We start from the raw sequence: 115,343 nt of genomic DNA on the forward strand, positions 1-115,343 counted from the left end.
TGTCCGGGTGGTGTAGGTCATCCCAGGGAATAAAACCATGGGAGGTAATTAACAGGGGTTTGGTTTCTTCGGAATACCCGTAACCAGAGGTAGGAAATTGGGAGAATACCGGTATTTCCTTGAACATTCGGCCAGATGGCAGGCCATATACCGTAAGGTTGCCACTATACCCTCCGGAAAGAAAGGCGTAAAATTCGTCCTGCTCTCCCGGTGCAACATATACTTTTTCAGCAGCGCTTGAGGATAAGGCTCCGTTGGCCGCATTTCCGCCCTGGTTACAGCCCGAAAAAAGCAATACCATTCCTGAAAGTGCAATTCCTATTTGTAAGGTAAATCGTTTCATTGTTTTTACTTATTAATAGTTAATTATTTATTCTTGAGGGGGTAACATAACTTTGTCTACTACATGGATAATTCCATTGCTCGCCGGGACACTGGCTATTATTTTGGCGCCCCCCACATAGACATCATTTCCCTTTACTTCAACAGTTACTTTCTGGTCATTAGCCTGCCCCAGGTTTTTGAATTTTTTGAGAAAATCCTTGTCATATTTTCCCGGGGTAACATGATATTTCAGGATATTGGCCAGGGCATCCTTGTTCTCAGGCTTCAGCAGGTCTTCAACTGTGCCTGCAGGAAGTGCATCAAAGGCTTTATTGGTAGGGGCAAAGACCATAAGCGGTCCCGCATTGACCAATGCATTTTCCAAGTCGGCTGCCTGTACCGCTGCTACCAGCGTAGAATGGTCCGAAGATTTCACAGCAATATTCAGGATGTTAGGGGAAGAGGTGTCATCTTCGATAAAGGCCTGGCCCTGTTCTTTACTCACCTCAATACCTGAACTTGTATCGGACGATGAGGATCCTTTGGAGTCGGTTTTACATCCAAGAATTAAAAGGCCCATCAAAAGGACAGACCATAAAATAAGGTTGTTGATTGTTTTCATGTCTTGTTATTTAAGGGTTCTGAAATATTCAAGTACAGCACGTGCCTGCTCTTCCGTAAGGCCCTGGTTTGCCATGGGAGAGCCATTGAATTCAATCAGGAGTTCTTTTGCCAACGGGTCTTCCTTGACCATTTTCTCGGGTACCAGGATCATATTCATAACCCATTCCGGAGTCCGGCGTTCCAGAATACCGTTTGGGGCTGGCCCGATAAATTTTTTGCCGATTCTGTGACAGGCCAGACACATCTGGTTATAGACGGCTTCACCTTGCGCTGCCATTTCGGAATTGATCTCATCGCCGAGGTTCACCAAAGTGATGGGTCCCACGCCCTTGTTGGTCAGATCAATTCGCTCAGAGGCTTTGACACCTGTGGATTCCACTGTTGATTTCTTAGTTTCGGATTGGGAACTTTTACGTTCAATTTTAAATCCTTCGTCTTCTTTCTCTTTTTTCTCACCACATCCCAAGGTTAAAAGGCTGAGGAAAAAGCAAAAACTAATTAGTTTCATTTTCATTTTTAGGGTATTTAACAGGACAAATGTATGCAGTGCGATTTGTTCGAAATATGATTTATATCATAAAAAGGATAAAAACATCTTTTTATCCATAAAAAAAATACGCTACCTTTGATTTATGATTTCTAATTCTGCCAAATACGCCATTAAGGCAGTTATTTATCTCGGACTGCATTCCAGTAAATCCAATAAAATCTTGACTCGTGAGATGTTTGAAGAGATACGGGTTTCTGAGTCCTATCTGGCCAAGATTCTGCAGCAGTTATCACGCAGTGGAATTATTTCTTCTACCAAAGGCCGCAACGGGGGATTTTACTTATCTGCAGAAAACACTGAACATTCACTTATGGATATCGTTCGTGTGATAGATGGCGATAAGTCTATCGCTTCCTGTATTTTGGGGATCAATAATTGCGACATGGATCACCCATGCCCTTTACACGATCTGGTAGGGAAAGGAAGAACAGAGTTTAACAGTACCTTGGAGAATACCAATTTGAAGGATATCATTTTTAAGTTGCAGGGAAAGGATGTTTATTACCCTTTATAATTTAATGACGTCATTTTTAAATAAATGGTAAACAAGGTGAATTAGGGTAGCACCTTTATGCTCTGAAACAATAGAAGGGTTATGAAATTAATTATTTTAAGGTTCAATTACAATGTAGGATGTAAACTGCGATGTGCTCTAATAAGGTCTGGATTATGGTATATTAAAGATTCCGTTACATCATAGAGTTTACGGGCATCTTCATAGAATTGGTTCGAAAATAGTAATTCAGGGGGAGCAAGAAAGTAGAGCGGAGCTCACTTCATTGCTACACCAAAGCCATCCACAAAAGTGGGTGGCTTTTTTCATGAAAAAAGTTGGGCGAGAGGTCTATCCCCCGTAGTGAGCTTTAGCGAACGGCGGAGGAAGCCCAAGAGGGGGAGCCAAGTAGTAGAGCAAAGCTCACTACTTGGCTATGAAGTGAGATTACTCTACTTCATGGCCATATGATTTTAAACCCATGCATTTCGCGTGGGTTTTTTATTTTATGCAATTCCATTTCAGGTTAGCCTAGTACATTTATACATGGTACTTCCGTATTGTGTTTATGTATTACAAAGCCAACGAGATTTATTGCTCTATCATGGCTTTACCACTAATCTTAAGAAAAGAATAATTGACTACAATAGAGGAAGAACCAAAAGCACATCAAAAAGGGGACCTTTGAAACTTATCTATTGTGAATTCTTTATCAATAAATAAGATGCTAGAAGACGAGAAAAATATTTCAAGACATCTCAGGGAAAACGTATGCTAAAACTGTTACTACGAAATACACTTTCAGATATTAAATACCCGAACACTCGCTCATATCTGTGGTAAGATAAATGAAATCTTACAGTGAAAATCCCAACATATTTTAGTATTATCAAGAAAATAATTGTAATGAATAGCTATTTTGGTAGGGGCATTACATGTTGTACACCATTTGATACAAATACCTCACATCAGTTAATTCACGGAAAATGATAATCCATCATATTTGAAAACTGTAAAAATGAATCTGGACAGAAAAGTATTACTTTCAACATTATGGATATTTGCTGTTCTTAATTATCTATACGCAGATATTCTTAGCTTAATGAATCCTACTCGACTTCATGAATTTATGAATGGTGTGGTAGGAGGTATGACTATCACTCCTGTGTTTTTGTTTATTGGTGGTGTTTTGATGGAAACGGCAATTGTGATGGTTTTGTTTTCAAGAGTTTTAAACTACAAATGGAATAGGATAACAAATATTATCGCAGGAATAATACATACTTTGGCAGTTTCAGCTTCACTGTTTGTAGGAACTGCTGAAATGTTTTATGTCTTCTTTGCAATTATAGAAATTGTTACGACATCTTATATTATTTTCCTTGCCTGGACTTGGAAAGAAAATTACCCAAAAGTGAATTAATAACGAACGCACAACAACGCATATACCCTATACCAGTTCTCATACACAAAAAATGAGTAGCCTTAAATAAACTAATTTTTTGTGTAATCCAGGTTTGTCCAGAAGCAGGCACAGGGTATTTTAACGACCGTTGTGTGTAATTTAGACAATCAAAAGAGATGACTAAAAAAGCGGATATATTAGATGATTATTTGGCGCCTCATTACATTAATCGCAGTAATTGGTTAAGAGCGGCGGTATTGGGAGCTAATGATGGAATTTTGTCCACCGCAAGTATTGCGATTGGTGTTGCTGCTGCGAGTGATGTAAGAGAACCTGTGATTTTGGCTACTCTAGCTGGACTAGTTGCCGGTGCCCTATCTATGGCAGCTGGAGAATATGTTTCTGTAAGTTCGCAAACAGATGTTGAAAAAGCCGACATACAACGTGAAATAGATGAACTTAACCAAATGCCTGAAATTGAATTACAAAGACTTGCGGAAATTTATGAAAAAAGAGGTCTGAAAAAAGAGACTGCCAGAATAGTAGCCAAGGAATTAACGGAACATGACGCGTTAGGCGCACATGTAAGAGATGAATTAGGGATAAATGAGATTAGTCAAGCAAAACCCATTCAAGCTGCATTGGCGTCTGGAGCGGCATTTACAGTAGGTGGATTACTTCCATTTTTGGTAACACTCTTCATTCCATTAAAGAGTATGGAATATTCACTTTATGGATTTGCACTTTTTTTTCTAATAATTTTAGGTGCATTAGCTGCTCGAGCAGGGGGCTCAAGTATTGGTAAAGCAATTCTTCGAATTACTTTCTGGGGAACTGTGGCAATGGGACTGACTGCATTAGTTGGTTATTTGTTCAATGTAAATGTTGGATGAAAAACTACACACAACAATGTGTATAATTCATTGTGATTTAGTGCCACACTAAAACAATGGAAGCAATATTCTTAATGATTGGTCCCGGGCATTGAAGTCGATTTTTCCATTCAAGGAAAATGTGGTCTAAAGCACGTAATCAGAAATTTTCAAGTGGCAATAATGGCTGTTTTTTGTGCATTAAACTTGAGTAAGGGGTTAATCTATAGTTAACTTGAAAAAGGCCTTTAGGGATTAAATAAAGACTACATTAAATGTTTAGCAATCAAGGTCCTGGCACTTAAGGTATGCACCTTAGATTTTGAAACCAGTCAGGGTATATTACTGCAATCAAATAAGCAAGTCAGGCTGGGTTTTATCTGCGAAGTCGAGTACGGTGGACACATACTACGAGGTGTTTAAAAGACGCCTAAATCGTCAATCAGGTGGTATCAGTTATCCAACGGATAAAGCTTTTGGAATATGGACCTGGACTTGTATGAGTCTGGATAAAGCAAAGAAGAAACTACTCGAACTCCGTCCTGCTGAAGTTGATAGGCATTTCGACTTGTATTCCAAGCCAGGGAAGAAATACAACTGAAACAACCCATGTTCATTTATGATTTTACGTGTATGATCAAGATCATTGACAGGTAGGATCAGAGCGTGTACTTTTAAAAGGCCTTAAGCACAGGCAGGGACTTTCGTTCAAAATCAGCTGACCTTTATCACTTCATTTATAAACAGCATAAAAAAATTCTTAAATTATGAAAACAACCAAAAAACTACCCATTTGGTTATTGCTTATCGCATTCATTACATCCTTTACGCTAAGTAATTGCACCAATGAACACGACATTTTACTAGAAGATACTATGGACCTTGTTGCAGTTTCGGCAAAAACCATAAATGCCGATATAGTAGTTTCTCCTAGTGGGGACACTTCAGGTGTCACTGATTTTGCTGCAATTCAAGCGGCTATTGAATCCTTACCTCCTGGGGGAGTTCTGTTATTGGAAAGCGGCACTTTTTATATTAATCGTATGATAGTTTCATTCGGATTTGAAGGCACAATCAAAGGAATGGGAAAAGACAAGACGGAAGTAGTTGGGGTTGGTAGCGACGCTAATCCTTTTTTCGGTTTTAGCTTAATTGTCCTGGTTAGCCCTTCCGGCTCTTTAGAAGTGTCTCATATGGCCTATTCTTTAGTAGATGGATTCAGAAATGATGGGCCAGATGGCAATTTAGGGGTGTTTATCATAACCTTTTTATCGGAGGATGGAACAGACACAAATTTTGACAATCTTAGATTAACCGGAACTGATGCTACTGCCGATGTTCCCTCCTGGTTGTTAACACAACCTTACCAGGGAATAATTGTAGAAGGAAATTTTGCGAATTTCCCTGAATTTACAAGTGGTGGTCACCATATGTTGACCAATTCTGATTTTTCAAAGCAAGGGGTTCAGGCTACATTATACCAAGCCTTTAATGGAGCCAGTATAGAGATCTATAACAACTCGTATAAAGAAGTAAAGCAGACGAATTATCGATTTATGGCAGGATCTAGTGTAATTATTGAGAACAATTACATGGAGACAGTAGCATTTGGCGCCATTGTAGTTACCCAGGAATCTGAACCTGTCCTAGGAAACCCAAATAAAATACTGATTGAAGGAAATGAAGTTAAAACAGCTGGATTCCTGCCAATTGAAATTGGCCCAACGCCCAATGCGGAAGCAAAATTTAAAGTCTCAATAAAAAACAACAGGGTTACCAATTTAGGTTTTGATCCAACGCAATTTGGTTTACCGAATCTTGCCGGTATTTCCATATTTGAAGGGAATAATGAAGCCATAGTGAGAAATAATATCGTTAGGGGTGAAGCATGGTTCGGTATTTTAAATGAAACAGATAATAGCACGTTCGTTGGAAATAATTTGGAAGGGATATTCACTTCCGATGCTGACTATTTATTATCCGGAGATAACAATACTTTGGTAGGTATTGGAAATAGCACCATATTAGATCTTGGAAATAATAATATTTATACCGGAATGCAAATGCTGGATGGCGCTTCGATGGCTGAAAATATAAAGGCCGCAATGAAGAAAAGAGATGAACTTTTATCCCCTTACACGAATTTAGAATATCTCCAAACCTTGGAATAATACAATTAAACTAACAGCTGGGCATTGCAGGATAGCAACCAAAATTAGCTGTTGTCACTAACTCAAAACCCCTTATCTGACCTCAAGGATAGGGGGTTTAATACATCAAAGTATTACTTTACGCTATTGGTGAAGTCCGGGTTGGGATATTCGAACTATTTTTCACTTACGCGCTGAATCCTGATTAATGAGAACCGGTTCTCCAAAACCCAGTTCCTTCATTCTTTCCAATTGAGTGGCCGCATCTCCAACAACCAACCAATACATTTTGTTGGGGTTTATATATTTTGCTGCGAGATTTTTTACTTCTTCTACGGTCATTTCATTGATTATTGCTTCTTGTTGCTTCAAATAATCAACAGGCCAATTATATTTTCCAACATTTTCCAACATATTCAATTTAGCTCTTGCCGTTTCAAAAGCTCTTGCATTACCTTTAATCAGAGCACTTTGGGTTGTTTCCAGATCTTGAAACGAATAATTAGGCCCATATTCTTCCAGAATGTTCTTTATAGCCTGGGAAGCCTCCAGGGTAATATTTGATCTTACATTACTCCGTATGGCAAATGTCCCGGACAAGTCGCCGGAAAAGTAAGAACCAATACCATACGTATACCCTTTCTTTTCCCGTAATTCCTGGGTGAGCTGTGACGCAAAGCCTCCACCACCCAGAATGTAATTCATTACTACCGCTGGGTAATAATCAGCATCGGTTTTGGTCAATGCAGGGTATCCAATAAACAAAACAGATTGCTTCGCATTAGGCACGTCATAAAAGTAGACTGTTGAATTTTTGGGTGTAGCAGATATTTTGGTCTTCGGGATTGTGACTTCTTTCATTTTCCATTCCTTCTGAAGCGAGGACAAGGAAGAAATTGCTTTCTCCTGCGATATGGAACCTACAAAATAAAACTTTGCCACATTAGGTGCCAGAAATTTGTCATAGTAATTTTTTAAATCTGCCATCGTGACTGATTCAATACCCTTTTGGTCGCCAAGGCTATTCTTTGAAAGTATATTGTCCTTACCATATATAAGAATATCGAAAGTGTTCGAGGCGATGGTATTCGGATTGGCTTCCTGTTGTTTCAAAGCGTTTATAACCTTTTGCCGCACCAGCTCCAGTTCTTCATTATCCCACCTTGGTTCTGTGAGGATTTCCTGAATTAGATCGATTGTGGCTTCATAGTTTCGAGCCAATGTTGTTGCCGAAATTCGAATCTCGTCTTTTCCAGAGCTAACACGAATACTGGCACCCAATTGCGCAATTGCATTTTCAAGTTCTACCGGGGTTTTTGTTTCGGTTCCTCTTGTCATCATTTCAGCCACCATATTGGCTACACCCACTTTTTCAGGACTATCCAACAATTGGCCACCATCAATTACCAGATTCATCTGTATTAATGGTACTTCGTTACTTTCAATACCCAGGACTTCTAATCCATTGGTCAAAGAAGCCTGCCAAACTTCCGGTATTTTGACACTTGGTGGTGAACCATAGGGAGGTTCTACAGATCGGTCAAAAGAGGATGGGGTTTTCTCATAAGAAGCTTCAAGTGAAGGATCAAAACTATTCTCTGCACCGAGTACAATAGGCTCTTCAACCACATTGGCCTTAACCGAACCTTCAAGCGCTAATAAAGCGGAGGACTTTGGTACAAAGCTCGTTGCCACATAGGGTTGGTCTTTGATGTATTTTTCATAAACCTCTATGACATCTGCCGATGTGACTTCCTGAATTTTCCTGATATCTTCATTAATGTAACCCGGGTCATCGGCAAAGATATTGTATTGGGCCAGTTGAAATCCTTTGCCCAGTACGCTGGACAAACTACCATAAAAGTCTGCCTCTTGTCCTGCCTTGATGCGGTCCAAATCCTGCTCTGAAATACCTGATTTTTCGAATTGATTAAAAGCTTTGTTTATGGCAGATTGCACAGAATCCAGGTCAATTTCTTCGAATGCTCTAATGCTTAACTGTGCCTGCCCTGCTAACTCCGAGTTTCTGCTAAACATTCGAACCTCGCTGGTAAGCCTAAGGTCGTTAACGAGTACCTGGGTAAAAGGGGCTTTCTTACCTTCTGTAAGATACTTGGTAAGAACAACCAAAGGATAATAGTCCTTATGATATAAGGGTACTGTGGGCCAGGCAACCGTAAGCTCAGGCAATCGGGCAAAATTATCTTCATGATAAAACTTCATAGTCTTATTAATCACCGCCGATTGCTTTGGTTGCTTCGCAACTTCTTCTCCTCTGGGGATTTCGTTAAAATATTTTTCCACCCACTCCTTTGCTTGCGCGGGATCAAAATCTCCTGAAATAACCAGAGTTACATTATTAGGCCCGTACCATTTCCTGTAAAAATCTTTTACATCTTCCAGTGTGGCATTTTGTAAATCCTCTAATGAACCAATAACCTGCCAGTTGTACGGATGACCTTCTGGATACAAAGCTTTATCTATGACATATTGTGTATGTCCGTAAGGCTGATTGTCAACTCTCAAACGCTTTTCGTTTTTGACTACCTCTTTTTCTTTGGCCAATACAGGCTCTGTTACGGTGTTGATGAACCAACCTATTTTATCTGCCTCTGCCCAAATCATTTTTTCAAGGGCATCACTGGGTACAGTCTGAAAATAATTAGTGCGATCCCTGGAGGTTGAGCCGTTAGCTCCCGAACCGCCTATCCGTGCACTTAACTTATCTAATCCTCCTTTGCCCAAATTTTCAGATTCCAGGAAAAGTAAATGTTCAAAAAGGTGCGCAAAACCTGTTCTGCCCGCCTTTTCTCTGGCTGAACCCACATGAGCGGTCAGAGCTACTGCTACAACTGGATCTGTGCGATCGATGTGAAATATGACATCTAAACCATTGTCCAATTCAAACTTTTCATATTCTATTCTAAAGTCACTTTGGGAGTTATCTTCACCATTTTGACATGCCGACAATATCAAGGCCAGAAGACAGAAAGCATTTCTCTTCAAATTTTGGAACTGCGACTTTCGGAAAGAATCAAAAATTTTCATATCGCTTGATTTTGGTTTAATAGGCTCTTAATTCAGAAAATATAGTTCTATTACAATTATTCCTTTGGGGCCCTGAACTTACAAAATATTTGATTATATCTCGGTCTTTATTGGTTCAACACTATATCAGGGTTTTTGTTAATGCATGACCTTTATTAAAGACCAAAAAAAGGAAGGCTAGGATTTTAAATCCGAGCCCGCTGCGGGAGTGTATCAAATCTCAATTGACACGCTTGCCAGTTTTATCGATATATAAATATTTACCTTATCTATTCTTCGAACTTATGTAATACCATTTTCAAAAGGTTCTTTATCAGATAATAATTGACGCCAAAAAAGATTCTCTCTTCATAAAACCTGTTATGTGGCCCACCCAGTGCCAGGTCCGGCGGGGGATATTTCTTTTTACTCGCGACCGGAACCTTTGGGGCTAAACGGACTTAAAACTGAAAATAAATGAATTGCTGTCCGGTAGTTTGCACAATCATTAAACCGAATAACATGATACCCCATACCACCACCATAAGCCATTTGGGCGTTTGCTCTATAACCCCCACCAATGATCTGTTTCTCATGGCAAAATGTGAAATGAACACCAATGTCATAAGCAACAGTACGAGGAAAAGATAGTTGCTTGTAAGGATAGCCTCTTCTCCTTGCAGAAACAACATTGACATAATGAGATTCCATGCAGATTCGAAACTTGTCGCCCTAAAAAAGACCCATGTAAAATTAACCAGGGTAAATGTGGAGAACGCCAGCAAGAGTTGTATCATCAGATGGTTTGTGCGGATAGTGAAATAATTTTTTAGCCAGCGCTCCGTGATAAGATAAAATCCATGCAAAAAGCCCCAGGCAACAAATGTCCAGGCAGCACCATGCCATAACCCACCCAGAAGCATGGTCAGCATCAGATTGATGTATGTTCTTCTGGCCCCCTTTTTATTGCCGCCAAGAGGGATATATAAGTAATCCCTCAACCAGGTTGAAAGCGAGATATGCCATTTTCGCCACAGTTCAGAAAATCCGATACTGCCGTAAGGATACCTGAAGTTATCCGGCAAGATGATCCCAAGCATTTTTGCAATCCCAATGGCACATAAGGAATATCCAGCAAAGTCGAAAAATATTTGACCCGAGAATGCCAGAACGCCTGTCCATGCATCTAATGGCATTAACTTATCATTGGATCCAAAGACGGCATCCGAGACGGGGCTTAGTAGTGAGTCAGCAAATATGGTTTTCTCAAATAATCCAATCGTTAATAACATCAAGCCCATAAAAAACTGCGCCTGATTGGCACGCTTCGGTTCGTAGAACTGTGGTACCAATTCGTCTGAACGTACAATTGGACCGGCCACCAGTTGAGGGAAAAAGGTCACATAAAGCGCAAAATCAAGAAAGGTCTTAGCAGGCTTTATTTTCTTGTAATAAAGGTCTATGGTATAAGACATGGTCTGAAAGGTATAGAATGATATACCCATCGGTAGCAGGATGTCTAATTTGGGAGGCGTGTAGCTGATCGAAAACAGTCCCAGGAGCATATTGAAATTTTCAAGCAGAAAATTACCATACTTGAAAAAACATAGAAACCCCAGGTTAACAAAGATACTTAGCAACAACCACAGTTTTCTCCTGGATGGATCCGTGATCTTCGCCATTTTATTACCTGCCGTCCAATCGACTAGCGTTGATATCCACAACAAAAGTATTAAGGGAGGATTCCATAAGCCATAAAAAATATAGCTTGCGACCAGTAACATAAATTTTTTCTGCTTCCAGCTCAAGGGAACCCAGTAATACAAGAAGAGGACAATCACCAAAAAGACAACGAATCCTGTAGTATTGAATAGCATAGGTTAAAGAATTTTGTCTTTTGATAATTGATTTACAAGGAATTTGGTGTATTCGTCAGAATCTTTTCGATTCAGGTGCGACCATTCGGGGGGTATCATATCTTTAGTTTCCTTGAAATCTTCATAGGAATACCCTACGCAGTTGCATTCATCGATCAACCGGTCCCAATATTTTTCTCTAGGAAAATGCTCGGCTTCTTCTGTTAAATACCAGTCGGATACCGGAGGTCTGATAAATACTACTTTTCCACCTCTTGCCTGGAGTTTATGAGCCAGGGACACATAATGATTTATAATCACATCCACGCTATCCACAAACCGGTTTTTAAAATCAGGATTGTACCAAATATCAGTTTGTGCTTTTATCATTGCTGAATCCTTTTCAAAAAAAGGATTCATTCGTATGTTGCGATATTTATCCATGGCTACCATAGGCGGCCATACCGGCGGATTGTTGATAGAATCCCTGTTAGGCAGGATGAAACGTGACTCAATGATATTTTTGAGGCTTAAGCTTTTATTCAAAAATGACAGCGAAGATTCATACAAATAGAAAATTTGCTGATTGAAGCGCTGGGCATAGGTTCGGTTGTAGAAATGATCAACGAACTTTTTTCCACGATTGGCACCCCGACCACTCCGAATTGTATAGAATAAACCAGGTGCGGAGCTTACGATTAATGTGCCGCTGAAAGAGGTTTCATTGACAATGTCTTCCATTGGAAAGAATGGAGAGCTGCCCGGATAAGCCAGCATCAAGGGTCTCCTGCCGGTCAGGGAATCCCATACATGTATATTGATGTCAAAATGACCCCTGGAGGACCCCAGGATTACAATGTCTTTGCTATCAAGAGCAGGAACCTGTGCTCTTTGGTCAGCCCATATATCAAAACTTTCCAACTCATGACTGCGAGGATATTTCTCTATCTCCCTAAAATAATATTCATAAGGGACGATTAAAATCAGGGCAAATAGCAGGCTTGCTAAAAATGTTCGGACGTTGAGTTCAGTTTTCATAGTTCTAAGGGACAAGCATCACTGCTATAGGTGGTATTATCAGAATGGAAATACTTTATATGGCCGATAAACAAGTCCGAGCATATTATTTTTGAAAAAGATACTAATAAAGTCGATATCAACTAGGTTTCTTTTTCCTAATTGATAACATTATTGGGAATGGGCAGTCCTTTTCCCACCCATTTGCTAAATACGGCATTCTATCCTATCCTACTGTTTCAACATATTTTTTAATTCCTTTTTTTAACCTGAGGCATAAACAGTGAAAATTTAGTACCTTATTTTCATGATAAAATATCAGGTAAGGTACTTGCTTCTTTTCTTGTTAATGGCCCAGTTTGGCTTTGGACAAGAAAACTATACCCAGCAACTTCCCGGTACTACTGAATCCTTGTCGATGGTTTACATTCCCGGAGGGACATTTGAAATGGGTAGTGCACCTTCAGAAGAAGGACATCTGCCTGACGAAGCACCTCAGCATCAGGTAAGTATTGCTCCGTTCTGGATGGCCGAATTTGAAATTACCTGGGATCTCTATAATCTTTTTGTGGAACGCAGCATTGACTCCTATCAAAAGGAGGGATCTCCCGGGCAGGAAGTGAAGCTGGATGTGGATGCGGTTTCCGGCGCTTCAACACCTTATATCGACATGAGCTTTGGAATGGGTAAAGATGGGTATCCTGCCATTTGCATGACACAATATGCTGCAACAAAATTTTGCGAATGGCTATCCGCTATGACCGGTAATTTTTATCGTTTGCCCACCGAAGCCGAATGGGAGTATGCCTGCAGGGCAGGTACCGCAACAGCCTATTCGTTTGGTGAAACTGCTGACAACTTATCCGAATACGCCTGGTTTAAGGATAATGCCAGAGGTTCTTACCATAAGGTGGGAGAAAAAAAGCCAAACCCATGGGGGCTCCACGATATGCATGGTAATGTTGCGGAATGGACCTTAGATGCTTACGATGAAACCACCTACAGCACCCGAAAAAAGAAAACTAGTGACAATCCCTATCTAAGGCCCACAAAAACCTATCCACGCGTAGTTCGTGGTGGTTCCTGGATGGATAGCCCTGGTGCTTTGCGCAGTGCTGCCAGAAGGGGATCGTCAAAAAAATGGAAACAACGCGATCCGCAAATCCCCCAAAGTAAATGGTGGCATACCGATGCTCCGTTTGTAGGTTTTCGCGTGGTGCGCCCCGTGGAAACACCAGGCCCGGCAGAACAAAAGAAATATTGGAATTACTCAACTGAGAAATAAATCACAATGAAACAACAAAAGAACTCCCGAAGAAGTTTTATTAAAAGTTCCACCCTTGCTGCAGGTGGAGTACTAACCGCTCCAATCCCCTCGGATTTTATGACTCCTGTATGGAGTAATAAAAAATTAAAACTGGCCTTAGTTGGTTGTGGAGGCCGTGGTTCCGGGGCTGCCGTCCAGGCATTAACTGCAGATCCTGACGTTGAACTTGTAGCCATGGCAGATGCTTTTTCCGATCGCCTGGAAGGAAGCCTTAAAGCGATTCAGGAGCATTTTGATGGGGAAAAAGACATTAAGGTGAAGGAACAGCATCGCTTTGTTGGCTTTGATGCCTATAAAAAAGCAATTGACATGGCCGATGTAGTGATCCTCGCCACGCCACCGGGTTTTCGACCTTACCATTTTGAATATGCTATCAATAACGACAAGCATGTTTTTATGGAAAAACCGGTAGCTACAGACCCTGTTGGGATTCGAAAGGTTTTAGCTTCCGCTCAGCTGGCCAAACAAAAGAAACTGAATGTAGTCGTTGGGCTGCAGCGCCGTTACCAGCAGAAATACCTCAGCCTCCTGGAACAGGTACAGGGAGGGGCCATTGGGAAGATTCGGGCCGGACAGGTCTATTGGAATGATGCAGGGGTGTGGGTACGGAAACGGGAACCCGGACAAACTGAATTGGAATACCAAATGCGCAACTGGTATTACTTCAACTGGTTGTGCGGAGACCATATCCTGGAGCAGCATATCCACAACATTGACGTGGCGAACTGGTTTATTGGGGAATACCCGGTAGAAGCCCAGGGCATGGGTGGCCGTCAGGTGCGCAATGGCATCGACCACGGAGAAATATTTGACCATCATTTTGTAGAGTTTACCTATCCGGGAGGGGCTGTGATTTCGAGTCAATGCCGACATCAACCCGGTACCATGAGCCGTGTGGATGAAGTTTTTCAAGGCACCAAAGGGAGCATAACACTTGGGAGCGGACTAATTCAGGATCTCGAGAATAAAACCCTGTTCCAATATCCCGGAAAGTGGGGGGAAGATCCCAATCCCTATCAGGTAGAACACGACCGTTTGTTCGCTTCCATTCGAAATGGAGGGGTAATTGCAGATGCCGAAAATGCGGCTAAAAGCACACTAACTGCCATTATGGGACGGATGGCAACCTATTCAGGAAAGAAGGTAAGCTGGGAACAGGCACTTAATGCAAATTATCAGCTAGTGCCGGAAAGCATGAGCTGGGAAAGTACTCCGCCAGTACTCCCGGATGAAGAAGGGCGTTATGCAATTCCACAACCAGGAAAAACAACTTTTGAATAATATGGACAGAAGAGTATTTACTGCAATGACCACGGCAGCGGGTTTAGGGCTAAGTGTTCCCGGATTATGGGCATCCACAGGGAGATCAGCTAAATCCTATCGCTATAATCTGAATTATGCCCCTCATTTGGGTATGTTTCAAGAGTATGCGGGAAAAAACCCACTGGATCAGCTTCACTTTATGGCCGACCAGGGGTTTACAGCTTTTGAAGATAATGAGATGCGTCAACGCCCTGTGGAATTGCAAGAGCAGATGGCAAAGGTTATGGAGGAAAGGGGGCTTAGAATGGGAGTCTTTGTAGCCCATACCATTTATTGGAATGAACCCAACCTGGCCAGTGGAGATTCGCAAAAGCGTGAGGAATTTTTAGCAGAGATCAAAGCTGCCATTCCCGTAGCAAAACGCGTGAATGCCAAATGGATGACTGTAGTGCCCGGGCATATGGATCTACGACTTAATATGGCCTATCAAACGGCAAATGTTGTTGAAACACTTAAACAAGCCAGTGCAATCCTTGAACCCCATGGGCTGGTAATGGTCCTGGAACCCCTAAATTTCAGAAATCATCCTGGCTTATTCCTTTCGGAAAGTCCGCAGGCCTACGCTATTTGCAAGGCGGTAGATTCCCCTTCCTGCAAAATACTCTTTGACATTTACCACCAGCAGGTACAGGAAGGAAACCTGCTGCCCAATATTGAAAAGTGCTGGGATGAAATAGGGTATTTTCAAATTGGGGATAACCCCGGAAGGAAAGAACCCACTACTGGAGAGATCAATTACAAAAACATCTTTAAATACATATATGATAAGGGATACAAGGGTATTTTGGGCATGGAGCACGGAAATTCCAAAGCAGGTAAAGAAGGTGAACTTGCCGTAATTCAGGCGTATCAGCAGGTAGATCAATTCCTGTAATGAACATTTAAGAACAATATAAAAGGTATGCCATCACAGTGTAACCATTTTTTGTTTTAAATTGATTTCAAAATTATACCAATGAAGAATTTATTAGTTGCCGTATTCCTATTACTGCCTTTACTTAACTATGCTCAAGATTCAGACTATTCAATAACCTCTTATTTAGATGAAGGCACTAAGGCTCCTAACACCCATTATATCGGTGAGGCCTGGTTAAACCAATTACTCAGCGCAGAAGGAGATTTAAACTATAATATCACCAAAGCAACTTTTAAAGCAAATTCCACGTTGGACTGGCACGAACACTCCTCCCCTCAGGTTCTAATTATTGTAGATGGAGAAGGATATTACCAGGAAAGAGGAAAGGAGCCTGTTCGAATGAAGACAGGTGATGTTATCAAATGCAATAAGGAAACAGAACATTGGCATTCATCCTCCAAAGAAAGTGATGTTACCTATTTGGCACTCTACGGAGGAACCCAACCCACTACATGGACTGAAGTATTGAGTCAGGAGGATTATGACCGCGTGGCCGAAAGGTTAAAGAAATAAGTGCCTGTTAAGGTTTATCTAAGGCCCGGATTTCAAATCCGGGTCTTCCGTTTCCAGTTAATCATAATTTACTTGAGGGCAAAACTTCGCAGTTCGGAAATATAGGTGTTGTATATGCTTGTATCTCCATTTATCTCAAATTTCCTACTACCTGTACCAATTAGCGCACCAATAATTGCCCCTTGTACACCAAAGAAAATTGCACCACCATAGACTGTTTCTTCGCGTGAAGGTGAGTAACAAAACCACCCTTCACAATCGTTACTACTGCTATATGAGGCATTACCGATGACTGCACCCAGTAGTGCACCTCCGGAAGCTCCAATTAATGCACCTCTGCCCACACGACCACTTCTTCTAAGCTTTATTAATGTAATAGACCGGGGATCGATGGTCATTACAGTATCCACGAGATTTTTATCCATTAATAACAATCCTTCTTCACTGACGCCATATAGGATTCCTTTAACCCGGGTGTCGTTGTTTAAGGTAACTTTCGCTTTGTAGAACTTTACTTTCTGTGCCTGTAGAGATGACAAGGCAAATAGAAACATAAGAAGGGCGATAATCGAAATTGTTCTCATGGTTTCAGTATTTCCAGTTAAATTATTTCTGATTTTGTTGCCCTAAAGTAATCTCCAATTAAGATATAAGCATCCAGCTTTTTGATCGTATTATAATTCCGGATGCTTTAAAAGGTGAAGGTATTTCTGTATGATGAACTATATACTGTAAAAGGCTCGTATTTTAAATACGAGCCTTCTTTATGGGCATCATACCTATTTACCAATTATAAATCGATTTCAGTGGTTTGTCTAATATCCCTTGACGAAACCCCCACCTCCAGTCGATACGTACCGGGTTCCAGGGTCCAGTCGGAAACGCTTTCGTCCCAATAGCGCAGATCCTTGATATCCAGAGGCAATACCAGGGTCTGACGTTCTCCCGGAGCCAGTTCCCGGGTTTTTCCAAAGGTTTTTAGTTCACGAACAGGCCGGTCTATCTGTGTATCGGCCTTGGACACATACAGCTGAACGACCTCTTTTCCTGGCTTGTTCCCCGTATTCTGAACGGAAAGGGTCAGTTCCACGCGATCATCAAAGAGCTCTGTCTGCAGTGAATCTAATTGAAAGGTGGTGTATGAGAGTCCGTAACCAAATGGGTAGGAAACCTCAAGACCAGCCTTGTCAAAGTGCCTGTAGCCCACATAGATTCCCTCTTCGTACCGCGTATAATCCTTATTTGGGACTTTTTCTTCCTCAGGCTTTTCACCGTCTGTTACCAGCATTTTCCATAAATCAAAGGGCTCTCCGTCCAGAGGGAAATTGGCATTGGATGCATGATCGTTCAGGTTAACGGGAAAGGTCATTGGGAGTTTTCCACTGGGCGTGATCTTACCAGTTAATATATCGGTTACCGCATTGCCACCTTCCTGTCCGCCCTGCCAGGCTAATAAGATAGCATCCGGAAGTTCTTTCCAGGAAGCCGTTTCGATCACCCCGCCAATATTCATTACAACAATTACTTTTTTATTCTCGGCATGGAATATTTCGCAAATAAGCATCAAATTATCCATTTCCGTTTGCGATAAAAGGAAATCATCTTTTTCCACTCTGTCGCCTCCTTCCCCGCTGTTCCTTCCAATAGTCAGGATAGCTACATCTGACTGTGCGGCAATCTCCTTCAATTTTTCTGCTGTATAATTAATTTCCGGTGGATTGTAGGGGTTGGTCATGGCCTGCAATCCTTCCGGCTTAACGAATGCTTCCTCGTTGGCCGACCTGTGCTGTTCAAATACGGATTTGGCCACATTGTTGATTCCAAACCCTGCATTGGTAAGTCCTTCCTCAAGGGAAACCGTGTAGGCCTCATTCACATCACCTGAACCGGTTCCTCCAGCAATAAAATCATAGGAAGTAACGCCTAGTAAGGCTACATTCCGGATATCTGTAAAAGGAAGTGCCCCCTGGTTTTTAAGCAGTGTAATACCCTCCGCGGCGGATTGCCTCGTGATCCGGGCATGGGTCTCAAGGTCCGGGTTTTCACTGTAGCTGTAATTTTGCATTTTTTTGGATTCAAGGATCAGTCTTAATATCCTTTCAGCGGAGGTGTCTATATGATCCATGGAAAGCCGCCCTTCTTCCTGGGCTTTGATAAGTGCCTTCCACTGCTGTTTAGTACCAGGCTCCAGTAGGTCGTTCCCCGCACTGATCATGGCCGGAGCATCCTGACCACCAAACCAGTCGGTCATCACTAAACCTTCAAACCCCCACTCATCTCTTAACAAACCGGTAAGAAGAGCCCTGTTTTCTGCTACGTAGGTACCGTTTACCTTGTTGTAGGAAGACATGATGGTCCAGGGCTGGGCCCGTTCTACGATGATTTCGAATCCTTTCAAATAGATTTCACGCATGGCTCTTTCCGATACCAGTACGTCATTATAATTCCTGTTGGTTTCCTGGTTATTGGCCACAAAGTGTTTAACAGAGGCGCCCACACCATTGCTTTCGATCCCATTAACCATGGCGGCACCCATATATCCCGTTAATACAGGGTCCTCTGAATAATATTCAAAATTGCGGCCACAAAATGGATGGCGGTGAATATTCGCTCCAGGTCCGAGAATGACGTCTACCCCGTATTCCACGGCTTCATTGCCCATCGCATTACCAACTTGCTGAACTAAATCTAAATTCCATGTGGAAGACAGCAATGTAGCTATAGGGAATGCAGTACAATAATAGGTCCTGTCTTCTCCTTCCCGAGTGGGTTCAATGCGCAAGCCTGCAGGTCCGTCACTCAAGTTAATGGAGGGGAGCCCAAGTCTTGGCGTAGCCACAATGGTCCCCACAACTCCGGGAATTCCTTCTCCGGGGTCTACCTGGCCCAAACCGGAGGCCATCCCGGATCCTTTAAGCAAATGGATCTTTTCGTCTGTGGTCATCTGGGAAAGTATATCGGCGACGCGTTCTTCTGTAGATCGACGATTGTCTTCATACACATCCAGCTTCCCGTTTGCATTGCGGTCCAGGAAGGTGTACCCCTCAATGGTTAGTTCTTCAAAATCCCGCTTTTCAACATAATCATCTTCAAAATCCAGGAAACTGGATCGCAGATACCACCAGCCAATCAGACCGGCAACTATAAGCAACAGTATTATACCTAACAACACTTTTAATGCAATCTTAAAACCTTTTTTCATGGTAAAATATATTTGTGACAAAACGACACAAATATACTAATTATTTTAATGTGGCAAAATGACACAAATATGTTATTTTTGTAGCATGGACCTGCAGGAATTTCTCGAAGAAGGGGATAAACTATTTTTACCCAACCTATCTATTGATCTGGTTATTATTGGATTTGAGGAAGGGCATTTAAAATGTCTGTTACTTAAAATGGGGAACAAATGGCTGCTCCCTGGAGGTTATATAAGGCGGGATCAATCCGTGGATGAGGCCGCCAGAACCATTCTTAAGGACAGAACAAATCTGGAAGATCCCCACCTTCAGTTTTTATCGGTCTTCGGTGATAGCGAAAGGCGCCCCGGACTGGGGTCAGAATGGAAAGATTTTATATTGAATTCAGGGGTGAAATGGGACGAGGGGTATTGGGTAAATGATCGTTTTGTTTCCTTAACCTACTACGCCCTTGTCGATATTAACAAAACCCACCCGACCGTTCATAATTTCGACGAGGCTTATGGTTGGTTCCATTTTGATGCGCTTCCCGATATCTGGATGGATCATGATCAGATTCTTAAAAAGGCCCGTAATCGCTTAAAAGAGGATATAAACCGCGAATTAATCACTCATAACCTGCTACCAGATAAGTTTACCATGCCGGAACTCCACAAGCTACATCAGGCCATTTTGGAAGAAAAACTGGACCGCAGCCGATTCCAAAAAAAGATGTTGGCTAGCGGACTCTTTGAGCGCTTGCCAAAACTACAAAAGGACACCCCGGGTAGAAACCCGTATTTATACCGGCTTAAAAAGCAGGGTGTCTAAGTAGTAAGCAGAGGGCTCGGATTTTAAATACGAGCCCTCTGTCATTATTCTTTGTATCTTATAAAGGCAAGAATTTGTAAATATGAATTATACTAAAGGGAAACCATATAACCCCGGTCTTTTTATTGTTTTGCTTCTGTTTTTCTTGAATTTATCTATTGGACAGGAAATAAAGTTAGGAACTAAAAAGGGGAATTATGTTGAAATCAACAATGCCAAGCTTTATTATGAAATGTACGGGGATGGATCTCCCCTTATTTTGTTACATGGGGGGCTAGGTAGTATTTCCAATTTTAAAGCGGTTATTCCTGAATTATCCAAGCACTTTAAAATATTTGCAGTAGATAGCCCTGGTCATGGCAAATCTGAGCAAATAGATTCATTAAGCTATCAAATTATAGCGGATCATATTGCCGGCTTCATTGATAAGATGCACTTGAGCGATGTTAAAATTGTTGGCTATAGTGACGGCGCAATTATAGGACTACTCGTTTCGAATTTAAAACCCGAAAGAGTTAGTAAATTAATATTTGGTGCTGGCGCATTGGGTCCTGGTAACAGTAAGCCTGAAGGATTGGCTATGCTTAAAAATTTCAGTGCTGAAATGTTGCCTCCTGAATGGGAGAAAAATTACAGGCAAATATCCCCTAATCCCGATTATTGGGATCAGTTCATTGTAGATTCAAAGAACATGTGGTTACAAGAGGTTTGGATTCCTCGTGAGATCCTACCAGAAATCCAAAGTAAAGTACTGGTTATGTTTGGCGACAGGGATCCATTTATTCCTTTAGAGCACGCCATAGAAATTTATAAGCTCCTTCCCAACAGCGAATTGTGTGTTTTACCTGACATTCCTCATGAGTTATTTAATTTTCCTGATATTACCAATCCCTTGATGATTAACTTCTTAGTAAAGGACTAAAAACAGCTGGCTCGGATTTTAAATCCGAGCCAGCTGTTTAGTGTCGTCTTATTATAATGGAATAAATAGCGTAACGCCAACATTATTAGGCAGGTGATAATTTATATTGCTAATTTTTTGCTGGCTTGTACCTAGATATAGCTTGGCGCTTTTTCTTTGTTGCACTTTCTTAGCGTTCCTCCAATGTTCGTTAGCTATAGTGTGTAATAATAAACCAGTAAGCCCTGCTGCACCCCCACCAATAATTAAAATTGCGGGCGTGGAAGAGCCTTCTCCTTCTGTCTCTCCATAAAGTAAACCGTCCACCAAACCATCCGCAATAACACTGGGTATTTCGGTTAATCCCACTACAACACCCGCTACAATACTGGCGCCTCCAACAACAAGGAAAAAGTTCCTGGCTTTTAAATTCTGCTCATATTTTTTCATGTAAAATTCATACGACTTCATAGGGGCGTTATCATCGACCTGGTCTACAACCTGACAATTGACAAGATTTACAGCATAAATGAGGATTAATAGGGAGGTAAAGAATGTTTTCATGACTGTTTTTTGGAATGGAATCCTATAAACTAATCAATGAATAGGCATATCACCATGATCTTGGTCATGTAGTAAATCTGTCTTTTGATAATTAAAAATGTAGTTCCGGACATCTAAAACAGCCATTCGTCCTCAAAAACATCAAAACTATTTTTCTAAAATGTAAATTCTGACGCAACAATTAATAAAACTCAATACTAAAAATTAACCAAAATGAAGAAACTGTTACTATTAGGGTTGGGGCTTTTGATAAGCACCGCCATTTATGCTCAGAGGGGCAACAATCCGGTTTACTGGAATTCCTGGGAGTACACTGCAAAAGAAGGCATGCGCCAGAAATTTGAAGAAGCTGCTGCCAAGAAAACAGCTATGTTTAACAATACTCCGGAAACCGCAATTACTACCTACAGGATCATCACAGGACCCGATACCGGGAATTACTTCCGCGTACAGGGAAATAAATCTGCCGCAGATTATGACCGGGACAGATCCGCCGAGGGAAAATACTGGGAAGACAACGTGGCCAAATATGTTGGTAATGATAAGGGACATGTAAGATGGCAGCGCTTAAATAATGGTTCTTATGATCCCAATCCGGATGACACCTCCTTCTCTAAATACGTTAGCAGAACATTTTATGCCGTAAAGGCCGGAAAGGTGATGCACTTCAGAAGGTTAATGTACAGGATGTCTAAGGTTGCTGAAAAAAGAGGCTGGGATGGAAGGTCTTTATACAGACTGGTAAGTGGTGGAAACAGGAATTTGTTTGTGCAAACAGCTGGCTTTGATACGTACAAGAGGGCGGAGTCAGACAGTCCGGAACCTGACACAACTACAGAAGAAGATTACAATGAAATGTTTGGTTGGGGTTCTTTTGAGGAAGACTGGGACAATTTCAATGCTTCCCTTGAGTACTGGGGAGTACAAAGAGATTTAATGCAACTGGTTCCTGAAATGTCAACAGGGATGATGAACTAATAAATAAAAGGTGCGGAATTAAATCCTCGCCTTATATCATACATTAAATAATATAAAAGCCGCCTGAAAAGGCGGCTTTTTTCATGCAAATCAACTGTTTATAAAACAGTTTCCAGTTCTCCTTCACCCACAGGTTCTTTACCTGTCCTCAGGAATCCCATATTCAATTCCCTGGTCCAGTGGAAGTAAATAGGTTTTTCATTCCTCAGGGTATCCATGATATTGAAATACATGGACATGGGGTACTGCAGATAAACCAGATTGTTTCTGTTGTCAAAATGGTTTTCCGGTAAAGTTTTGCCGTCTGGATGAAAGTTCAACTGTAAAACAAAATCATCATTGTGATAACATTTGATTAGAACGGGAGGGTAAACCCTGTTGGGTTCATCATTCCCGGCCTGAAAATGAATCCAGTATTGGGTAATTTCATTGTCGATAATCCTCATAGCGCCAAGGTTTTAATTAATATATCGGTTCAACAGGCTAAGATCCGCATGTTTTGACAATCATGCTATGACGAGCGTCAGTTCCTTAGGGTTACATAATTTGAGATAAGATCATTACCTTAGAGATCAGTATGCGTTAACCTAATCCAAGGACAGATGAAATCCATTCTATACACCCTGGCTTTTGCCCTTATTTTGCTCGGTTGCCGTTCCAAAGAGAAGAAGGCCGAAGAACAACAAGACACCGTAACTTCAGTCTGGGAAGCCGATTTTTTTGATGATTTCGATACGTTTAATCCTGAGAACTGGCAGGACCAGCGGATCTGGGTAAACAATGAATTACAGTGCTATGTGCCCGATGGGGAGTACGGAACCCGGGAAGTGAGTGACGGTACCTTAAAAATAAAGGTGGTTAATGTTGGAGAAAAGCTCCCCTGTGATAATCTCGATAAACACGGGACGAAGCAGGCAGACACCCAGTATATGGCCGGTCGTATTTGTTCCAAAAATCGAAAGGAATTTGTAAAAGGGAAATGGACTGCCCGTTTGCGGCTCCATGGCAATGGCCAGCCCAGTATGTTTCCGGCATGGTGGTTGTTGGGGGCCCAGAACAATGAGTCTCCGGTACAGGAACCGGATGAAAACGTATGCTGGCCGCTTACAGGATCTGGTGAAATAGACATTTTTGAGCATCACGGGGATGTTAAAAAAGACCATTTTACCACTGGAGCTATAAAGAGCCAGGGGGAATGTGATAAGGGAGACTGGTGGAGTTACCGAAAGGACTTCCCTGCTACTCTGGACGATTTTCACGAATACTCTGTAGAGTGGGAGGGAAGCGACCTGGTATACCGCCTGGATGGCGAAGAGGTTTATCGCAATGTTAGCGAAGGAGATAACTACCCGGAACCCATGTTCGCAATCCTGAACTTTGCCAAGATCACGGATAATCCCATGACCGGGGAATGGGTCATGGAAGTAGACTGGGTGAAACACGAGTTCAGGCAATAAACAGAAAGCGCGGATTTTAAATCTGCGCTTTGTGTTTCTATACATTTCTATTTACTAAGAGCCCCATATTTCTTAACTTTATTAGGCTATATGCTCATCTTCCGGAATTATGGGCAAAACACTCTTTACATGCGCGGCGTTACTGTGTATCTGGTCTTCTGTGGGCCAGAATATGCATGTTTCCTGGTACTCTGCAGCCAATGGACTTCCTTCTGATGAGGTGAGGCATGTGGCTTGGGATACCCTGGGGTTCGCCTGGATTGCTACAGATGACGGACTGGTGCGGTTTGATGGCAGCAGTTTTGAAAGTTATTCCCAGTTTGTTCCCAGTCAGTACGTTAAATATCTTTTGAATACCTCAGAAGGATTGCTCCTTAGTCATGATGCAGGCATAAGCCTACTGCAACCGGCATTGGATACTACGGGGATTTCCCTTTTATACAAATCCTCCATACAGCAAACTGATACCCTTTTGTACTACCCAAACCAGATATTTCTCAGGAGCAATGGTAATATTCTGGCAGGTCAGCCCGGGGGACAGATGCATTACCTTACCGCTGAAGGGATTGAATCTTTTATGCCAGAGTTCTTCCAGGTTTCAGAACGTAGCACAAACCTCTTTTTTGGAGAGGTAGCTGGTCGGCTTTGGATTGCAAGAAGTGATGGATCATTATTCCTGTTCAATGAAAATAACAGGACATTAGAAAAAAAGGCCTCATTCACCGGGATTCAGGATATAAAAACAAAGGAAAATACCCTCTGGGTGGCCAGCGATAAGGTTTACAGCTTACAGCTTAGTCCGGATGGTGCGCGGATCCTTGAAAGAGAATCCTTTCCGTCTACCCCGGGGGAAGTTACTGCACTTGCCCTGGATGCCCAGGAGAACGTATACCTCGGCATTCGAGACAAAGGCTTGTATTATTTAGACCGAACACAGGCAATAAGACCCAATTTTATAAAAATATATGGGAATAATGATCCTCATACCGTAGAGGAGCTCCCTTTCAGAAACATAAATACCATAATAATCGACACCAGTGGAAAACTCTGGGTCTGTTCATCAGAAGGATTGGGGATACTGCAAAAGCGCTTTTTTGAAGGTGTGGGCTCAATTCCCAATGCTAATGCAACCGCTATTTCGATAGCCGAAAATGGTCGGATCTTTGTCAATTTTGGTGATCTCTACCGAATTGAGAGCACGGATTTTGGATATGAAGGGGAACCACTCCCAACAGCTTCTCTGGGCACTATAACATCTCTCACTACCGAGGGAGAACGGTTGTGGACAGGGACTAGTACGGGCAAACTTCACGAACTGGACCAGGATGGGCGATTGCTGAGAACAATAGATCTGGAAGACAGGGGGGAGGGGATATTTTTTCTTGAGGTAGACAGTAATGACCGCCTTTGGTTAGCACAGGCCCCCAAGGATAAACCCCTGCTTGGCGTTGGATGTCTGATGCCTGACGGCTCTTTTATAGAATACGGTGCGGAAAAGGGACTTGATAATCGTATCATATGCATCCGAGAAATCGGCAAGGGTCGTATTTATGCCTCGGGTATTGGCGAGGACACCTACCTATTCCGTTATGTTCCCGAAAAAGACAGCTTTGTTAATCTCAGCCTTGATTTTGATTTCTATACCGGTTTCAATTTTCAGGTGCATGACTTTGCTGTGGATGAAAAGGGGATTATCTGGCTGGCTTCCAGCCAGGGTTTGCTCCGTCACGATATGGAAAGTGTGAGCAAAGTTGATCTCGGTGCTGAGTATGATGATATAGAAATAAAATCTGTGAAAGTATCCGCAGATGGCAGTGTCTGGATATCTCTCGATACGGAAGGAGTTCTTCGTTACACCGATGAAAATACCATGGTTATGAAGGAAGAAAGTGGCCTGCCCAGCAAGGTCATGTCCTACCGCTGCATGGAATCTGATAAGAAGGGACGGTTCTGGATTGGGACGGCTGAGGGGATTGTCTATTCCCTTGAGGAAAATGCAAAACCTGGTATGAGCAGTAGACCATTGTTGGTTTCGGCCACAGTTAATGGAATAGAAAGCCCTTTGAATGGACTACATATAAAGCCGGACCATGAAATTAGTGTTGCTTATACTGCTCCTTCATTCCACGGCTTCAGGACATTTTTCCAGTACCGCATTGATGACAGCTCATGGTCTGATCCGATTTCTGAAACAACCATGAACTTTACAGGAATGACTCCGGGCAATTATGAATTGGCCATCAGGGCGAAAAAGGAAGGGGCCTATTTATGGAGCCAACCAGAACAACTCAATTTTACCGTGAGCCAGTACTGGTATAAAAGCCGGACATTTATCTGGGTTTCAGGATTAATACTGACAGGAATTTTTGTTGTTCTCTTCATCTCTCAAAAACGCAGATTCAGCCTTGTTCTTAATGCTATGAGCCAGGGGTTGAAGGCCAAGGAAGAAGAGGTGGTAAAACAGGAAGCCGATTTGCTTAAGGTTCGCGAGGAGGTTAGGTTAAAGCTAAAGGAGCGAAAAGCCAACCTGCTTGTACTGGAGATCATGCACAGGTTAATATCCAAGATAGGACCCGGAACCAAATGGGATTTTGTACTGGAATATATTTCAACAGACCTATTGAAATTACCTGGTGTAGTGGCATTTGAAATAGGGGTGAGACGGGGTAAACATTTGGAATTTGAAGGGTATTCCGAAAGGGTCCGCGGATTTACATCGGCACGGGTTCCCTATGATCCGGATATTTCCCTTGCAGCTTATTGTATTGCCCACGCAAAACCCTTTTTATTCAATCGGCTGGATGAAGAAGGCCATACGCTTTTAAAGAAAAAAGATACACGCATTGCAGCTTATAAGGCCGCTATAAGTGTGCCTTTTTATATAAATAATACGGAGTCAATTTTAACCGTCTATGCAGATAAGGAGGATCTGTTTGACGAACATATGCGCAAGGCATTTCAAATCTTTGCTTCATATCTCGAACAAATTGTTTAGCAGATGAAAAGGATAATTTTCTTTTTGTTATTGACTTTAATCCCGCTTTTTGGACAGGGCCAGGATATGGAAATTCTCCGTGTAGGGGTGGTACAGGAACCTCCTTTTGTTATTAAGGATGGGGGCGAATATTCTGGTCTTAGCGTTGATCTGTGGAATAGTATAGCCAAAGAGGCTGGTGTAGGATACGAACTGGTTGAATTCAATGACCATCTGGGACTGATCCGGGGCCTGGACTTTGAAGAAATCGACGTTTCCATTAACCCCATCCACGTAAATGAAATGCGACTGAACTTGTTAGAAGCCACTCAGCCCTTCTACGTTTCCTTTCTTGGGGTGGCTACCTCCCAGGCACAACATAGTCAGGTACGTGTCTTTCTAAAGAATTTCTTTTCCCTGCAATTTTTCAGGTTGATCTTATTGCTGGTACTGACCATTTTTGTTTTTGGCACCATCCTATGGCTGGTGGAAAGGAACCATAATCGTCGTCAGTTCCGCCCTAACCTGATTGGACTGTTTGATGGATTTTGGTGGTCTGCAGTGACCATGACAACAGTAGGTTACGGGGACAAGGCTCCAAAAACCAAAATGGGTAGGGCTATAGCCATGATATGGATGTTTACGGCTATTCTTATTATTTCGGCATTTACAGCTACCGTGGCATCAACACTTACGGTAGATTCCCTCAGTCGGAATATCGAAGACCTGCAGGATTTGCGCAATACAAACAATATTGCCAGTGTTTATGGATCTAGTAGTGAGGTTTTTTTAAAGCAAAACGAAATTCAACCCGGAGCCCTGTTCGATAATGTTGAAAATGCACTTTTGTCGCTCGCAGCCAGGAAGTCAGAAGTTTTGGTCTATGACAAAACGGTGCTGGATTATCTTATTGGCAAGATGCAGCTGGAAGGCAAGGCTTTTCTTCTGCCTATCAGTTTTAATCAGCAATACAACAGTTTTTTCCTCTCCAAGAATAGCGAACACCTGGAATGGATCAACCCCTTGCTGGTCCGCAAGATAAATGAAAGATCCTGGCAGGAACTGCTACAGGAATATAACTTGCATATAGAATGATAGTTTATAAGGCAGAGAGCCCGGATTTCAGATCCGAGCTTTTATAATTGTGATTTACCTATCTTTAATACGATAACCAAAAACCTGACCAAACATGAAAAAATTAGTTTTACTTACCCTCGCATTAATTATTATTTCCTGCCAGACCAAAACAGAACCGGAAGTGGTTGAAAAGCCCGCCAAGTCAGAATACATTAAAAAAGTTTACAACGCCTTTGCTGAAGGTGATGTGGAAACAGTTATGGCCAGCTTTACCGAAGACATTCAATGGAATGAAGCCGAGAATTTTATTTATGCTGATGGCAATCCCTACGTGGGAGGTGCGGCTGTGGGAGAAGGAGTTTTTGGCCGATTAGGAGCAGAGTGGGAATACTGGAACCTGGAAAATATGAAGTTCTTTAATGTAGACACCAATATGGTCCTGGTTACTGGGCGTTACAAGGCACTTAACAAGGCTAGTGGTAAGGAATTAGACGCTCAGTTTGCCCATTTGTGGACTTTAAAGGATTCACTGGCCAGTTCCTTCCAGCAATATACCGATACCAAGCAGGCGGCTGAAGCCATAATAGTGGATGCGGAATAGGCCCATTAAAAATATAAAGAAAGCCCGGATTTGAAATCCGGGCTTTCTTTATGCTTTTGGTGACCTTTTCCCTAATCTACCACTGTCCTAATTGAATGCGCAGGCCGGAACGAATAACGTCTACTCCGCCATGAGAATCCATAAACTCTTGCCATGCTTTATCACTGGCTTTCTTTTCTGCATCTGTACGCAACATGTCAGCACCACCCATGGCAGATTTGAAATCTTTAAATCCTTGAATTACCCAGCGATTTTCTCCCGCTGGAGAACGACCTGCCGTAATATTCCCCATTGCGACTGTTTCACCCTCCGGATTATTTTTGGAATGAAACTTTGCATATCCTTTATTAAAAGCATCTCCGTCCTTTACGTCCAGCATAAAATAACGCTGTACCGGATGGGGTGTTGAGTTATCTCCGTAACTGTCAATCACCCTTCCCATGGCCGAGCTAAAACCATCTTCCATATGCATGTTTACACGGGTAATGAATAGTTGCCAGGCATCATTATCGCCTCCTGAGTACATGCCTCCTATGGCATCGAGAGACCCGGCAAAAACAATGGAATGTGTAAAATTGTTACCACTGTCGTTAAAGTGGTTTTCATAAAGGGATACCGTAACCCCTTCGGGCTTGTTTTTGGAGTAATAGCCATCAACAAGATCGTAAACTGTGGAGACATCTTTTGCAGCTACGGAAAAATTGTAAATGGTAAAGTAGGTGTCCTGGGCTGAGAGGGAGAATACCATAAACAGCCCCAATAAGGTGCATAATTTTTTCATAATTGGTTGGTTTTAAATGTTATTGGATTAAGATAGCAAAAAAAAAATAGAAAGCGCGGATTTCAAATCCGCGCTTTCTATTTCCGTCCGCATATTTTCAGAAACCTTCCTGCTGGAAAATATCTAATACAATGATCCCTATAGATAACAGAAAAAACAATAGGGCAGGAAAAGACCGGATATTAGGGTCATTAGCACGGAAGTGCATGAATATGGCTCCAAGCATAAAAATTCCCATTCCTCCAGCAGCCGGGGTAGACAGCCCGTTATGCCAGATAGAAACCAGTAGAACGGAAGCCAAAAGTATTTTAATTGCTCCTATTAAGTACATGAGGCCCGGAGAGAAGCCGTAAACCTCGAATTCTTCTTTCATGGATTTGGCTCCACCTCCGCGATATGGTGTGGCCTTATTAAAGCGAAAAAACCAAACATTGATAATGCTTATAAAGATGATCACCTTAAAAGCTATGGATAGGTAAGCAAGAATCATTTATTATTTATAATTGGCCTTTTAATCGATTAATTAAAAGGGATAATGGTTGTTTGAGGATGAATATACACGAATTTTTATAGAAAGCGCGGATTTTAAATCCGCGCTTTCTATTTATAGATCTTCAAATTTAGGTACTGTCAAATCCTCAACAGGCCAATTTGCGAGTTTGGCTCCGGACTGATAGGCGCTTTCCAAAAAGGCGAGTACTGCTTCCCTGGGATCTTCAGACCTTCTTACCGAATCGTAGGATAAAAGTGCCATTGGGCTTCCATTGCTATCAACCCACTGTGCATCAACAGGGAGCAATGGCTCCTGATCCAGTTTGTCCGGGGAGGGGTAGGTATAGGAATAATACATGGGCTCCCTTACCATATCATCACCCACCCAGAATCCAAAGCTTATTTGCTCGTGAGAGTATGTGTCTTTTTCGAGGAGTCGTGCTGAGGCATCCATGGCTGGCAATTTTTTTCCAGAGAAACGGGTAACGGTCAGGTCCATATGATGCCAATAGATGTGAACAGGGCAGGTCTTGCCGTAAAACCGACCGCTGAATTCCTGAAAGACAGATTGATTCCACCGCATTACCTGCCAGAAACGATTGATAAAATCCCAGTCGTAATGATGGTATGTTGTAAGTTCGGCAAAAGGGGTTTCGATGTTTAAGTCAAAAGGTTTTTCCACAAATTCCGGATGCAAATCCAGTTCTTTAAGAATTGTACGGAAATCAGAATAAAACTGAGCAATGCTCGGGGAATCCTTCAATGAAATATGAAACTGCTGTCCTGATGAGCAATCAAAGCTAACGGCTTTCTCAGGGATATTAAACTCTATTTCCAGGCTTTCCATGCCATTTACAATCGGGATACCCCCTGTTCCAAAACCCCTGGAAGTAATATATATGGTGATATACCACCAGTGGTTTTTCCTGGGAGTAAGCTTCAATCGGGTCTTGCCAATAATCTGTAGGATGAGGTGTACAGTAAGCCGCGTATTGGCCCAATCTTCAAAAGGAAGTTCAGGCAAAGATATCTTTGGATTGAGAGATGAGTTCATAGACCATTGTTAAATGATCTTAAAGATACATCCTAAGGGTCACAAGTTCGTTTCCCTTTTGTTATTTTTGGGTATGACCCGTGATATCATAGACATACAGGACTTTACCATTCTGGTGGAAGAAGCCTTTTCGGACAAGGTTGTCGTAGACGCCTGTTCCTTTGATGAACCCGTTATTGCCGTAGCCCTCTACGGATCCGGTGATGTGCATCTGGATATGCGTTATGCAGATAAAAACAAAGAATACAACCATACCAAAGGCCTGGCCCTTTCTTTTTATGCCGATGAACACGTGGTTTGCGAGCATACGGTTTCTGCTGGAAAACCATTACAATGTCTTGTTATAGCTACTGCTCTAAAGAACCTGGATAAATTACCGAATGCTGAAGGGGAATTGTTTTCACAAATGTTAAACCAGCTGGTGCACCCTCAGGACCATTATGTAGAGGGACCAAGGTTTTTCATGAGCCCGGAAATGCAGGACCTTGTTAATGCCGTGTTTGAAAACAAATACGAGGGCAAAATGAAAATGATGTTTTTCCGAAGCCAGGTTACCTTGCTTTTGGCGCACTTCCTGGGACAGCTTTCCACCATGAAAGGGCCCTCAATAAAAGATTCGGAGCGGGAAAAGTTACTGGCCGCAAAATCCATTCTTGACCATAATCTCGATTCACCACCATCATTAACGGATCTGGCTCGCGAAATAGGGGTGAACACCTTCAAACTGAAAAAGAATTTCAAGGCCTTATTCGGTGTTCCCGTTTTTAAGTATCTTCAGGAGACACGATTAACCACTGCCTATGATTTGCTCAAAAACCAGGAAGCTACGGTTCAGGAAGCAGCCTGGCAGGTGGGTTACGACAGCCTAAGTTCATTTTCCAATGCCTTTACCCAGAAATTTGGATACCGACCAAGCCAGGTCAGAACCACTACCTCCTAGTACGTCTTTTAGAAAACAGAAATCCTCTTACATTTGAATCATGGGTTTTAGTATGTCTCCTAAGACTAAGAGAAATATTCAGCGCATTATTCCCTTTGGCATAATATGGCTGTTTATTGGCTGGTTCGATTTGGTTACCGATGCACTTGCGACCGGGAATAAGAACACCAATCCCGGAATTGAGATTACGCTTACCCTCGAAGTGTTTGTTTTTGCTTCTGTGGCAGTGACCATAACCGGGTTAATCATCGGAACATTAGAAGTCTATTGGTTTAAAAACCTGTTTGCCAGGTATAGTTTTACAAGAAAACTGCTTTCTAAGTTCCTTTTCTATACTTTTTTCCTGTTTCTCCTGATTTTTATAATGTATCCACTGGCGTCTGCCATAGAATTAAGAATTTCTCCTTTCAGTGATGATATTTGGGACAGATTTATAGGGTTCTTGGGTAGTGGCCTATTCTTAAGTACTGCCATAAGTCTGGCATTCAGTACTTTTTTGAGTCTTTTTTACGCTGCTATCAGTGACCACCTGGGGCACAGGGTTCTTTTTAATTTCTTTACGGGAAGATACCATCAGCCGGTGGAAGAGAAGAGGATATTTATGTTTCTGGACATGAAATCGTCAACCGCCATTGCGGAGGAACTGGGTCACCTGACCTATTTTGAACTGCTACGATCCTATTACAATGTATTGTCCGGGGCGATTATTGAATATGAAGGCGAAGTATACCAGTATGTCGGTGACGAGATCGTCATATCCTGGGAATTGGATAAAGGTATAAGCGGGGAAAATTGCCTCAGTTGCTTTTTTGCCATGCAGCGGGACCTTCAGAACAAAGCCTCCTATTTTCAAAAGAGGTATGGAGTTGTTCCAAGCTTTAAGGCCGGTTTGCACGTTGGCCCTGTAACCACGGGAGAGATAGGAGCCTTAAAGCGCGAGATATTCTTCACTGGTGATGTTCTGAATGTGACAGCAAGAATACAGTCCTTATGCATTACTCATAATACTGATCTGCTGATCTCGCACAGCTTACTGGATTTACTTAAAGACCCTCCTTCTTTTACTTTCAGCTCACTTGGACCCCTTAACTTAAAGGGCAGAGCGCAATTTATGGAATTGTATTCAGTTACAAATAAGCCCTGATCGCCCATAAATAAAGGGTTACTCCTTTTCGAACAAATCTTCCTCCCTTTACAACCAACCATCCTCCCCGGACTACTGCAATTTTGTCTCAGTAATAATCAATAAGTTGATCATGAGACCTAATAGAAATGTACTTCAGACACATCTAATACTTCCACTTGGATTTGGCTGGACCTCCACTAAACAGTCCTCCAGCTCCTCAATTTCACAGGTAGATAAGGTGTCTAAATCAGAAACAGAAGGGCTGCTCCTTCTGGAACAAATCAAAATGCTTTGAGGACAAATGATCAGAGGTGAGCTAAAATACTTTTGACCTGTAAACATTTAATCAAATAATTATGAAAACTAAAAGAGCAATTTCAATAGGTGTAGCAATCTGGTTTTTGGCAGTATTTGCATTCACCTTATCCTTTTACATCCCCCTGCTGGAGGATTATGAACTACAGGCTAACCTGGTTGTTGGTCTGGTCTTGATTCCCCTGACCTGGTTTGGTGCCCATCTTTACTATCGCGCTGAGCAAAAAAGTCCCGGATTAAAAATCGGACTGGCAATGCTCCTTACTGGTGTTATCCTGGACGCTACTGTAACAGTTCCATTGCTCGTGATACCAGCTGGTGGATCATACTACCAGTTCTTCACGGATATATCCTTTTGGATCATAGCAATACTATACCTGTCAGTAGTAAGCCTGTATCATAGGATAAAAATGAGTAAGGCATAAACCCGCAACCAACAACAATAAACCATCAACCCAAAACAAAACACAATCATGGAAATCTCTATAAAACTTGTAGTAATAGTCATAGCCACCCTGTTAACCGGATTGTCAGCCGGACTCTGTTTCACCTGGTCCAACGCCGTTACCACCGGATTGGCTAACCTGGACGATCTAAGCTATCTAAGGGCATTTCAGCAAATGAACAGGACTATCCTTAACCCAACCTTCTTTCTGGTCTTCTTCGGACCTGTATTCCTGGGGGCATTAGGTGCATACCTGATTCGAAACGGGAATCCTGCGACTTTCTGGTCAGTACTCACTGCAGTTTTACTGTATTTCTTCGGGGTAGCTCTGGTTACGGTATTCGGTAATGTACCCCTGAATGAAATGGTAGACAAGACAGATCTCGCAGAGATAGGAGCAGAGGCGGCTGCCTCATTGAGGAAGAAATTTGAAAACCCCTGGAATTCTTTTCACCGGGTAAGAACCTATATATCAGCGCTATCCTTTCTTTTATTACTGCTTAGCCTGGTCTGGAAATCATAATTAATCTAATACAAATCAAAAATTTAAAAGTAAAATCATGGAAAACAACAAATATTTAGTTCTTGGAGGAACCGGTAAAACCGGAAGAAGAGTAGTGCAAAGATTAGAGGCCCTGGGTCATGAAGTACGAGTAGCCTCGAGGTCGTCAGAACCCTCATTCGACTGGTCAAAACCGGAAGGGTGGGAAGCCGTACTGGAAGGAATGGATAAAGCCTATGTTGCCTACTATCCGGATCTTGCGGTACCAGGATCCAAAGAAGCGATTACTAAGTTAGTAGAGGTGGCAGAGCGTACCGGCCTGAAAAAAATGGTAATCCTTTCTGGACGAGGTGAACCCGAAGCCCAGGAATGTGAATTGATCGCCTTAAATTCCAATATCAATACCGTAGTGGTACGTGTTGATTGGTTCATGCAGAATTTTAGTGAATATTTCTTCCTGGATCCGATCAAGGCTGGGGTACTGGCGGCTCCAAAGGCTGAAACCAAAATTCCTTTCATCGATTTGGATGACGTTGCCGATGTAGCCCTTAAGGCCCTTCTTGAAGACCGTATCACCAATGAAGTCCTGGAGCTTACGGGTCCTGATCTCATTAACTTCGAAGAAGTGGTAGAAGAGATTTCTAAGGCCACTGGCAGAGACATCCAATATATCCCGGTAAGCATTGAGGAGTATACCCAGATGTTGCGCGACCATAAGGTGCCTGAAGATTTTATCTGGTTGATCACTTACCTGTTTACCAATGTCCTGGATGGCAGGAATGCTTCAACAACCAATAACATTGAAATAATACTGGGAAGACCGGCTAAATCTTTCTCAACCTTTGCGAAAGAAATAGCTGCTACCGGGGTATGGGACGTTGCTATTCCTGAAACGGCAGGAGAATGAACGTTTTTAAGTAGCTAAAAATACAAAAGGGGCTCCTGGAGAGCCCCTTTTTCTATTTACGCTTTGACTATTAGTTCTTGATGCCCTGCCCCAGTATATAGGGAGCACCAAGACGTCGCAATTCGTTTTCCAGTGCTGGAATTGTACTTGTACTGATGGTGCTGATTTCAGCAAACATGCCATTCAACATAGTATTGGCAATTTCAAGGCTTTGCCTGTGAAGTGGGGTGGGGCCATAAGTAGTTGACAATCCCCTCATCGCCACTCGCATATGTGATCCTACGCTAGGTGGATTGCGTTCTCCAATTTCACTTCGGGAACTATTGCCGTTAATTTTTTCTTCCATTACATACAACTGTTGCTTTAGGTCATACAATCGTTTGTCTAAGCTTCCAGGTGTTACATCAGTACGTGAAAGGGCTACCTGCATGGCTTTAACTTTATCCATGCTCTCATCAAAGGCGTCACTTGCAACATTTACACGGTCCTGTAAAGCTTCAATTTCTGTTATGTACTCATTGAATTCATCATACGAAACGCCTTTTAAAGTACCTTCCCGTAGAGGAACTACCTCAAAGGAAATAGGCCCGTCCAGCGTCGTTACCTCACCTTTGTCTTCTTTCATCAAAGTAGCATTATAGGTACCCGGTGTAACCATAGGTCCGGATGAAGACCATCCGCCTCCGCCTCCCGACTGTCCTGGTCTGATAGCACGATTGCTTGGGTGCCTCAAGTTCCAGGCTACTCGATTTATTCCCTTTTTGGTTTTTCCTTTAACCTTTCGGATTACATTACCCTGCTCATCTTTAACAACAACCCAGATTTTGACACCCTCTTCACGGCGTTCTTCCTCCAAAGCATCCCAGCCGGGGAAGGGGATATCCCTGTTCTGTTTTTCAAGGGCTTTTTCAGCCTCCTTTCGTTTCTTTTTTATCGTTGGATATTCATTAGAAAGATGATAGGTAAACCAGGCTCCGAATTCTGGATTTTCGGCAAAATAGTAGTCCCCACCGGTATTACCGATAATGTTTTTGGGAACATACCAATGGGCTTTTTTGGTAGGGAAAAGATGTCCTTCCTTTTGTCTGGTTTCTGCATTAATATCACGCATCGCACTGTAATCATCCAGTACAAAAAAGCCCCGACCAAAGGATGCACCAACCAGGTCATTTTCGCGTTTCTGGATTACGAGGTCACGGAAAGGAATAGTGGGAGCACCCGGGACCTTACTCCAGCTTTTACCGCCGTCGAGGGAGGCATAAATTCCCAATTCTGTACCCGCAAATAGCAGGTTTTTATTCACGTGATCCTGTACAATACGCCATACCAGCATACGTTTGGGCATATTGCCGGTAATGGATTGCCAGCTTTGTCCGCCGTCTGTACTCTTGAATAGGTAAGGGGAGAAATCTCCTTCCTTATGGTTGTCCAGGACCACATATACTGTATTGGCATCAAATAGATCTGCTTTGATGTCATTTACAAAACTCCTCGAAGCCAATCCCATACGGGTTACCGGAATACGATTCCAGTTCTGGCCTCCATCGGTAGATGCCTGGATAAATCCGTCATCTGTTCCGGCATAGAGTACACCTTCTTTCACCGGAGATTCGGACAGAGAGGTAATGGTGTTATAATTAGACATCGCACCTACATCCCAGGCATTGTCCCAGCTTTGCTGTTTCCCCATAATGGGGAGGGTAATACGCTCCTCATTTCGGGTAAGGTCTCCGGAAATTGGAGTCCAGCTGTCGCCACGGTCTTCAGATTTCCATACCCGCTGTGAAGCAAAATACAAACGAGATGCCTTATGAGGACTTACCAGGATAGGAGCATCCCAGTTAAAGCGCTCGAAATCTTCTCCTGCCCTTGCCTGAGGTTGAATAAACACTTGTTCGCCAGTAACCAGGTCGACACGGTGAAGACCACCTTGCTGGGTTTCGGCATAAATGATATTGTTGTATTCCGGATCCGTAGCTGACTGATGTCCATCTGCCCCAAGGGTTTTATACCAGTGGGCATTGCGTATTCCCTGACGCTCATCGGTGCGAGAAGGACCTCCGGCAGAACCGTTGTCCTGGGTACCCCCAAAGATGTGGTAGAAGGGTTCTGCATTATTTACGGCCACCTTGTAAAACTGGGTAAGGGGCAGGTTTTTGATATAGCGCCAGGTTTTAGCCAGGTCAAAACTTTCATAGATACCGGCATCCGTGCCTACCAGAAGATAATTGGGATCGTCTGCCCTGAAGTTGATAGAGTGGTTGTCAGAGTGCTTGTCGTCTTCCTGAAGCTGGACAAAGGTCTTGCCCCCATCTTCTGAAGTAAGGATACGTACATTCATGAGGTAGAGCCGGTCGAACTTGTGAGGACTGGCATAGAGCTCCTGGTAATAATGGGGACCCGTGGCTCCGGATACTGTATTAGACATTTTGGTCCAGGATGCACCACGGTTTTCTGAGCGAAATACTCCCCCCGTAGTGCGGTCCAGTTCTATAGCGGCGTATACCACATCAGGTTGCTGGGGTGAAATAGCCAGGCCTATTTTACCCATGTTCGACTTCGGTAATCCCGTCTTCAATTTTTCCCAGGTAAGTCCTCCATCTTCTGAGCGGTGGATCCCAGAATCCGGTCCACCTCCCATCAGTGCTGCTACGGTACGATGCCTCTGCCAGGTGGCCGCGTAGATCCTGTCAGGGTTGCGGGGATCTATCATGATATCGGTAACCCCGGTCCATTCGTTGCCACCAAGGGTTTTGTTCCAGGTTTCACCGCCATCAGTGGACATATAGAAACCTCTTTCTCCGCCTTTGGTCCAAAGCGGGCCCTGTACCGCAACCCATATAACATTCGGGTTGTCCGGGTGCACGATAATCTCCGAAATGTGTTCGGAGTTTTTCAGGCCCATATTTTCCCAGGTTCGTCCGCCGTCCTTGGAACGGTAGATCCCATCACCATAACCTACGTGGCGGCCACCTACGTTTTCCCCTGTACCTACCCATATGGTAGCGTGGTTGTTGGGGTCTATGGTAATGCATCCTATGGAATACGAGCTTTGCTTGTCAAAAAGCGGTGTCCAGGTAGTTCCGGAATTAACGGTTTTCCAGACACCTCCGGAACCTACGGCCACGTACCATATATCGTCATCTTCCGGATGCACCGCAATATCCGCAATCCGACCCGATAAAAATGCGGGACCAACATTTCGCAGTTTTAGGTCACCCAAAGCAAGGGTTTCTTTTTTCTCGGGTGCCGCTTTGGCCTTGCGCCTCTGAGCATTAAGATTAATAGAAACACTTAAAATCAATAGGAAACAGAGATAGGGTAGTAATTTTTTCATGGTTTTCATTTTAGTTCAGTGTGAAGTGATTAAATTACGGAATAATGAGGAAAGATTAATCAATTTCAATCGAAATCACCTGTGAAGACATATGCTTTTCCCTATGTTGTATTTCTTGTCCTTTTAGTGGGATGTAATACACAAATCAAAGAGGATCAATTACCAGAAGTTAAAAGTGAAATCCCTTCAGATTACGATCCGGAGGAACGACTGTATGAGTTAGGGATAGTATTGCCTGAAGCAGGTAATCCCGTAGCAAATTATGTCAACGCAGTACAGGCGGGGAACCTTATGTTTCTTGCCGGGAAAGGCCCCCGCAAACCAGATGGAGGTAATGTTACGGGCAAGCTTGGCGCCGATTTGACTATAGAGGAGGGTTATGAAGCTGCCCGCTTGGCGGGGATTGCACAGCTGGCTGTACTCAAGGCAGAATTGGGAAATTTGAATAGAGTAAAACGTGTGGTGAAAGTAAAGGGAATGGTCAATGCAATGCCAGAATTTACGGACCATCCAAAAGTGGTTAATGGTTACTCTGATCTTATGGTGGCTGTTTTCGGGGATCGAGGGAAACATGCCCGTGCAGCTGTAGGCATGGGATCACTTCCTTCCAATATAGCCGTGGAAATGGAAATGGTGGTTGAGGTGTTTGATTAGATCAATTTTCTCCTTTAGACTTGTGGGATAGCCCAGAAATGCCTTATTTTTGTGTCCCGTTTTTCTGGCCTCATAGTTCAATGGATAGAATAGAAGTTTCCTAAACTTTAGATCCAGGTTCGATTCCTGGTGAGGCTACGGATAAGCAGAAAAGGCCTTTGCGAAAGCAAAGGCTTTTTATTTTTGGCTTTGGACCGAAGAAACGACCTTCTTAAGGTCTTAACCAAAAATAAAACCAACTGTGCTACAGTTGGACTTTTCTATTTTCAAAACGAGAATCAATCAGGAACAGCGCAGCTATCTCCTGGTGAGGCTACAAATAAGCATAAAACGCCTTGGTGAAAGCCAAAGCGTATTTTTATTTTCAGACTGAGTTCCTTTCAGGAATAGCTCAGCCAGTTTTGGAGAATGAAGTCAAGTTACCTTTCCAAAGGCTTGGTTATGTACCTTTTATTGCCTTACTTAATAGTGCCAAAAGCCATTTGTAATGAAGGATGAAGAGAAAAAGGATTCCATTACCATTCCCAAGAAAGTCATTGCAGGTATAGCTCCGGTAGCGGCTATTGTTGCCATTCTCCTATCCAAGGACAAGGTGGGGGAAATGTTCTTATTCCTGATAGGGGTAGGCGCAGGGATCATGATCGGAGTAAGCTGGATGAAAGGGAAAAGCAGAACATCCTAAGAAGGTTCATGTTCTTATTCCTTAAAGGAATATAAATGCCAATAGGATCAGAACAATGATGAGCAGTCCGATTACGGCCACTATTTTTCCTGCCCTATTACCCGCGTCATCAGAGAATTCCTGTGCCCTTTCAGATTTTCTGAACAAACCACGGTAACCCATTGCAATTAAAGAGCCGAACAGGATTATATACAAGGCATGTATAATATTCGCTACGGCAGTCCTGTCTACGGGTACTATGGATTCTCCTTTTTCATTCACCACATTAAAGGCTAAATCCACTTCTGAAGTCGGGGTTGCAAAAAGGGTTAGTTCTTTATTTTTTGTGCCGGGAAAAATCCAGTTTTCAAAGGGTTCCTCCTTCGCCATGGATATCCCCAGGTACATGGTGCTATCCATCAATATGCCACTGTTTGTTTCCTTGTATTGCCCATAGATGTCGTACTTGAAAAAGCCAAGGGTGAAGCCTGCTTCATTATTTGGTTGGGTATTATATATTACCAGGGTATAATCGCCCGTTTTGGGAAGGTTGATGCTTAATATAAATCCGGCATTGTCGTCCAGTAGTTCCAGCTCCCATATCCCGGTTGAAACATATCCGGATTCCTCCGAATAGGTGAACATCAGTGATTCGTTTTTTTGGACAGAGGCATCGAAGTTCAGCACCGGAGTCATACTTGTCAAGGAATCAGGGGGGCTTAACAAAGATTGTGACCCCTTGAGCATTACCTGATCACCCTTATTGCCGCTAAAACTAAATTTCAGGGTTTCCTGAATATTCCCGACTACAAATTGATTATGAACCAGCCTGAGTTTTTCAGAAGGCTGAAAATATTCCGACCGGCCTTCCAAACGGGCTATTGCGTAATCCCATGCAGGATCATAAATGGAATCCCATACAGCTACCTTATAATCCCCTTTTTCCGGTAGCGTGAGGACAACCTTTTCAACCTCCATCCCCTTACCATGCTCATCTACTTCTGTTGGCGTTAACACAAGATAAATGCCGAACCCTATACCAATAAGTACATAACAGATGAGGTGGAGGCCTAAAGACACCATTCTATGATACTGCAACTCCCTGGAGATATAGTTGACCTGTATGATGATAAACCATAGCAAGGTCAATAAAAACAGAAAGAGGGGAAACATTGATAAATAGGTTTCTTCGGATAAATTTCCCCAGTCGAACTGGTCTGCCAGCAGATAGGCAAAAAAGGAGAGCATCAGGGGTGAAAAATAATAGCATTGCACGTAGAGGCTCTGTAAGATGTTATCTCGCTTAATGCCACCTTTTCTGAATAGTTCAATGACCAGGCCAAAAAATAAAGGAAGTGCCAAAAAGAGAAATCCGGCAGGCCCCTGCAGCCGCTGCCCGAAACTACCACCACTTTCGTCGTAATCCGGGGCAATAATCAGACCCGAATCCAGCAAAACAAAGAGGACCACAGAAATGGCCAGGAATAGGAGGATAGGGGACATGTAAGTTTTAAACTTTTCCTCACTGCGCAATTGTTCCTTGATATACCCCGGGGCCCACTTCGGGTCTTTGATGATTTTGTAAATGGTCTTGGGAACATAGATGATCCACAGGAGTAGCTCCACAGCCAGGAGTTCTATGCCCTTTATGATATTGATGATGTTCATTGGTTGTTGGTTGTTGGAATAGAGCTATGAATGTACCATATAATTGTTTTTTCTCCAATTATCCGGATTTGAACTTATATGGCTTGTCTGCAATCTCAGGAATCTTGAGTATTTTAGTTCATTATTCATTGAGTATGAAAAGTAAAACCATTAAAAATGTATTCCGTGAAGGGGCCATCACCCCGGAATTTATAGCCAATTCCATTGCCAAACATCAGGTGAAGACCCAAATTGGGGCACATGACATCTTTCTGGGGCAGGTGCGTGCAGATGTCATTGAGGGCAAGGTAGTCAAAGGCATCGAATACACGGCTTATGAAGATATGGCCAATAAGAAATTCCATGAGATCCGGGAGGCGGCCTTTGAAAAATTCGAACTTAGCTGTATGCATATCTACCACAGCCTTGGGGTGGTGGAATCTGGAGAGATTTGTCTATTTGTTTTTGTTTCATCGCCCCATCGCAGTGAAGTATTTGAAGCTTTGCATTATATAGTGGAAGAGATCAAAAGCCAGGTGCCTGTTTTTGGCAGGGAACTGTTTGAGGATGATTCCTATCAATGGAAAGTAAACACTTAAATTATGGTAGACATTACACATAAAGAACCCACGCTACGCACAGCAGTGGCACAGGCTGTCCTTGAAGTTGGCAGGGCGGAAACGATCGCTGCCATTAAAGAAGACCGTGTACCGAAAGGCAATGTGTTTGCCATGAGCAAGGCGGCAGGCCTGCTCGGGGTGAAGAAGACTCCGGATCTGTTACCGGATTGCCATCCCTTACCCATTGAATACACAGATGTTCAATATGAAATTTCAGGGCTTCAGATCAGAATACTTATTACCGTAAAGACCATCTACAAAACGGGGGTAGAAGTGGAAGCCATGCATGGTGCCAGCGTGGTAGCACTGAATATGTACGACATGCTGAAACCGATTGACAAGGGTATAGAGATCAAGAACATCAAACTCCTTAAAAAAACAGGAGGAAAGTCGGATATTGGAAAATAAAAAGGCCTCTATTGAGGTTTTTTACAATTCCCGCGCCACAGTATTAAAAGATTCTCGCGTAACTGCTTTACTCGAATGGAGTTTAAGCCTACTTCCTGCGGCTCCAAATCTCGTACATGGGCTCCCCCCGACTGTTTTTCCCCTGGTGATGCCAGTCATCCCCATTAATATTGTACAGGAACTTCAGTTTGGCACCAACGCGGTTGTTATCCCTTGAGAAATACTGTATGTACTCGGTATAATTGCCATCTTCAGCAGTGTAATGTCCACCTCCTGTTCCTGAAAACCGGAAGGTTTCTGTATGGTAGGCTATCCATTGGAAGCGTCCGTCCATAAGAAATTTCATGGTCTTTCGGGGATTTTCTTCTCCCCGGCGGTCCTGTCCTGTATCCGGGCCTCGTGTGGCAAAGAGCCACTTCCCGTCCAGGTCCTGAGCTAGGGAAGCACCCTTTTCAAATTCCAGGGTTGTTGCCAGTTTCAGTACCAAAACATCGCCCTCCAGGATATAAGGAATGCTCAGGCTTTTTATGCTATCCTGGGCATATTGTGAATTGAACTCGAGTTTTATGTCTAACTTCCCGTCAGTACTATTATAAAAACCCCCCAGTGTTTTTACGAATTCAGGAGGGGATTCCCGGTAAACCGTGTGCACAAGATAATTGTCATCAAGTTTTAGCTCGTGGATCAGGGTTTTATCACCTTCGGATTGCCTGGCCATATAGACTCCTCTGTTTATCTGAGCATTGGCAATAGTTGCAGTCAACAGGAAACCTAAAAAGATTCGTAGGGAAGATCTCATAATACAAATTTTAGAGGATTTCCTAAATTAGACAATATTTCCCTACTTCCCTAGCTGAGTTAGCATTTCCAAACTGGTCTTTTCAAGGTTGTATTCTGCAGACCAACCCCAGTCTTTTCTCGCCTGTGAATCGTCAATGCTTTCCGGCCAGCTCTCTGCTATTGCCTGCCGGAAATCCGGTTCGTATCCGATTTCAAATTCCGGAAGATGCTCCCTGATGCTGCGGGCAATTTCCGCAGGGGTAAAGCTCATGGCAGCGAGGTTATAGGATGAACGAATGCTGAGTTGGTCAGGATCGGCTTCCATCAATTGCAAAGTTGCCCTAATAGCATCTTCCATATACATCATTGGCAAGCGGGTATTTTCCTTGAGAAAGCAACTGTATTTTCTGGTTTCCAGGGCTTTGTGGTATATGTCTACTGCATAATCGGTGGTGCCGCCGCCGGGAAGGGTTTTCCAGCTTATCAATCCAGGATAGCGAACACTTCTCACGTCTACCCCGAATTTATGATGGTAATAGGAACACCAGCGTTCACCAGCCTGTTTGCTTATCCCATAGACCGTTGTGGGCTCCATAATACTGTGCTGCGGTGTATTTTGTTTAGGGGTATTGGGGCCAAATACCGCAATACTGGATGGCCAGAATACTTTTTCAATTTTCTTTTCCTTGGCCAGGTTCAGCACATTGAAGAGTGAATTCATATTCAGGTTCCAGGCGCGAGTTGGAAATTTTTCAGCTGTGGCACTGAGCATTGCCGCCATAAGGTAGATCTCATCCACTTCGTAGTGCATTACCACATCCTCAACGGCCCCGTAATCAGTAGCATCCAGTAGCTCAAAAGGCCCGGATTCTGATAGGCTATCACTGCCTTCCCGGATATCGCTTGCAATAATCTGAGACCCCTGGTATTTGTCCCTTAGCCTGAGGGTAAGCTCCGTGCCAATTTGTCCACAGGCCCCTAAAATCAATATAGTTTTGTCCATTCCGAACTTATTCCAAATAGACCGTAAAGATAGCGTATTAGCGAAAAATCAGCGCTACCAATCCAGGCATAATCCGGGATAGTTTGTGTTCACCTCCCCGCTCAAAAGCACGTTAAAATTTGTACATTCGCTTTATGCGTTTCATTTACCTATTTAGTGCCTTAATCATTTTAATGTCGGCCTGCCGGGGAGTTGGTGATGGGCAGGAGTTCGTCGGGACCAGTGTTGTGGAAATTGATGTACAGGAGCTGCCGCAGCGGAGCGCTGTAAACCCAGAAGCTACTGAAATGCTTAAAGAATGGACAGCCTTCCAGGAAATGGAAACCAGTTTTGATGCATTATACCGGGTAGCCAATAATGAAGATCTCATCCTGGTTGTTGAGGATATGATTTTGAAGCAAACTGAGCTGGAGACTTCCGAATATCCTGAAGCCTTTGATACCCCTCAGGTTAAAAGCCGCCAGAAAGTCTTTAAAACCTTTTTGCTGAAACTCAAGGCTGCTGTAGAATACCGCAATGATGTAATTGCTCCGGCAAAAGAAATGATATTGGCCTATAATGCCTTTCGTGAACAATTTAATGTTACCGTAAACAATACACTGGACCTAAATGAAATCCTCGATGAAAATTAAAACCTGTTTCCTTCTTCTTTTTCTGTCCATTGGCCTGCAGGCTCAGGAAACCCCCAAAAAAACCATTCACAAAGTCCTGGATGCATGGCATGATGCAGCTGCCAGGGCCGATTTTGAAGCCTATTTTAATCTGATGGGTGAGCAGAGCGCCTTTATTGGCACCGATGCCATGGAGAATTGGCAGCGTAAAGCTTTTGAGGCCTTTTCCAGGCCCTATTTTGATCAGGGAAAAGCATGGGCATTCCAGGCCAGGGAGCGCAATATCTACCTGTCTGCAGATGGTTCTGTGGCCTGGTTTGATGAATTGCTCGATACCTGGATGGGGACCTGTCGCGGCTCTGGGGTGCTGGAAAAAGCGGGAGATTCCTGGAAGATCAGGCATTATGTGCTTTCCATTACCATACCGAATGAGGAGGTGGAACCGGTAATAGCGCTGAAGAAAAGTAAAGACAGCCTGATCCGAAAACAGGTACAGCGCAACTGGTAAAATCCTTGATTTATCCATCACAAGCATTTTTATTATGAACAACCGATCCCTATTGATTCTTTTGACCCTTTTTGTTTGTGCTTGTCGCACAGAAACACCCAGGGCCATTTCCAATGTTGATTTTTACGCAACTGAGTTTTTTCATGAAGTTCAGACCAGGGCTATTTTCAAGGACTCCAAAACGTTTACCGATTTGGTGCCACTTGCGCCATATTCGGAAGTGCTGGCCAAATATGAATTGGAAAAGGACAATGCTGATTTTGACCTTAAAGCTTTTGTGGAAAATAATTTCAGTGATCAATCCACAGCTGTATTATCCTTTGAAACGGATACCACAAAGACCATGTATGAGCATATTAGTAGCATATGGCCCAAGCTTACCAGGGGGCCCGATAAGATAATTCCCTTTTCTTCTCGTATTCCGTTGCCCTATTCCTATGTGGTTCCCGGAGGGCGTTTCAAGGAAATTTATTACTGGGACAGCTACTTTACCATTGAAGGTCTTTTAGTGGATGATGAGCTGGAATTGGCAAAGAATATGGTTGCCAACTTCAGCCATTTGATTGATTCCATAGGATTTATTCCCAATGGAACACGCAATTACTATCTAACCCGCTCTCAACCACCATTTTTCAGTCTGATGGTGGATGCATTATCCAAAAGCGACAGCACTGCAGCCCGGGAATATTTTCCAAGCATAGTCAGGGAATACCAGTTCTGGATGAAAGGAATGGACAGTGTTCCAACCAGTAGTGGGGCATATCGCTATACCGTTCAACTGGGAGATACCTTGCATTTAAATCGTTACTGGGACATGGGAACCACACCCAGACCGGAGGCTTATAAGGAAGACAGGCATTTGGCAGGCGAGTTAAATTCTGAGGAAGAGAAACAGGCCCTGTATGTAAACCTCAGGGCTGCAGCAGCTTCAGGCTGGGATTTCAGTAGTCGCTGGTTCCTTGAAGATGAATTCGCCTCTACAGCTACATCCCGAATTATTCCCGTGGATCTGAATTGTCTGATGTATTTCATGGAGAAGGAAATCGCAGAGGGATTTGCCATACAGGGCAATAAGGAATCTGCCGAGGATTATGAAAAAAGGGCCGCAAAAAGGGCCAAGGCCATTCAGACCTTATTCTGGAATCCGGACATGCAGTATTTTCACGACTACCATTTGGACTCCGGATCAACCATGGGACAATTGACCCTGGCCGGGGCGTTCCCCCTTTATTTTGAGCTGGCTTCCCCGGAGCAGGCAAAAGGGGTTCGAAACCGGCTGATGAACGACTTCCTCCGGGATGGCGGATTGCTAACTACACTTAAGGATTCGGGCCAGCAATGGGATGCCCCAAATGGCTGGGCTCCACTGCAATGGATTGCAGTAAAAGGGTTGCTCAACTATGGCTACCATGAGGAAGCCATTACCATTATGGAAAGGTGGCTTGCTTTAAATGAGCGCGTTTACCGCAATACGGGCAAGATGATGGAGAAATATAATGTAGAAGATATCACCCTGCTTTCCGGGGGTGGCGAATACGAAACCCAGGATGGATTTGGATGGACCAACGGTGTTGCCCTGGGGTTCAGGGAACTCTTGGATCAACTCAAAGAAGAATAGAACCTTTGGGGTTAATTCTTTTCTTCCTCCTCAGAACTCTGTTTTCTTGATTCCAGGGCCTGTTTGCTCAGACTGGCCAGGTTGAAATTCGGATCTATTTTAAGGGCCTCATCAATAGTGGCAATGGCCATATCTATATTATTGCGGTCCATATTGTATTGCACCAGTCCTTTGAGATGGATCAGGGCCGCCTTTAAGGGTACTTCATACGGTTGCTGCCTTTCATAAAAGGCGTACTTCATTTCGTCTTTGGCGTTCTCAATTCCATAGTCAATATTTGTGCTGGCGCCGGCATTATCACCAACCTGGATTTTCAGGTCGGCCAGCTCATAAGCCATATAAGCGTTTGGCTTCCTTTTGAAGAGGATCTCAAAGTGCTCAATGGCCCTTTTGGGTTGATTCAGTGCCTTAAGTGAAACCGCTTTAACCTGTACAGCCAGGTCAGAATCAGCTTCGTTTTTTTCGATGCTTCTCAGGGTATTCAAGGCCTGTAAATGCTGGTTGTTATTGGCATAAACGTAGGCGAGGGTATCCCGTCTTTCTATGGTGGGTGACAACACATTCAAATGTGTCAGGGCATTAATAACCCCATTTACATCCCCCTGCAGGCGCATTTCTTTGTAAAATGCCTCGTAATGGGTGAGGAGTTCACTTTTTGTCTGGGCCTGGGCACTTAAACTACCCAATAAGATAGCTACCAATAAAAACCGTTTCATCATTCTATTTTTAGTGGGCCAAAACTAAGATTTTTTTTTGGGTCTCGTGCTAGAGAAAATCTTAAAAACGATAGGGAACACGTTAAAATTAAAGGTCTTACCGGAATTTGATTACTCCCAAATGCTTTTGGAAAAGGTAAAACCTCTTTTGGGCAGGTTAATACTATCTACATTCTTGCCTTCATTGGCACCAGCTTCCTGCATAAACTCTGGAGGCTCAAGGCCCATCTTTTCGGCCTGGCCCCTGTAGTATTTTTGTTTCGATGGATGTTCCGGGGATACTCCGTTGAAAATGGCATCCCACCAATCCCGTTCCAATATGGTAGTAAGAAGAGCAATACAATCGTCCAGATGTATGAGGTTTACCGGATGGTGGCCGTTTTTCAAATCCTTTCTTCCAGCCAGACTCCTGGCGGGGTGACGATCGGGTCCTATAAGTCCGCCAAAACGGACAATCGCTGTTTTAAGATTCTGGTCTGTCCTGAAAAGGTCTTCGGCCCGGAGGAGTTGTCTCCCACTTGCCGAACCGGGTTCAGGAATGGTGTTTTCGGTTACTTTACCACTTACCGCCCCATATACGGAGGTGCTGCTTACAAAAATCACCCTGGCAACTCCTGCTGATGCAATGTGTTCATGAAGCCTTTTCAATTTGAGCACATAATCCGATGTATTTCCTCCCCTCAGGGCCGGGGGTATATTGATGATAATAACGTCCAGTCCACTTAGAAATGAAGTGATGTTGCCTTCAATTCCTTGTTCTGAAATGGAAATCATAAAAGGAGCTACCCCGCTTTTCACCAGCAGGGTTAATTTGGCTTCACTGGTTGTGGTACCGCGAACGGTGTATCCTCTTTCAGCCAGATGTTTGGCCAGGGGAAGTCCCAGCCACCCACAACCCATAATACCAATGGTTTTATTCAAAATGCAGGGATTTGGTGACCAAAATGGCGTCGTTTAGTACAAATGGCATGGGAATGTTGTTTTCTGGCCTTGCGGGAATGGAAAACAAATCATGGGTTAAAAGGTCATTGGAGGCCTCGTAAAAAGTCAATTCCAATTGTTCCTCCGCTGGATAAGTCAGTTTTAGCAAAGTAGGATCATTATCACTGATATAATGGGTAATAAGTTTGCCAGCTCTTCGATTGGCCAGGTAGTATTGGGATAGTGCTATGCCGTTTACTGTAGCCGAACTGAGATTGATTTTATTGGTAAATACTTCAAGCCTGTTTACCGGTCTCCGGTGGCTCACCGATAGCTCAATCAAACGCTGATTACCCATAAGAGTATCCCGGATTACGTTCAAATCAGGTCCTGCAATAGGTTTCAGGGTTGCGGGCGCAACAAAACTGAACCCGGTGCTGTATTTACTGCTGATCGTTTTTTTGGCCAGTTTATCAGAAGTACCTGACTGCTCGCCCAGGTATTGAGATGTCCAGGCGGAAGGGACCTTTTCGTAGGTAGCCCATTGTGCGGTATTTGCATCTTTATCCAGAACATAGAGCAAGCTTGAGGGTTTGGCATTTTCCACATCAAATTCATGAGACAGGTGGGCATCGATAAGGAAGCCCGTAAATAAGAGGAGGAATAGGTAGGCTAAAGCCTTCTTGATTTTATAATGTCCGAAAAGGGGCAATAGCAAAAAGAATATCAGTGAGCTCAAAAGGGTAGTGCTAACCAGCATTTTTAGCCCAAGGCCAACAGGAAACATCTTTACGAAAGGGGTAAAAATTATAAGGGCGGGCAGGGAAAGGAAAGCCATTAGTAAACCGTTGGGGTGCTCCTCTTTTGAATTGATCAGGATCCCGGCCAACAAAGCGTACACAGGGATTATGAAAAAAGCCGCTCCCGGCAGGTATTCTGCCAGAAGGCCACAAATTATGACCCAGAGCAGGGCAGGGGCCACCAGCAGATTGGCGACGGATTGCTTTTGAAACCAGTGATAGACAAGGAAACAAACCGCTATTGAAAAATATGCCATGGATGCAATGTAGGCATGTCCGTTGTAGGTAAACCCGTGGAGCATGTCCTGGTATTCCGGATATATTGTTTTTAAAAATGGCCAGATGAAATACCCTGCCAACCCATTTATAAGGAGGATCAGTAAAAGGGGATTGAAACCTATAGCAATTCCTTTTAAAGAAAGACGCTTTTTCCTCAGCCCCAGATAAATGATCCATAGAAAAATCACTACTGACAGGAAGAACATAGGCCAGATCCATTCAAAAGGATAGGCTACCAGTCCGAAATAGGGTACATTGAAATAATTGTAATCATTTAGGCTTTTGAGATTTTCCAGATTTGCTTCGCTGAAGTGCAACAGCAATGGCATAATATAGCTGCCCTGATGTGCCAGGCTTTCCCGGTCCAGTCGCTCATAGTTGTCCCGTACTGTATGGTAATCGTAATGATCGTCTATAAAAGCGAAGTTAAAACCCTCAATATCCTGATCTTCTCTGAAAACCGTTAAATCCGTGTCGTTAGGAAGCATCTTGTAAATGCTGTATGCCAGAGAATTGGCTACGGGATAATCGGGTTTGGCCTTGATAAATTCTTCTATCAGCCTGCCGTTTCCGCGATTGGTTTCAATCAACATATAGCTTTCACCTCCGCTGCCGCGCGCTTCAAAATTTAGGATGAGCCCCACTTCTTTGGTCCATGGATGATTGTTCGCAAAAAGGTCTGCCCCGTTAAGGCCCAGTTCTTCTGCATCCGTAATAACAATGATAATATCGTTCTTCGGCTGTATTCCACGTGCCAGAAAAGCCCGAACTCCCTCCAAAATAGTGGCTACCCCACTGCCGGCATCACTGGCGCCCAGAGCAGAATGCGGATTGCTGTCGTAATGTGATAGCAACATCAGGGCCTTTCCTTTTTCCCGGCCTTTGATCCTTGTCAGGATATTTTGGGCCCTGCTAAGGTTGCCCCAGTCTCCTGCGGTATAGCCTTCCTGTATGCTGGTCTGTAACCCTAGCTTTTCCAATTCTCCGACAACATAGGCCCTTACTTCCTGATGCCCGGCAAAACCAACTGCATGTGGAGCCTTGGACATTTTCTTTACATGGACGAGGGCGCGGTCTGTGGAAAAGAGGTCTGTACTAAGTTCCATGTCTGGGGAATAAGAGGGCATTGCCAACCGAAATGTAAGGCTGGTTACCGCAAGGATTAAAAAGGCCGTAAGGATGGCTGTGCTGTTTTTCATAAAATGGACTTAGCCTACTAAATGTAAAGATTTTTGGCTTTTTTGAACCGTTGGTCGGCAGAATTTACGAGTATTCAAGAAAAAACGTATATTTAATATTCACCGAACCAAAAAAATAAAACTATGGCAATAAAGAGTTTTCAAGGCAAAAGGGCCAAGTCCGATTCCAGGAAGGAGTATAACGCGCCTATTCTGGTAGAAGATTATATGAGCAAGAAGCTGGTCACTTTTCGTCCGGATCAGTCTATTCTGGAAGTAATGGAAGCTTTTGCCAAGCATCATATCTCCGGGGGTCCTGTGTTGGACGATAACGGTTTTTTAGTCGGTATCATTTCCGAAGCAGATTGTATGAAGCAGATTTCGGAAAGCCGCTATTTTAATCAGCCTATCCTTGATAAGAATGTAGAAAAGTACATGACTAAGGAGGTGGAAACCATTTCACACGATATGAGTATTTTCGATGCAGCCGGGGTTTTCGACAAGCATAACCGTAGACGGTTGCCTGTAATGAAAGATGACCTGATCGTAGGTCAGATCAGTCGTAAGGACGTGGTCATTGCAGCATTGAAACTAAGCGGACAGAACTGGAAATAGGTTATTCCCGTTTTACAATCATATAATAATCATTATCCAGGGACAAATACCCTAAATCGTACACAAAATAATAGGTACTGCCTTTTTTTGTGGTATACAGGCTTGTAAAAAAGTCAAAATCAAAACCCTTATCGATCAGCTTGTTCCGAGTGGTCCGGGTCTTGCCTTCCTTGAGCGGAAAACTATCCAGGATACGATAGTTTTTTCGCAGCCGGTTATTGATATTGCGGATAAGGTTTTTGCTATCCTTGTTCCTTTTGTTATGATAAGCATTGCGACAATAGTCCGAACAGAATTTCTTATCTGTCCGACCCCTGATCGGCTCCTCGCACTCCAAACATTTCCTTTGCTTTTCCATAGGCCATCGCCAGTATTGCCGAAATTTGCCTGATCCCGGTATTTTGAACAGTATTGCTATTCTTCCAGGATAATGGCAGGTAAGCCCAAAGCTAAATACATCTGGTTATAGGCTTTCATTTCGTCCTGTATGATTTTATTCTTTTCCATACGGAATCCGGACCATTGGTTGAGCAGGTCTTTCAAGCGTTCCTTAGCGCCCATCGTTACCCTGGGTTCTGCTTTATCCACGTAGTCCTTAAGATGCATCAACTGGGCGTTCAACTGGTTATTAAAGTTGATCACGTCCTGGAACGTCTTCTGCTTTGGCTGGATGAGGTTTTCCTCCCATTTACCCACTCTTTCTGCAATGGCTTTGCCTTTCTCCAGGAGTTCTTCGGCACTTTTATTGTCTTTTAAGAGTTTGGCATAGTGCTCAACCTGTTTTTTGGCTGATCGCATCTGATTGACTGATTCGTGGATTTCCCGAATAGTATTCTCAATCTGCTCCAGGAATTCCTGCTGCTCCTGAAACTCGGCTGCTGAGGCATTTACCTTTGGATTGGGCAGGACAACGGCAGTGGTCTCTGATGTTTGTTCGCCCATGGATAGCCGCAATCGATAGGTTCCGGGCCCTACATGCGCACCCCGGTAATCCCCGTAAACAAAAACATTATCTACCGCTGGAAGGGCTTCCCTGGTAAAGTCCCAGGTAAACCGATTGAACCCTTTTTTGGCAGGCAGTATTTCTGGTCTGGGCGGACCTCCGGGCCATGTCCTGAAATCCTCGGGTTTCTTGCTGCTATATTTTTTAAGGAGCTTCTGGCCCTTGAAGACTTCCAGAGTGAGTTCCAGGGAATCTGCCTTTTCAGACAGGTAATAATCCACGGTTACCCCGGATTTCGGATTTTGTCCGAGACCAGGAACTGGCCGGTCTGTGCTTCCGCCCACTATCAGGTGCCTGTCTTTGGGTTTGAACAGGGTAATTCCCTGTGGGTTTGCCGGATAATTCTGCAGGGCCGATAAGTCGTCCAGAATCCAGAAGGAACGTCCAGCGGTCGCAGCTACCAGATCATTCTGTCGAATGGTGAGGTCATTGATGGGTACAACCGGCATATTCAATTGAAACGCTTGCCAGTTTCGGCCATCATCAAAGGATATGAACAGTCCTGTTTCCGTTCCTGCATAGAGCAATCCTTTTCTCACAGGATCTTCCCTGACCATCCTGACAAAAGTGTGTTCCCCTTCAATGCCGTTTGTTATGGATGACCACGATTGCCCGTAATCCGTGGTTTTAAAGATATAGGGTTTCAGGTCCATAAACTTATATCGCATCACAACCACGTAGGCAGTTCCGGGATCATGAGGGGAAACCTCTATGCTGTTTATAATGCTCTCGGGAAGGTTGGGAGGTGTTACATCCATCCAGTTTTCACCTCCATCCCGGGTGAGGTGTACAAGCCCGTCATCACTTCCGGCCCAGAGCACTCCTTCTTTATGTGGTGATTCTACCAGGGCCATGAGGGTGTTGTAGTTTTCCCCACCTGCAGCCTCATTGGTATAGGGACCTCCTCCGGGTCCCTGCTTGCTCTTTTCATTTCGCGTAAGATCAGGACTTACTACATCCCAGCTATGCCCGCCATCCCTGGTGCGAAATACAACATTCCCGGCATGGTAGATGGTGTTGCGGTCATGGGGAGAACTGATGATAGGCGCATTCCAGTTATACCGGAATTTGAAATCTTCCGGGGCGATACTCAATCCAAGTTCCGGGTATTCCTTTATGCTTTTGCCCTCATTGGAGGCCTTTACCCATTTTTCAATTATTCCCTGATAGCACCCCCCAAAAACAACCTCAGGATTATCCGGATCAAAAGCCAGGAAGGCGCTTTCGCACCCGGCTACCGAATACCAGTCCTTCCAGTCAATACCGGCATCATTGGTCCTGCTGGCAATGGCAATTGCGGAATTGTCCTGCTGCCCGCCATAGACATTATAAGGAACAAGGTTATCCGTTATAACGCGGTAGAACTGTGCGGTGGGCTGGTTCTGCTGACTACTCCAGCTCCTGCCCCCATTGTTGGAAATGTTTGCTCCCCCGTCATTGGAATTGATCATTTTCGAATTGTCATGGGGATGGATCCACAAATGGTGGTTATCTCCGTGTGGAGTGGGTACCGGGGCAAAAGTTTTTCCGCCATCAATGGATTTTGTTACAGGTGCATTGAGCACGTAGACGATATTTTCATTCTGAGGATCGGCAAAGATCTCCATGTAGTACCAGGATCGTGCGATATTGATTCGGTCCTTGTTAACCTGTGTCCATTTTTTGCCGGCATCATCAGAACGGTAAACCCCACCTTTGGTGCCTTCGGCTTCAATCACTGCAAACACGCGTTCAGGATTTGCGCGCGAAACCGATATTCCTGCCTTCCCGAACTCTTTCGGAAGGCCTTCTTTCATTTGTTCCCAGGTATCCCCTCCATCGGTTGATTTGTACAAACCGGATTTTTCTCCGCCAGATTCCATGGTCCAGGGGTATCTCCGGTGCTGCCACATGGCCGCGTACAGTATCAGGGGGTTTTTCATGTCCATAGAAAGGGAAGAAGCACCAGTATTAGCATTCAGATACAGTACTTTTTCCCAGCTTTTTCCTCCATCTTTTGATCGATAGATGCCCCTGTCTTCGGACGGGCCGTACTGAGCACCCTGGGCAGCAACAAAAACTATGTTGGGATTGGAAGGGTGAATGATTACATCCGATATATGCCGTGTATAATCCAGGCCCATATGATCCCAGGTTTTTCCTGCATCAGTAGATTTATAGACCCCATCTCCCATTGAGGTCATTACGCCCCGTGCGGCGTGTTCGCCCATCCCGGCGAACACAATATTCGGATTGCTTTCTGAAGCGGCCAGTGCCCCCACCGTACCTGTTTTTAAAAAACCATCGGATACATTTTTCCAGCTGATCCCATCATCGGTTGTTTTCCAGATTCCCCCTCCGGTACTTCCCATGTAATAGGTCATGGGTTGCCCTACAACCCCTGTAGAGGTTACACTCCTCCCTCCGCGGAAAGGACCTATATTCCGCCATTTGAGGTTGTGGAAAAGGGAATCGTGAATGCGTATAGAAGCTTCCTGATTTGATTTTCTTTTTCTTCTTTGGGCCTCTCCGTTTATGGGTAGGAATGTAGCTGCTACAAGCAGCAGGATAAGTGCTCTCATGGTTATACAGGTTGGTAATTTAATTCTAACAATTTCCGACAGGCTATTACTGGCCCCCATTGCGATTAGGTGATCTGGGCGATGGCCATTCGCGCTGTTGTCCCGTTCTGGGATTAACAGGTAACACAGCCCTCTCCCTTGAAGTCCTTTCCGGATCTTCACTGGCCATATAGGTCAGGATAGCTGTAAGCAGGGCATTATTGCGAACATCGTCGAAAACAATCTTGTCATAGGTGTCCAGGTTGGTATGCCAGGTATAATTCCAGTAGCTCCAGCTCAATGAACTCAGCGAAAAAGCCGGTGCCCCTTTGGCAACAAAGGAGGCATAGTCCGATCCACCTCTGCCGGGGCTACCGGGAAAAGTGGTTTCAATATGCTTTGTAATAGTGTCCGGAACAGCTGCCAGCCAGCGCCCGAGATAATCATATGCATGAAGAAACCCCTGACCTGAAATTTGTACCACCCTTCCGGTGCCATTATCCTGGTTAAAAAGGGCCTGAAGGCCTTTCACTACTTCTTCCCTGTCTTCCACAAATGCCCGGGAACCGTTTAATCCCTGTTCCTCACTTCCCCATAGGCCCACAATGATAGTGCGTTTTGGGTTTGGGTAGACCTTCTTTAGGATACGTGCCGCTTCCATCATGGTTATGGTGCCGGTACCGTTGTCTGTGGCGCCGGTCCCTCCATCCCAGGAATCGAAATGTGCGGAAAGCACAATATATTCATCAGGTAATTCCTTGCCGGGGATAGTGGCGATTGTATTGAAAGTAGGCACCCTTCCGAGTTCTTTAGATTCTGCAACAACACGCAGTTTAGGTTTGTCTCCGTTTACAGCCATACGATACAGCATGCCGTAATCTTCCAGAGAAAGGTCAATAACGGGGATGTTTTTGGTATTGGCACCGAATATTTTATTTGCCCCGAAGGCCCTGGACCATCTGGATTGGAGAATCCCTGCTGCCCCTGCTTCTTCCAATGCCTGGTTAAGGGTGCGGGAATTGTAGCCGGTATTCCTGATGTTCTGGCGCCATGCCTGCGTTTGTTCCTCACGTTCTTTTTTCATTTTTTCGAAGGAAGTCTCCGTAGCAAATTCTTCCCAGTTATAATCTGGTCTGCCCGTAGGTTGAGGCATGGAAATGCATACCCATTTTCCTTTAATGCCGGTTAGCCATTCCGCAAATGCATCTGCATCGGCAACCGTTGGAAGTGTAACTATATTGGCAGTTATTCCTCCGGGCGGAGTACCCGGGCTCCAAGCGAGCTGACGGCCGTGGAGGGACACCACCCGCGGTGAGATAAGATCAATATGGCAGATACCCCGCTCCCATCCACGCCAGGTACCCCATTCTTCGTTTTTCGCTTTAATACCCCATTCCGAGAAGGTATCCACAGCCCAGTCATGAGCCTTTTTCATTTGTGGTGTGCCTACCAGACGGGGACCCACAACATCCATGAGTTCATGGGCAAGGGATTCCAAATGAGAATTTTCATAGGCCTCTTTTTCCATTTCAGAGACAACAGATTGCACGGTTTGTGCCTGTACGGCAGTAAAAAGGATGATCGTGCCGATAAAGGAAAGCATTAGCTTTTTCATTGAGTTACATAGTTTTTTGAAGTGACCTAAGATAAGAATAAATAGGAATCCATGCCTTACCATCTTTCCCGCGTTGAATTGTATGCAAATGAATACAAATGTTTACAAACGAAAATAAATAATTCCCTGACAGCTGTTTGCACTGCCGGGCTTTATGTTTGCCCTGTCAGTTAGGTAACTGATGGTATTAACTGTTTAACCTTAAATTAAAAATTATGAATGCACTTAGAAACAAAGTACAGTTGATTGGACACCTAGGTCAGGACCCTGAAATCATCAATCTGGACAGTGGTAAAAAGCTGGCCAAATTCTCTTTGGCTACCAATGAAATCTATCGCAATGAGCAGGGTGAGAAGACTACGGAAACCCAGTGGCACAACGTTGTAGCCTGGGGGAAGACTGCTGATATTATTGAGCAATACCTGGTAAAAGGAAACGAAGTGGCCATAGAGGGGAAATTAACCCATCGGAGTTATGAATCTAAAGAGGGTGACAAGCGCTATATCACTGAAGTGCGTTGTAACGAATTGCTGATGCTGGGCAAATAATAGAAAAGCCCCCGATTTTCAGCGGGGGCTTTTCATATACAGATTATCTAATCTAAAATAAACACTAAGCAACTTTCTTAAGTAAATCGTAGCAGGGACAACGACCGCATCGTTTTTTCTCTCCTTTTCTGTATTTCTTACAACATTTGCTCTTTACATTCTGGTTTAAAAGGTTTTTCAGGTTTTTTGGTTTCAGGCCTCCTGTGATCGCCTGCAACTCTTTGTATTCCTTATTTTCCTTTTTTTTACCCATGTTGTACCCACATCGATACAACAAATATAATTATTTTAATTTATTCTAAATAAGAATTATTAAAATTATTCTGCGGTACCGGAAGCGGCGCTTTCCACAGTAATCATTTGCACATCCCTGTCGAAAAGATACAAGCCACCTTTATCGTTTCCAATCAGGTTTATTTTATCCAGGATGGTCCTGGCTAAAGCTTCTTCCTCTATCTGTTCTGCCACATACCACTGCAAGAAATTGTGTGTGGCGTAGTCCTTCTCTTCGAGGGATACATGCACCAGTTCATTGATACTTTTAGAAACGAAAATTTCATGGTCGTACAATTTCTGGAACATCTTCTGGAAGGTGCCAAATTCCGTTTCTGGAGCAGACAGGTCAGTTATATGAGCATGTCCTCCGCGCTCATTTACGTATTTGATAAGCTTTAGCATATGCATGCGTTCCTCGTCTGAGTGTTTGTACATAAACTGGGCAATTCCTTCCAGGCCTTTTACTTCGGCCCAGCAAGCCATGGATAAATATACCTGTGAAGATTCAGCTTCCACCCTAATTTGTTGGTTGAGGGCAGCCTCCATATTTTTTGTAAGCATAGTCTTTGAGTTTTTATCAAATTTACGAATTCTTTATGGCCTAATTAAATGCTGGCAAACAAGATTTATGCTTTTCACTTAATTGAACCTTCCAGGATCAACTTGTAGATAGTTTAAGGTTAGAAATAAATCGCCTGAACCAGCCTGAAAGTATTGGCATGCGCCTGTACTATGGTCTTTATATCTGGAGAATAACCCCCGCCCATACTGCACTGTACGGGGATGTTATGATTTTGGCACATTTCCAGAACCATCTGATCGCGACGCCGGCACCCTTCTAAAGAGAGGGAAAGTGTGCCCAGTTTGTCCGAGGCCAGTATATCTACCCCACAGAGATAGAATATAAAGTCCGGATTTACTTTTTTCAGCAGATGATCCAGAAGACCCTCCAGCATACCCAGGTATTCCTTATCCTCAGTGCCCGGACTCAGCGCAATGTCTATATCAGAAATCTCCTTTTTGAAGGGATAATTTTTAGTTCCGTGGACCGAACAGGTAAAAACGGAGGGATCGTCCTGGAAAATTTCAGCGGTGCCATTACCCTGGTGTACATCCAGGTCCAGTATCAGTACTTTTTTGGCCAGTCCTTCATTTATAAGATACCGGGCACCTATGGCCTGATCATTCAGCATGCAGAACGCTTCACCCCTATTGCTATATGCATGGTGCGTACCCCCTGCAATATTCATGGCTACGCCGTTTTGAATCGCGAAATGACACCCCTTTAGAGTACCATCGGCAATTATGCGCTCCCGGGCCACCAATTCTTCACTTAAGGGAAAACCAATTTTGCGCGCTTCCCTTGGGGGTATTTTGAGGTTGATCAGGTCGTAAAAATATTCCGGATCGTGTACGGCAACAATATGCTTATCATTGGGTATTTCAGGCTCAAAAAAGTTTTCTGGTGTACAGGTTCCTTCATGGAGCAGCTGCTCTGGAAGGAGTTCGTACTTGAGCATGGGGAAGCGGTGTCCCTCGGGCAACGGATGTTTATAAATGGGGTGGTAGGCTATCTTTAGCATGAATTTATCCATAAGGACTTATCTGGGCCAGCGCTATAGCCTTAAAGTACAGGGCAAAGGCACAAAAAATCCTTTTCATTGTAAAAGTTTACTAAAACATAGGAAATGAAAATGTGAATAAAGGTAATGCAACCTTGTCCCTTAACTGATTACCGAGCCATTGTTTACAGAAGGTTCGTCGGGATTTAAGAACACCAGATTGCCCTCGGCATTTTCAGTCATCAGAATCATTCCCTGACTTTCTACGCCCCGGAGTGGCCTTGGGGCCAGGTTTACCAGTACAGTGACTTTTTTGCCAATGATATCTTCAGCTTCGAAATCTTCTGCAATCCCTGAAACAATTGTTCTTGTATCCAATCCCGTATCTACTTTCAGGACCATTAATTTCTTGGTTTTTGGCATTTTGGAAGCCTCAAGAATGGTTCCTACGCGCATGTCCATTTTACTGAAATCCTCAAAACTTATGGTTTCTTTCTGGTCCATGATATCATTATTGGTTTTTTCGTTTGCCTTTTTGGTGGCTTCGAGCTTATCTAACTGCTTTTGAATCTCCTTGTCTTCTATTTTACGGAAAAGCAAGCTGGCTTTATTAAGCTGCTTGCCTGGTTCAAGCAGGGTTTCTCTGGATTGAACAGTTGTCCAGCCTAAGTCCCTGTCTTCTTCCAGGGCAAGTATTTTCCTTAGCCTGGCAGCTGTAAAAGGGAGGAAAGGTTCGCTGAGAACGCCCAGGGCGGCTGCAACCTGCAGTCCTATGTAGATTATGGATTTTACCCTTTCCGGATCTTCCTTGATTACTTTCCAGGGTTCTTCATCGGCCAGGTATTTATTCCCCAGCCGGGCCAAATTCATAAGTTCCTGACTGCCTTCCCGGAAACGGTAACGCTCAAGTGAGTCAGCAAGGACTTGTGGGAATTTCTTTATTTCGGCAAGAACCCGAAGGTCTTCTTCATTGAGGCCGGAATGCTGTGGAACCTGCCCATCGAAATACTTATGCGTCAGCACTACCACACGATTTATGAAATTACCGAAGATGGCTACCAGTTCGCTGTTGTTCCTGGCCTGAAAATCTTTCCAGGTAAAGTCATTATCCTTGGTTTCAGGTGCGTTGGCGGTTAGTGTGTAACGCAATACGTCCTGCATGTCCGGAAATTCCTGGAGGTATTCATGTAGCCAGACAGCCCAATTTTTGGAAGTGGAAAGTTTCTGCCCCTCCAGATTCAGGAATTCGTTTGCGGGAACATTTTCAGGAAGCACATAATCCCCATGTGCTTTGAGCATGCTCGGAAAAATAATACAGTGAAAAACAATATTATCTTTCCCTATAAAGTGAACCAACTTGGTGTCCGGGCTTTTCCAGTAGGGTTCCCAGTCCTTGCCTTCACGGGCAGCCCATTCCCTGGTAGAGGAAATGTATCCGATAGGGGCATCGAACCAGACGTATAGTACTTTCCCTTCTGCATTTTCAAGGGGTACGGGGATTCCCCAATCCAGGTCCCTGGTCACTGCCCTCGGTTTCAGCCCCTCATCTATCCAGGATTTGCATTGTCCGTATACATTGGGTTTCCAATCCTTCTTATGTCCCTCCAGGATCCATGTCCTGAGAAATTCTTCATATCTGTCCAGGGGGAGAAACCAGTGTTTGGTGTCTTTAAGGCTGGGTGCTGCGCCACTGAGCACAGATTTTGGATTGATAAGGTCAGTAGCATTGAGGGACGAGCCACAGTTCTCACATTGGTCACCATAAGCTTCCTCATAACCACATTTCGGACAGGTTCCTGTAACAAACCTGTCGGCCAAAAACTGTCCCGCTTCCTCATCGTACAGCTGGGCGGTTGTTTCCTCAATAAAATCATTTTGTTTGTAGAGTTTCAGGAAAAAATCTGAAGCTGTTTCATGATGGATCTTAGCTGAGGTGCGGGAATAGTTGTCAAAAGATATCCCAAAATCCTGGAACGACTTTTTTATGATGCCGTGGTATTTATCTATGAGTTCGCTAGGGGAGATCCCCTCCTTTTTCGCCTTCATAGGAATCGCCACACCGTGCTCATCACTGCCACACACATAAGCCACATCTTTGCCTATCCCTCTCAGGTAACGGGCATAAATATCTGCCGGCACATATACACCGGCCAAATGACCAATATGTATGGGGCCGTTGGTATAGGGAAGTGCTGCCGTAATGGTATATCTGGACGGGGATGTGCTGCTCTTGGACATTAACTCAAAGTTAAGGCACAAAAATAACCAATTTTAATCCCTTTAAGGAAAAGTGGAAAAAGAAAACCCTCAGGCCCGGATCCTTTTCAAAAAGGGGATTCCTAACATGAGGGTTTGCCGAAGTAGCTGTTTTTACTATGCTACCATTATAGATTTAGACATTTTTCGGTCTGAAACCTGGATGCGGTAAATGTATTTACCGGTAGACAGGTGCATAGGCATGCGTTCGCGAATATTGATTTCAGTCGTTCCCTGTATCATTATTTCGTTAACAACAGTACCTACATTTTGTCCGATAATATTGTAAAGCTGAATATCCACATGGGCCGTAAAGGGCATCTCCAGGAAAATATGTGGGGCCTCCTTGGTTGGATAAAATGGCTTGTGTACAATGGCTTCCAGCAATTCCGGAGTGGGATCTTCCGCTACCGGATCTTCCGGAGTTGGCGGCGTTGGCGGATCATTGTTATAGGCAATATCCGGGAATTCCACACCACTACAGTTGAAACCTAAATTTACCGGGTTATAGGGATGGTTGAGCAGGTGTTGCTCTACCAATGGGATGGGAACACAAAGCCATTCTGCGAGTACGGTGGCATAGAGGTCCCTGAAGTCCATGGTGTACTCCAGGTTTCCTCGCCCATTTGGATTGTCAAGTGATGGGTGATCCCCAACAAAAGCACTTCCGTTAAGCCCCGAACCAAAGAACAATGTGGGTGCTGCCTTTCCGTGGTCCGTACCATTGGATCCGTTTTCGAAGATCCGTCGTCCGAACTCGGAAAAGGTCATACTTAGCACTTTTTCATCCTGCTGGGTGAAAGACAGGTCTTCGTAAAAGTTATTCACCGCAATGGATAATGTAGACATGAGTCTTTCGTGGGCCAGGGGCTGGTTTCCGTGGGTATCAAATCCACCCATGGAAATCATGTACACCTTGGTTCCCAGATTACCTTTAATTAAACGTGCGAGCAGCGCCAGTTGCCTTGCAAAACCATTGTCCTGGTATTCCACCTGGTTTTGTCCCCGCTCATAGGCCTCGTGAATCAGCCCCGCGTACTCGTAGGTAGTGTTTGCGACTCCCCTCAGGAATTTAAGCTGATCGCCATACATACATTCGTTGAACAGGGCAGGGTCCAGGCTGTATTGCTGACCGGTTTGTGCAATTTCTTCCAACTGGTTGATGTTGGAGGTTACAAAGGCATAGTTGGTTTCCTCACCCTGGAAGATCAGGTTTCCGAAGTTACCGATCTGGATGGCCGCTGGTGAGGTCGGGGGGTTGATCAGGTAATCCGGGTAGAGGTCTTCAAAATAGCGTCCCATCCAACCGGTATCCAGACCTGTAAACCCTGTGGTGGTCAGGTCTGTATTGGCATAGATGTCGGAACCTGTAAAATGGGAAAGGCTTTGGTTTTCATAGCCTACCCCGTGAACAGCTTTGAATTGTCCCTCACCCCATAGAGGCTCCAGGGCATTCATATAGGAAGGTACTCCAAAATCATCAGTTAATTTCAGGATCTTACTTTCCGGGATATAGATATTGGGACGGGCATTGGCATAAGTATCGTATTGCTGAATAGGAATAACGGTGCTCAAGCCGTCATTACCTCCTGATAACCTGATCAGGATCAGAATAGAATCTGAATCGGCATTGGCAATGGCCGCAGTAAGAGGCGATGGGGCCGAAGCAGAAAGCATATTGCTTCCCAGCATTATGGAACCAGAGCCCGCTATTCCCAGCGCCTGAAGGAAGGAACGCCGACTCCAGTACTTGTGTTCCTCATCGTGCTGGTTCTGATCTTTTATGTTAATGGGGATATGATTGTTACACATAGCAGTAGGTTTATTTTAGTTGGAACTCTGGTTGTCTGATTAGGTGCATCAACAGAAAGAATACCTGTTGGGGTACTTCCGGGCTAACGGCTAGCATCCAGAGGCCAAGGCCCCCCGGAATATAGTCCGGGCCGTAGTAGCTCTCCGGAACGTCCTCGATCTTGAAAACGGACATGGCGTTTTCAAAATCCTGTGCAGTTAACAAGCCCTTTGGGGTAAACTTGTTGACTAATGCACTAACGACGGTCTCCGGGTTGCTGGTGTTGCTATCGACTGCTCCCACAGCTTCCATTGCCAGAGTTCTAAATTGGTCCTGGCTATTCTGAAAAGCCATTTCCAGGAATACCTCAGAAGTAAGCCATCTCCCAATAATGAAATTGGTATTGATCCAGGAGCGGTCCCGCTGCCAGCCGGCCACATCAAAAGGATCAAAAAGTGTCTGACCCAGCATACGGCAGGTGCTTACTACATTGAGCAATAAGTTGTCATCATAACTAAAGCTGGTTTCATTAAGTAATCCCAGGTAGATATCAAAAGGACTCTTTATGATTACCCCGATGGCTTCATCATCAAAAAAGTGCTCACTCTTGAAAAGTTGAGCCAGGACAGGGGCAATTTCAAAATTGCTGGCAATAAATGTGCTTGCCAGACCAGAAATAATTGCCTGCGCATTGCCGGCATCATCATCAGAATCCGGATGCACAAAAAACTCGTATAGTTTTTTGCATATAAATCCTGCTATTTCGTTGGGGCGTTCTTCAAAGAGGATATCGATCACATCGTCGTACCCCCAGTTACCGGTGCGTCCAAGAATCGTCTTGGTACCTGCATCGAACCGGGTGGGATCAAAGGTAACCTGCTCGCAGCCGAGCTCACCACGTTCCACATAACCGGTAAGGGCTCGTGAGGTTTCAATGATATCTTGTTCGGTATACCCGTTACCTTCACCCAATGTGAATAACTCATAAAGCTCACGCGCATAGTTTTCATTCGGGTTGTTGCCATTGTTGTAAGCCCCGTCGAGGTAATAGAGCATGGCCGAGGTAAGGCCTATTTCACTAACAAACGTTTTAAAGTTGCCAATAGCATTGCGCTGCAAACAGTCCGTGTAATAATATAGGAACGAATTACAGTCGTATATATCTATCTCGGTCACAAAATGGTTGCTCCAGAAAAAGCTAAGCCGATCCCTGAGGTTGTCATTAAGCATGGCATTGGTATAGGTAATGCGCCATTCATCCAGCTGTTGCCGCCTCACCTGTCTTGCTGCATCATCATCTGCCGGATAGTTGCTATTGTTCCAATCGGCCCAAACAGGAGGAGCCGTTGGAGGCATGTTAACGGCCTCGCTGATCAGCGCGTCCACAAGGGGACCTGCGTTCTGACCAACCGCCTGATCGATAGTCTGAACTGAGGCACTGAAGCCCAGCCTTCTGTACAAATGCGCCGCCCTGAGTTTGTCCAGGGGAGTTGTGTATGGCGCTAATGTAGAAGTGTTACAATTAACGAAGAATTCCATAGTCTTTTTTAGGCTTTAAGAACGTTCATGTGTTAGGGGCAAGTTCTTAACGATTAAACCTAATGTATATTATGGTATAAAAGGTTTTTTGGTTGTTCTGCAAGGTAAATTACAATCTAATCCCTAATATGGGCTGAAATGCCTTGAAATTTCGATGAAATGCAGGAATTTTCTTAAAATAGAGCCATTTATGGGAGATAGTTACCTTCTTGGAAAGCGGGGCGAAGATGCAGCAGCAAAGTTCTTACAAGAGATTGGATATGAGATTATTGGCAGGAATTACCGCTATATGAAGGCCGAAATTGACCTTATCGCCAGAAAAGGAGATACGCTGGCCATTGTTGAGGTCAAAACCAGGACGGGGACTCCCCTGGAAAAAGTCCTGGATGCAATCCATCGCAGGAAAATAGAGCGATTACTCCAGGCAGCCGATCACTTCATTGTCTCAAATCAACTACAAGTAAATGCACGATTTGATATTATCTGGATTACCCGGGATAGGAAGGGTTTTAAATTGGATCATATTGAAAATGCTTTTTATCATTTTTGAAATTTAACTATTTGTGTTATTTGTAACATTATGTTAGTTTTGCTTCATACAGAAGAATATGAGAACTATTTCGGCAGTAGTAGAGAACTACATCAAGAAAAAGCCATTTTTGCAGAGTGCTTTGGCCCAGGGCATCATCAATCTTACTTCCTTATCCAGGCAGGTAAAACCTGAGGTGGAAGAGGAACTTGGGAAAGAGGTCCGGAACGGAGCGATTGTGATGGCGCTTAAACGCTTGTCGGATGATCTCGAATTCAGGGCTACACACCGGATACTGAAAGTACTTAAGAACATTGGTGAAATTACAGTAAGGTCGTCCCTGACGGATTTTACCTTCCTGGTCTCGGATTCCATACTCGAGAACCAAAGCCGGTTACTGGAAGAAGTAAACAGGAACAAGGATGTGTTTTATACTTCATCCCGAGGGGTTAATGAATTGAATATAGTGGTAAGCAATACTTTGGAAAGTACGGTGGAGGAATTTTTCAGGAATGAACGCTGTACCCAGAAAGCCAGTAACCTATCCTCCATTACAGTAAAGCTGCCTGCCGAAAACGTCTCCGTTCCCGGCATATATTATTTTATCTTTCAGAGACTCGCCTGGGAAGGGATTGTTCTTTATGAAGTAATATCAACCACAAACGAGTTCACCATTCTGGTTAATGATGAGCAGGTGGAAAGTGCTTTTAAGACCATAAAAGACCTTAAATCACTGTAACGTCCTTTTAATTTGCAGGTACTTTTTCCTGAAATGCGCTCAGGGCCAGGAGCGCATCATCAATGTGTTCGATCCCTTCTAAAATCAGCAAAAGCCTCAGGCCTTTTCGGGTTTGCTTTTCTTTTATTTTAACATCGCCCGGATGTGCCTGGGCATGCCGTAAAACTCTCGTAAAAACCGGACTTTGGTAGTAGGCTGATTCTTGGTCCGAAATGAAATACCCCAGCAACTTGCCTTTTTTCATTACCACTTTTTCCAGGCCCAAATCCTGGGCGATCCATTTGATCCTCACAGAATTCAGTAGATCCCTTGCCGGTTCGGGAAGCGGTCCGAAACGATCTACCACCTGGGTCTCAAACTCCTCCAGCTCTCCATCGTCCTTAACCTCGTTAAGCCGGGTATACAGATTGAGCCTTTCCGAGATATTGTTAATGTAGGAATCGGGGAACAGCAATTCAAAGTCGCTATCCAACTGTGATTCTTTGACAAAACTGCCCTTATCTGCATCTGCATAGAGGTCTTTGAACTCTTTTTCCTTGAGCTCTTCTATCGCTTCTGCCAGGATCTTCTGATAGGTCTCAAAACCAATTTCATTGATAAATCCGCTTTGTTCTCCCCCAAGCAGGTCACCAGCTCCCCTTATTTCCAGATCTTTCATGGCAATATTAAAGCCACTGCCGAGAGCGGTAAATTGTTCCAGTGCCTGAATGCGTTTGCGGGCTTCGGTAGTCATCATGTCATAGGGAGGGGTAATGAAGTAGCAAAAAGCCTTTTTGTTGCTTCTACCAACCCGGCCACGCATCTGGTGCAGGTCGCTTAAGCCAAAGTTGTTGGCATTGTTGATCAGGATGGTATTGGCGTTGGTCACATCAAGGCCGCTTTCCACAATAGTAGTGGAGACAAGAACATCAAACTCCCCGTTCATAAATGCCAGCATAAGCTGTTCCAGTTTGCGCCCCTCCATCTGTCCGTGTCCAATTCCAATCTTTGCATCGGGAACAAGCCGCTGAAGCATTCCGGCCACTTCTTTAATATTCTCAATGCGGTTGTGTATAAAAAACACCTGTCCGCCCCGCTGTATCTCATAACTCACAGCATCCCTTATGATCGCCTCGTTGAAGCGTACTACATGGCTTTCAATAGGGTAGCGGTTTGGTGGGGGAGTATTGATTACCGAAAGGTCCCTTGCCGCCATAAGGCTGAATTGCAATGTTCTGGGGATGGGGGTGGCGGTCAGCGTTAGCACGTCCACATTTTCTTTCATTGCTTTCAGCTTGTCCTTTACGGAAACCCCGAACTTCTGTTCCTCATCAACAATCAACAACCCCAGGTCTTTAAAAGCAACATTTTTATTGACCAACTGATGCGTTCCAATAACGATATCCAGTTGTCCGGAGGCCAGTTTTTCCTGAATCTCACGTTTTTCCTTTGCCGTCCGGAACCTGTTCAGGTAATCTACAGAAACCGGCATGTCTTTCAATCGTTCTGAAAAAGTACGATTATGCTGAAAAGCCAGAATGGTAGTAGGTACAAGGACAGCTACCTGTTTCCCGTTTTCCACGGCCTTGAACGCTGCCCTGATGGCTACCTCTGTTTTTCCAAAGCCCACATCCCCGCAAATAAGTCGGTCCATGGGTCTGGTACTTTCCATATCCTTTTTGATATCATCCGTGGCTTTGCTCTGGTCCGGGGTGTCTTCATAGAGGAAAGATGCTTCCAGTTCGTGCTGCAAATAGCTGTCAGGAGCGTACTGAAAACCTTTCTGCAAGCGGCGCTTGGCATAAACCTTAATAAGGTCGAAGGCTATTTTCTTAACCCTGGACTTGGTTTTTTGCTTGAGTTTTTTCCAGGCGGCAGAGCCCAGTTTGTATATCTTGGGAACTGCTCCATCTTTCCCATTGTACTTTGCAATTTTATGCAGGGAGTGGATACTGACATAGAGAATGTCCCGATCCCCATACATCAGTTTGATAGCCTCCTGGGTTTTCCCCTCAACCTCTATTTTTTTAAGGCCGCCAAATTTTCCTATGCCGTGATCAATATGGGTTACGTAATCTCCTATTTCGAGTTTATTCAGCTCCTTTAAGGTGATTGCCTGCTTTTTTGCATACCCATTTTTCAGATGAAACTTGTGATAGCGTTCAAAGATCTGGTGGTCGGTAAGGCAAACAAGTTTGAGGTCGTCACTGATAAACCCCTGGAACAGTGGCAGCACCAGAGTTTTGTAATGAACCACCTCATCCATCTGGTCAAAAATATCATGAAACCGCTGTGCCTGCTGCTCGGTGGCGCAGCACAAAACATTTTGGTAGCCTTCTTCATAACGCTTATTCAGTGCATTAATGAGAAGATCAAACTTCTTGTTGAAGGCGGGTTGCGGGTGACTGCTGAAGGATACCTCTTTAATTTCCTGATCTGCATTCGGGATAAGCGGAATCCTTGAGGCTTTTCCCCCAAGGGTTATTACCGAAACCGAAGCCAGCTGTTCCCTCAGCAAGTTGCTGTTCACAAAAAGTTCTGCGGGTGTGCTGTGTGTAAGTTCGGATGCCAGTTTGCTGAACTCATTCCTGGCTTTATCAAAGAAATCATCGATCCGGTGAAAAAGCATTTCCGGGTTTTTGATGAACACCCGGGTATTCCCCGTGATGTATTTCAGAAAACTTTCCCGTGATTCCTGCAAAAACTTGTTTTCCACGTTGGGGATAATCCGGATACGTTTTACCTGGCCTGTGGACAGTTGTGTTTCCACATCGAAGGTCCGTATACTGTCTACCTCATTGCCAAAAAACTCAATCCGATAAGGTTCATCGTGAGAAAAGGAAAAGACATCCACAATACCACCCCTAACCGAAAACTCCCCTGGTTCGGTAACAAAATCTACCCTTTTAAACTCGTATTCAAAAAGCACCTCGTTCAGGAAGTCAAGAGAATAGGAATCCTGCACCTGAATCTTAAGGGTATTTTTTTCCAGTTCCTTCCGCGTAACCACCTTTTCAAAAAGGGCATCCGGATAGGTCACGATCAAAGCCGGTTTCTTTCGGGAGTTGATCCTGTTGAGCACCTCTGCCCTCAGAAGCACGTTGGCGTTGTCTGTTTCTTCTATCTGGTAGGGTCTCCGGTAACTGCCGGGAAAGAACAGCACATCCTTGTCTCCCAGGAGATGTTCGAGGTCGTTTAGGTAATAGGCAGCTTCTTCCTTGTCGTTAAAGACCAGCAAAAATGGTTCTGATGAAGTTCTGAAAAGGGAAGCGAGAACAAATGAAAGGGAAGAACCCGGGAGGTCATTGATTGCTGTGACACGTCCTTTTTGGGCAATAGCTTCCCTCAGAATCCCCAATTGGGGAGCCTGTTCAAAAAGTTTTTCTATGGTGGATTTGGTCACCCGGTAACTTTTGTGCAAATATACTCACTCAATCCTGAAAACAACTGGCCAGTCGCTCAAAATCAGCGGTTGTATTGTACAAATGAGGACTCACCCGAATGGCCTCTCCCCGATAGGATACATATATGTTCCGGCTTTCCATCCTGCTTTTTATGCTTTCCAGATCATGTTCGGGGCGCAGGTATATCCCGAATAAATGTTTTGCGCGGTAGGCATCTTCCTCAATGAAATACCCTGCCTCCCTGATGCTACTAACCGCCTTTGCCGAAATATGCTGACAATAGTGTTGTATATTTTCTGGTTTCCACAGCAGTAATTCCTCCACGGCTTTTAGCAACATCGGAATATGATTGAAATTACTGGATTCCCCTACAGAGTAACGCTCTGCTCCGGGCTGGAATTTTTCCTGGTATGCGGTCAGGCCTTTGAAATCTTCACTGTTCAGCCGGTTGATCCAGTTCTCTTCTATGGGAATACCCTCATTGAAAGACTCACTGTAATAAGCTAATCCAAGGGAGTATGGGCCCAGAAGCCATTTATAACCAGCACAAATCAGTGCATCGGGTTTCAGTTCCTTTATGGAAAAAGGCAGTGCGCCAACGCTTTGGGTTCCGTCTACAACCAAAAGGGCTCCGTGTTCCCGGCTTTTTTTTCGGATTGCCTTAAGATCAAACAAAGTCCCGTCTGCCCAATGCACATGGGGCAGGGCTACCACCGCGGTTTTATCCGTAATCTGCTCAAGGATAGACTCATTCCATTTTTCTCCCCTGTTTTCAAAGGTGTCAGGTGGTGTTACCGTTCTCAGAACCCCTCCCTTGCTGTCAGCAAGCCTTTTCCAGGAGTAGACGTGGCTGGGAAATTGTTCGGCAACCATAACGATCTCTTCCCCCTCTTTGAGTGAAATGTTTCTGGCAGCATTGGCAATTCCGTAAGAAGCTGATGGTACAATGGCTATTTGCTGAGGTGATTCCAGGGCAATTAAGCCCGCAAACTTTTTTTTGAGGAGGTTCCTGTTTGCAAAAAAATCGTCCGCACTGATCTTATACGGTTGGTTCTTTTTCCTCAGTGCTGTTATGCCTGCTTCCTCTACAGATTTGAGCTGGGGCGACATATAGGCCGCGTTCAGATAGGTAATCCCATCCGGCAGGCTAAACTTATCTTTCTGACATTCTATCATTTTGAAAAGCTGGGTGAAACGTCGATTACTTCATTGCCTGCTATGGCATAGACCTGGTCTTTTTTGCCCGGAGATAATACATGGCTTCCTGTAAATTCCCCGAATGCGGGTAAGATCATTTGTTTCTCATTTTTAAAAAAACAGGGCAACCTCAGTGACTGCCTTCCAACCCCCCGGAGACGTACGGCGGGATGCAGGTGACCGGAAAAGTTAAAATAGCCTTCCTCCTCTGAGGGGTGATGGGTAAAAAAAAACGGATGTTTGCGTATTACAGGGTAAACTTTTACCCCCAGGGATTCAAACTTCAGGGGAGATATAATATCATGATTTCCGGCAACCAAAGTAGTGTGATGTTTTTGTTCTCCGATCCAAGCTTCAAACAACTGCCATTCGCCATTCAGGTAAGAGTGGAACAAATCACCCATAAAATAAACTTCAAGGGGGTCGAAATGGTCGATTACCTTATTGAGAAGCTCAAAGTTTTTATGTATGGCCCCACGGGGAATAGCTGCTCCGGATTTGCGAAAATGAGAAACCTTTCCCAGGTGAACATCGCTTATTAAAAGGATCTTCGGACCTCTCCAAAAGAGGGCCCCCGAAGGATGCAGGGTAAAAATTTCTTCATAAATGCTAATATCCAGAGTCATGCCATTAACAAAGGTAAAAAAGAACCGCTTTTGACCCGGCAGCTAATTAATGCAGATTTGGAGAAAACTTATTTGTTGAGGATTGCAGTCATTTTACGAATGCGGTCTGCAAGTTTTTCACTGGAAAGTTTTTCGCGCAGTCGGTCTGTGATGATCGGAAAGGAAAAAGGCGTGGGTTTCTTACAGGCCTTCCATACGATTTCCTGCCCGGCAATACGTTGTAGCGCTAACCTGAGTCGTCCCTCCTCCAGCTGATGCTCAAAGGTTTCACGATAGGCCTGCAGGTAGAGCAGATTGTCTGGTTCATAATCCTTAAACACATCAAAAAGCAATTGGGAGCTGCTTTGCAGGTGCTTCATCTTGATCCCCTTTTCCGGGTAGCCGGTAAAAACCAAACCGCTGATAACGGCTATGTCCCGAAATTTTCTTCGGGCCATTTCAGTAGAATTCAGGCTTTTCTGCAGGTCTTCTAATAAATAGTCCGTGGTAAACAGGTCGTTATCCAGTACCTGTTGCATATCTACCTCTTTGTCTGAAAGAAGCTCGAAACCGTAATCGTTAAAAGCGAGGGAAAAGGATATGGGCAATAGTAAACTTATCCTGTAGCTAAGCAGGCTTCCAAGGGCTTCGTGAACAAAGCGTCCCTCAAAAGGATAAAAAACATGGTGGTAACCATCACGGGTTTTGAAGGTCTCAATTAGAAATTCTTTTGGTTTGGGGACAGTACTTTCTGCCCGCTGTCTTGCAAATACCGGGGCCAGGGATTGAATCTCAATGGATTGTTCACTCGTGGGCCGACTTGCTGTATACAATTCCTCCCTCAGGATTTTGGACATCTGTGCAGACAGGGTCAGTCGACCTCCCATCCAGGCCGGCACCTTGCTGGTTTTTTTACTTGAATTCCGAACGAGCACCTGCATTTCCTTGATGCGGATAAATTCGAGGTTCCTTCCGGCAAATGTGAAAACATCCCCTCTTTTTAACTTGGAAATGAAGTGTTCTTCTATTGTGCCAATATATCCTCCTTTTTGATAGCGAACGGTAATATTCGCATCTCCAACTATGGTCCCGATCTGAAAACGATGTCTCATGGCTACCCCGCGATTGGTTACTTTAAAGCAACCATCCTCTGCAACCGTTACTTTTTTGTATTCATCGTATGATTGCAGGCTCTGGCTTCCCAGTGCTATGTAATTCAGCAGCCACTCCCATTCTTCACGGCTCATGCCCTGGTAACAAAAAGTGCTCTGGATCTCGGGATAGATTTCTTCGGGGTAAAACCCATCCGAAACCGCCAGTGTAGTCAGGTACTGCACCAGGACATCGTAACTGTTGAGGTAGGGGATCCGGTCTTCCACGGCTTTTGACTTTACGGCCTGCTGCAGGGCGGAGGCTTCAACCAGTTCAATGGCATGGGTGGGCAGGAAGTAGATCACGCTTTCCTGTCCCGGCCTGTGTCCACTCCTTCCGGCACGCTGTAGAAAGCGGGCAACACCTTTCGGGCCCCCAATCTGCACAACAGTTTCCACAGGAGCAAAATCCACTCCCAGGTCAAGGCTGGAGGTGCAGACAACGGCTTTAAGGCTTTCATTGCGGATGGCCTGTTCTACCCAGAGTCGTGTTTCTTTATTAATACTACCATGATGCATGGCGATTTCACCCGCTAATTCCGGGTGCCTTTCGAGGATTTTCTGGAACCATATCTCACACTGGCTCCTGGTATTGGTAAAGATCAGGGTGGTTTTGCTTTGCTCTATAATGGGTATAACCGATTCCAGCAATCGCAACCCGAGATGTCCCCTCCAGGGGAAGGTCTCCATAGTTTCCGGAATAATGCTTCTAACCGTGATTTTCTTGTTGAGCTCTGCCCTTAGAAGGATTGAATTTTTCCAATGATCTGTATCGGGTCCTAACAGTACTTCCCGTGCTTCTTCCAGATTTCCAATGGTAGCCGAAATGCCCCATATCCTGAGGTCCTTAGTAATGGATTTCAGTCGTGACAGGCCTAGTTCCATCTGTACTCCCCGTTTGGTGCCGAGGAGCTCGTGCCATTCGTCTACCACTATGGCAAAACAAGATCTAAAGATGTCCGGATATCCCTTTGTCGCCAGTAAAAGCTGAAGGCTTTCAGGGGTGGTAATGAGCAAGTCTGGCATAGACCTTCGCTGTTTTTGCCTTTCAGATGTTGAGGTATCCCCTGTACGAATCCCTACCGTTAAGGGTGTACCCAGGTCCCGGGTTACCCGTTCCGCAGATTGTCTGATTTCCTGTGAAAGTGCACGGAGCGGGGTAATCCAGATAGCCTTAAGCCCTTTTTTATGCTTGGTTTTATAATCCGGATTTTGCGCTATGTACTGTAGTACGATGGGAAACCATAAAGCATAGGTCTTCCCACTGCCTGTGGGGGCGTTTAGCAAACCGTTCCTGCCATTCAGGAAAGCTGTCCAGGCATCTTTTTGGAACGCATGCGGGGTCCACCCCTGTTGGGTAAACCATTCTTCAGCGATTTTAAAAAGTGCGGTGGAAGTCATCCGGGTTTAGTTATTTCCATTCGTGGTACTATCCCCGGACATTGGGATGAGTTGTTTAAGATCGTCCAGTGTATTGGCTTCGTCTATAGGCTTGTCCTGCCTCCACCTGCGCATGCGCGGAAAACGCGTAGCCACACCGCTTTTATGTCTTTTGGACCAGGCTATCCCTTCAAAGGCAATTTCAAAAACGTGATGCGGGGTTACCTGGCGCACCGGCCCAAAGCGATCCACCGTATTCTTCTTGATCCAGGAATCGATCTTCCTGAATTCTGCATCCGTGAGTCCTGAGTAGGCTTTAGCAAAGGTAACCAGTTCCCGTTTTCCCTCTGCGTTGGTATCCCAGAGGGCAAAGGTATAATCGGTAAAAAGGTTGCTTCGTCTTCCGTGGCCGCGCATGGCATAGGTAAGGACAGCATCAATGGTGAGCGGGTCTACCTTCCATTTCCACCAGTTCCCTTTTTTTCTACCTACTTCATAGGGCGAATTGGCGCGTTTCAGCATCAGTCCTTCGCTACGGAGTTCCCGGGATTTTTCCCGCTCCTGAGCTACTTCATCCCAGGAATTAAATTGTAGTGCGGGAGAAACGGCTATGGGTAGGGTGGAATTTTCAAGCAGAGGTTTCAGAACAGCTTCGAGGTGCTCCCGTCGTTTGCGGTAACCCAGCTGGCGTATGTCTTTGCCTTCCCACTCCAATAAATCGTAAGCTTTAATGATTACAGGAATTTTTTTCATCAGTGCTTTGGAAACCTTTTTACGACCAATGCGCGTTTGCATCTCATTAAAAGAACCTATCTGTCCGTTGGGAAATGGAAGCAGTTCTCCGTCAAGTACCGTACCATCGGGAAGTAAATCAGCGAGTTGATGTAGCTCCGGGTATTTATCCGTAACCAGTTCTTCACCACGACTCCAGATGAATATATTGCGCTTGCGAACGATTAGCTGAGCCCGGATACCGTCCCATTTATGTTCCACATACCATTCATTTGGGTTGCCGAGTTTCTCAAGGGGCCCTTCCAAGGCATAGGCCAGGAAAAAAGGATAGGGTTTGGAAAGAAAATCGGCTTCATTTTCCTCTTCTACGAGCTGTTTAAAACTAACCGAGGAGGGATCCCAGTTGCCCATCAGCCGATAGGCCAGGATATCCTCATCAACCCCTGTTGCCCTGGAAAGGGCCCTTGTCATCAGTTTCTGGCTTACGCCTATCCGAAACCCTCCTGTAATCAATTTGTTGAAAACAAATCGCTGGTAATAGTCCATTTGTTTCCAGTTCTCAATCAGATAGGCCTTTTTCTCTTCTTCTGTTCGGGGTTTTAGCGCAATAATCTCCTCAAGGTAAGAAGACAATGCTTTTGTTGAGTTATTGGTCGTTGTGGGGACAATAAGGGCAATGGTTTCTGCCAGGTCTCCCACTATGTGATAACTTTCTTCAAACAACCAGTATGGGATGGTTGCCCATTCGGCTGCCCAGCTGCGCATCAGGGTGGTATTAACCGGCCTGGGTGGCCGGCGATGCGATAGCAGGGCGATAGTCCACACCTTGTCCTTATCCGAGACCTCTTTGAAATAAGCAGTCAGGGCATCTACCTTTCTATTGGTTTTATTGGTGCCATCCAGTGTTTTTATAAGTTCGGCAAATTCCTTCATTCGGCATTTTCCAATTTATCCTGCTGTTGCTCTGCTGATGAATTCACCTCCCCGGATTCACCTTCATAGAGGGTAGCTTCTGTCCGGGCGTCAAACCCTTTTTCCCTTAGGAATCGGGAGAAAATATCTGTATAGCCATGGGTGCAGATAATCTGATTAGCCCCTGTGGCGTCAATTGCCTGTAGCAGGCCGTCCCAGTCGCAATGATCACTTAACACAAAACCCTTGTCAATGGCCCTCCTTCTGCGCGCCCCCCGAAAAGCCATCCATCCGCTGGCCGTTGCGGTCACGTAGGGAACCATTCTTTTCAACCAGGTACTCCCGTGGGCACTGGGAGGAGCTAATACCAGAGAGCCTTTTATCTCCTGGGTTTTTGTATCTCTTGTTATAAGGTTTGTCTCGGGAAAATCCACCTGTTGTCTGAGTACCTCAGTCATATTTTCCACGGCAGCATGGGTATAAATGGGCCCAATACCCGGGTCTAAAAATTTTAACAGCCGTTGTGCCTTCCCCAGGCTGTAGCCGAAGAGTACTGAGGTTAGGCCTTCTGCCCTGTTTTGTGCCCACCAGGAATTGATACCCTGGAAGACTTCTTCCTGCGGCCTCCATTTGAAGGCAGGCAGGCCAAAGGTACATTCGGTAATGAAAGTGTTGCATTGAACCGGTTCAAAGGCTGTGGTAAATCCGTCATTCTCTATTTTGTAATCCCCTGAGAACACCCACACCTCTCCCTTGTATTCTACACGTATCTGTGATGAGCCAATGATATGTCCTGCAGGATGCAGGCTGAATTTTACTCCATTAATTGAAAAGGTTTCCCCCCATTCTTTACCACTGATGGAGATGTCGCCCAGGCGGTGCTTTACGATAGGTATATTGGAATTTTGACTAATGTACTTCTTATGTCCCCAACGGCTATGATCTGCATGGCCATGGGAGATAATGGCCTTGTTTACCGGCTTCCAGGGATCCAGGAATACGTCGGCCTGCCCGCAATATATACCCCTGTCCGTAAATTGTAGTAATGGCTTTTTCACAGCGGGCTTAAATTACTAAATTCAAAAGGATCACCTGGTGGATTTAGCATATTATTGGCAACTTCACCTGCCGAAATTTTTCTTTCAGGGGGGCGGTTTTGCGAGGGAAAAAAGTATCTTTGTAGGACTAAAAGTTTTACCAGAACATGCCCATTGTAGATTTATACAGACACAGTGCAAAAAGGAAAAATATGGCGCATTTCGCCACACTGGCGTCGCTTGCTGCTGTAGATGGAGAATTAAATCCGCAGGAGAAAAAATTAATTGACCGTTTTGCCGATAAATTGGACATTACCGAGGCTGAGTACAAGGAAGTAATGGATAAGTCCAACAGGTATCCGATTGATCCTTCCCATAGCAAGAAAGAACGCTATGAAAGATTATTCGACTTGTTTCGTATTATTTATGCCGATCATGAGTTTGCCGCGGATGAGCTTGGCCTTGTGAAGAAATATGTACTTGGCCTTGGATTCCCCACCAATCAGGCAGACAGCATTATTGAAAGATCAATTGCTGTTTTTACCGGCCGGATTCGTTTTGAGGATTACTATCACTTTATGAACAAGTAGTCGTCTAGGTATCTGGATACCGTGCCATAAAAGATTCGGCTTTTTCCACCATTTTTCGACTTCCGCAGAAAAAGGGAACTCTTTCGTGCAGTTCCGTAGGTTGTATTTCCATGATTCGCTGGTAGCCGTTGCTGGCCCTGCCGTTGGCCTGTTCCGCCAGGAAGGCCATCGGATTGCATTCGTAAAGCAGGCGAAGTTTTCCGTTACTGGCCTTGCTGCTTTTCGGGTAAATATAGATGCCTCCTTTGATCATATTGCGATGGAAATCGGAAACCAGAGAACCAATGTATCGGGAAGTGTAGGGCCTATCTTCTTCTTCCATCTGGCAATATTTGATATAGTCCTTGACGCCCTGAGGAAAATGGACATAGTTCCCTTCATTGATGGAATAGATATTGCCTTTTTCAGGAAATTCCATATTGGGGTGCGACAGGTAAAATGTCCCAATGGCCGGATTGAGGGTAAAGCCATGTACGCCATGTCCCGTTGTATAGACCAGCATGGTAGAGGTGCCGTAAACCACATAGCCTGCAGCTACCTGGTTCACGCCGGGCTGTAGAAAGTCCTGCAGGGTAACCGGTGTTCCTATTGGGGTAATTCGCCTGTAAATGGAAAAAATGGTACCCACAGACACATTTACGTCTATATTGGAAGACCCGTCCAGAGGATCGATTAAGACCACATATTTATTCTGGTGCAGCTCATCATGACTGTTAATGGAGATAAAATCATCCTCTTCCTCTGAGGCAATCCCACATACAATTTCCCTGTTTTTAAGGGTTTGGATGAACTTTTCGTTTGCCAGTACATCCAGTTTTTGCTGATCTTCCCCCTGGATATTAGTGTCACCTGCTGCTCCCAGGATGTCTATTAGACCGGCCTTGTTGACTTCATGGTTAACAACTTTCGCAGCTAATCGAATAGCATTGATCAGCTTGGAGAGTTCCCCGGTGGAATACTGGAACGCCGCCTGATGTTCAATAATAAACTCCCCAAGTGTTTTGTTCCTTTGTTCCATGCTAAGTCAGGTTATTCTATAAACAAATATCGGGTATTTTGTGATACTTTTCGGTTGGTATAGACAGAGCATGATAAATATTTAACTTTGAGTTTTATTTATAACAATGAAAAGAATTCTCATCCGGGAAGCAGTTAAGGCAGACATGCCCAGGGTCCTCGAATTGATCAGGGAATTGGCTGTATTTGAACGCGAGCCCGATGCAGTGGAAGTTACAGCAGCACAATTAGAAGAAGACGGCTTTGGCAGCAATATTGCTTTCCAATCCTTTGTAGCCGAAGTTGAAGGAAAAGTGGGTGGTATGGCTCTGGTCTATCCCAGGTATTCCACCTGGAAAGGGGTAGTGCTTCACTTGGAAGACCTTATTGTAACTGAAGCCATGCGCGGTATGGGGTTGGGTGAGGCTTTGCTGGACCGGGTGGTTCAGTATGGATCCGAACTAGGGGTAAAAAGAATTAGCTGGGAAGTACTGGACTGGAATACACCGGCAATTGACTTTTACGAAAAGAAGGGAGCCTTGCTTTTGCGAGATTGGGATGTGGTTCACCTGGATGAAGAGGGAATTCGAAATTATTTGAAGAACATATGAGGGTATACAAATTCGGAGGAGCTTCCGTAAAAGATGCCGACGGGGTAAGAAACCTGGTGTCGGTACTCAAAGCCACAGGGTATGAAGATACTTTCCTGGTAGTTTCGGCAATGGGCAAGACCACAAATGCCATGGAAGCTGTGGTAGATGCATATTTCTCTGACAAAGGGTCCGTAAAATCTGCTGTTGAGGAAGTGAGGGGGTATCATCTGGATATTCTGAAGGAACTTTTCCCTGAAAAACAGGACCCTGTTTATAAAAAGGTTGGGGAACTTTTTGAGGAAATAACCGGATTTCTTGCCTGGAACAAATCACCCAAATACAATTTTGTATATGATCAGGTAGTGGGGTATGGGGAACTGCTTTCCACCAGCATTGTATATGCATTCTTAAATAAATCCGGTGTCGCCTGCGAATTCCTGGATGTACGGAATTTTATAAAAACAGACAGCAATTACAGGGATGTAAAAGTCAACTGGGAAAAAACTCAGGAAAGGGTGTCTAAGGGGGTTCAGAAAGGCAAGCTATACATTACCCAGGGTTTTCTCGGCAGTGATGAAAACAACTTTACCACCACACTGGGGAGGGAAGGGTCGGATTATACCGCTGCTATCCTGGCCTACTGCCTGAATGCCGAATCGGTAACTATATGGAAGGATGTTCCCGGAGTTTTGAATGCAGACCCCCGCTATTTTGACGAGACCCAATTGCTCAACAGAATTTCATACCGCGAAGCCATTGAGCTGGCCTTTTACGGGGCCTCGGTTATCCACCCGAAAACCCTGCAACCTCTGCAGCGAAAAGAGATACCCCTGAAGGTTAAGTCTTTTCTCAATCCAGAAGATCCGGGAACAACCGTAGGTAAGGGTGTAAAGATTGCGCCGGAAGTGCCCTGCTTTATTGTCAAAAAGAACCAGGTATTGATGAAACTGTCTTCTTTGGATTTTTCATTTATAGTCGAAGACAGCATTGGCGATCTGTTCAAGCTATTGCACGATCATAAGATGAAAGTAGACCTGATACAGAACTCTGCGATCAGCTTTTCCGTATGTGTGGATAATACCCTGGGCCGCCTCGATGAATTGCTGGACCATTTAAAAGGGAAATTTAAGGTAGTACACTATGAAGGGGTTTCCCTCTATACCATCCGCCATTTTAATACAGAAGCCATTGAATCCCTTCAAAACGGCAAGGAAGTTTTACTGGAACAGCGTGGAAGGGAAACCATCCAGCTGGTTGTCAAATAGTTTGGAAGGCAGCATTGATCTTCAAAAAAATCCAGCGTCCAAGGTGCATTTTCCTATATTTACTTCAAGTTTTACCGCAATATGGCCCTAGTAACCGGAAAAGAAGTAGCCAAGGCAATTGGTCTTGATAAATACGGGTTCTTTGGAACCTTTATGGCCTGGCTATTAATGCAGATTACACAGATCACCAGCATAAACCGGTTTTACAGGAAACATCAGCATCTGGAAGCTCAGGAATTTTTGGATCGCATTCTCGAACATTATGAGATTAAGTTTGAGATTCCTGAGGAAGATTTCAAGAGGTTGCCCAGCCAGGGAGCCTATATTACCATTAGCAATCACCCCCTTGGTGGTATAGATGGTGTATTGCTTTTAAAATTATTGCTTCAGCGCCGCCCGGATTTTAAGATAATAGCCAATTTCCTCCTGCACCGTGTTGCCCCTTTGGCACCCTACATCCTGCCTGTAAACCCCTTTGAAGACCGGAAAGAAGTAAAAAGCAGCATAGCCGGGTTTAAAAATGCCATTGCCCATCTCCGGGATGGCCATCCACTGGGGATATTCCCTGCCGGGGAAGTATCTACCTATAAAGACGGGAAACTGATTGTTGACAGGCCCTGGGAAGAGGCGGCTATAAAACTGATCAGGAAAGCTGAGGTTCCCGTAGTGCCGATATATTTCCATGCGCGGAACAGCAAATTGTTCTACCGCTTATCTCGCATACACGATATTTTCAGGACAGCCAAGCTTCCTTCTGAACTAAATACACAGCGGAACAGGGTTATAAGGGTAAGAATTGGACAACCCATCAACGTAGCCACCCAAAAAGAACACGGCAGTCTTGAAGAATTTGCCGATTTGCTGAGGCGGAAAACCTATATGCTTGCCAATGCCTATGAAAAGGAACGCCTGATAGACCAGATTCCTTCCAGCTTGAAGATCCCCAAACCACCAAGGAAGATTGCCAGTGCTGTGCGCACGGAGGTTATTGAAGGTGAAATAGAAAAACTCAGGGAGAAGGATTGCCGATTGCTGCAAAGTAGAAATTACGAGGTTTTTCTGGCACAGAAAAAAGACATGCCTTTTATACTGAAAGAGATCGGGAGACAACGTGAGGTTACTTTCAGGGCCATAGGTGAAGGGACTAACAACCCCATAGACCTGGATCGTTTTGACGAATATTATCACCATCTTTTTCTCTGGGATAATCAGGAGAAGGCCATCGTAGGTGCATATCGGATGGGAATGGGGGCAGAGATCTTTGCCACCTATGGAATCGATGGTTTTTATTTGCAGGACCTTTTCGGTTTTGAACCGGAGTTATACGGTATGATGAGTAGGTCTATTGAAATGGGGAGGGCATACATCATTGAAGAATACCAGCAAAAACCCATGCCGCTCTTCTTGCTCTGGAAAGGTATTGTACATACCACACTGCGTTTTCCGGAACACAAATACCTTATTGGTGGCGTGAGTATAAGTAACCAGTTCTCCAATTTTTCCAAGTCGCTCATGATAGAATTCATGAAATCCAATTACTGGGATCCCTATGTGGCTCAATATGTGCGTCCCAAAAAGGAGTTCAAGGTAAAGCTGAACGACGCCGATAAGGAGTTCATATTTGACGAGACCAAGGCCGATCTGAATAAGTTCGATAAACTCATTGAAGAAGTTGAGCCTGGAAGCCTCAGGCTTCCGGTCCTGATCAAAAAGTACATCAAGCAAAATGCAAAAGTAGTGGCCTTTAATGTAGATCCGCTTTTCAACAATTCCGTGGATGGGTTGATGTATATCAAGATTGCAGACCTGCCAGAAAGTACGGTAAAGCCAGTTATGGAAGAGTTCCAGGCGGAGCTGGAACGCCGGCATATGGAAGGAAATCCTCCTAGTTAAGCCCTTCTTCCTTCAAAAAATTTTGCAGGTATTCCCGAATCTCATTCCGGGTGTTTTCAAAAGCCTGGTGAATTTCCTCTTTGGTTCCCTCTACCTTGGAAGGATCACTAAAATTATGGTGCAGTCTCCTGGCACTTTTTGAGGGTATAAAGGGACAGTTCTCTTTGGCGTGATCGCAAACAGTGATTATGTAATCCCAGGCGATGCCTTCATATTCATCCACATGGTTGGAGGTATGGCCGCTGATGTCTATTTCATCTTCGGCCATGATGGATACTGCTCCTGGATTTAATCCGTGGGTTTCAATTCCCGCGCTGTATACGGCTAGTTTTCCCTTGGAGAGAGCGTTCAGATAGCCATGTGCCATTTGGCTGCGACAGGAATTACCAGTACAGAGTACTAAAATATTTTTCATTGCAGGTTTAATTTCTTTATAATAGGTTTTCAATTTCTTTTGTTCGGTCCAAGAATTACTAATCCAGCCCCACTTTGTTACTTCTTCTTTCGAATATGAGATTGTCATACCACAACCCGTTAAGTTTCCCGATCCTTTCCCGCTTTCCCAGAAAACGGAACCCCATTTTTTTGTGTAAACTTATGCTTCCCTGATTCTCAGGGAAAATTCCTGCCTGCAGAGTCCAGAACCCTTCCTTTTCACTCGCTTTTATCAAAACTTCCAAAAGAGCCTGGCCCATGCCCCTTCCTCTGGAATTTTTGCCAACATAGATACTTACTTCTGCAACACCGCCATAAACACATCTGCCGGAGACGGGTGACAATGCCGCCCAGCCTATAATCTCTCCGGAATCTTCAGAAACAAATCTGCAGGATTCGAAATGGGCAGCATCCCAATCGGAATAGTCTGGTACTGCTGTTTCAAAAGTAGCATAACCGGTATCAATTCCCTCCTGGTAGATCCTGCTTACGTGGGACCAGTCTGCGCTTTCCATATTCCTGATTATGAAGGCGGCCATGGGGTAATAAAGTTAATTAGCTTAACAGCAACCGCTTCCCGGAGCGCATTTAGTGGCCGGAGTACTCAGGACTTCTTCCGGGATGCCACATTCGGATTTGGCCTTACAGTCGGTTATGTCGGGGGCCAGTTTAACCCTGAGTTGTTGCGTTTCTATATCTACGCCCATAACCGGTAATTGGGCTGTATGAAAGTTGGCATTGCCGTATTCAAACTTTAGTATCGCATCCTGCTGTAAGGGTTTTATTTTGTCGACCCTGTTGATTATACTCATAGCCTTAAAGGCACTCATATAGCTTCTGGACTCTTTTTCAACCGGACTCTCCCAAAGCTGTATTACGGTTTCCTTCCAGAAATCTGTACCTGCTCCACAGTCGACAGTGTCCACACTTACATTTTTTATTTCTGTGATATGGTAGTTGGGAGCCACGGTCTCGCCATGCCTATATTCAAATAGGAGGCTTTTGCCGGGATTTTGTTCAAGAAGCTCAATAAATTCTCTTGTTTTCATGGTTTTTGTTTTAGCAACAATTAATTGATGTTTGATCAAAAAAGTCATTCAGGCCCTCCTGAACGGATTTCCACTTGTCAGCGTTAAGGCAGTAGCATACTTTTTTCCCTTCAATTTCACCCTGAATGAGGCCAATGCTCTTGAGTTCCTTCAGGTGCTGGGAAATTGTGGGTTGGGCCAGTCCTACTTCGGATACGATATCCTTGCAAATACAGGACTTCTGTTCACTTATGTATTCAAGAATAGCAATTCGTGCAGGATGGGCCAGTACCCTGAAGATCTGTGCCAGTTCATTTTGGCGGTCACTGAATATTTGTGATTTGGTCAGGCCCATATTTTTATTTTAATATTGCAATATTACGATAATAAATAAAACAAAAAAAGCCGGAATAGGAATCCGGCTAATTTTTTAGAACCAGGGTTTTTTGCCAGCCTGGTAAGTGTTGTAAAAATCCTCATCGGATTTGGTAAGATAGATGATGCCTTCAATAAGCCCGATAAGCCCGGTGATCCAAACGATAAAAACGCCAATCCCAATGCAACTGAGAGCAAACCCGACCAAAGTTAAGGCCAGCAGAATAATACCCTCCTTCTGGTATCCCAGCACAAATTTGTGTATGCCTAAAGATCCCAGGACTATAGCCAGGATTCCGGCCAGAATTTTCTTGTTATCCCCGCCACCGGCATCTTTAAGTCCCTCCTGAAATTCCTGTGCAGTTTTCTTTGCCTCTTCGGCAAAATCACCGGCTTTTTCCTTGGCTTCTTCCGCCGCCTCCTTGGCAGTTTCTTTGGCGTCTTCAAAGACCTTCTTGGCCTTATCTCCTAAATCTTGTTTATCGTCGGACATGGTATGAGTTGTTGGTTAATAGTTTTTAAATGTAGGAAAATATTTGTTTCAGTAAAACAGGGAAACCGAATTTAAAAACTATTGACAAACAGTGCCTTAGATTAAAGAAAAGCGCTGTCCACTGGCTCCCAAAGTTCTATCTTGTTTCCTTCCGGATCCATGATCCAGCCGAACTTACCGTAATCATATTCCTGCATTTCCCCAACAATCGTTACTCCTTCTTCCTTCAAAACGGCTAGTAATTCAACCAGATTTTCAACGCGAAAATTCATCATAAACGGTTTTTCGCTTGGTTTGAAGTAGGCAGTATCTTCTTTAAATGGGCTCCATTGAGTAGAACAGGCTTTACCTGCATCGTCTTTCCACCAGAAAGTACATCCGTATTGATCTGTATTGAGACCCAGATGATCCTGGTACCATGTCTTGATTTTATCCGGATTACCGGTTTTGAAAAAGAACCCACCCAGACCAGTTACTCTTTTTTCCATATTGCTTATCGTTTTACTGTATTTTCATAGGTGCGGATCCAATCAGCCACACTTATTTTACTTACCAGTTCCCCGAGGAGTTCGTAGGGAATATCATTCGGATTTTTGAAACGGATGCAGCTTTTGCCCATATCCAGCTTGCGTTTACTGTGTTTGGGGAATTCTGTGGTAAACCATTCCAACAGTTCAGGATCGGAATATATCCCCATATGGTAAAACCCGATATGGTTCTTTTGGGAAGCCAGGTTCAAAAAGGGGAGGGGTAATTCCGGGCTGCAATGGTATCCATCCTGATAAATGCTGTGTGGTACCACATAACCTATCATCCCGTAATTCATGGTTTCCTCAAAACCTTCAGGGAGGTTGTTGAGGACTACCCGCCTTAATTTTTCCATCACTTCCTTCCGTTCGGGAGGTAATTCAGCCAGATAGGCTTCCGGAGTTTTCGCTTTCGATATCATGTGGCTTTATTTTTTTTGAAGGATCAATGCCGAGATAATGGAGATAATGAGACCCAATATAGTCACTGTTGCAAACATCAGGAGGGCGGCCAGTCCACTGGTAAATTCAGGGATTTCACCTTTATACCCCTGGTTACGCATAGCTATTTCGTATTCTTCAAAGAAATTGGGGTTGATTGCTGTAGTGTAGATGTAATCGGCGATACCAAAGCCTACAGCCGTGATCAGGGAGATTAAAAGACCAATGATCAGCGCCTTTCCAAAATTCACCCTTCCCTCGTTTTCCCTGTCCCGGAAATGCTTGATCCCGAAAAAAACAAAGATCAGGGAGACGATCATTGAGGTGTAGCCCAGTACTTCCTGAGTACTGTAGGACAGTTCCTGCCCAAAGTACAGGGCCCCTAAAAAAATTACTATGGCAAAGATAAGGCCATAGATGCCAAATTTAATTACAGTTGTTTTCATAGAACGATGCGTTTTGATTTCTCCCAAAAGTACCGGGTCTTTTGTCCGCGAGACTCATACTAAAGTACCAAAAAGCTCCAACTAAAGTACCAATCAGGCATTTACAGTATGTTCAGTTGCCTGGCGATCTTAACTGCCTGGGTACGTCTCTGGGCATTTAGTTTTAGCAGCAGGTTGGATACATGGGTCTTCACGGTGCTTTCAGACAGGTAGAGTTTATCTGCAATTTCCCTGTTGGAAAGTCCTCTGGAGATTTCCTGCAATACCTCGTACTCCCTTTTACTCAGGCCCAGTTCAGCGATTTTGTCTGTATCAACCTCCGACGTATTGTTCGTTTTTGAAGAGAGGCTTTTTTTGTTCAGGTATATCCCGATGAAGAAAAAGGCCAGGGCTACGGCGGCGATGACAAGTTCAATCTTCAGATTACCACCAACTACTGCATAGGTGCTTAGTTTAAAGAGCAACATTATGGCTATTGCCAGGAAACCAAATATCCAAACCGTCTTTCTCACCTAATAAAGTTATGAAAATCTCAGGCTGATCTTATTCAGTATTGTTTGGGCCAGTTTTACCTTGCTCTCCCTGCTCCATCCTGCTACATGGGGGGTAAGCAATACATTGTTAGCCTTTATTAGGTATTGAAAAGCCTCAGGCAAATCACCTTTTGCAAAGAGGTTTTCAAATGACGATTTCTCATATTCCAGTACATCCAGCCCGGCCCCCAGTATTTTACCGGATTTCAGTGCTTCAACCAGGTCTATTGTATTTACACATTTTCCCCTGGCGGTATTGAGGAACCAGATGGGTTTGTGAAAGGCCTGGATGAAATCGGCATTGATCATGTTTGTGGTAAGAGGTGTTTGGGGTACATGAAGGCTCAGTACGTCCGTTCTTTGCTGCAGTTCCATAATGCCTACCTGACGCGCATTGGCATCGCCAACACCACCCAGAATATCGTAGCAGATTACCTCCACATCAAAACCGCCTAGTTTTTGTGCAAAGGCCTTACCCATATTGCCGTAGCCAATAATCCCAACGATTTTACCATCCAGTTCAACACCTCGGTTTCCTTCCCTGTCCCAGATACCCCGTTGAATTTCCCGGTGGGCTTTATTGAAATTGTTGAACAGGGATAACAGCATGCCCAGGGTATGTTCCCCTACGGCATTCCGGTTACCTTCCGGGGCCGCAGCCAGGAAAATATCCTGTTCCATGGCATAATAGGTGTCTATGTTCTCAAGACCAGCGCCTACCCGTCCTATGAACTTGAGGTTGGTGGCCTTCTCCAGAAATGACCTGTCCAGGGTAATGCGGCTTCGGATAATAATGCCATCGTATTCAGCGATGACTTTTTCGATATCTTCCTTGCCAGAGGAATAGTCGGCCACGTTCTCATAACCGAGCTTTTCAAGTCCTTCCCATAATAGTGGGTGGTTGGTATCCAGGTGAAGTACTTTCATTTAAATTTTCGGATAGTGTGTTTTTGTCCTTTCGTCCTTTACAGAGCCGGTATGTTTAGTGCTTTTCTTTTCGAATAACATCAGATGCACTTCCTCCCCATTTGCTGTTGAAGGGCAATGTTCCACGCCCTTGGGCACCACAATTAGCTCGCCTTCCCGGACTATTTCTGTTCGATCCCTGAACTGCATCTGCAGGGTTCCCCTGATAACCAAAAATAATTCGTCCTCTTCTTTATGCTTGTGCCATACAAAATCGCCTTTAACCTTGGCCAGCAGCACCTGCATATCTTCAATTTCAGCAATTTGATGGGGATGCCAATGGGCACTGAATGCCTTTAATTTTGCTTTTAGATTTATCGGAGTCATGCCTGTTCTTTTCGTATGTCTGGTTGGCCTTTTACTTCAAACCGGAAGATATCATTTCTGCTGTAGTGCCCAACAGGGTCAAAATCCAGCCTGCTTTGGCTCACTTCGTCCAGGTCAAGCGAACATACCAGGGCCCCTACCCTATTCCATAGGGGGCCCTCAATGATCTTGCCCAGGGGGGATATAATTACGCTGCCACCCGGACAGATTTCCTCGGTTTGATCGGGTAATAAGTTTTGATAGGTTTCCGGATACATGGACCTGGTAAAGTACTGATTGCAGCCTATCACAAAACATCGTCCTTCCAGGGCAATGTGCTTCAAACTGTCTATCCATTCCGGTCGTGCATCCGCTGTAGGAGCCAGGTATATATGGACACCTTTCCGGTACATGGAGAGCCTGGCCAGGGGCATATAGTTCTCCCAACAGATCAGTCCCCCCAATCGTCCCACCCTGGTGTCAAAGGTCACTAATGTGGATGCATCCCCTTCTGCCCATACGATTCGTTCTGTACCTGTAGGCTTTATTTTTCTGTGTACCCCCAGGAAACCCCCTGATGGTGAAATGTATACCATGGAACAGTACAAACTGCCATGATCTGCCTCTTTTTCAGTTACCCCCAAAACCAGGTAAACCCCATTTTCATGAGCAACTTCTTCCAGAAATTCAATATCCCTTCCCTGAAGGGAAATGCTTTGCCGGTGATACTCTTCATAGAGTTTCCTGCCCTGGCTGGTTCGATTGCCAATTGTGGCTCCAAAGGTGAACCCCCTGGGATAACCGGGGATGAATGATTCCGGAAACACCAGCAATTCACAGCCCTTTTCCGCATAAATTTTGCATAAAGCTGAAACCTTTTGCAAGCAGGCTTCCTTATCGAAAAAAACCGGGCTTTCCTGAATAACGGCAACTTTAACCTTCATATTTCTAAAAGGGGAGATCTTACACCTTCGTACCCAAGGTAGCTATTTTTTCAAACAAGAGGGCTTCAGATACCCAGGATGAGCTTTGCTATCCAAAAATAGATGAGAATCCCGAAAATATCATTGCTGGTAGTGATAAAGGGGCCTGTGGCAATAGCGGGGTCAATGCCCCTTTTGTGAAGGAACAAAGGAGTGAATGTGCCAATAATTCCAGCCACTACGATTACTGCAATCAGGGAAATGGATATAGCCAGTGCTGTAGGAAAATTGCCTTTCCAGAACCAGGTGAAAAACAGAAGGACCAGGGCTAGCACCAGGCCATTCAGGGTAGCCAGCAGGATTTCCTTGACCAATCGATTGGAGATACTGCCTTTAAGGTCGTCGTTCGCAAGTCCCTGCACAATTATTGCACTGGATTGAACGCCTACATTTCCTGCCATAGCTGCGATTAGTGGTGTAAAAAAGAACAGTATGGCATGCTTGCTGATCATTTCTTCAAATCCACCCATTATGGCCGCGGCGCCCACACCTCCGATGAGGCCCAGAAAGAGCCAGGGCAGGCGGGCCCGCGTAAGATCCAGGATGCTGTCGTCCGCTTCAACATCCTGCGAGATCCCCGCAGCGAGCTGATAATCCTTTTCTGCTTCTTCCTTAATGACATCAACAATATCGTCAATGGTGATACGACCCACCAGTCGGCCAATTTCATCCACAACAGGAATGGCCTCCAGGTCGTATTTAGACATGATCCGGGCAACTTCTTCAGGCTTTTCATTCACATTTACGGAATCCACCTTTGGGATGTAGACATCTTTTATGGGGGCTGTAGTTGATGTGGTCAGCAGATCTTTCAGGGAAAGGCGACCTTTAAGGATATCCTGATCGTCTACCACGTATATGGAATGCACCCTCGTAACATTTTCAGCCTGAGTGCGCATTTCCTTTACGCAGGTAAGTACGTTCCAGTTTTCATTCACCTTAACCAGTTCCTTTGCCATGAGACCCCCCGCGGAATTCTCTTCGTAGCGCAACAGGTCTACGATCGCTTCGGCGTGATCCCGGTCCTCGATTTCAGAAATTACCTGCTGTACAATTTCCTTCGGAAGCTCGGCTACAATATCGGCGGCATCATCCGTATCCAGTTCCTCCAGCTCCTCGGCGATCTCCTTTGATGACAGGTTTTTAAGGATGGCCTCCCTTACATCATCATCCAGTTCTGTAAGTACATCAGAAGTCTTATCACTATCCAGAAGCTTGATGAGGTAAGTAGCCTGGTCCTCTTCAATTTCGTTGGCAATCTCGGCGACATCCGCATAGTGCACATCTTCCAGGATGGAAAGCAACCTGGAATCCTGCTGTTCTTCTATAAGCTGTTCAATTTCAGCAAGCAGTTCGTCTGTAAGCTTAAACGGTGTCATTTTCTATCTTCCGGGTGAGTGCAATAAAATCGGAAACATCCAATTGTTCCGGGCGTTGGTCAAAGATAGTATCTTCTTTTAGATTATCGGATAGGTCAAAGGTTTTTAAACTATTGCGCAGGGTTTTCCGCCTGTGATTGAAAGCGGCCTTTACTACCCTGAAAAAAAGTGCTTCGTCGCATTCCAATTGGAAGGGTTGCTTTCTTGCGAGATGGATCACCCCGGACTGTACCTTCGGAGGTGGATCGAATACTTCCGGGTGCACGGTAAAAAGGTAACGAGCCTCATAAAATGCCTGGGTCAGCACGGAGAGGATACCGTAGGCCTTGCTTCCCTTTTTTTCACATATCCTTTTGGCTACCTCCTTTTGGAACATACCCGAAAATTCAGGTATCCTGTCCCTGTGCTTGAGCATTTTGAAAACGATTTGTGAGGAAATATTGTATGGAAAGTTTCCGGTAATAGCAAAGTCCTCCCCTGAGAAAAGTGCCGACAGATCTTCTTTCAGGAAATCTGCCTCGAGTATTTCCAGCTTTTTGAGGTGGGGCAGCGTTTCAGGGTGCAAGAGAGGGAAATGTTCTTTGAGAAAGGAAACGGATTCCGTATCAATTTCCATTACGCATAGCGAGATCTCCTTTTCCAGAAGGAACCTTGTAAGCACACCCATCCCGGGGCCTATTTCCAGTACATTGGAGCAATCTTTGAGTAATAGGGTATCCGCGATTTTCCGTGCAATGTTTTCGTCTTTAAGAAAATGCTGGCCCAGATGCTTTTTTGCCCGGACGTCTGAAGAAGCGCTTTTGCCCTTTGCTGATTGTGATTTTTTCCTGTGAGATCTACCCTGTTTACCTTTCACCTGTATGTAAGTTTAAACAGATTTTTCCTGATATACCCAGGCTTCTGTACCCGAGGCCAGGGTAACGCGCTTTCGCATATAGGCTTCTCCTTCGTACTGGTCTGCACGTCGGAGGTCGTCGTTACTAACCACAAATACTTCGCCGCTTACCTGATCCTCATCTTGTCCTGTAGCCTCAACGGAAGGATAAAGTCCTGACACTTTGTTCCTGTGGATGCGGTAGCCGGCAAGCATGTCTTTTTTTCCGTCTAATTCCCTTGCAAATACCAGTTGCCTCACTTCGCTTTCCAGCAGTGTACCGTAAACAAACAGGTGTTCGGTAGCACTCTCCACGGCCTTTTGCTGTATATCCAGAACCTCTAATTCTGTGCGGAATGCTACAAAATGCTCCCCGAATCGCTGCTGTGTATCCCGCCTAAGGCGTGGTGCATCTTCATTGTAATACCGTTCCAGGCTTTCCCGGTTCAATGCGGTGTACTGTACAGAATAAGTGACGCCTCCCATTTCTTCCTCTACCAGCACTTTACTCATTTTTGCCTCGGTGAACTTCCCGGTAGCCAGCATATCCGGAATATGTTCTTCGCGCATCCATTCCAACCAGGATTGCTGCACTTTTTCGTCAATATTGATGGTGACATTATATATTATCATAATTCCCGGTTTGGTAGTTTAAGGGGGATTATTAAAGTGCCGAAGAGAAATTTTATAATTGCCTCAGGTCAATTTACAACATCTCCCCGCAAGATCCTGAAATTTTTCCTGGCCAGGGGAAAATAATAGCTGTCCTGATAGTTATAAATGATCTGCTCGTAGTGATATTTTGCCTTTTCAGGCTGATCCAGAAAGTTTCTGTAGAGTTCGGCAATTGCGAAATGCGCATCGTCTGCCAGGATATCCTGCCCGTAAAACTCCACTACCTTCAGGTAATTAAGTCGGGCAGCATCGTAATCCTTCATTTCTTCCAGAAGTTGACCCTGTCTGAGCAGGGCTTCATCTTCTATTTTTTCACCCTTATGGTTTTCCAGGATTTCATCCAGTGTTTCAATTGCCTCGGTGGTTTTGTTCTGGTAGGCCAGAAAATCGGCCCTGGCATATTTTTTAAGGGCAGTTTGTGTAGAATCTTCCAGGGTATTGTCAGAAATCAGCAGGCTCAATTGCATGGCGTCATTGGCAATTAGCTGGGTGCTGGATCCGCGTAACACCTTCAACTGGGTAAGGGCCCAGTCGAAGTCGCCCTTGTAAAAACTGGTCTGGGCAACCCTATAGCGGGCCTCCTGTCCCAGGGGATCGTTCTTCAGTCTTTTCTGTATCTGGGAAAAATTAATAAGAGCCTCATTGAACTTCTGACCAAAGACCAGGATATCGCCAAGGGCAATTTTTACATAGGCCTCGGAATATTTGGTCAGGGGCAATTCAAGTGACCTTTTCAGGATAGCTTCACCCTGCCCGGGAAGACCCTTCCTGAAAGTTAGGAAATTGGCATATGCAATTTGAAGCTGAAGTGTTTCCGGCTGATATCCGTATTCTGCAATGAGGTTTTTGAATTTATTGTCAATGCGCTCCGGGACCTTGTCTGACTGGTCCAGCAATTCAATATCAATAAGGTTGAGTTGGGCGTTCAGTCGGGTAACAGCATTAATACTGTTCTTTTCAATGAATTCGAAAATGGGAATGGCCTGGGTAACCGCTCCGTCTTCGAGAGCCATTTCCCCCAAACTTTCCATGCGTTGCAGGTTGCTTTCAGCCGCCCTCCTGAAAATGGCTTTCTCCTGAATAAAAGCAAGGTTAAATTGTCTCTGCTGTACGAAGAGCCAGCTGAGGAGTTCGTTCCACAAAAGGTCCGGATTGGACTGGGCTTTTTGAAGCAAGAGCCTTTTCAGCATTACGTTATTCGGATCTTCCGGGTTCTGCGAAATAAAGTTGTCTATATTTCTAAGGATGCTAGCCTTGGGCGATTTGCCTTTTACCAGTAACTCCATAAAAGCTCCGTACATTTTTTCTATATCTCCCTGTTCTCCATAGATGCGTGCTATGTAGTAATTATAATCCAACTCCGGATTGAGGGCCATCGCTTTGGAGTATGCCTGCAAGGCGTAATCCAGAAGGGCATACCGTTCAAAGCGCATACCAATGAGGTAACCGAAATTGGGGTTAGCGTCAATAAAAGTCAGGGCTGTTTCGTAGGCTTTTTTGGCCTCTTCCGGTAAATTCTGAAGCGTATAATTATAACCCAATTCAATATGAAGGGTCGGTGAAGTACTTTTACTGTTAATGCGGTCCGTGAGCAGTTTTTCGGCGTCCTTATAACGTTCCAGCTGCTGATAACAGGCAAGCAGGCCTTCCACATAATCTGGCCTCCTTGGGTTGGTTTTTACCAGTCGCTCATAGAATACTACAGCCTTTTTATAATCCCCGTCATTGAGGTACTGTTTGGCCAGGAAATCTGCCTGTCCAATAGCAGGGATCCCCCATAATAAAATCAGTATGAGCCAAATGTGCTTCATGCTCTGTTTTTTACAAAGATAGCACAGTTGTTGGTTAGGGACTGTTAAGGAGAATACAAGACAAGCTCCTGGCCTATGACTGTTGTCTTAGTGAAGTTATTTTGCCCAAAGTTTCGCTGTTGTTGTAAACAATGATCAGCTCGCTGATTTTATGATAGCTGTCCAGCACCATTATATCCACCACATCAAAAACCAGCCGGGAACCATCTTTGAGCGTCCAGTTATAAGTGAAATAAACAGCCAGTTTAGTAGCTTCCCTGTCGCATATGCACTGATGCAGCTGCAATTCCGAGCTCCTGGTATCTGCTAACAGGGAGGTATAGAATTCGTTGGCGCCTAATCGGCCATAAACCGGGGAATCTACTTTGGCATCAGGGGCAAACAATTCCAAAATTTCCTGGAGTTCACCCTTTTGCAGGGCTTCAAGATAACGTTCACCCAGATTACAAAATTCCATTAGCCGATGCGATCAAAGCCTGTGTAGGGCACAAGTACTTCCGGGATCCTGATATGGTCTTCTTCCTGATAGTTTTCAAGAATACCAGCAAGCACCCGTGGCAGGGCGAGTGCGCTTCCGTTCAGGGTATGAGCCAGCTGGGTTTTTTTGTTTTCAGCTCTGTATCGCAATTTCAAACGATTGGCCTGGAAGGTTTCAAAATTGGAAACTGAACTGATTTCCAGCCACCTTTGCTGGGCAGTGGAGTACACTTCGAAATCGTAGGTCATGGCAGAGGTAAAACCCAGGTCCCCTCCACAGAGCCTTAAAATGCGATAAGGCAACTGAAGTTCACGCAGAAGCATTTTTACATGATCTACCATTTTATCCAGGGCCTCATAGGAATTCTCCGGGTATTCTACCCGAACAATTTCCACCTTGTCAAACTGGTGAAGCCGGTTCAGCCCCCGCACATGAGCGCCATAACTTCCCGCTTCCCTTCTGAAACAGGGGGTGTAGCCCGTATATGCAATTGGCAGGTCTTTTTGTTCCAGGATTACATCCCTGAGTATATTGGTTACCGGGACTTCTGCCGTGGGTATAAGGTAGAGGTCATCTACTCCCACATGATACATCATCCCTTCCTTGTCTGGCAATTGTCCCGTGCCATATCCGGAAGCTTCGTTTACCAGGTGGGGTACCTGCATCTCGGTGTAACCGGCTTCTGTATTCTTATCCAGAAAGTACTGAATCAGGGCGCGCTGCAATTTGGCTCCCTTTCCCTTGTAAACCGGAAACCCTGCCCCGGTTATCTTTACACCCAGTTCAAAATCGATGATGTCGTATTGCTGTGCCAGTTCCCAGTGGGGTTTGGCGCCGGCTGCAAGTTCAGGAATATCACCTTCTCTGAAAACTTCCTCATTGTCTTCTTCATTACCTCCTGCAGGTACCAGCTCATGGGGTACATTGGGAATCTGGTATAGTGCTTCCGTGAGTTCGGTGGCGGTGTTGTTGAGGTTCTCTCCAAGTGCTTTGGCTTCTTCCTTGAGGGATGAAGTTTTCTCTTTCAGCGCATTGGCATCTTCTATCTGCTTGTTTTTAAAAAGTATACCTATCTCTTTGGAAAGTTTATTGGACTCTGCAAGGGTGTTATCCAGTTGAGTTTGCAGGGCGCGCCTTTTCTCATCAAGGCTTAACACCTGTTCGATCATGGGGCGTGCCTCCAGGTTTCTTTTTTCAAGGGCTTTGCAAATTTCATCTGCCTTTTCCCGGAGGATATTCAGTTGGAGCATTAGGATTGATTTAGGGCACAAATTTAGGGCTAAAAGCCCAATGAATCAAAGGTGCTTAAGACAGATAAAGGATTGTTCCTTTTGCCTTACTGAATTAGTTGATCAACTTCTGAGGACCAGGGGGCGGGCAAAATCCAGTTGTGATGCCTCCAGGGGTCCCATTTCTCCCGGGCCAGATCAACATTGGGATCAACAAGAGGGGCAAATGCATGATTGTTGACCCGAACCCTACTCTCTACATATACTGCTATTTCTTTCCCCTCCCGCGCATATATATCCTCGAGGTGCTGGGCAAACTGCCAGATAAAATCGGGATAGGCAGCAATCTTTTGTCGTTGTTTAGGGTTTAGATGTTCATGTAAATTTACCGGTCTCCTTTCTCCCGTTTCCCTGTCTACTACAGTAAAGGTAGCCTGTCCCTGGCGAGTCCTGAGCATCATGCGCCAGCTCAAACGATGCCCTTCCTCGGTCCACAGGACATTCCCTGGAATAGCGTGGTGGCGCAGTGGCAGGAGTATCTGGACAACAAAATACAACCCACCTAAAAGCAGTAAGGGCCTGGCATATGCAGGTTTTGTACTTTCTTTCCCCGAATATGCCGTTTTTCCCGGCAAGAAGATCCGCTGTATCGTTTCCGGGGGGTAAAAGAAAACGATAAATGCCAGAGATAGATAGGGAAATATCCCAATTTGAAAGACCATTGAATTAAAAAGGTGGAAAATTATGGAGCATATAAAGGCCAGGTTCCGTGTAGGTTTCCAAAGTAATGCTGGTACTACCAGCAAGTCAAAAAGAATGCCAGTGAGTCCAATAACCTGATGAACCGGCTCCAATTGCAGCCAATCTCCGATAATAGGGTAGTGACTTCTTCCCTTCATCAATATTTCAATGATGCTGAAATCAAACCAGTCCTGATACCATTTTGCGATAGAGGCATAGGTGTAAACAATAAACAATTGCAATACAATTAACCATTTCACATAACTGTACATCCACTCCTTCCTGATCCCGGGATTATTCCTTGCGTCCAGGGAAACGCTATGGTTTGCTGGCAGCAAGCTCATGATCGCTGAAATCAGAATTAGCAGGTAGTAGTGATTGTTGTAAGAGGTTTTTTGCATCAGGTAGGCTCCTGTCCACATTATGGTAAAGGAAAGCATGCTAAGGCGGTATCTGTAGCCAAGTGCAACCAGAATGCCCAGAGAGCCCATAACAAAGAAATAAACATACATGCCAGGCCCAAGCAGGTTGCGCAACCATTCAAATCCAATAAAAGTAAATGTGAAATCCGGGATTACCAGGTTGGTCCTGACCCAGCCGGTCATGATGGCCCCATAGCACTCAAGGCTGATGAGTATCCCGAAAAAGATACGGAAAAGCACCAGGGGGGAGTTATCCATTTTCGTGAAAAGCAGTCGGCTTCCCATGTTCAGGAAATTAGGGCGAGGGCGTTTTTCCGGTCTTTCTTCAACTGTTGTCGCAAAGCTTCAACTGATTCAAAACGCTGTTCATTACGTAACCGATGCAGGATCTCAACCTGTATTTTTTTATGGTATAAGTTGTCCTTAAAGTTAAGGAAGTGGATTTCAATACTCCTTTTGGAGCCGTCAACCGTGGGGTTGACTCCAATATTCATCATACCATAAACCAGCTTTCCATCAATTTTGCTTTGGATTACATACACCCCATTTTTGGGAATAAGCTTATAGTTTTCTGCTATATGCAGGTTAGCTGTTGGGAAATCCATTGTCCGGCCTAACCCCTTGCCTTTTTCGACTGTACCCGTTAACATATACGGATAGCCCAGATAGCTATTTGCCGTTTCGATGTTGCCTTCCTCAAGGGCCTTACGGATCTTTGTGGAACTAACGGATACCTCATCTATTTCCTGGGCCGGTATTTCCTCCACCTCAAAATCCAATGTATTCCCAAATGCTATTAGGTCCTGAATGTTGGCGTTTCGGTTGCGCCCAAATCTATGGTCATATCCAATGATGATCTTTTTAGCTTTGAGCTGGTTAACCAGGATATCCCGAACAAAATCTGTTGCCGTGAGACGTGAAAATTCCCTGGTGAAGGGATGTATGATGAGGCAATCCAGCCCGATCTTTTCCATGATAGCTGCCTTTTCCTCTATGGTATTCAGAAGTTTGATGTCTGCATCTTTCTGCAGGACCATTCTTGGATGGGGGTAAAAAGTAAGGACTGTGGCACTCATGCCAACTGTTTTGGCACTATTTATGAGGCGTTCCAGTATTTTCCGGTGCCCTATGTGCACTCCATCGAAGGTTCCTATGGTAATTACGGAGTTCTTTCGTTGATCGTACTCGGAAATGCTTTGGACTGTAATCACAGAGTGAAATTAATAAAAAGGCTTACTTTTATCGCAATAAATGCCCCACATGATAGCAAAATTACGTCTTGTTTTATCAATTCCCATCTTCTTTTTTTCCTTTTGCCTTTGGTCCCAAACGGTATACTGGATGCCGTCATCTTCGGTTGAGAGGATTCCGGAACGTTTCCAGGTGGAGGCTAACGGTGAGAAACCTGCACTTTTTAGCCTGGATGAGGCGGAACTTGGTAAAAGGCTGAATGGGATAAGTCCCGGCGTGCTTTCCAGCGAAACTATTTACTTTCCAGACGCCAAAGGCCGGTTTATTCAATTTCGGGTAAAGGAAACCCCTGTTTTTGCCCCTGAACTGGCGGCCAAATATCCCAATATCAGGTCGTTTACAGGATACAGTACAGGAGCAGATCCGGTAAAAATACGTTTCAGCTACTCCCATAACGGCTTGCAAAGTATGATGATCTCACCGGATAAAGGCATTCCAACTTTTATTGAAAAGCTCAACAAGGGAGCCAATGTTTATGCAATTTATAATCGAGATGGACTGTCTTCCCGGGAGGCAGAATTTGTCTGTAATACACAGACTGCCAGGATGCCTGAGATGCCACAAACTTTCCCCCTGTTCGATGATCAGGTCCTGCGCAGGTACCGCATTGCTGTTTCTGCTACGGGAGAGTATACGGTTTTTCACGGGGGTACAGTAGCAGACGCCCTTGCTGCTATAAATGCCACACTTACCAGGGTAAATGAAGTTTTTGAGACTGATCTGGCTGTTACTTTTGAATTGGTTGCTGATAACGACCTGATAATATTTACAGACCCGGATACAGACCCCTATGGTGGCAACCTCAATACAGAAACTCAGAACACGATTAGCTCTACTATAGGGGCCCTGAATTATGATGTTGGTCACCTTTTCCATGAAGAGAACATAGGCGGAAACGCCGGATTTATAGGTGCCGTTTGCCAGGACGAAAGAAAGGCAAGTGCCTATTCGGCATCATTGAATCCTGAGGGAGACCGGTATGATATTGATCTGGTAGCCCATGAACTCGGCCATCAGTTCGGGGCCAACCACACCTTCTCTCATACTCCGGAAGGAACCGGAGTGCAATTTGAACCGGGCAGTGGTACTACAATAATGAGTTATGCGGGAATCACCGGGGAAGATGATGTGGCCGGTTTTAGTGATCCTTACTTTCACTATATCAGCATTTTCCAGATAGCCAATTACCTGCAGGGCAATAGCTGTGCTGTAGAACTCCCGCTTGCCAATAACCCGCCCCTGATACAACCCCTGACCGATTACAGCATTCCCAGGGGAACCGCATTTGTACTTACCGGAAATGCATCGGATCCGGATACGGGAGATGTGCTTACTTATACCTGGGAACAGGCAGACAATGGGCTGGTTACGGCCAGTACCTTTGGGCCCGAAAACGTCAGTGGTGCCAATTTCCGATCCCTTGAACCCACTTCCAGTCCGGAACGCTATTTCCCAAAACTTTCCAGGGTGGCCAGTGGCAACCTTACGCAAACAAATCCTGTTGAGAATTCTGCCTGGGAAACGGTATCTACAGTAGAACGGGAAATGAACTTTGCACTTACGGTTAGGGACAATGCGGCAGGAGGGGGTCAACTTACTTCTGCGTTGATGAAGGTTGATGTGGTGAATAATGCCGGGCCATTTGTGGTGACTTCCCAGTCAAATACCACAACCTATTCCGCGGGGTCTGCCCAGACCGTAAGCTGGGAGGTGTCCGGAACTGATGAAGCTCCCATTTTTGCCCAGTATGTAGATATATTTCTTTCGCTTGATGGCGGTAACAGCTTCCCTATAATCCTGGCTGAGCAGGTGCCTAACGACGGGGAGCAGGAAGTCTTGCTACCAGGTTCTGCCAGTAGTACCGGGCGGATCATGGTGAAGGCCTCCAACAATATCTTTTTTGCTGTCAATGCAGCGGACTTTACCATTACCGAATCCGAGGTGGTGATGGATTTTGAGGCGCTGGACTATGAAGTCTGTCAGCCCAATGACCTTACTATCCCTTTTGAATTTGAGACTTATCAGGGATTTAGTGAAACAGTGACTTTTTCTATACCCGATGCTCCAGCAGGACTGGGCGTTTCGTTTAATCCTTCAAGCGTTGATGCGGAAACTTCCGTAAACCTGACAATTTCCAATACAGCGACTGTTGCAGCAGGGGAATATCCACTTACCGTAACGGCCACCAGTGCCAGCCAGGTAACAACCGTTACCCTGCAGTTAAAGGTGTACAATAATTCTTTTGCAGACGTGTCCCTGCTAAGTCCAGCCAACGGGGCTTCTGATGTGAGTTTGCTACCGGTATTGCAATGGGAGGCCAACGCCAATGCTAGCAGCTACCAGGTAGAAATTGCTACAGATGCTGCTTTTGGCAATGTGGTTGATTCGGGCAGCGTGCTGCAAAATCAGTTTGAACCCCAGGGCTTGCAGGAAAGCACCACCTATTACTGGCGCGTTAAACCGGTAAACCCTTGTGGAGAGGGAACTTTTTCCACAGCCTTTAATTTTACCACCATACAACTGGATTGTGAAACACGAGATGCCACGGATACGCCAAGGGCGATCTCTTCTGCCGGAACTCCCACGGTTACTTCAGAAATCATGTTTTTGAATGACCTTACCATTGCAGATGTTGATGTTCAAGTGAATATTGAACATACCTACGTATCTGATTTGGTTATACGCCTCATTTCCCCTTCTGGTACCGCCGTAACCCTTGTGGCCAATGCCTGTGGTTCCAGGGAGAACATCAATGCTATTTTTGACGATGATGCCCAGCCATTGAGCTGTGGTGTTGACCCGGCCATCTCTGGAACGGTTAAACCTGTAGGCTCACTTTCCTCTTTCAATGGGGAATCCACCCTGGGAACCTGGACCTTAGAGGTTAGTGATGTGTTTACAGCAGATGGCGGCTTTATCAATGGCTTTTCCCTGTCTATATGTGCCGAAGGCCAGTACAGGCCGGACAATGACAACGATGGGGTTTTCGATGATACGGACGATCTTTGTCTCGGCACCCCTGAAGGTTTGGAAGTAAACGCCGATGGATGTCCCGTATACCGTTTTGATGAAAATAATTTTACCCTTTCCATAAGCAGTGAATCCTGCAGGGGGAACAATGATGGCAGTATACAAATCAATCCGGCACTTACCCGGGATTATACCGTTAGCATAACTGGTCCGGGAACTGACCTGAACGATAGTTTTACCAATGGATATTCCCTTTCCAATTTAGGAGCCGGTGTTTATCAGATATGTATAAATGGCACCGAAGGGAGCATCACCTATGAAACCCTTTGTTTTGAAGCGGTAATATCCGAGCCGGAACCCATAGACATCAATGGTATCCTTTCAGCAGATGGAACTGAAGTTACCCTTAGTCTAAATGGGGCCGACTTCTTTAACATCGAACTCAATGGTGTATTAACCCGGACGTCGGATCCTTTGGTAACACTTAAACTGGATAATGGGCCCAATACCCTGAGGGTAACCGGGGATTTGCCTTGCCAGGGTCTGTTTGAGGAGAGTTATTTCCTGGGAGACCGTACGCTGTTATATCCAAACCCTGTTAAGGATCAGTTTTCCATATTTCTTGTAGAACCACAGGATGGCCTGCAGGTGATTGTCTTTGACATACAGGGCAGGATGTTCAAACAATTCAGTTATTCTGGGTTGATGAATCAGGTTGATTTGGATGCCAGTGCCTGGCCTTCCGGCATGTATTTCATTTCCCTGAAAGGAGAATCGCTGAATGAAACCCATAAAATGATCAGGCGATGAGGAGTGTAATTTTATTAGTAACCGGGATCCTGTTTTTGAGCTGCGGCAAGGATTCCCCACCCAAGCCCCCGGAGGCGGCGCTTCTGGTATTTCCTGAACGAAATTCAGAGTGCACAACTGGAATTGACCTCAATGATGTGACCAGTCAGGTAGAATTCCGCTGGCAGGAAGCAAGGTTTACCGATACGTATGAATTAAGGGTTACCAATTTGAATACCGGATCAACCCAGACCATTACCACAACTGCCCTTTCTGCTGTTCGCCCGTTGGAGAAAGGAGCACTTTTTCGCTGGGAAATCCGTACTCGAAATGAACAAACGGAAGATATTGTCAGCAGCGAATCCTGGTTGTTTTACAATGCCGGGTCACAGGATAGCTATGCGCCTTTCCCAGCTGAAATAATATTCCCGGTTTCAGGGGCTTCTGTTGTGCCGGATATTAATAACGAGATTACCCTCCAATGGTCCGGATCTGATGTTGACAATGATCTGGCTGGATATGAAATTTACCTGGATACTTCTAATCCACCGACCACGCTTGCTGCGAGTCCGTCTGTAAGCTTGAACAGCACAAGAATAGTGGTGCAGCGAAACACGGTATACTACTGGAAGATCATTAGCAGGGACAGGGAAAACAACACTTCTGATACCGGGGTGTATAGTTTTAGGGTACTTTAGGCTAGGTATTGTTGAATTGGTTCATGGTGATCTTTGGTCCCGCGAGGATAAATGAAGGGATGAGATCCATGATGCGATCCATCCGCTCGGGCAGGGCTTCTTCTTCCGGGACATCCCATTTTCCGAGTACGTAATCTACTTGCTTCCCTTTGCTGAAATCGCTTCCAACACCAAACCTGAGTCTGTGGTATTGCGTGGTCTGTAGTACTTGCTGTATATCTTTGAGCCCGTTATGGCCTCCGTCGCTTCCTTTGGATTTAAGTCGCAATGTACCAAATGGAAGGTTGATATCGTCTGTAATGATAAGCACATTTTCCAGGGGTATTTTCTCCTTGTCCAACCAGTATTTCACCGCCTTGCCACTGCGGTTCATATAGGTAGACGGTTTGATGCATAATACCTGGCGTCCTTTGACTTTGAAGGTGCCTATATCCGCGAGTTTAGCAGGTTCAAAGGCGAAATCCATTTTTGCAGCGAGAGCATCCAGGATTTTGAAGCCTACATTATGGCGAGTGCCGGCGTATTCCGGACCAATATTGCCCAAACCTACTAACATAAACTTTTTCATAGCCTCATCTGTTTCTCCCAGTATGCCTGCCTCTTTTTTAAAAAGCCCGGATATTAAGCGAAATAACATGCCTTAAAAATACAAAAGCATCCCTAAGCCGTGAGCAAAAGGGATGCTTGTATCTGAATGTTTTAGAACTATTCGTTGCTTTCTGCCGGAGCTTCGGCACCTTCAGCTGCGGCTTCAGCGCCTTCAGCTGCTACTCCTTCAAGTTCTTCTTCCTCCTCCTCGTCGACCACAACAGCAGCACGAGCCATCTTAACCTGAACAACTACCGAAGAATCCGGGTGCTGGATGGAGAATTCATCTTTCTTAAGTGTATCTACCGAAATATGGTCACCGATCTTCAATTTAGAAATATCCACGTCAAAGAAATCGGGCAGGTTGTCCGGAAGTGCTTTGATAGTAAGCTTACGCCTCCTGAAAAGCAATCGCCCACCATTTCTAACCCCTGGAGAATTCCCTTGTAGTCTTACCGGGATTTGCATGGTAACTTCTTTGTCCGGGAACAACTGGTAAAAATCAATGTGCAGAATTTTATCGGTTACCGGGTGGAACTGAATATCCTGCATAACGGCTTTAACTTTTGCTCCCCCTTCCAAATCAACCACAACAGTGTGGGCTTTTGAGGTGTACACTAAATCCTTGAATGCGATTTCATCCGCTGAAAAGTGTAGTGGTTTATCCCCTCCGTAGACCACGCAAGGGACCTTTCCAGCATTACGTAGGGCTTTCGTTGCCTTCTTGCCCACGCTTTCTCTTTCTGATCCTTTGATTGTAATTGACTTCATTTTATATAATAAGTAATGATTTACATGATGAATTTGGACGCAATGGAGGTGTTGTTGTGAACACGTTGCATTACATCGGCGAACAGATCGGCACAGCTTAACACCCTGATCTTATCACTTTTGGCTTGGATAGGGATGGAGTCTGTGACAATGAGTTCTAACAGTTTTGATTTTTCGATCCTTTCATAGGCATTGCCTGAAAGCAAACCGTGTGTTGTTATGGCACGAACGCTTTTGGCTCCTCGTTCCATCATCAGGTCGGCTGCCTTGGTAAGGGTTCCGGCCGTATCCACAAGGTCATCTACAAGGACTACATTTTTGTCGGTTACATCACCGATGAGTTCCATGTGGGAAATAACATTAGCTTTAGCGCGCTGCTTATAGCAGATCACTACATCGCTTTCCAATGCTTTGGAATAAGCATAAGCCCTCTTGGAACCTCCCATATCCGGTGAGGCAATAGTCAGGTTGTCCAGGTTAAGGCTTCTTAGGTAAGGCAGGAATAAGGTAGAGGCGTATAAGTGGTCTACCGGCCTTTCAAAGAATCCCTGTATCTGGTCTGCGTGCAGGTCCATGGTGATAATACGGGTAGCACCAGCAGCTTCCAGCATCTTGGCAATAAGTTTGGCTGCAATGGGCACCCTTGGCTTGTCTTTGCGATCCTGTCGGGCCCATCCGTAATAGGGGATCACGGCGGTTATGTGCCGTGCAGAAGCCCTTTTGGCCGCATCTATCATAAGCAGCATTTCCATCAGGTTCTCCGAACTCGGATTGGTGGAGCCAATAATAAAAATCCTGGTCCCGCGGATGGATTCCTCAAATGAGGGCTGGTATTCCCCGTCACTGAATCTGGAGAAATTTACATTCCCCAGTTCCATTCCGTATGATGCGGCGATTTTTTCTCCGAGTTCCCTGCTTTGGGAGCAGGCAAAAATTTTCGGTTCAGGAACTTGATAAGGCATGCCAGTATACTTATTGTCTAAATTTTTGGTACCCTGTGTTTTAAGGAGGTGCAAATTTAAACAATTATTTGGGTTGCTAAAGGATAAAACTGAAATTTTAATTTTACAAATGGAGAGTATTTTATAGCTTTGCAGACCCTTTGCCTCGGTGGCGGTCCCGATAGCTATCGGGAGGTAGATCTGCCTGCTATCAGAAGGACACTTGCCAAAGTGGTGGAATTGGTAGACACGTTGGATTCAAAATCCAATGCCTGCAAGGGCGTGTGGGTTCGAGTCCCACCTTTGGTACAAAAGCCTCATCCAGGATGAGGCTTTTTTATTTTTAGAGATATGATTGAGGTCTATGCTATAAGAAGTATTCATAGAAAATACATTTATGTTGGTATTACAAATAATATTGTTCGAAGGTTAAAGGAACATAATAAGGGTTACAACAAGAAGACCAAAGCTTACAGTCCATATGAATTGATTTACACAAAGGGATTTGCAACAAGGTCTGAAGCCCGAAAGCATGAAAAGTTTCTAAAGTCCGGGTCAGGTAAGGAGTTTTTGAAGACTTTGCAATAAAGCTGGACCTGCCTGCCGGCAGGCAGGTTCAAAATCCAGTGGTAGCAATACCGTGTGGGTTCGATTCCCACCCGAGGTACGGATAAACCACAAAATGTGGAAGTGCGAGCGAGCTTCAAAAAAAGAAGCTCGCTTCTTTTTTTGTACAAGGGCGATACTTCTTTTTGTGGTTTTCAAAACGAGCGAGTAGGGAAGCTTTCTGAGAAGAAAGCATTCCCGGCGAGTTTTGAGATGATTCTATTGGGTGTCAAACTTCGTATTTTGAAACGAACGCCGTGTTTCTTTTTTCGGCTTTCAAAACGAGCGAGCAGGGAAGCTTTACTTAAGAAAGGCAAGTCCACCCGAGCTAACATTTCTAACATTTTATTCATTCCTTGCACGCACATTCGTTTCAGATTGAATTTGGAATAGACATTAACTTTCCCGTTTGGAATTTGTTTTATGTCAATTCTCTTTTTGTCACATAGTCTGTTTAAGCAATCAACAACATGGCTGTGACAAAATGTAAGATTTTGTAAACTATACCTGCAGTTTGTCAGATTCATTTGCATTTTATGTAGATAATCCATTATTTCGAAAATCCCCTGTCAGAAATACTTTCCTGCAATACTATTATTATTACCCAGCAGGGTATTTAATCCAACCAAAAAATGAGAACCTCATCCAAACTTCTTATTGCATTTATTTTACTGTTTGTATTAAGCAATTGTTCCAAAAATGACTCTGGACCAAATACAGATCCTGATGTGGATTCGCCAGCACCAGGTCCAAATTCAGAATCTTTCTCAGTTGTATCAGGGAACATCGATTTGCCTGAAGGGAGTAGCCTTAATTTAAGTTCGCTGACCGTATCGTCATCAACTAATAAGAGCACGATTTCTAATGGTGGTTTTGAACTGGATGTATATGGAGATTACACGGCCACTTATCTTGCTGATGCTAATGATAATGTGTTTTTGATAGGATATAAATATCCCGATAGTCCCAATAATGATATTACTTCAACTTCAACGGCTTTAGGTTTGCTAATGATGTCGCCATCAGTTTTAGACCTTTCTGAAGAAGGAAAAAGATTGTTGATCAATAGATTTTTGGGAGACAGTAATTTTCAGGTATTAGTAGAGGCGATTGAGCAAAATATAGCTGCAGGTAATGATTTATTCGATTCAAACAATACAGCAATAATGCAGGCCCTGGTTGCGGTTTTTCAATCTTCTTCTCGTCCTAACTCCAATAATGAAGAATTGCCTGTTTTCATGTCAAGAGCAGGAAGAAACTTCATTTTTAACGCTGGACAGGGTACTGTTCCCAATGTATATAATACGATAATTGGTGTTTATAAAAATGGGGATAAGATTGATAACATCAAGGTAAAAGGTGTTCAAATAGTCCCAACTTCACTTTCAGAGCTTTTTCAAGGAGGCGGCGGCTCTATAGGCGATCCAATTGACGAAGAATATACCTTGCAGGGAGATGGCGATTTTACTTTTAAATTCAGAACAGGTAAGCCCGGGTCAGATGAATGTAGCCCAGAACACGAGCAAGCCTTTTATGATAACCTGGGGCAATTCTCCTATAATCTCTTGGTAACACTTATACCATTTCTTGAAACATCCAGTTGTGCTACTACTATTATAAATACTGCCACTACTGCGATTGAAAGCAGTATTGATATAAGTATGAATACTAAGGATGTAAGAGTTCTTCTTCTGCAGGTTGCGGACCTAATTATAGGTAAGTCAGAAAGTATAATTAGTAATTGTGTATCGGAAATACCTTTGGAAAGTAAGTGGTTATTTAAATTTTTAAAGCAATGGAATTTTATCAGTACAGCTTTTGGAGCAATTTCTAATGGGGCAAATACAACCATATTTGGCACTCAGTGGATTACTTCTAATTCCACCACAGATTTATTTTTTACTGTGTCTGGCAATGATGTAGTGGAAAGGGATTTTAGAGAAAGTTATGTAAAGTATTTAGACACTGGTGAAATAATAAGATTTGCAAATCCTGTGGAGTATTACGACTATAGCAATACTTGTGGCACAAGACATTATATGATAGGTCATAAGCCATCTGACTCGGATTGTTCGTTTGTTTGGACTGATACTTTCGGCTGTTTGTCCTGGAGAATCGAGGTTAATATAAGTAATGAAGATGGTTCCGACCAGTCGTTATCTATTCCTTATAGAACTGTTAATTTTCGAAATTCTCTAGGCGACCATTTTTTTCGTCTTGATGATGCCATTGGTCCAGTTAGTGGGTTAAATTATTTTACATCCTTTCAAGAAACTTCCGAAGGAGTATTTATAACTGGAGATGTTACATTTAATCAGAGTGTAATTCGACCTGTGGAGATTGTCTTAAAGTTCTAAAGGAATCCCGAACGTTTAATTAAAATCCATTCAGATGAAATATTTTCTCACCCTGATATTTAGTGTATTCTGTTTATCCCTGCAGGCACAAGCAAAAGCTTTGGCTGAGGATGATATTGACTGGGAGTTACAAAGGCTTGAGGAACAAAAGCGAGAATTAGAAAAGACTTTTTTTCCCGCTATGACGGATTTTCAGGATGTGAAGGCAGGAACTTTCAGTGGAGGAGCTAAAACTAAAGAGCAATGGGTTACGCATTTGGAAAATAAACTAAGAGAGGTGCAATCATTTGTTCAAAAGAGAAATTTAAGGAGTCTCTGTTCTCAATATGATAATTTGCAACAAGCTATTGCAAGTAGAATGAATTCAAAATATAGTAGTACACAATGCGATAATATCGATCTACATATCCAGGCTATCAGGGATAAAATTGTGTATTATAAGAATCAGATAAATAATCAACCAAGTAGTACCGATAATACCAGGTATTTGTCCCTTGGTAATCAGGGAAATGCCAGTGATTCAACCAATGGCAAAAGTGGTTCTGGTTCTGGTAATGGAGATCAGAATTACCAGCAAACACCGGAGGAAATAAACCAGGCTAATCAGCTTGCCATTCAGCAGGAAAAAAGGCAAAGGGAACAAAGAGAGATGCAGGCATATGGTGTAGCTTCTGAGCAGATCGTTGCGGGAGATTTTGTGGGTGCCAGTTACACTTTTGCAAATGCAGGCATGCTTGAGGAAACTGTGGTTACGGCCGGATTGGGAGCAGCTTCACAAATTGTCAGTGGTTTACAGGCTGAGCGACAAGAGAACATTGAAAATAGAACGCAAAGGCTAAACGCTTCCTTAAGACGGCTACCGGAAGAAGATGAAAAGGTAAGACAACTTTTTATTAATGGTAAATACAATGAGTTCTTTACAGAGGAGAAAAAGCTTCGCAGTAGTGAGGAGAGTGCTCTTTCCAATGCAAACTGGTTAATAGATAAAGCAAAGGCTACTAGTTTAAACAGTGTTTACAGAGAAATATCTGAGCGAAGAGCTGATAGAATAAGACTAATCATGAAGTATCAAACCGATACATTAGTCAAACTATTCAAAACATTAAAGAATGAAAAATTAATCACGGAGTATAACAATCGAAACGAATGGGATAAAAACAGGATAGGAAACTACTTCAAGCGGGATCGAGATAAAAGATTTAAGCAACAGCTAATCTCTGAAATGAGCAAAGAAAAACTCAATCGATTCAATAAAATTCTACTTCACGACTTTCAAGAAGAGAATTACCAGAATATGGACAAAAGGCTTCTTGATAACTACCACCTAATCCAGTTCTATTTAAGTAATCCTTATAGGAGTGATGAATTTGACCGATGGTTTTCTACAAAGTTTTTTGAGTTAGACCTGGATGAACAAAGATCGTTATTAAAGGAAATTTTAGATGTTAGAAACCGGACTATTGATTTAGGTGGACCAGTTACTGCTAAGAAACCTTCGAAAAACGACTCAAAATTGCGAATGTTACTGGGAAATGGGGACAAGTTAAACTACTATATGGATGTTAGTTCCTGGTTCAGGAAGAAAACTACACCATTTGCTTTATATGAATACCTGGACAGACAAAGTTCCATAAGTGGAGGTATTTGGAGTGGATTCAAAAATACAAGGGCAAACGACTTGGTAAAACAATGGATCAAAAGAGATGAAGAAAGAACAGGAAAGTCAGCGAATGAATTATTTCAAGAAAGAATGTTGTGTAAGACTGTAGATTGTATTGAGGGAAATAGTTTAACAGCAAGTGAATATGAATTACTTGAGGAAAAAGCCATCGAAAATCGAAGAGTTGATCGGGTATTAAAAAGTATTTCCACATTTCAGTATTATGGGGAAATATATAAAAACATCAAACCTAAAAAGTCGATGAAGAATTATAAAAATGCCTTAGGGCTATTGAAACCCACAATGAAAAAATATCCGGATAACGAAAAACTTATAGGTACAAAGTCTAAAATTGAAAAAGAAATTGCCGAATTAGAAGTTCTCTTAAATAAGAAATAAAACCTTGTCTGGAGGATAGATTTTTAGGACATTTTAGAACGTTACTGACCATAATAATGAATATTTTATTTCCCAAATTAAAAGCCAAGTTTCTTTAGATTAATAAACTTGGCTTTTAATGTTATTTTCTTAAAAGTAGTAAGACCTTTAACATAGGTCGGCATTACATTCCCGTTTATTTTTCTTCTCTATAGAAGCTGTAAATCATATTTCCGTCAGGCAGCCTTATACGCTTGTTTGATTCATCATAATTAACCTCTAAAGTTTGCAAACTTACTTCCCAGCACCCGGGATCAGATCCAGTATATTTTAGGGCTATTTTCTTATCAGTTATAGTGTAGTTAAAATAAATGTTCTTTCCACCCTGGGGACATGAAGAATCATAGGCTGGTACGTAAAACTCTCCCGTTCCATCTTCTTTAAAAGTTAAGCTATGTGGCACCCCCTTGGGGCTAGTCCAATATTTGGCAGTCCATTTTCCCAGATATGGGTTATCACCTTTATTTGCCTTTTTATCTTCTTTACAATAGTCTTTATTGGGATCGTAAATATTATCCTTATTACTGACTTCTTCTTTTTCAGGTTTATTTAAAGGACTATTTGCTGGTTTATTAATTGATGAAGAGGTTCCTTCGGATTTGTTAAATGGTTTAAGTATAAAATCTGACACGAACCACTCCGTAAGTTTGGGTTTATTAAAGAACCAATCCCCATTGGCAGGATCATCAATCAATAGGGAACTATTGGGCTCAAGAGTATAATTTCCAGAGAGATATTTTATGTAGGTTCCTGTAACATTGTTACAAGCGCCTAACACTAATGGCTGGTCCACATTTTCGAAGTTTAATCCAACTGTCGAAAGATTTTTAAATACTACTTTTTTGTCTGGATTAGTGTTTTCTATTTGGAACTTAAATCTCCAGTATTTAATCTTCTTTGCTTTAGCAAAACACTGAACATTATTCTCTGGTTTGGCATTATCGCAGGTCACTTCGCTTTGGCCCGATGCATCCGGGCCATTATATAACTGAAAACTGAATCGGATGCCATCTCTTTCAAATAAGGTGCCACCACTTATAGCCAGGGGTGGGTTTATTCCATTATCAACATAGTGTTCGCCAAGATGTTTGGTGTCTCCAGGATTCACTTTGATTGTTGACTGGGAATAGCATGTTTGAATTATAAATAAGAAGACAATTAAAGGGGGTGAAACTCTCATATAGTGGTTGGTTTAGTTTTTGGAAAAAGGTTAAAATACGTTAGTAACAAAAAAATAAATTTGGCGGTAAAAATCAAAGGGTATTAGCTAAATGGGTCGATGGGCTTAATTTTGTGGCTTTCAAAACGGACGATTAGGAAAGCTTTACTCAAGAAAGGCAAGTCCACCCGAGGTGCAAAAAGTTTCATCTTGGTTATTATATCCGAGTAAACCTTGGTCTTGCTGTGGCCTTACATAAACACTCATTCAAATCGATTTAAATAAATAACACTAGGAAAGTTCTCCATGCCTTGATATACTTGAGTATTATATTGCAGGAGAGTAACACGTAAAAAGATGTAATCATATACTAATTCAAAACTAATGCAAGCCTCACCATCATGATCAGTAAGACTATCCCAGGATGAAGATTCAAGGGGACATTCAGGACTGTAAATACTAGTGCAGGGCTTGTAATTAACTATTGAAACTGTTGCTCCCTGAATAGGAAGCTCTGTTATCGAATCTTTAACGATAAAACATCTGGAAATTAAGTTGTCTTCCGCACTTTTACTACATCCAAGGGTAATTGAGACCAGAAATATTAAACAGACTATTTTTTTCATGACTGGTAGATTTCGGTTCTGCTTTAGTTTTTGAATAGATCGCTAGCACATAAGGGAACTTCAAGTTGGCGTAATTGGATCAAGTATCCCTCAATATTCTCATTTGTAACATCATTAATTGTCTGCACAAGTAAACACCCTTCTGGGTTACTTGATTTAAGATTCTCAAGCCGATTATATTCACTCTCCGTAATTATTATTCTATCTCCACAATTAAAATCATCATAAGAGCAATCACAGTTTTTTCCAAGAAATACTTAATAATAAATACAGTTTGACGGATTATCCGCATCATCAGAGGTCGAGCAAGCTATAGAAGTAATGATCATTACAGACGGTAGTAAAAAGTATATTAAATAGTAACGAAGGGACTTCATGACTGTAAGATTTTGGTTTTTTATTATTAATCTGGAACAATGCTGTTCCAACCTTTCAAAACCAATTTGGGAAATAGATAGAATATAGGAGTCCGAATACCTGATGTTATCAATAATCAGGATATAAAACCCGATCCGCAAGCCTGGATAAGTAGTTCGGATTCCTAACTAAGTTGTTAATACTGCCATACCCTGGCGCTGACCTAAATCATTGTCCACCACCCTCCTCAACAATACCTTTATTGGCAATACTGCCGTCATGAAAGAAATTAAGGGTTGGCTAAAAGTCCTTGCGCTGGTTCTGTCGGGTCTCATCCTCCTGCAAAGTTGTTCTTTATACAGAATACCTGTTACCCTGGAGCAAGCGGCTCAGGAAGGAAAGCCCGTTAAGATTATCACTATTGATGATAAAACCTATAAATACGAATATATAGGTTTGGGTTCTTACAAGAATTTTGAGCGCTACAACATTTTTGCCAAGGGCAGCAAATTTTACGGTGCGGAAGAAGTGAAGGGTTATATAGTACGGGTTCCTATCAATACAGATAAAGTGGAGAAGGTGTGGATGAAAAAAGGGATTCCTGCCTGGGTCATTGTTGCAGGTAGCCTGATCACGGCAGGCATTATTATTGGGGTTATACACGAAAACACAGAGAAAGATTAGAAAACGGGGCCAATAGTTTACCACCTTGGTTAAAAAGTCGCAACCCGGATGGGACTTTTTTATTGAAATGCGAAACATCCTGGCGCTGATCAAGGTCATTGCCCTTTGCCCTTATACAAGGTACCTTGTGTATTTCTAAAAAGTACATCATGAAAACAAATGGCTTTCATTCCTTATTATTTGCTCTTTCTCTTTTGACCATTTCAATGGTCTATTCCCAAAACATTATAACCGATGGAGATTTTAATTTAACCACAGAACTTCGTTCAGATTTTGATGGACCGCCTCCGGTAAATACTTGGTTTACATTTCAAAATGTTTTTCAAAACTATGAGGTAAAAGCCAGGGCCTCTGTTGTAAATCAACAATTGAAATACCAGATCCTTAGCTCTGGAAATCACATACCTGACGTGCAGCTGATACAATATGGATTCTCTTTGAAGCCTGGTCATTCCTATAAACTATCTTTTGATGTGAAAGCAGATGCAGATCGAACTTTTGGTGTTTTTCTGGGGGAGAATGGCGGAAATTGGGCAAGCCATTTAGGCTATAATAACTATACACAAAATGCTACGACTGAATGGAGAAATATCAGCATTGAATTTAATGTTTTTACGGTATTTCCGGAACTTAAATTAAGTTTTGAGTTCGGAACGATAAATACAAATGTGTATCTCGATAATGTAGAACTCATTGACCTTGGTGTTATTAAGGAATCCGCTTTTGCGGGATTAAGCACTTTGGATGAAGGCATTAGTAATCCGGGCTTCAGGCCTGAATCAGAACTTGATCGGGCGTTTATAGATTCATACAAAGAATCGAAATTTATTATTTACCCCACCATTAGCAGGACCCCCAATACCACAACCTGGTCTGCTTCACTTTCTGAAGGATTTGCCCAAAATTTGAAAAGCCTGGATGATTTGGATATCAGTTTAAGCAAAGAGAAACTCAATCCGGGTGAATTAAAGGGGAAAGCTCAATTTCAATTCTTTCAAAATGATATGGAAAGTCTTGGAAGTGAGTTAAAAGAGATAAAGAAAGATACAGACTATTATATTATACCAGAAATTCTATTTGAACCCCAAAGAAATGGGACTCTTTTTGTGTTTGGCATCCATGTTTTTATCCTTAACAGTGAGGGTGAAAATGTATTTTCTTATCTACTTAATTCTCATCACGAGCTTTTTCTCGATGCTAAATTATTTGCTTACAACCCCTTTGAAAGTGATGTTGAAGGCATGAAAAAAAGGTCTTTGGCAGTAGCGGCAAAAGCTTTTAAACTAATGGTTAAACAAACTAATGCCCAGGGTTCACAAGATTTCGATTGATCTTGTGATCAATGAGCTTAAGAAAGCTGGATACACTCAATTTGACGCCAATGTGTCCTTATTACCTTATCAATACATTATCACTGACGGATCAATATATTTCTATAAACTCCTGACAACAAGCATAATTCACAATTTCTTAACATTAATATTCAAGGTCTTCGCTTACTTTCGTGCCGCATGAGGGATCAATACTTCAAAAAAGGAATTCCGTTGTTCTTTTTACTCCTGTTTCTGGGGGTAAAAGCATCTGCCTTTCATCCACTGACACACGAAGAAACAGAAGAGACAGTTCTCTGCGAAGTCTGCACCCTTGTAATCCAACAGGAACTGGACGACTTTGATCATCCGGAACTGCAGACCGTACCCGAAGAAGTGCCTGTTACCCTTTCTGATGAGGAATTAACCAGGTACTTTATCCATCCTTACCACAAGGATATCTGGATGAGGTTCTTTTCCCGTCCACCCCCCCAACTGGCCTGATCCCCTTATCGCCAATTCACCTGTGATTACAATAGGTGTACCTCTCTCTAATTACTTTTATTTATGAAACTCAAGATAGTTTGCTTTATACTGCTGCTTAGCCCGCTGATGATATTTGCCCAGGAATGCAACTATGACCTTAAGGGCAGGGTGGTGGACTTCCACGATAAAACACCGCTTGCTGAAGCCAGTGTTTTTATCAGTCAAATTGGTCGTTCTACCGTGACTGATGAGCAGGGGAATTTTGAGTTTATGGGGTTATGCAAGGGAACTTACCAGGTGCAGGCATCACATTCCGAATGCCAGACTCTGTTTCTCGAAGTGGAAATATCCGGTGATACTTTTAAAGAGATACTGTTGGAACACCACCGGCTGGAACTGGAGGAAGTTCAGGTAATTGGGTCTACTTTATTAAGTAAGACCAACACGGCACAGGAAGCATTTTTACAAAGGGAACAATTGGAGCGCTTCAGCGGAGGAAGCCTGGGGGATGCCCTGAAATCCATTGCCGGGGTTTCCAGCCTGAATACAGGGGCAAACATTGTGAAGCCAGCCATCCATGGATTAAACGGAAGCCGGGTCCTCATCTTCAATGATGGGGTGCGCATGCAGGACATGGAGTGGGGCGACGAACATGCCCCCAACGTAGATGTAAATTCAGCTAATTCAGTTACCGTAATCAAAGGGGCCGGTGCACTCAAATACGGTGGTGATGCCATTGGTGGGGTTATCCTGCTGGAACAAATGAACGTACCGGTAAAAGATTCCCTTTATGGCAGCACATTGCTAACGGGAATGTTAAACGGTAGAGGGGGCAGCGCCACTACAGAATTGAACCGTGTTTTCCATAATGGATACTATGTTAAAGGACAGGGTTCGTTCAGGAGACTTGGAGATAGGGAGGCACCAGATTATGTGCTCTCTAACACCGGCATACGGGAAACCGGGCTAAGCCTTCAGGCTGGACTCAAAAAATTTGAATGGGGCTGGGATGTGCGCTATGCCTTTTACAATGCGGAAATAGCTATACTCAGGGCTTCCCATATTGGGAATGTGGACGACCTTATTCGAAGTATCAATAGTGGTGAACCGGAGATTATCCGTCCATTTACCTATGATTTGCAAAATCCACGGCAGGAGGTAACCCATCACCTGGGAAAGGCCCGTTTTTATAAACGTTTCCGTGGACTGGGGAGATGGAATGTGCAGTACGACTACCAGAACAACAGGCGGTTTGAATACGATGTGCGCCGTGGAGAACGCGATGATACCCCATCGATTGACCTTGAGCTGCAGACACATACCCTCACCTCGGACTTTACTTTGGATGCCAAAGAAAATTATGAACTTCAGTTTGGTTTATTGGGGCGTTACCAGGATAATTTTGCCAACCCGGCAACAGGAGTCAGAAGGCTTATTCCTGATTATGAGAAATACGATCTGGGTGCTTTCGTCACCGGGGAATACCGCATCGGGAAC

The 115,343-nt window shown here is 44.0% G+C and carries 106 protein-coding genes and 2 tRNA genes (2 of these 108 cut by a window edge); 48 read left to right on the forward strand and 60 right to left on the reverse strand.

Annotated features, from left to right (window positions below; translation table 11 throughout):
- The 3 genes in view from nosZ to OO016_RS04070 are tightly spaced (at most 27 nt apart) and all read right to left on the reverse strand, a layout consistent with a single transcriptional unit that may run on beyond the window.
- Positions 1-343, reverse strand: partial view of a Sec-dependent nitrous-oxide reductase gene (gene nosZ, locus OO016_RS04060; protein ID WP_266011051.1) — the 5' end (the start) only. Its footprint begins 1,616 nt before the window's first position; 343 of the gene's 1,959 nt are visible here — the first part of the coding sequence; its start codon is at positions 341-343; its stop codon lies off the left edge, out of view.
- Between the two features lie 27 nt (positions 344-370).
- Positions 371-946: a fasciclin domain-containing protein gene (locus OO016_RS04065; protein WP_266011054.1), complete on the reverse strand. Its 576-nt coding sequence runs from the start codon at positions 944-946 to the stop codon at positions 371-373.
- Positions 947-952: 6 nt separating this feature from the next.
- Positions 953-1,462: a c-type cytochrome gene (locus OO016_RS04070; RefSeq protein WP_266011056.1), complete on the reverse strand. Its 510-nt coding sequence runs from the start codon at positions 1,460-1,462 to the stop codon at positions 953-955.
- Between the two features lie 118 nt (positions 1,463-1,580).
- Here OO016_RS04070 and OO016_RS04075 point away from each other — a divergent pair, with 118 nt between their 5' ends.
- The 5 genes from OO016_RS04075 (at position 1,581) to OO016_RS04095 (ending at position 6,439) form a co-directional block, all read left to right on the forward strand.
- Positions 1,581-2,012 carry an RrF2 family transcriptional regulator gene (locus tag OO016_RS04075; protein ID WP_266011058.1) on the forward strand — a complete coding sequence of 144 codons (432 nt, stop codon included), beginning with the start codon at positions 1,581-1,583 and terminating at the stop codon, positions 2,010-2,012.
- A gap of 525 nt (positions 2,013-2,537) precedes the next feature.
- Entirely contained in the window at positions 2,538-2,714 is a 177-nt protein-coding gene (locus OO016_RS04080; RefSeq protein WP_266011960.1) for a GIY-YIG nuclease family protein, read from the forward strand.
- A gap of 295 nt (positions 2,715-3,009) precedes the next feature.
- The gene (locus OO016_RS04085) at positions 3,010-3,414 is read left to right on the forward strand and encodes a DUF6326 family protein (protein ID WP_266011060.1); all 405 of its coding nucleotides are present in this window, start codon (positions 3,010-3,012) and stop codon (positions 3,412-3,414) included.
- Positions 3,415-3,572: 158 nt separating this feature from the next.
- Positions 3,573-4,289, forward strand: coding sequence for a VIT1/CCC1 transporter family protein (locus OO016_RS04090; RefSeq protein WP_266011062.1), 717 nt, complete (start codon positions 3,573-3,575; stop codon positions 4,287-4,289).
- Positions 4,290-5,035: 746 nt separating this feature from the next.
- A complete protein-coding gene (locus tag OO016_RS04095; protein ID WP_266011064.1) occupies positions 5,036-6,439 on the forward strand; it encodes a right-handed parallel beta-helix repeat-containing protein in 1,404 nt (467 codons plus the stop codon).
- A gap of 162 nt (positions 6,440-6,601) precedes the next feature.
- Here the strand turns inward: OO016_RS04095 and OO016_RS04100 are convergent, their stop codons facing one another.
- The 3 genes from OO016_RS04100 to OO016_RS04110 all read right to left on the reverse strand — a co-directional run bounded on the left by OO016_RS04100 (position 6,602) and on the right by OO016_RS04110 (position 12,339).
- Positions 6,602-9,466, reverse strand: coding sequence for a M16 family metallopeptidase (locus OO016_RS04100; RefSeq protein ID WP_266011065.1), 2,865 nt, complete (start codon positions 9,464-9,466; stop codon positions 6,602-6,604).
- A gap of 440 nt (positions 9,467-9,906) precedes the next feature.
- Positions 9,907-10,920 carry an MBOAT family O-acyltransferase gene (locus tag OO016_RS04105; protein WP_266011067.1) on the reverse strand — a complete coding sequence of 338 codons (1,014 nt, stop codon included), beginning with the start codon at positions 10,918-10,920 and terminating at the stop codon, positions 9,907-9,909.
- A 405-nt stretch (positions 10,921-11,325) separates the two neighbouring features.
- Positions 11,326-12,339 carry a hypothetical protein gene (locus tag OO016_RS04110; RefSeq protein WP_266011069.1) on the reverse strand — a complete coding sequence of 338 codons (1,014 nt, stop codon included), beginning with the start codon at positions 12,337-12,339 and terminating at the stop codon, positions 11,326-11,328.
- Between the two features lie 286 nt (positions 12,340-12,625).
- Here OO016_RS04110 and OO016_RS04115 point away from each other — a divergent pair, with 286 nt between their 5' ends.
- The 4 genes from OO016_RS04115 to OO016_RS04130 all read left to right on the forward strand — a co-directional run bounded on the left by OO016_RS04115 (position 12,626) and on the right by OO016_RS04130 (position 16,397).
- Complete coding sequence (locus tag OO016_RS04115; protein ID WP_266011071.1) at positions 12,626-13,603, forward strand: formylglycine-generating enzyme family protein; 978 nt, start codon at positions 12,626-12,628, stop codon at positions 13,601-13,603.
- Between the two features lie 6 nt (positions 13,604-13,609).
- Positions 13,610-14,926 (forward strand): Gfo/Idh/MocA family protein, encoded by a 1,317-nt coding sequence (locus OO016_RS04120; protein ID WP_266011072.1) that lies wholly within the window; start codon positions 13,610-13,612, stop codon positions 14,924-14,926.
- Between the two features lies 1 nt (position 14,927).
- Positions 14,928-15,842, forward strand: a complete 915-nt coding sequence (locus OO016_RS04125) for a hydroxypyruvate isomerase family protein (protein ID WP_266011074.1) — start codon at positions 14,928-14,930, stop codon at positions 15,840-15,842.
- A gap of 81 nt (positions 15,843-15,923) precedes the next feature.
- The gene (locus OO016_RS04130) at positions 15,924-16,397 is read left to right on the forward strand and encodes a cupin domain-containing protein (protein WP_266011076.1); all 474 of its coding nucleotides are present in this window, start codon (positions 15,924-15,926) and stop codon (positions 16,395-16,397) included.
- 68 nt (positions 16,398-16,465) lie between these two features.
- On the opposite strand, the gene OO016_RS04135 is transcribed toward OO016_RS04130, so the two are convergent.
- A complete protein-coding gene (locus OO016_RS04135; RefSeq protein WP_266011078.1) occupies positions 16,466-16,981 on the reverse strand; it encodes a hypothetical protein in 516 nt (171 codons plus the stop codon).
- Between the two features lie 206 nt (positions 16,982-17,187).
- Positions 17,188-19,599 (reverse strand): glycoside hydrolase family 3 N-terminal domain-containing protein, encoded by a 2,412-nt coding sequence (locus OO016_RS04140; protein WP_266011080.1) that lies wholly within the window; start codon positions 19,597-19,599, stop codon positions 17,188-17,190.
- Between the two features lie 58 nt (positions 19,600-19,657).
- On the opposite strand from OO016_RS04140, the gene OO016_RS04145 reads away from it, so the two are divergent.
- Both OO016_RS04145 and OO016_RS04150 read left to right on the forward strand, forming a co-directional pair.
- On the forward strand, positions 19,658-20,410 hold the full coding sequence (locus tag OO016_RS04145) for an NUDIX hydrolase (protein ID WP_266011082.1): 753 nt from the start codon (positions 19,658-19,660) through the stop codon (positions 20,408-20,410).
- A gap of 82 nt (positions 20,411-20,492) precedes the next feature.
- Positions 20,493-21,332, forward strand: coding sequence for an alpha/beta fold hydrolase (locus OO016_RS04150; RefSeq protein ID WP_266011084.1), 840 nt, complete (start codon positions 20,493-20,495; stop codon positions 21,330-21,332).
- Positions 21,333-21,383: 51 nt separating this feature from the next.
- Here OO016_RS04150 and OO016_RS04155 read toward each other — a convergent pair whose 3' ends face one another.
- Positions 21,384-21,875 (reverse strand): hypothetical protein, encoded by a 492-nt coding sequence (locus OO016_RS04155; RefSeq protein ID WP_266011086.1) that lies wholly within the window; start codon positions 21,873-21,875, stop codon positions 21,384-21,386.
- Positions 21,876-22,088: 213 nt separating this feature from the next.
- On the opposite strand from OO016_RS04155, the gene OO016_RS04160 reads away from it, so the two are divergent.
- A complete protein-coding gene (locus OO016_RS04160; protein WP_266011088.1) occupies positions 22,089-22,853 on the forward strand; it encodes a hypothetical protein in 765 nt (254 codons plus the stop codon).
- 98 nt (positions 22,854-22,951) lie between these two features.
- Here the strand turns inward: OO016_RS04160 and OO016_RS04165 are convergent, their stop codons facing one another.
- Positions 22,952-23,299 carry a hypothetical protein gene (locus tag OO016_RS04165; RefSeq protein ID WP_266011090.1) on the reverse strand — a complete coding sequence of 116 codons (348 nt, stop codon included), beginning with the start codon at positions 23,297-23,299 and terminating at the stop codon, positions 22,952-22,954.
- Positions 23,300-23,455: 156 nt separating this feature from the next.
- On the opposite strand from OO016_RS04165, the gene OO016_RS04170 reads away from it, so the two are divergent.
- The 4 genes from OO016_RS04170 to OO016_RS04185 all read left to right on the forward strand — a co-directional run bounded on the left by OO016_RS04170 (position 23,456) and on the right by OO016_RS04185 (position 28,962).
- Positions 23,456-24,310 carry a glycoside hydrolase family 16 protein gene (locus OO016_RS04170; RefSeq protein WP_266011092.1) on the forward strand — a complete coding sequence of 285 codons (855 nt, stop codon included), beginning with the start codon at positions 23,456-23,458 and terminating at the stop codon, positions 24,308-24,310.
- Between the two features lie 109 nt (positions 24,311-24,419).
- Positions 24,420-27,305 (forward strand): hypothetical protein, encoded by a 2,886-nt coding sequence (locus OO016_RS04175; RefSeq protein WP_266011094.1) that lies wholly within the window; start codon positions 24,420-24,422, stop codon positions 27,303-27,305.
- Between the two features lie 3 nt (positions 27,306-27,308).
- Entirely contained in the window at positions 27,309-28,379 is a 1,071-nt protein-coding gene (locus OO016_RS04180) for an ion channel (protein ID WP_266011095.1), read from the forward strand.
- Between the two features lie 94 nt (positions 28,380-28,473).
- Positions 28,474-28,962, forward strand: a complete 489-nt coding sequence (locus OO016_RS04185; protein ID WP_266011097.1) for a nuclear transport factor 2 family protein — start codon at positions 28,474-28,476, stop codon at positions 28,960-28,962.
- Positions 28,963-29,038: 76 nt separating this feature from the next.
- On the opposite strand, the gene OO016_RS04190 is transcribed toward OO016_RS04185, so the two are convergent.
- The 3 genes from OO016_RS04190 to OO016_RS04200 all read right to left on the reverse strand — a co-directional run bounded on the left by OO016_RS04190 (position 29,039) and on the right by OO016_RS04200 (position 31,289).
- On the reverse strand, positions 29,039-29,743 hold the full coding sequence (locus tag OO016_RS04190; protein ID WP_266011099.1) for a hypothetical protein: 705 nt from the start codon (positions 29,741-29,743) through the stop codon (positions 29,039-29,041).
- A 97-nt stretch (positions 29,744-29,840) separates the two neighbouring features.
- Entirely contained in the window at positions 29,841-30,233 is a 393-nt protein-coding gene (locus tag OO016_RS04195) for a DoxX family protein (RefSeq protein WP_266011101.1), read from the reverse strand.
- Between the two features lie 114 nt (positions 30,234-30,347).
- A complete protein-coding gene (locus tag OO016_RS04200) occupies positions 30,348-31,289 on the reverse strand; it encodes a DUF5996 family protein (protein ID WP_266011103.1) in 942 nt (313 codons plus the stop codon).
- Between the two features lie 13 nt (positions 31,290-31,302).
- Here OO016_RS04200 and OO016_RS04205 point away from each other — a divergent pair, with 13 nt between their 5' ends.
- The 6 genes from OO016_RS04205 to OO016_RS04230 all read left to right on the forward strand — a co-directional run bounded on the left by OO016_RS04205 (position 31,303) and on the right by OO016_RS04230 (position 35,524).
- Positions 31,303-32,229, forward strand: coding sequence for a helix-turn-helix transcriptional regulator (locus tag OO016_RS04205; RefSeq protein WP_266011105.1), 927 nt, complete (start codon positions 31,303-31,305; stop codon positions 32,227-32,229).
- 52 nt (positions 32,230-32,281) lie between these two features.
- Positions 32,282-33,373, forward strand: a complete 1,092-nt coding sequence (locus OO016_RS04210; protein WP_266011106.1) for an adenylate/guanylate cyclase domain-containing protein — start codon at positions 32,282-32,284, stop codon at positions 33,371-33,373.
- A gap of 112 nt (positions 33,374-33,485) precedes the next feature.
- Entirely contained in the window at positions 33,486-33,650 is a 165-nt protein-coding gene (locus tag OO016_RS04215; protein WP_266011107.1) for a hypothetical protein, read from the forward strand.
- Between the two features lie 61 nt (positions 33,651-33,711).
- Positions 33,712-34,095 carry a DUF5367 family protein gene (locus OO016_RS04220; protein ID WP_266011108.1) on the forward strand — a complete coding sequence of 128 codons (384 nt, stop codon included), beginning with the start codon at positions 33,712-33,714 and terminating at the stop codon, positions 34,093-34,095.
- 48 nt (positions 34,096-34,143) lie between these two features.
- Positions 34,144-34,638 (forward strand): anthrone oxygenase family protein, encoded by a 495-nt coding sequence (locus OO016_RS04225; protein ID WP_266011110.1) that lies wholly within the window; start codon positions 34,144-34,146, stop codon positions 34,636-34,638.
- Positions 34,639-34,675: 37 nt separating this feature from the next.
- Positions 34,676-35,524 (forward strand): NmrA family NAD(P)-binding protein, encoded by an 849-nt coding sequence (locus tag OO016_RS04230; protein WP_266011112.1) that lies wholly within the window; start codon positions 34,676-34,678, stop codon positions 35,522-35,524.
- 70 nt (positions 35,525-35,594) lie between these two features.
- On the opposite strand, the gene OO016_RS04235 is transcribed toward OO016_RS04230, so the two are convergent.
- On the reverse strand, positions 35,595-38,861 hold the full coding sequence (locus OO016_RS04235) for a WD40/YVTN/BNR-like repeat-containing protein (protein ID WP_266011113.1): 3,267 nt from the start codon (positions 38,859-38,861) through the stop codon (positions 35,595-35,597).
- An 81-nt stretch (positions 38,862-38,942) separates the two neighbouring features.
- On the opposite strand from OO016_RS04235, the gene OO016_RS04240 reads away from it, so the two are divergent.
- The 3 genes from OO016_RS04240 (at position 38,943) to OO016_RS04250 (ending at position 40,197) form a co-directional block, all read left to right on the forward strand.
- A complete protein-coding gene (locus OO016_RS04240) occupies positions 38,943-39,515 on the forward strand; it encodes a RidA family protein (protein ID WP_266011114.1) in 573 nt (190 codons plus the stop codon).
- Positions 39,516-39,581: 66 nt separating this feature from the next.
- Positions 39,582-39,653 (forward strand) — tRNA-Arg (locus OO016_RS04245).
- A 349-nt stretch (positions 39,654-40,002) separates the two neighbouring features.
- Positions 40,003-40,197, forward strand: coding sequence for a hypothetical protein (locus tag OO016_RS04250; protein ID WP_266011115.1), 195 nt, complete (start codon positions 40,003-40,005; stop codon positions 40,195-40,197).
- Positions 40,198-40,218: 21 nt separating this feature from the next.
- Here the strand turns inward: OO016_RS04250 and OO016_RS04255 are convergent, their stop codons facing one another.
- A complete protein-coding gene (locus OO016_RS04255) occupies positions 40,219-41,844 on the reverse strand; it encodes a hypothetical protein (RefSeq protein ID WP_266011116.1) in 1,626 nt (541 codons plus the stop codon).
- 134 nt (positions 41,845-41,978) lie between these two features.
- On the opposite strand from OO016_RS04255, the gene OO016_RS04260 reads away from it, so the two are divergent.
- Positions 41,979-42,422 carry a molybdenum cofactor biosynthesis protein MoaE gene (locus OO016_RS04260; RefSeq protein WP_266011117.1) on the forward strand — a complete coding sequence of 148 codons (444 nt, stop codon included), beginning with the start codon at positions 41,979-41,981 and terminating at the stop codon, positions 42,420-42,422.
- 3 nt (positions 42,423-42,425) lie between these two features.
- Complete coding sequence (gene moaC / locus OO016_RS04265) at positions 42,426-42,851, forward strand: cyclic pyranopterin monophosphate synthase MoaC (RefSeq protein WP_266011118.1); 426 nt, start codon at positions 42,426-42,428, stop codon at positions 42,849-42,851.
- An 88-nt stretch (positions 42,852-42,939) separates the two neighbouring features.
- On the opposite strand, the gene OO016_RS04270 is transcribed toward moaC, so the two are convergent.
- Positions 42,940-43,650, reverse strand: coding sequence for a hypothetical protein (locus tag OO016_RS04270; RefSeq protein WP_266011119.1), 711 nt, complete (start codon positions 43,648-43,650; stop codon positions 42,940-42,942).
- A 42-nt stretch (positions 43,651-43,692) separates the two neighbouring features.
- Complete coding sequence (locus OO016_RS04275; RefSeq protein ID WP_266011121.1) at positions 43,693-44,634, reverse strand: NAD-dependent epimerase/dehydratase family protein; 942 nt, start codon at positions 44,632-44,634, stop codon at positions 43,693-43,695.
- A gap of 134 nt (positions 44,635-44,768) precedes the next feature.
- On the opposite strand from OO016_RS04275, the gene OO016_RS04280 reads away from it, so the two are divergent.
- From OO016_RS04280 to OO016_RS04290, 3 genes are read left to right on the forward strand one after another with little or no spacing between them, the layout of a single operon-like run.
- Entirely contained in the window at positions 44,769-45,266 is a 498-nt protein-coding gene (locus OO016_RS04280) for a hypothetical protein (protein ID WP_266011123.1), read from the forward strand.
- On the forward strand, positions 45,256-45,753 hold the full coding sequence (locus tag OO016_RS04285) for a nuclear transport factor 2 family protein (RefSeq protein ID WP_266011125.1): 498 nt from the start codon (positions 45,256-45,258) through the stop codon (positions 45,751-45,753). Before OO016_RS04280 ends, OO016_RS04285 begins: the two co-directional genes overlap by 11 nt.
- Positions 45,754-45,787: 34 nt before the next feature.
- The gene (locus OO016_RS04290) at positions 45,788-47,371 is read left to right on the forward strand and encodes a trehalase family glycosidase (RefSeq protein WP_266011127.1); all 1,584 of its coding nucleotides are present in this window, start codon (positions 45,788-45,790) and stop codon (positions 47,369-47,371) included.
- 11 nt (positions 47,372-47,382) lie between these two features.
- On the opposite strand, the gene OO016_RS04295 is transcribed toward OO016_RS04290, so the two are convergent.
- From OO016_RS04295 to OO016_RS04305, 3 genes are all read right to left on the reverse strand, one after another.
- Positions 47,383-48,087 (reverse strand): tetratricopeptide repeat protein, encoded by a 705-nt coding sequence (locus OO016_RS04295; RefSeq protein ID WP_266011129.1) that lies wholly within the window; start codon positions 48,085-48,087, stop codon positions 47,383-47,385.
- 111 nt (positions 48,088-48,198) lie between these two features.
- Complete coding sequence (locus OO016_RS04300; RefSeq protein WP_266011131.1) at positions 48,199-49,008, reverse strand: SDR family oxidoreductase; 810 nt, start codon at positions 49,006-49,008, stop codon at positions 48,199-48,201.
- On the reverse strand, positions 49,001-51,286 hold the full coding sequence (locus OO016_RS04305) for a M20/M25/M40 family metallo-hydrolase (protein ID WP_266011133.1): 2,286 nt from the start codon (positions 51,284-51,286) through the stop codon (positions 49,001-49,003). The genes OO016_RS04300 and OO016_RS04305 overlap by 8 nt, the downstream gene beginning before the upstream one ends.
- A 123-nt stretch (positions 51,287-51,409) precedes the next feature.
- Here OO016_RS04305 and OO016_RS04310 point away from each other — a divergent pair, with 123 nt between their 5' ends.
- Entirely contained in the window at positions 51,410-51,880 is a 471-nt protein-coding gene (locus tag OO016_RS04310) for a CBS domain-containing protein (protein ID WP_266011135.1), read from the forward strand.
- 1 nt (position 51,881) lies between these two features.
- Here the strand turns inward: OO016_RS04310 and OO016_RS04315 are convergent, their stop codons facing one another.
- Genes OO016_RS04315 through OO016_RS04325 form a run of 3 tightly spaced genes read right to left on the reverse strand, consistent with a single transcriptional unit; the run spans position 51,882 to position 57,038 of the window.
- Positions 51,882-52,238 (reverse strand): hypothetical protein, encoded by a 357-nt coding sequence (locus OO016_RS04315; protein WP_266011137.1) that lies wholly within the window; start codon positions 52,236-52,238, stop codon positions 51,882-51,884.
- Between the two features lie 56 nt (positions 52,239-52,294).
- Positions 52,295-55,444, reverse strand: coding sequence for a VPS10 domain-containing protein (locus tag OO016_RS04320; protein WP_266011138.1), 3,150 nt, complete (start codon positions 55,442-55,444; stop codon positions 52,295-52,297).
- 46 nt (positions 55,445-55,490) lie between these two features.
- Positions 55,491-57,038, reverse strand: coding sequence for a M20/M25/M40 family metallo-hydrolase (locus OO016_RS04325; RefSeq protein WP_266011140.1), 1,548 nt, complete (start codon positions 57,036-57,038; stop codon positions 55,491-55,493).
- Positions 57,039-57,253: 215 nt separating this feature from the next.
- On the opposite strand from OO016_RS04325, the gene OO016_RS04330 reads away from it, so the two are divergent.
- A complete protein-coding gene (locus OO016_RS04330) occupies positions 57,254-57,586 on the forward strand; it encodes a single-stranded DNA-binding protein (RefSeq protein WP_266011142.1) in 333 nt (110 codons plus the stop codon).
- Between the two features lie 318 nt (positions 57,587-57,904).
- Here OO016_RS04330 and OO016_RS04340 read toward each other — a convergent pair whose 3' ends face one another.
- The 5 genes from OO016_RS04340 to OO016_RS04360 all read right to left on the reverse strand — a co-directional run bounded on the left by OO016_RS04340 (position 57,905) and on the right by OO016_RS04360 (position 65,011).
- Complete coding sequence (locus tag OO016_RS04340) at positions 57,905-58,423, reverse strand: ferritin (protein WP_266011146.1); 519 nt, start codon at positions 58,421-58,423, stop codon at positions 57,905-57,907.
- A gap of 119 nt (positions 58,424-58,542) precedes the next feature.
- Positions 58,543-59,445 carry a histone deacetylase family protein gene (locus OO016_RS04345; RefSeq protein WP_266011962.1) on the reverse strand — a complete coding sequence of 301 codons (903 nt, stop codon included), beginning with the start codon at positions 59,443-59,445 and terminating at the stop codon, positions 58,543-58,545.
- Between the two features lie 141 nt (positions 59,446-59,586).
- On the reverse strand, positions 59,587-61,662 hold the full coding sequence (gene metG / locus OO016_RS04350) for a methionine--tRNA ligase (RefSeq protein WP_266011148.1): 2,076 nt from the start codon (positions 61,660-61,662) through the stop codon (positions 59,587-59,589).
- 135 nt (positions 61,663-61,797) lie between these two features.
- Positions 61,798-63,492: a DUF1501 domain-containing protein gene (locus tag OO016_RS04355; RefSeq protein WP_266011150.1), complete on the reverse strand. Its 1,695-nt coding sequence runs from the start codon at positions 63,490-63,492 to the stop codon at positions 61,798-61,800.
- 10 nt (positions 63,493-63,502) lie between these two features.
- Positions 63,503-65,011 carry a DUF1800 domain-containing protein gene (locus tag OO016_RS04360; protein WP_266011152.1) on the reverse strand — a complete coding sequence of 503 codons (1,509 nt, stop codon included), beginning with the start codon at positions 65,009-65,011 and terminating at the stop codon, positions 63,503-63,505.
- Positions 65,012-65,201: 190 nt separating this feature from the next.
- On the opposite strand from OO016_RS04360, the gene OO016_RS04365 reads away from it, so the two are divergent.
- Entirely contained in the window at positions 65,202-65,561 is a 360-nt protein-coding gene (locus OO016_RS04365; protein ID WP_266011154.1) for a YraN family protein, read from the forward strand.
- Between the two features lie 58 nt (positions 65,562-65,619).
- On the forward strand, positions 65,620-66,279 hold the full coding sequence (locus tag OO016_RS04370) for an aspartate kinase (protein WP_266011156.1): 660 nt from the start codon (positions 65,620-65,622) through the stop codon (positions 66,277-66,279).
- Positions 66,280-66,286: 7 nt separating this feature from the next.
- On the opposite strand, the gene mfd is transcribed toward OO016_RS04370, so the two are convergent.
- From mfd to OO016_RS04400, 6 genes are all read right to left on the reverse strand, one after another.
- Positions 66,287-69,661 carry a transcription-repair coupling factor gene (gene mfd, locus OO016_RS04375; RefSeq protein WP_266011158.1) on the reverse strand — a complete coding sequence of 1,125 codons (3,375 nt, stop codon included), beginning with the start codon at positions 69,659-69,661 and terminating at the stop codon, positions 66,287-66,289.
- A 28-nt stretch (positions 69,662-69,689) separates the two neighbouring features.
- Positions 69,690-70,838, reverse strand: a complete 1,149-nt coding sequence (locus tag OO016_RS04380; protein WP_266011160.1) for an aminotransferase class V-fold PLP-dependent enzyme — start codon at positions 70,836-70,838, stop codon at positions 69,690-69,692.
- Positions 70,835-71,485 carry a ligase-associated DNA damage response endonuclease PdeM gene (gene pdeM, locus OO016_RS04385; protein ID WP_266011162.1) on the reverse strand — a complete coding sequence of 217 codons (651 nt, stop codon included), beginning with the start codon at positions 71,483-71,485 and terminating at the stop codon, positions 70,835-70,837. The genes OO016_RS04380 and pdeM overlap by 4 nt, the downstream gene beginning before the upstream one ends.
- 68 nt (positions 71,486-71,553) lie before the next feature.
- Positions 71,554-74,016 (reverse strand): ligase-associated DNA damage response DEXH box helicase, encoded by a 2,463-nt coding sequence (locus OO016_RS04390; RefSeq protein ID WP_266011163.1) that lies wholly within the window; start codon positions 74,014-74,016, stop codon positions 71,554-71,556.
- A gap of 6 nt (positions 74,017-74,022) precedes the next feature.
- Entirely contained in the window at positions 74,023-75,660 is a 1,638-nt protein-coding gene (locus OO016_RS04395; RefSeq protein WP_266011165.1) for an ATP-dependent DNA ligase, read from the reverse strand.
- Positions 75,657-76,697 (reverse strand): ligase-associated DNA damage response exonuclease, encoded by a 1,041-nt coding sequence (locus OO016_RS04400; RefSeq protein WP_266011167.1) that lies wholly within the window; start codon positions 76,695-76,697, stop codon positions 75,657-75,659. The genes OO016_RS04395 and OO016_RS04400 overlap by 4 nt, the downstream gene beginning before the upstream one ends.
- Positions 76,698-76,888: 191 nt before the next feature.
- Between OO016_RS04400 and OO016_RS04405 the strand changes: the two genes are divergently transcribed.
- Positions 76,889-77,266 carry a tellurite resistance TerB family protein gene (locus OO016_RS04405; RefSeq protein ID WP_266011169.1) on the forward strand — a complete coding sequence of 126 codons (378 nt, stop codon included), beginning with the start codon at positions 76,889-76,891 and terminating at the stop codon, positions 77,264-77,266.
- 4 nt (positions 77,267-77,270) lie between these two features.
- Here the strand turns inward: OO016_RS04405 and fbp are convergent, their stop codons facing one another.
- Positions 77,271-78,284 carry a class 1 fructose-bisphosphatase gene (gene fbp, locus OO016_RS04410; protein ID WP_266011171.1) on the reverse strand — a complete coding sequence of 338 codons (1,014 nt, stop codon included), beginning with the start codon at positions 78,282-78,284 and terminating at the stop codon, positions 77,271-77,273.
- 106 nt (positions 78,285-78,390) lie between these two features.
- Between fbp and OO016_RS04415 the strand changes: the two genes are divergently transcribed.
- From OO016_RS04415 to OO016_RS04425, 3 genes are all read left to right on the forward strand, one after another.
- On the forward strand, positions 78,391-78,873 hold the full coding sequence (locus OO016_RS04415) for a GNAT family N-acetyltransferase (RefSeq protein ID WP_266011173.1): 483 nt from the start codon (positions 78,391-78,393) through the stop codon (positions 78,871-78,873).
- Positions 78,870-80,120, forward strand: coding sequence for an aspartate kinase (locus tag OO016_RS04420; protein ID WP_266011175.1), 1,251 nt, complete (start codon positions 78,870-78,872; stop codon positions 80,118-80,120). The genes OO016_RS04415 and OO016_RS04420 overlap by 4 nt, the downstream gene beginning before the upstream one ends.
- Positions 80,121-80,201: 81 nt before the next feature.
- Complete coding sequence (locus OO016_RS04425) at positions 80,202-82,013, forward strand: GNAT family N-acyltransferase (protein WP_266011177.1); 1,812 nt, start codon at positions 80,202-80,204, stop codon at positions 82,011-82,013.
- Here the strand turns inward: OO016_RS04425 and OO016_RS04430 are convergent.
- From OO016_RS04430 to OO016_RS04530, 20 genes are all read right to left on the reverse strand, one after another.
- Entirely contained in the window at positions 82,006-82,428 is a 423-nt protein-coding gene (locus OO016_RS04430; protein ID WP_266011179.1) for an arsenate reductase ArsC, read from the reverse strand. The two genes, OO016_RS04425 and OO016_RS04430, sit on opposite strands and share 8 nt — an antisense overlap.
- A gap of 58 nt (positions 82,429-82,486) precedes the next feature.
- Positions 82,487-82,987, reverse strand: a complete 501-nt coding sequence (locus OO016_RS04435; RefSeq protein ID WP_266011181.1) for a GNAT family N-acetyltransferase — start codon at positions 82,985-82,987, stop codon at positions 82,487-82,489.
- Between the two features lie 21 nt (positions 82,988-83,008).
- Positions 83,009-83,497 (reverse strand): DUF6428 family protein, encoded by a 489-nt coding sequence (locus tag OO016_RS04440; protein ID WP_266011182.1) that lies wholly within the window; start codon positions 83,495-83,497, stop codon positions 83,009-83,011.
- 10 nt (positions 83,498-83,507) lie between these two features.
- Positions 83,508-83,831 carry an ArsR/SmtB family transcription factor gene (locus OO016_RS04445; RefSeq protein ID WP_266011183.1) on the reverse strand — a complete coding sequence of 108 codons (324 nt, stop codon included), beginning with the start codon at positions 83,829-83,831 and terminating at the stop codon, positions 83,508-83,510.
- Between the two features lie 75 nt (positions 83,832-83,906).
- Entirely contained in the window at positions 83,907-84,344 is a 438-nt protein-coding gene (locus OO016_RS04450; RefSeq protein ID WP_266011184.1) for a TM2 domain-containing protein, read from the reverse strand.
- A 101-nt stretch (positions 84,345-84,445) separates the two neighbouring features.
- Positions 84,446-84,832, reverse strand: coding sequence for a VOC family protein (locus tag OO016_RS04455; RefSeq protein ID WP_266011185.1), 387 nt, complete (start codon positions 84,830-84,832; stop codon positions 84,446-84,448).
- A 5-nt stretch (positions 84,833-84,837) separates the two neighbouring features.
- The gene (locus tag OO016_RS04460) at positions 84,838-85,293 is read right to left on the reverse strand and encodes a DUF1801 domain-containing protein (protein ID WP_266011187.1); all 456 of its coding nucleotides are present in this window, start codon (positions 85,291-85,293) and stop codon (positions 84,838-84,840) included.
- A gap of 6 nt (positions 85,294-85,299) precedes the next feature.
- Entirely contained in the window at positions 85,300-85,758 is a 459-nt protein-coding gene (locus OO016_RS04465) for a DUF4199 domain-containing protein (protein WP_266011189.1), read from the reverse strand.
- Between the two features lie 101 nt (positions 85,759-85,859).
- Positions 85,860-86,270 (reverse strand): response regulator transcription factor, encoded by a 411-nt coding sequence (locus OO016_RS14420; protein ID WP_369413825.1) that lies wholly within the window; start codon positions 86,268-86,270, stop codon positions 85,860-85,862.
- Positions 86,271-86,279: 9 nt separating this feature from the next.
- Positions 86,280-87,218, reverse strand: coding sequence for a 2-hydroxyacid dehydrogenase (locus tag OO016_RS04475; RefSeq protein WP_266011191.1), 939 nt, complete (start codon positions 87,216-87,218; stop codon positions 86,280-86,282).
- The gene (locus tag OO016_RS04480; protein WP_266011192.1) at positions 87,219-87,584 is read right to left on the reverse strand and encodes a cupin domain-containing protein; all 366 of its coding nucleotides are present in this window, start codon (positions 87,582-87,584) and stop codon (positions 87,219-87,221) included.
- Positions 87,581-88,507 carry a carbon-nitrogen hydrolase family protein gene (locus OO016_RS04485; RefSeq protein WP_266011193.1) on the reverse strand — a complete coding sequence of 309 codons (927 nt, stop codon included), beginning with the start codon at positions 88,505-88,507 and terminating at the stop codon, positions 87,581-87,583. The genes OO016_RS04480 and OO016_RS04485 overlap by 4 nt, the downstream gene beginning before the upstream one ends.
- Before the next feature lie 65 nt (positions 88,508-88,572).
- Entirely contained in the window at positions 88,573-89,925 is a 1,353-nt protein-coding gene (gene mgtE, locus OO016_RS04490) for a magnesium transporter (protein WP_266011195.1), read from the reverse strand.
- Complete coding sequence (gene rsmA / locus OO016_RS04495) at positions 89,912-90,781, reverse strand: 16S rRNA (adenine(1518)-N(6)/adenine(1519)-N(6))-dimethyltransferase RsmA (protein WP_439649304.1); 870 nt, start codon at positions 90,779-90,781, stop codon at positions 89,912-89,914. The genes mgtE and rsmA overlap by 14 nt, the downstream gene beginning before the upstream one ends.
- A 12-nt stretch (positions 90,782-90,793) precedes the next feature.
- Complete coding sequence (locus tag OO016_RS14455; RefSeq protein ID WP_369413826.1) at positions 90,794-91,432, reverse strand: DUF4286 family protein; 639 nt, start codon at positions 91,430-91,432, stop codon at positions 90,794-90,796.
- Between the two features lie 68 nt (positions 91,433-91,500).
- Complete coding sequence (locus tag OO016_RS04510) at positions 91,501-93,285, reverse strand: tetratricopeptide repeat protein (protein ID WP_266011197.1); 1,785 nt, start codon at positions 93,283-93,285, stop codon at positions 91,501-91,503.
- A gap of 73 nt (positions 93,286-93,358) precedes the next feature.
- A complete protein-coding gene (locus tag OO016_RS04515; RefSeq protein ID WP_266011199.1) occupies positions 93,359-93,742 on the reverse strand; it encodes a nuclear transport factor 2 family protein in 384 nt (127 codons plus the stop codon).
- A complete protein-coding gene (serS, locus tag OO016_RS04520) occupies positions 93,742-95,013 on the reverse strand; it encodes a serine--tRNA ligase (RefSeq protein WP_266011201.1) in 1,272 nt (423 codons plus the stop codon). The genes OO016_RS04515 and serS overlap by 1 nt, the downstream gene beginning before the upstream one ends.
- Positions 95,014-95,099: 86 nt before the next feature.
- Entirely contained in the window at positions 95,100-96,440 is a 1,341-nt protein-coding gene (locus tag OO016_RS04525) for an HTTM domain-containing protein (protein ID WP_266011203.1), read from the reverse strand.
- Between the two features lie 2 nt (positions 96,441-96,442).
- On the reverse strand, positions 96,443-97,366 hold the full coding sequence (locus OO016_RS04530; protein ID WP_266011205.1) for a bifunctional riboflavin kinase/FAD synthetase: 924 nt from the start codon (positions 97,364-97,366) through the stop codon (positions 96,443-96,445).
- 130 nt (positions 97,367-97,496) lie between these two features.
- On the opposite strand from OO016_RS04530, the gene OO016_RS04535 reads away from it, so the two are divergent.
- Together OO016_RS04535 and OO016_RS04540 are read left to right on the forward strand one after the other, a co-directional pair.
- Entirely contained in the window at positions 97,497-101,186 is a 3,690-nt protein-coding gene (locus tag OO016_RS04535; protein WP_266011206.1) for a zinc-dependent metalloprotease, read from the forward strand.
- Complete coding sequence (locus OO016_RS04540; protein WP_266011207.1) at positions 101,183-101,863, forward strand: hypothetical protein; 681 nt, start codon at positions 101,183-101,185, stop codon at positions 101,861-101,863. Before OO016_RS04535 ends, OO016_RS04540 begins: the two co-directional genes overlap by 4 nt.
- 1 nt (position 101,864) lies before the next feature.
- Here the strand turns inward: OO016_RS04540 and pth are convergent, their stop codons facing one another.
- The 3 genes from pth to OO016_RS04555 form a co-directional block, all read right to left on the reverse strand.
- A complete protein-coding gene (gene pth / locus OO016_RS04545; protein ID WP_266011209.1) occupies positions 101,865-102,500 on the reverse strand; it encodes an aminoacyl-tRNA hydrolase in 636 nt (211 codons plus the stop codon).
- 68 nt (positions 102,501-102,568) lie between these two features.
- Entirely contained in the window at positions 102,569-103,222 is a 654-nt protein-coding gene (locus tag OO016_RS04550) for a 50S ribosomal protein L25/general stress protein Ctc (protein ID WP_266011211.1), read from the reverse strand.
- A gap of 20 nt (positions 103,223-103,242) precedes the next feature.
- Positions 103,243-104,184: a ribose-phosphate pyrophosphokinase gene (locus OO016_RS04555; protein WP_266011212.1), complete on the reverse strand. Its 942-nt coding sequence runs from the start codon at positions 104,182-104,184 to the stop codon at positions 103,243-103,245.
- A 204-nt stretch (positions 104,185-104,388) separates the two neighbouring features.
- On the opposite strand from OO016_RS04555, the gene OO016_RS04560 reads away from it, so the two are divergent.
- From OO016_RS04560 to OO016_RS04575, 4 genes are all read left to right on the forward strand, one after another.
- Positions 104,389-104,472, forward strand: a tRNA-Leu gene (locus OO016_RS04560).
- Positions 104,473-104,514: 42 nt separating this feature from the next.
- A complete protein-coding gene (locus tag OO016_RS04565; RefSeq protein WP_266011213.1) occupies positions 104,515-104,751 on the forward strand; it encodes a GIY-YIG nuclease family protein in 237 nt (78 codons plus the stop codon).
- A gap of 650 nt (positions 104,752-105,401) precedes the next feature.
- Positions 105,402-107,126 (forward strand): TorF family putative porin, encoded by a 1,725-nt coding sequence (locus OO016_RS04570; protein ID WP_266011214.1) that lies wholly within the window; start codon positions 105,402-105,404, stop codon positions 107,124-107,126.
- 34 nt (positions 107,127-107,160) lie between these two features.
- Positions 107,161-109,185 carry a hypothetical protein gene (locus tag OO016_RS04575; protein WP_266011215.1) on the forward strand — a complete coding sequence of 675 codons (2,025 nt, stop codon included), beginning with the start codon at positions 107,161-107,163 and terminating at the stop codon, positions 109,183-109,185.
- A gap of 175 nt (positions 109,186-109,360) precedes the next feature.
- On the opposite strand, the gene OO016_RS04580 is transcribed toward OO016_RS04575, so the two are convergent.
- On the reverse strand, positions 109,361-110,404 hold the full coding sequence (locus OO016_RS04580; RefSeq protein ID WP_266011216.1) for a hypothetical protein: 1,044 nt from the start codon (positions 110,402-110,404) through the stop codon (positions 109,361-109,363).
- A 242-nt stretch (positions 110,405-110,646) separates the two neighbouring features.
- Positions 110,647-111,009, reverse strand: coding sequence for a hypothetical protein (locus OO016_RS04585; protein WP_266011217.1), 363 nt, complete (start codon positions 111,007-111,009; stop codon positions 110,647-110,649).
- 636 nt (positions 111,010-111,645) lie between these two features.
- On the opposite strand from OO016_RS04585, the gene OO016_RS04590 reads away from it, so the two are divergent.
- The 4 genes from OO016_RS04590 to OO016_RS04605 all read left to right on the forward strand — a co-directional run.
- Positions 111,646-112,050: a hypothetical protein gene (locus tag OO016_RS04590; protein ID WP_266011218.1), complete on the forward strand. Its 405-nt coding sequence runs from the start codon at positions 111,646-111,648 to the stop codon at positions 112,048-112,050.
- 149 nt (positions 112,051-112,199) lie between these two features.
- The gene (locus tag OO016_RS04595; protein ID WP_266011219.1) at positions 112,200-113,381 is read left to right on the forward strand and encodes a carbohydrate binding domain-containing protein; all 1,182 of its coding nucleotides are present in this window, start codon (positions 112,200-112,202) and stop codon (positions 113,379-113,381) included.
- Between the two features lie 180 nt (positions 113,382-113,561).
- Entirely contained in the window at positions 113,562-113,864 is a 303-nt protein-coding gene (locus tag OO016_RS04600; protein WP_266011220.1) for a hypothetical protein, read from the forward strand.
- A 63-nt stretch (positions 113,865-113,927) separates the two neighbouring features.
- Positions 113,928-115,343, forward strand: the 5' portion of a protein-coding gene (locus OO016_RS04605) for a TonB-dependent receptor (RefSeq protein WP_266011222.1). It continues 984 nt past the right edge of the window; the window shows 1,416 of its 2,400 coding nt (coding positions 1-1,416); its start codon is at positions 113,928-113,930; its stop codon lies beyond the right edge, outside the window.

The sequence above is a fragment of the Lentiprolixibacter aurantiacus genome, from assembly GCF_026241225.1.
Taxonomy (GTDB): domain Bacteria; phylum Bacteroidota; class Bacteroidia; order Flavobacteriales; family Flavobacteriaceae; genus Lentiprolixibacter; species Lentiprolixibacter aurantiacus.

Bases quoted from the DNA above. Each gene is read 5' to 3' on its own strand.
- OO016_RS04445 (WP_266011183.1), bottom strand. From the start codon at position 83,831: ATGGGCCTGACCAAATCACAAATATTCAGTGACCGCCAAAATGAACTG.
- OO016_RS04065 (WP_266011054.1), bottom strand. From the start codon at position 946: ATGAAAACAATCAACAACCTTATTTTATGGTCTGTCCTTTTGATGGGC.
- OO016_RS04580 (WP_266011216.1), bottom strand. From the start codon at position 110,404: ATGAGAGTTTCACCCCCTTTAATTGTCTTCTTATTTATAATTCAAACA.
- OO016_RS04310 (WP_266011135.1), top strand. From the start codon at position 51,410: ATGGCAATAAAGAGTTTTCAAGGCAAAAGGGCCAAGTCCGATTCCAGG.
- OO016_RS04415 (WP_266011173.1), top strand. From the start codon at position 78,391: ATGAAAAGAATTCTCATCCGGGAAGCAGTTAAGGCAGACATGCCCAGG.
- OO016_RS04155 (WP_266011086.1), bottom strand. From the start codon at position 21,875: ATGAAAACATTCTTTACCTCCCTATTAATCCTCATTTATGCTGTAAAT.
- OO016_RS04085 (WP_266011060.1), top strand. From the start codon at position 3,010: ATGAATCTGGACAGAAAAGTATTACTTTCAACATTATGGATATTTGCT.
- OO016_RS04550 (WP_266011211.1), bottom strand. From the start codon at position 103,222: ATGAAGTCAATTACAATCAAAGGATCAGAAAGAGAAAGCGTGGGCAAG.
- OO016_RS04515 (WP_266011199.1), bottom strand. From the start codon at position 93,742: ATGGAATTTTGTAATCTGGGTGAACGTTATCTTGAAGCCCTGCAAAAG.
- OO016_RS04535 (WP_266011206.1), top strand. From the start codon at position 97,497: ATGCCGTCATCTTCGGTTGAGAGGATTCCGGAACGTTTCCAGGTGGAG.
- OO016_RS04130 (WP_266011076.1), top strand. From the start codon at position 15,924: ATGAAGAATTTATTAGTTGCCGTATTCCTATTACTGCCTTTACTTAAC.
- OO016_RS04510 (WP_266011197.1), bottom strand. From the start codon at position 93,285: ATGAAGCACATTTGGCTCATACTGATTTTATTATGGGGGATCCCTGCT.
- OO016_RS04345 (WP_266011962.1), bottom strand. From the start codon at position 59,445: ATGCTAAAGATAGCCTACCACCCCATTTATAAACATCCGTTGCCCGAG.
- OO016_RS04140 (WP_266011080.1), bottom strand. From the start codon at position 19,599: ATGAAAAAAGGTTTTAAGATTGCATTAAAAGTGTTGTTAGGTATAATA.
- OO016_RS04475 (WP_266011191.1), bottom strand. From the start codon at position 87,218: ATGAAAGTACTTCACCTGGATACCAACCACCCACTATTATGGGAAGGA.
- OO016_RS04395 (WP_266011165.1), bottom strand. From the start codon at position 75,660: ATGAAGGAATTTGCCGAACTTATAAAAACACTGGATGGCACCAATAAA.
- OO016_RS04185 (WP_266011097.1), top strand. From the start codon at position 28,474: ATGAAAAAATTAGTTTTACTTACCCTCGCATTAATTATTATTTCCTGC.
- OO016_RS04460 (WP_266011187.1), bottom strand. From the start codon at position 85,293: ATGATATCGAAAGCGAAAACTCCGGAAGCCTATCTGGCTGAATTACCT.
- OO016_RS04260 (WP_266011117.1), top strand. From the start codon at position 41,979: ATGAAAAGTAAAACCATTAAAAATGTATTCCGTGAAGGGGCCATCACC.
- OO016_RS04455 (WP_266011185.1), bottom strand. From the start codon at position 84,832: ATGGAAAAAAGAGTAACTGGTCTGGGTGGGTTCTTTTTCAAAACCGGT.
- OO016_RS04370 (WP_266011156.1), top strand. From the start codon at position 65,620: ATGAGAACTATTTCGGCAGTAGTAGAGAACTACATCAAGAAAAAGCCA.
- OO016_RS04590 (WP_266011218.1), top strand. From the start codon at position 111,646: ATGAAAGAAATTAAGGGTTGGCTAAAAGTCCTTGCGCTGGTTCTGTCG.
- OO016_RS04390 (WP_266011163.1), bottom strand. From the start codon at position 74,016: ATGACTTCCACCGCACTTTTTAAAATCGCTGAAGAATGGTTTACCCAA.
- OO016_RS04285 (WP_266011125.1), top strand. From the start codon at position 45,256: ATGAAAATTAAAACCTGTTTCCTTCTTCTTTTTCTGTCCATTGGCCTG.
- OO016_RS04595 (WP_266011219.1), top strand. From the start codon at position 112,200: ATGAAAACAAATGGCTTTCATTCCTTATTATTTGCTCTTTCTCTTTTG.
- OO016_RS04150 (WP_266011084.1), top strand. From the start codon at position 20,493: ATGAATTATACTAAAGGGAAACCATATAACCCCGGTCTTTTTATTGTT.
- OO016_RS04180 (WP_266011095.1), top strand. From the start codon at position 27,309: ATGAAAAGGATAATTTTCTTTTTGTTATTGACTTTAATCCCGCTTTTT.
- OO016_RS04095 (WP_266011064.1), top strand. From the start codon at position 5,036: ATGAAAACAACCAAAAAACTACCCATTTGGTTATTGCTTATCGCATTC.
- OO016_RS04080 (WP_266011960.1), top strand. From the start codon at position 2,538: ATGGTACTTCCGTATTGTGTTTATGTATTACAAAGCCAACGAGATTTA.
- OO016_RS04125 (WP_266011074.1), top strand. From the start codon at position 14,928: ATGGACAGAAGAGTATTTACTGCAATGACCACGGCAGCGGGTTTAGGG.
- OO016_RS04225 (WP_266011110.1), top strand. From the start codon at position 34,144: ATGGAAATCTCTATAAAACTTGTAGTAATAGTCATAGCCACCCTGTTA.
- OO016_RS04280 (WP_266011123.1), top strand. From the start codon at position 44,769: ATGCGTTTCATTTACCTATTTAGTGCCTTAATCATTTTAATGTCGGCC.
- mgtE (WP_266011195.1), bottom strand. From the start codon at position 89,925: ATGACACCGTTTAAGCTTACAGACGAACTGCTTGCTGAAATTGAACAG.
- OO016_RS04355 (WP_266011150.1), bottom strand. From the start codon at position 63,492: ATGTGTAACAATCATATCCCCATTAACATAAAAGATCAGAACCAGCAC.
- OO016_RS04195 (WP_266011101.1), bottom strand. From the start codon at position 30,233: ATGATTCTTGCTTACCTATCCATAGCTTTTAAGGTGATCATCTTTATA.
- OO016_RS04200 (WP_266011103.1), bottom strand. From the start codon at position 31,289: ATGAACTCATCTCTCAATCCAAAGATATCTTTGCCTGAACTTCCTTTT.
- OO016_RS04555 (WP_266011212.1), bottom strand. From the start codon at position 104,184: ATGCCTTATCAAGTTCCTGAACCGAAAATTTTTGCCTGCTCCCAAAGC.
- OO016_RS04525 (WP_266011203.1), bottom strand. From the start codon at position 96,440: ATGGGAAGCCGACTGCTTTTCACGAAAATGGATAACTCCCCCCTGGTG.
- OO016_RS04360 (WP_266011152.1), bottom strand. From the start codon at position 65,011: ATGGAATTCTTCGTTAATTGTAACACTTCTACATTAGCGCCATACACA.
- OO016_RS04075 (WP_266011058.1), top strand. From the start codon at position 1,581: ATGATTTCTAATTCTGCCAAATACGCCATTAAGGCAGTTATTTATCTC.
- OO016_RS14455 (WP_369413826.1), bottom strand. From the start codon at position 91,432: ATGATAATATATAATGTCACCATCAATATTGACGAAAAAGTGCAGCAA.
- OO016_RS04290 (WP_266011127.1), top strand. From the start codon at position 45,788: ATGAACAACCGATCCCTATTGATTCTTTTGACCCTTTTTGTTTGTGCT.
- OO016_RS04465 (WP_266011189.1), bottom strand. From the start codon at position 85,758: ATGAAAACAACTGTAATTAAATTTGGCATCTATGGCCTTATCTTTGCC.
- OO016_RS04070 (WP_266011056.1), bottom strand. From the start codon at position 1,462: ATGAAAATGAAACTAATTAGTTTTTGCTTTTTCCTCAGCCTTTTAACC.
- OO016_RS04145 (WP_266011082.1), top strand. From the start codon at position 19,658: ATGACACAAATATGTTATTTTTGTAGCATGGACCTGCAGGAATTTCTC.
- pdeM (WP_266011162.1), bottom strand. From the start codon at position 71,485: ATGACTCTGGATATTAGCATTTATGAAGAAATTTTTACCCTGCATCCT.
- OO016_RS04105 (WP_266011067.1), bottom strand. From the start codon at position 10,920: ATGTCTTATACCATAGACCTTTATTACAAGAAAATAAAGCCTGCTAAG.
- OO016_RS04235 (WP_266011113.1), bottom strand. From the start codon at position 38,861: ATGAAAAAATTACTACCCTATCTCTGTTTCCTATTGATTTTAAGTGTT.
- OO016_RS04110 (WP_266011069.1), bottom strand. From the start codon at position 12,339: ATGAAAACTGAACTCAACGTCCGAACATTTTTAGCAAGCCTGCTATTT.
- OO016_RS04425 (WP_266011177.1), top strand. From the start codon at position 80,202: ATGGCCCTAGTAACCGGAAAAGAAGTAGCCAAGGCAATTGGTCTTGAT.
- OO016_RS04565 (WP_266011213.1), top strand. From the start codon at position 104,515: ATGATTGAGGTCTATGCTATAAGAAGTATTCATAGAAAATACATTTAT.
- OO016_RS04220 (WP_266011108.1), top strand. From the start codon at position 33,712: ATGAAAACTAAAAGAGCAATTTCAATAGGTGTAGCAATCTGGTTTTTG.
- OO016_RS04170 (WP_266011092.1), top strand. From the start codon at position 23,456: ATGAAATCCATTCTATACACCCTGGCTTTTGCCCTTATTTTGCTCGGT.
- OO016_RS04165 (WP_266011090.1), bottom strand. From the start codon at position 23,299: ATGAGGATTATCGACAATGAAATTACCCAATACTGGATTCATTTTCAG.
- OO016_RS04135 (WP_266011078.1), bottom strand. From the start codon at position 16,981: ATGAGAACAATTTCGATTATCGCCCTTCTTATGTTTCTATTTGCCTTG.
- OO016_RS04450 (WP_266011184.1), bottom strand. From the start codon at position 84,344: ATGTCCGACGATAAACAAGATTTAGGAGATAAGGCCAAGAAGGTCTTT.
- serS (WP_266011201.1), bottom strand. From the start codon at position 95,013: ATGCTCCAACTGAATATCCTCCGGGAAAAGGCAGATGAAATTTGCAAA.
- OO016_RS04575 (WP_266011215.1), top strand. From the start codon at position 107,161: ATGAAATATTTTCTCACCCTGATATTTAGTGTATTCTGTTTATCCCTG.
- OO016_RS04230 (WP_266011112.1), top strand. From the start codon at position 34,676: ATGGAAAACAACAAATATTTAGTTCTTGGAGGAACCGGTAAAACCGGA.
- OO016_RS04365 (WP_266011154.1), top strand. From the start codon at position 65,202: ATGGGAGATAGTTACCTTCTTGGAAAGCGGGGCGAAGATGCAGCAGCA.
- OO016_RS04330 (WP_266011142.1), top strand. From the start codon at position 57,254: ATGAATGCACTTAGAAACAAAGTACAGTTGATTGGACACCTAGGTCAG.
- fbp (WP_266011171.1), bottom strand. From the start codon at position 78,284: ATGGAACAAAGGAACAAAACACTTGGGGAGTTTATTATTGAACATCAG.
- metG (WP_266011148.1), bottom strand. From the start codon at position 61,662: ATGTCCAAGAGCAGCACATCCCCGTCCAGATATACCATTACGGCAGCA.
- OO016_RS04275 (WP_266011121.1), bottom strand. From the start codon at position 44,634: ATGGACAAAACTATATTGATTTTAGGGGCCTGTGGACAAATTGGCACG.
- OO016_RS04485 (WP_266011193.1), bottom strand. From the start codon at position 88,507: ATGAAGGTTAAAGTTGCCGTTATTCAGGAAAGCCCGGTTTTTTTCGAT.
- OO016_RS04435 (WP_266011181.1), bottom strand. From the start codon at position 82,987: ATGGCCGCCTTCATAATCAGGAATATGGAAAGCGCAGACTGGTCCCAC.
- OO016_RS04115 (WP_266011071.1), top strand. From the start codon at position 12,626: ATGATAAAATATCAGGTAAGGTACTTGCTTCTTTTCTTGTTAATGGCC.
- OO016_RS04120 (WP_266011072.1), top strand. From the start codon at position 13,610: ATGAAACAACAAAAGAACTCCCGAAGAAGTTTTATTAAAAGTTCCACC.
- OO016_RS04315 (WP_266011137.1), bottom strand. From the start codon at position 52,238: ATGGAAAAGCAAAGGAAATGTTTGGAGTGCGAGGAGCCGATCAGGGGT.
- OO016_RS04585 (WP_266011217.1), bottom strand. From the start codon at position 111,009: ATGAAAAAAATAGTCTGTTTAATATTTCTGGTCTCAATTACCCTTGGA.
- OO016_RS04480 (WP_266011192.1), bottom strand. From the start codon at position 87,584: ATGACTCCGATAAATCTAAAAGCAAAATTAAAGGCATTCAGTGCCCAT.
- OO016_RS04325 (WP_266011140.1), bottom strand. From the start codon at position 57,038: ATGAAAAAGCTAATGCTTTCCTTTATCGGCACGATCATCCTTTTTACT.
- OO016_RS04215 (WP_266011107.1), top strand. From the start codon at position 33,486: ATGAGACCTAATAGAAATGTACTTCAGACACATCTAATACTTCCACTT.
- OO016_RS04430 (WP_266011179.1), bottom strand. From the start codon at position 82,428: ATGAAAAATATTTTAGTACTCTGTACTGGTAATTCCTGTCGCAGCCAA.
- OO016_RS04205 (WP_266011105.1), top strand. From the start codon at position 31,303: ATGATCTTAAAGATACATCCTAAGGGTCACAAGTTCGTTTCCCTTTTG.
- OO016_RS04100 (WP_266011065.1), bottom strand. From the start codon at position 9,466: ATGAAAATTTTTGATTCTTTCCGAAAGTCGCAGTTCCAAAATTTGAAG.
- OO016_RS04540 (WP_266011207.1), top strand. From the start codon at position 101,183: ATGAGGAGTGTAATTTTATTAGTAACCGGGATCCTGTTTTTGAGCTGC.
- OO016_RS04190 (WP_266011099.1), bottom strand. From the start codon at position 29,743: ATGAAAAAATTATGCACCTTATTGGGGCTGTTTATGGTATTCTCCCTC.
- OO016_RS04160 (WP_266011088.1), top strand. From the start codon at position 22,089: ATGAAGAAACTGTTACTATTAGGGTTGGGGCTTTTGATAAGCACCGCC.
- OO016_RS04600 (WP_266011220.1), top strand. From the start codon at position 113,562: ATGAGGGATCAATACTTCAAAAAAGGAATTCCGTTGTTCTTTTTACTC.
- OO016_RS04295 (WP_266011129.1), bottom strand. From the start codon at position 48,087: ATGAAACGGTTTTTATTGGTAGCTATCTTATTGGGTAGTTTAAGTGCC.
- OO016_RS04090 (WP_266011062.1), top strand. From the start codon at position 3,573: ATGACTAAAAAAGCGGATATATTAGATGATTATTTGGCGCCTCATTAC.
- OO016_RS04255 (WP_266011116.1), bottom strand. From the start codon at position 41,844: ATGAACATCATCAATATCATAAAGGGCATAGAACTCCTGGCTGTGGAG.
- pth (WP_266011209.1), bottom strand. From the start codon at position 102,500: ATGTTATTTCGCTTAATATCCGGGCTTTTTAAAAAAGAGGCAGGCATA.
- OO016_RS04420 (WP_266011175.1), top strand. From the start codon at position 78,870: ATGAGGGTATACAAATTCGGAGGAGCTTCCGTAAAAGATGCCGACGGG.
- OO016_RS04340 (WP_266011146.1), bottom strand. From the start codon at position 58,423: ATGCTTACAAAAAATATGGAGGCTGCCCTCAACCAACAAATTAGGGTG.
- moaC (WP_266011118.1), top strand. From the start codon at position 42,426: ATGGTAGACATTACACATAAAGAACCCACGCTACGCACAGCAGTGGCA.
- OO016_RS04305 (WP_266011133.1), bottom strand. From the start codon at position 51,286: ATGAAAAACAGCACAGCCATCCTTACGGCCTTTTTAATCCTTGCGGTA.
- OO016_RS04440 (WP_266011182.1), bottom strand. From the start codon at position 83,497: ATGAAAACAAGAGAATTTATTGAGCTTCTTGAACAAAATCCCGGCAAA.
- OO016_RS04380 (WP_266011160.1), bottom strand. From the start codon at position 70,838: ATGATAGAATGTCAGAAAGATAAGTTTAGCCTGCCGGATGGGATTACC.
- OO016_RS04175 (WP_266011094.1), top strand. From the start codon at position 24,420: ATGGGCAAAACACTCTTTACATGCGCGGCGTTACTGTGTATCTGGTCT.
- OO016_RS04570 (WP_266011214.1), top strand. From the start codon at position 105,402: ATGAGAACCTCATCCAAACTTCTTATTGCATTTATTTTACTGTTTGTA.
- OO016_RS04250 (WP_266011115.1), top strand. From the start codon at position 40,003: ATGAAGGATGAAGAGAAAAAGGATTCCATTACCATTCCCAAGAAAGTC.
- OO016_RS04210 (WP_266011106.1), top strand. From the start codon at position 32,282: ATGTCTCCTAAGACTAAGAGAAATATTCAGCGCATTATTCCCTTTGGC.
- OO016_RS04405 (WP_266011169.1), top strand. From the start codon at position 76,889: ATGGCGCATTTCGCCACACTGGCGTCGCTTGCTGCTGTAGATGGAGAA.
- OO016_RS04320 (WP_266011138.1), bottom strand. From the start codon at position 55,444: ATGAGAGCACTTATCCTGCTGCTTGTAGCAGCTACATTCCTACCCATA.
- OO016_RS04270 (WP_266011119.1), bottom strand. From the start codon at position 43,650: ATGAGATCTTCCCTACGAATCTTTTTAGGTTTCCTGTTGACTGCAACT.